The 115,343-nt window shown below is 60.8% G+C and carries 94 protein-coding genes, 7 tRNA genes and 2 riboswitches (2 of these 103 cut by a window edge); of the genes, 48 read left to right on the forward strand and 53 right to left on the reverse strand.

What is annotated here, in order from left to right; translation table 11 throughout:
* From lepB to pdxJ, 5 genes are all read left to right on the forward strand, one after another.
* Positions 1-235 carry the final stretch of a signal peptidase I gene (lepB, locus tag MRK42_RS04370; protein WP_338611807.1) on the forward strand. The gene continues 689 nt to the left of window position 1, outside the view, so only the last 235 of its 924 coding nucleotides appear in the window; the start codon falls outside the window, past its left edge; its stop codon occupies positions 233-235.
* On the forward strand, positions 236-907 hold the full coding sequence (gene rnc / locus MRK42_RS04375; RefSeq protein ID WP_026456172.1) for a ribonuclease III: 672 nt from the start codon (positions 236-238) through the stop codon (positions 905-907). It abuts the gene before it with no gap.
* Positions 904-1,803 (forward strand): GTPase Era, encoded by a 900-nt coding sequence (gene era / locus MRK42_RS04380; protein WP_026456171.1) that lies wholly within the window; start codon positions 904-906, stop codon positions 1,801-1,803. The genes rnc and era overlap by 4 nt, the downstream gene beginning before the upstream one ends.
* A complete protein-coding gene (recO, locus tag MRK42_RS04385; RefSeq protein WP_042028311.1) occupies positions 1,804-2,514 on the forward strand; it encodes a DNA repair protein RecO in 711 nt (236 codons plus the stop codon).
* Positions 2,515-2,586: 72 nt separating this feature from the next.
* Complete coding sequence (gene pdxJ / locus MRK42_RS04390; protein WP_010635030.1) at positions 2,587-3,324, forward strand: pyridoxine 5'-phosphate synthase; 738 nt, start codon at positions 2,587-2,589, stop codon at positions 3,322-3,324.
* A gap of 95 nt (positions 3,325-3,419) precedes the next feature.
* Here pdxJ and MRK42_RS04395 read toward each other — a convergent pair whose 3' ends face one another.
* A complete protein-coding gene (locus MRK42_RS04395; RefSeq protein WP_338611808.1) occupies positions 3,420-5,330 on the reverse strand; it encodes an enterotoxin in 1,911 nt (636 codons plus the stop codon).
* 371 nt (positions 5,331-5,701) lie between these two features.
* Here MRK42_RS04395 and MRK42_RS04400 point away from each other — a divergent pair, with 371 nt between their 5' ends.
* Together MRK42_RS04400 and cysQ are read left to right on the forward strand one after the other, a co-directional pair.
* Entirely contained in the window at positions 5,702-5,884 is a 183-nt protein-coding gene (locus MRK42_RS04400) for a hypothetical protein (protein ID WP_338611809.1), read from the forward strand.
* Between the two features lie 129 nt (positions 5,885-6,013).
* A complete protein-coding gene (cysQ, locus tag MRK42_RS04405; protein ID WP_061477147.1) occupies positions 6,014-6,784 on the forward strand; it encodes a 3'(2'),5'-bisphosphate nucleotidase CysQ in 771 nt (256 codons plus the stop codon).
* 85 nt (positions 6,785-6,869) lie between these two features.
* On the opposite strand, the gene MRK42_RS04410 is transcribed toward cysQ, so the two are convergent.
* From MRK42_RS04410 to MRK42_RS04420, 3 genes are all read right to left on the reverse strand, one after another.
* Entirely contained in the window at positions 6,870-7,166 is a 297-nt protein-coding gene (locus MRK42_RS04410; RefSeq protein WP_026456167.1) for a YciI family protein, read from the reverse strand.
* 24 nt (positions 7,167-7,190) lie between these two features.
* Entirely contained in the window at positions 7,191-7,742 is a 552-nt protein-coding gene (locus MRK42_RS04415) for a septation protein A (protein ID WP_026456166.1), read from the reverse strand.
* 72 nt (positions 7,743-7,814) lie between these two features.
* Positions 7,815-9,350 (reverse strand): pyridoxal-dependent decarboxylase, encoded by a 1,536-nt coding sequence (locus tag MRK42_RS04420; RefSeq protein ID WP_201942044.1) that lies wholly within the window; start codon positions 9,348-9,350, stop codon positions 7,815-7,817.
* A gap of 174 nt (positions 9,351-9,524) precedes the next feature.
* Here MRK42_RS04420 and MRK42_RS04425 point away from each other — a divergent pair, with 174 nt between their 5' ends.
* The 3 genes from MRK42_RS04425 to MRK42_RS04435 all read left to right on the forward strand — a co-directional run bounded on the left by MRK42_RS04425 (position 9,525) and on the right by MRK42_RS04435 (position 29,090).
* Positions 9,525-10,163, forward strand: coding sequence for a hemolysin III family protein (locus tag MRK42_RS04425; RefSeq protein ID WP_042028321.1), 639 nt, complete (start codon positions 9,525-9,527; stop codon positions 10,161-10,163).
* 115 nt (positions 10,164-10,278) lie between these two features.
* On the forward strand, positions 10,279-11,940 hold the full coding sequence (locus MRK42_RS04430; RefSeq protein ID WP_042028323.1) for a putative transporter: 1,662 nt from the start codon (positions 10,279-10,281) through the stop codon (positions 11,938-11,940).
* Positions 11,941-12,176: 236 nt separating this feature from the next.
* Positions 12,177-29,090 (forward strand): retention module-containing protein, encoded by a 16,914-nt coding sequence (locus tag MRK42_RS04435; protein WP_354688911.1) that lies wholly within the window; start codon positions 12,177-12,179, stop codon positions 29,088-29,090.
* Positions 29,091-29,158: 68 nt separating this feature from the next.
* Here MRK42_RS04435 and MRK42_RS04440 read toward each other — a convergent pair whose 3' ends face one another.
* Entirely contained in the window at positions 29,159-29,653 is a 495-nt protein-coding gene (locus tag MRK42_RS04440) for a hypothetical protein (RefSeq protein WP_042028326.1), read from the reverse strand.
* Positions 29,654-29,822: 169 nt separating this feature from the next.
* Here MRK42_RS04440 and MRK42_RS04445 point away from each other — a divergent pair, with 169 nt between their 5' ends.
* Entirely contained in the window at positions 29,823-31,787 is a 1,965-nt protein-coding gene (locus MRK42_RS04445; RefSeq protein ID WP_042072762.1) for an EAL domain-containing protein, read from the forward strand.
* Between the two features lie 54 nt (positions 31,788-31,841).
* On the opposite strand, the gene rraB is transcribed toward MRK42_RS04445, so the two are convergent.
* A complete protein-coding gene (rraB, locus tag MRK42_RS04450; RefSeq protein ID WP_042072770.1) occupies positions 31,842-32,177 on the reverse strand; it encodes a ribonuclease E inhibitor RraB in 336 nt (111 codons plus the stop codon).
* Between the two features lie 231 nt (positions 32,178-32,408).
* On the opposite strand from rraB, the gene MRK42_RS04455 reads away from it, so the two are divergent.
* From MRK42_RS04455 to MRK42_RS04465, 3 genes are all read left to right on the forward strand, one after another.
* Positions 32,409-32,484 (forward strand) — tRNA-Phe (locus tag MRK42_RS04455).
* 4 nt (positions 32,485-32,488) lie between these two features.
* Positions 32,489-32,564, forward strand: a tRNA-Asn gene (locus MRK42_RS04460).
* A 429-nt stretch (positions 32,565-32,993) separates the two neighbouring features.
* The gene (locus MRK42_RS04465; RefSeq protein WP_338611811.1) at positions 32,994-34,268 is read left to right on the forward strand and encodes an alpha/beta hydrolase; all 1,275 of its coding nucleotides are present in this window, start codon (positions 32,994-32,996) and stop codon (positions 34,266-34,268) included.
* Positions 34,269-34,325: 57 nt separating this feature from the next.
* On the opposite strand, the gene MRK42_RS04470 is transcribed toward MRK42_RS04465, so the two are convergent.
* Positions 34,326-35,303, reverse strand: coding sequence for a cytochrome-c peroxidase (locus tag MRK42_RS04470; RefSeq protein WP_042028331.1), 978 nt, complete (start codon positions 35,301-35,303; stop codon positions 34,326-34,328).
* Between the two features lie 449 nt (positions 35,304-35,752).
* Between MRK42_RS04470 and MRK42_RS04475 the strand changes: the two genes are divergently transcribed.
* The gene (locus tag MRK42_RS04475) at positions 35,753-36,478 is read left to right on the forward strand and encodes a carbonic anhydrase (protein ID WP_026458379.1); all 726 of its coding nucleotides are present in this window, start codon (positions 35,753-35,755) and stop codon (positions 36,476-36,478) included.
* A 59-nt stretch (positions 36,479-36,537) separates the two neighbouring features.
* On the opposite strand, the gene MRK42_RS04480 is transcribed toward MRK42_RS04475, so the two are convergent.
* Genes MRK42_RS04480 through MRK42_RS04560 form a run of 17 tightly spaced genes read right to left on the reverse strand, consistent with a single transcriptional unit; the run spans position 36,538 to position 51,501 of the window.
* Positions 36,538-37,782 (reverse strand): beta-ketoacyl-ACP synthase, encoded by a 1,245-nt coding sequence (locus MRK42_RS04480; RefSeq protein WP_338611812.1) that lies wholly within the window; start codon positions 37,780-37,782, stop codon positions 36,538-36,540.
* Positions 37,779-38,504: a 3-ketoacyl-ACP reductase FabG2 gene (locus MRK42_RS04485; RefSeq protein ID WP_042028334.1), complete on the reverse strand. Its 726-nt coding sequence runs from the start codon at positions 38,502-38,504 to the stop codon at positions 37,779-37,781. Before MRK42_RS04485 ends, MRK42_RS04480 begins: the two co-directional genes overlap by 4 nt.
* Complete coding sequence (locus tag MRK42_RS04490; protein ID WP_338611813.1) at positions 38,501-38,962, reverse strand: hotdog family protein; 462 nt, start codon at positions 38,960-38,962, stop codon at positions 38,501-38,503. The genes MRK42_RS04485 and MRK42_RS04490 overlap by 4 nt, the downstream gene beginning before the upstream one ends.
* Positions 38,959-40,125 carry a beta-ketoacyl-[acyl-carrier-protein] synthase family protein gene (locus MRK42_RS04495; RefSeq protein ID WP_338611814.1) on the reverse strand — a complete coding sequence of 389 codons (1,167 nt, stop codon included), beginning with the start codon at positions 40,123-40,125 and terminating at the stop codon, positions 38,959-38,961. The genes MRK42_RS04490 and MRK42_RS04495 overlap by 4 nt, the downstream gene beginning before the upstream one ends.
* Positions 40,122-40,664 carry a DUF3261 domain-containing protein gene (locus MRK42_RS04500; RefSeq protein ID WP_338611815.1) on the reverse strand — a complete coding sequence of 181 codons (543 nt, stop codon included), beginning with the start codon at positions 40,662-40,664 and terminating at the stop codon, positions 40,122-40,124. Before MRK42_RS04500 ends, MRK42_RS04495 begins: the two co-directional genes overlap by 4 nt.
* A gap of 14 nt (positions 40,665-40,678) precedes the next feature.
* Entirely contained in the window at positions 40,679-42,988 is a 2,310-nt protein-coding gene (locus tag MRK42_RS04505; protein WP_338611816.1) for an MMPL family transporter, read from the reverse strand.
* Positions 42,978-43,580, reverse strand: a complete 603-nt coding sequence (locus MRK42_RS04510) for an outer membrane lipoprotein carrier protein LolA (protein ID WP_042072750.1) — start codon at positions 43,578-43,580, stop codon at positions 42,978-42,980. Before MRK42_RS04510 ends, MRK42_RS04505 begins: the two co-directional genes overlap by 11 nt.
* Complete coding sequence (locus tag MRK42_RS04515) at positions 43,577-43,999, reverse strand: acyl-CoA thioesterase (RefSeq protein WP_268856463.1); 423 nt, start codon at positions 43,997-43,999, stop codon at positions 43,577-43,579. Before MRK42_RS04515 ends, MRK42_RS04510 begins: the two co-directional genes overlap by 4 nt.
* Positions 43,992-45,563 (reverse strand): aromatic amino acid ammonia-lyase, encoded by a 1,572-nt coding sequence (locus MRK42_RS04520; protein ID WP_338611817.1) that lies wholly within the window; start codon positions 45,561-45,563, stop codon positions 43,992-43,994. Before MRK42_RS04520 ends, MRK42_RS04515 begins: the two co-directional genes overlap by 8 nt.
* A complete protein-coding gene (locus MRK42_RS04525) occupies positions 45,550-47,226 on the reverse strand; it encodes a glycosyltransferase (RefSeq protein ID WP_338611818.1) in 1,677 nt (558 codons plus the stop codon). Before MRK42_RS04525 ends, MRK42_RS04520 begins: the two co-directional genes overlap by 14 nt.
* The gene (locus MRK42_RS04530) at positions 47,223-47,588 is read right to left on the reverse strand and encodes a hydroxymyristoyl-ACP dehydratase (RefSeq protein WP_338611820.1); all 366 of its coding nucleotides are present in this window, start codon (positions 47,586-47,588) and stop codon (positions 47,223-47,225) included. The genes MRK42_RS04525 and MRK42_RS04530 overlap by 4 nt, the downstream gene beginning before the upstream one ends.
* Positions 47,588-48,964 carry an AMP-binding protein gene (locus MRK42_RS04535; RefSeq protein WP_338611821.1) on the reverse strand — a complete coding sequence of 459 codons (1,377 nt, stop codon included), beginning with the start codon at positions 48,962-48,964 and terminating at the stop codon, positions 47,588-47,590. The genes MRK42_RS04530 and MRK42_RS04535 overlap by 1 nt, the downstream gene beginning before the upstream one ends.
* A complete protein-coding gene (locus MRK42_RS04540) occupies positions 48,961-49,527 on the reverse strand; it encodes a hypothetical protein (protein WP_042028350.1) in 567 nt (188 codons plus the stop codon). Before MRK42_RS04540 ends, MRK42_RS04535 begins: the two co-directional genes overlap by 4 nt.
* Positions 49,527-49,772 carry an acyl carrier protein gene (locus tag MRK42_RS04545; RefSeq protein WP_026457247.1) on the reverse strand — a complete coding sequence of 82 codons (246 nt, stop codon included), beginning with the start codon at positions 49,770-49,772 and terminating at the stop codon, positions 49,527-49,529. The genes MRK42_RS04540 and MRK42_RS04545 overlap by 1 nt, the downstream gene beginning before the upstream one ends.
* A gap of 4 nt (positions 49,773-49,776) precedes the next feature.
* Positions 49,777-50,037 carry a phosphopantetheine-binding protein gene (locus MRK42_RS04550; protein WP_338611822.1) on the reverse strand — a complete coding sequence of 87 codons (261 nt, stop codon included), beginning with the start codon at positions 50,035-50,037 and terminating at the stop codon, positions 49,777-49,779.
* A complete protein-coding gene (locus tag MRK42_RS04555; protein ID WP_042028352.1) occupies positions 50,018-50,812 on the reverse strand; it encodes a lysophospholipid acyltransferase family protein in 795 nt (264 codons plus the stop codon). Before MRK42_RS04555 ends, MRK42_RS04550 begins: the two co-directional genes overlap by 20 nt.
* Positions 50,797-51,501 carry a beta-ketoacyl synthase chain length factor gene (locus MRK42_RS04560; protein WP_338612428.1) on the reverse strand — a complete coding sequence of 235 codons (705 nt, stop codon included), beginning with the start codon at positions 51,499-51,501 and terminating at the stop codon, positions 50,797-50,799. Before MRK42_RS04560 ends, MRK42_RS04555 begins: the two co-directional genes overlap by 16 nt.
* Positions 51,502-51,775: 274 nt before the next feature.
* On the opposite strand from MRK42_RS04560, the gene MRK42_RS04565 reads away from it, so the two are divergent.
* The 3 genes from MRK42_RS04565 to MRK42_RS04575 are packed head-to-tail and all read left to right on the forward strand — an operon-like array spanning position 51,776 to position 53,485.
* Positions 51,776-52,171 carry a hypothetical protein gene (locus tag MRK42_RS04565; protein ID WP_026457251.1) on the forward strand — a complete coding sequence of 132 codons (396 nt, stop codon included), beginning with the start codon at positions 51,776-51,778 and terminating at the stop codon, positions 52,169-52,171.
* A 12-nt stretch (positions 52,172-52,183) separates the two neighbouring features.
* Positions 52,184-53,245 (forward strand): class I SAM-dependent methyltransferase, encoded by a 1,062-nt coding sequence (locus MRK42_RS04570; protein ID WP_201940546.1) that lies wholly within the window; start codon positions 52,184-52,186, stop codon positions 53,243-53,245.
* A 39-nt stretch (positions 53,246-53,284) separates the two neighbouring features.
* Positions 53,285-53,485, forward strand: coding sequence for a hypothetical protein (locus tag MRK42_RS04575; RefSeq protein ID WP_338611823.1), 201 nt, complete (start codon positions 53,285-53,287; stop codon positions 53,483-53,485).
* A gap of 44 nt (positions 53,486-53,529) precedes the next feature.
* Here MRK42_RS04575 and MRK42_RS04580 read toward each other — a convergent pair whose 3' ends face one another.
* Both MRK42_RS04580 and MRK42_RS04585 read right to left on the reverse strand, forming a co-directional pair.
* A complete protein-coding gene (locus MRK42_RS04580; RefSeq protein WP_338611824.1) occupies positions 53,530-54,438 on the reverse strand; it encodes a pseudouridine-5'-phosphate glycosidase in 909 nt (302 codons plus the stop codon).
* Positions 54,432-55,523: a PfkB family carbohydrate kinase gene (locus tag MRK42_RS04585; protein ID WP_338611825.1), complete on the reverse strand. Its 1,092-nt coding sequence runs from the start codon at positions 55,521-55,523 to the stop codon at positions 54,432-54,434. Before MRK42_RS04585 ends, MRK42_RS04580 begins: the two co-directional genes overlap by 7 nt.
* Positions 55,524-55,727: 204 nt before the next feature.
* Here MRK42_RS04585 and MRK42_RS04590 point away from each other — a divergent pair, with 204 nt between their 5' ends.
* Positions 55,728-56,180 carry an RNA methyltransferase gene (locus MRK42_RS04590; RefSeq protein WP_042072769.1) on the forward strand — a complete coding sequence of 151 codons (453 nt, stop codon included), beginning with the start codon at positions 55,728-55,730 and terminating at the stop codon, positions 56,178-56,180.
* Between the two features lie 25 nt (positions 56,181-56,205).
* Here the strand turns inward: MRK42_RS04590 and MRK42_RS04595 are convergent, their stop codons facing one another.
* Complete coding sequence (locus MRK42_RS04595; RefSeq protein WP_338611826.1) at positions 56,206-56,967, reverse strand: hypothetical protein; 762 nt, start codon at positions 56,965-56,967, stop codon at positions 56,206-56,208.
* A gap of 174 nt (positions 56,968-57,141) precedes the next feature.
* Here MRK42_RS04595 and MRK42_RS04600 point away from each other — a divergent pair, with 174 nt between their 5' ends.
* The gene (locus tag MRK42_RS04600) at positions 57,142-57,573 is read left to right on the forward strand and encodes a universal stress protein (RefSeq protein WP_026457772.1); all 432 of its coding nucleotides are present in this window, start codon (positions 57,142-57,144) and stop codon (positions 57,571-57,573) included.
* Positions 57,574-57,628: 55 nt separating this feature from the next.
* Here MRK42_RS04600 and MRK42_RS04605 read toward each other — a convergent pair whose 3' ends face one another.
* The 4 genes from MRK42_RS04605 to crp all read right to left on the reverse strand — a co-directional run bounded on the left by MRK42_RS04605 (position 57,629) and on the right by crp (position 61,473).
* Entirely contained in the window at positions 57,629-58,261 is a 633-nt protein-coding gene (locus tag MRK42_RS04605) for a murein L,D-transpeptidase catalytic domain family protein (RefSeq protein ID WP_338611827.1), read from the reverse strand.
* 177 nt (positions 58,262-58,438) lie between these two features.
* Positions 58,439-59,551: a porin gene (locus MRK42_RS04610; protein WP_042072732.1), complete on the reverse strand. Its 1,113-nt coding sequence runs from the start codon at positions 59,549-59,551 to the stop codon at positions 58,439-58,441.
* A gap of 367 nt (positions 59,552-59,918) precedes the next feature.
* Positions 59,919-60,719 (reverse strand): putative RNA methyltransferase, encoded by an 801-nt coding sequence (locus MRK42_RS04615; RefSeq protein WP_338611828.1) that lies wholly within the window; start codon positions 60,717-60,719, stop codon positions 59,919-59,921.
* A 115-nt stretch (positions 60,720-60,834) separates the two neighbouring features.
* Entirely contained in the window at positions 60,835-61,473 is a 639-nt protein-coding gene (crp, locus tag MRK42_RS04620; protein WP_005335304.1) for a cAMP-activated global transcriptional regulator CRP, read from the reverse strand.
* Between the two features lie 326 nt (positions 61,474-61,799).
* On the opposite strand from crp, the gene MRK42_RS04625 reads away from it, so the two are divergent.
* Together MRK42_RS04625 and MRK42_RS04630 are read left to right on the forward strand one after the other, a co-directional pair.
* Positions 61,800-62,204, forward strand: a complete 405-nt coding sequence (locus MRK42_RS04625) for an OsmC family protein (RefSeq protein ID WP_026456728.1) — start codon at positions 61,800-61,802, stop codon at positions 62,202-62,204.
* A 49-nt stretch (positions 62,205-62,253) separates the two neighbouring features.
* Entirely contained in the window at positions 62,254-62,550 is a 297-nt protein-coding gene (locus MRK42_RS04630; protein WP_026456727.1) for an MliC family protein, read from the forward strand.
* A gap of 116 nt (positions 62,551-62,666) precedes the next feature.
* On the opposite strand, the gene MRK42_RS04635 is transcribed toward MRK42_RS04630, so the two are convergent.
* From MRK42_RS04635 to MRK42_RS04660, 6 genes are all read right to left on the reverse strand, one after another.
* Complete coding sequence (locus MRK42_RS04635; RefSeq protein WP_042072727.1) at positions 62,667-63,200, reverse strand: DUF4136 domain-containing protein; 534 nt, start codon at positions 63,198-63,200, stop codon at positions 62,667-62,669.
* Between the two features lie 15 nt (positions 63,201-63,215).
* A complete protein-coding gene (locus MRK42_RS04640; RefSeq protein ID WP_026456725.1) occupies positions 63,216-64,085 on the reverse strand; it encodes a phosphoribulokinase in 870 nt (289 codons plus the stop codon).
* 52 nt (positions 64,086-64,137) lie between these two features.
* Positions 64,138-64,362, reverse strand: coding sequence for a YheU family protein (locus MRK42_RS04645; RefSeq protein ID WP_042072725.1), 225 nt, complete (start codon positions 64,360-64,362; stop codon positions 64,138-64,140).
* 155 nt (positions 64,363-64,517) lie between these two features.
* Positions 64,518-65,504, reverse strand: a complete 987-nt coding sequence (locus MRK42_RS04650) for a hydrolase (RefSeq protein WP_354688912.1) — start codon at positions 65,502-65,504, stop codon at positions 64,518-64,520.
* Positions 65,505-65,557: 53 nt separating this feature from the next.
* Positions 65,558-66,457 carry a chemotaxis protein gene (locus tag MRK42_RS04655; RefSeq protein WP_201940527.1) on the reverse strand — a complete coding sequence of 300 codons (900 nt, stop codon included), beginning with the start codon at positions 66,455-66,457 and terminating at the stop codon, positions 65,558-65,560.
* Between the two features lie 148 nt (positions 66,458-66,605).
* Positions 66,606-67,265 (reverse strand): hypothetical protein, encoded by a 660-nt coding sequence (locus MRK42_RS04660; protein ID WP_042072720.1) that lies wholly within the window; start codon positions 67,263-67,265, stop codon positions 66,606-66,608.
* Between the two features lie 39 nt (positions 67,266-67,304).
* Between MRK42_RS04660 and MRK42_RS04665 the strand changes: the two genes are divergently transcribed.
* Positions 67,305-67,508, forward strand: a complete 204-nt coding sequence (locus MRK42_RS04665) for a YheV family putative zinc ribbon protein (RefSeq protein WP_201983293.1) — start codon at positions 67,305-67,307, stop codon at positions 67,506-67,508.
* 141 nt (positions 67,509-67,649) lie between these two features.
* Positions 67,650-68,327, forward strand: a complete 678-nt coding sequence (gene slyD / locus MRK42_RS04670) for a peptidylprolyl isomerase (protein ID WP_061475664.1) — start codon at positions 67,650-67,652, stop codon at positions 68,325-68,327.
* A 76-nt stretch (positions 68,328-68,403) separates the two neighbouring features.
* On the opposite strand, the gene MRK42_RS04675 is transcribed toward slyD, so the two are convergent.
* Together MRK42_RS04675 and MRK42_RS04680 are read right to left on the reverse strand one after the other, a co-directional pair.
* A complete protein-coding gene (locus tag MRK42_RS04675) occupies positions 68,404-68,619 on the reverse strand; it encodes a SlyX family protein (protein ID WP_042027198.1) in 216 nt (71 codons plus the stop codon).
* A 14-nt stretch (positions 68,620-68,633) separates the two neighbouring features.
* Positions 68,634-69,602 (reverse strand): PQQ-binding-like beta-propeller repeat protein, encoded by a 969-nt coding sequence (locus MRK42_RS04680; RefSeq protein WP_042027196.1) that lies wholly within the window; start codon positions 69,600-69,602, stop codon positions 68,634-68,636.
* 118 nt (positions 69,603-69,720) lie between these two features.
* Between MRK42_RS04680 and fkpA the strand changes: the two genes are divergently transcribed.
* Positions 69,721-70,521 (forward strand): FKBP-type peptidyl-prolyl cis-trans isomerase, encoded by an 801-nt coding sequence (gene fkpA / locus MRK42_RS04685; RefSeq protein WP_338611829.1) that lies wholly within the window; start codon positions 69,721-69,723, stop codon positions 70,519-70,521.
* Positions 70,522-70,670: 149 nt separating this feature from the next.
* On the forward strand, positions 70,671-72,077 hold the full coding sequence (locus MRK42_RS04690) for a sigma-54 dependent transcriptional regulator (protein WP_201940524.1): 1,407 nt from the start codon (positions 70,671-70,673) through the stop codon (positions 72,075-72,077).
* A 32-nt stretch (positions 72,078-72,109) separates the two neighbouring features.
* Here the strand turns inward: MRK42_RS04690 and MRK42_RS04695 are convergent, their stop codons facing one another.
* The 3 genes from MRK42_RS04695 to MRK42_RS04705 form a co-directional block, all read right to left on the reverse strand.
* Positions 72,110-72,979 (reverse strand): tetratricopeptide repeat protein, encoded by an 870-nt coding sequence (locus MRK42_RS04695; protein WP_338611830.1) that lies wholly within the window; start codon positions 72,977-72,979, stop codon positions 72,110-72,112.
* Between the two features lie 109 nt (positions 72,980-73,088).
* Positions 73,089-73,424, reverse strand: a complete 336-nt coding sequence (locus MRK42_RS04700) for a hypothetical protein (RefSeq protein WP_042027187.1) — start codon at positions 73,422-73,424, stop codon at positions 73,089-73,091.
* 113 nt (positions 73,425-73,537) lie between these two features.
* Entirely contained in the window at positions 73,538-73,882 is a 345-nt protein-coding gene (locus MRK42_RS04705) for a DUF2956 domain-containing protein (RefSeq protein ID WP_026457697.1), read from the reverse strand.
* 267 nt (positions 73,883-74,149) lie between these two features.
* Here MRK42_RS04705 and ushA point away from each other — a divergent pair, with 267 nt between their 5' ends.
* Positions 74,150-75,874, forward strand: coding sequence for a bifunctional UDP-sugar hydrolase/5'-nucleotidase UshA (gene ushA, locus MRK42_RS04710; protein ID WP_338611831.1), 1,725 nt, complete (start codon positions 74,150-74,152; stop codon positions 75,872-75,874).
* Between the two features lie 182 nt (positions 75,875-76,056).
* Here ushA and MRK42_RS04715 read toward each other — a convergent pair whose 3' ends face one another.
* Positions 76,057-76,914 carry a Tim44-like domain-containing protein gene (locus tag MRK42_RS04715; protein WP_338611832.1) on the reverse strand — a complete coding sequence of 286 codons (858 nt, stop codon included), beginning with the start codon at positions 76,912-76,914 and terminating at the stop codon, positions 76,057-76,059.
* Positions 76,915-77,278: 364 nt separating this feature from the next.
* Here MRK42_RS04715 and dnaB point away from each other — a divergent pair, with 364 nt between their 5' ends.
* From dnaB to MRK42_RS04730, 3 genes are all read left to right on the forward strand, one after another.
* Positions 77,279-78,673: a replicative DNA helicase gene (dnaB, locus tag MRK42_RS04720; protein ID WP_041210543.1), complete on the forward strand. Its 1,395-nt coding sequence runs from the start codon at positions 77,279-77,281 to the stop codon at positions 78,671-78,673.
* Between the two features lie 210 nt (positions 78,674-78,883).
* A complete protein-coding gene (gene alr, locus MRK42_RS04725) occupies positions 78,884-79,957 on the forward strand; it encodes an alanine racemase (RefSeq protein WP_338611833.1) in 1,074 nt (357 codons plus the stop codon).
* On the forward strand, positions 79,957-80,376 hold the full coding sequence (locus MRK42_RS04730) for a secondary thiamine-phosphate synthase enzyme YjbQ (RefSeq protein ID WP_338611834.1): 420 nt from the start codon (positions 79,957-79,959) through the stop codon (positions 80,374-80,376). The genes alr and MRK42_RS04730 overlap by 1 nt, the downstream gene beginning before the upstream one ends.
* 87 nt (positions 80,377-80,463) lie before the next feature.
* On the opposite strand, the gene pepE is transcribed toward MRK42_RS04730, so the two are convergent.
* From pepE to MRK42_RS04755, 5 genes are all read right to left on the reverse strand, one after another.
* On the reverse strand, positions 80,464-81,189 hold the full coding sequence (pepE, locus tag MRK42_RS04735; RefSeq protein WP_216992941.1) for a dipeptidase PepE: 726 nt from the start codon (positions 81,187-81,189) through the stop codon (positions 80,464-80,466).
* Positions 81,190-81,357: 168 nt separating this feature from the next.
* On the reverse strand, positions 81,358-82,725 hold the full coding sequence (locus MRK42_RS04740) for an endonuclease/exonuclease/phosphatase family protein (protein ID WP_338611835.1): 1,368 nt from the start codon (positions 82,723-82,725) through the stop codon (positions 81,358-81,360).
* A 214-nt stretch (positions 82,726-82,939) separates the two neighbouring features.
* Positions 82,940-83,734, reverse strand: a complete 795-nt coding sequence (locus MRK42_RS04745; RefSeq protein WP_338611836.1) for a heme ABC transporter ATP-binding protein — start codon at positions 83,732-83,734, stop codon at positions 82,940-82,942.
* 11 nt (positions 83,735-83,745) lie between these two features.
* Positions 83,746-84,777 carry an iron ABC transporter permease gene (locus tag MRK42_RS04750; protein WP_061475649.1) on the reverse strand — a complete coding sequence of 344 codons (1,032 nt, stop codon included), beginning with the start codon at positions 84,775-84,777 and terminating at the stop codon, positions 83,746-83,748.
* A complete protein-coding gene (locus MRK42_RS04755) occupies positions 84,774-85,625 on the reverse strand; it encodes an ABC transporter substrate-binding protein (protein ID WP_338611837.1) in 852 nt (283 codons plus the stop codon). Before MRK42_RS04755 ends, MRK42_RS04750 begins: the two co-directional genes overlap by 4 nt.
* A 171-nt stretch (positions 85,626-85,796) precedes the next feature.
* Here MRK42_RS04755 and hutX point away from each other — a divergent pair, with 171 nt between their 5' ends.
* Entirely contained in the window at positions 85,797-86,309 is a 513-nt protein-coding gene (gene hutX / locus MRK42_RS04760; protein ID WP_354688913.1) for a heme utilization cystosolic carrier protein HutX, read from the forward strand.
* Positions 86,306-86,863 (forward strand): heme utilization protein HutZ, encoded by a 558-nt coding sequence (gene hutZ, locus MRK42_RS04765; RefSeq protein WP_042070236.1) that lies wholly within the window; start codon positions 86,306-86,308, stop codon positions 86,861-86,863. Before hutX ends, hutZ begins: the two co-directional genes overlap by 4 nt.
* A gap of 78 nt (positions 86,864-86,941) precedes the next feature.
* Here the strand turns inward: hutZ and MRK42_RS04770 are convergent, their stop codons facing one another.
* Genes MRK42_RS04770 through MRK42_RS04780 form a run of 3 tightly spaced genes read right to left on the reverse strand, consistent with a single transcriptional unit; the run spans position 86,942 to position 88,906 of the window.
* Positions 86,942-87,325: a hypothetical protein gene (locus tag MRK42_RS04770; protein WP_026457790.1), complete on the reverse strand. Its 384-nt coding sequence runs from the start codon at positions 87,323-87,325 to the stop codon at positions 86,942-86,944.
* A gap of 36 nt (positions 87,326-87,361) precedes the next feature.
* Positions 87,362-87,916: a cysteine hydrolase family protein gene (locus tag MRK42_RS04775; protein ID WP_026457791.1), complete on the reverse strand. Its 555-nt coding sequence runs from the start codon at positions 87,914-87,916 to the stop codon at positions 87,362-87,364.
* Positions 87,917-87,940: 24 nt separating this feature from the next.
* Positions 87,941-88,906, reverse strand: a complete 966-nt coding sequence (locus MRK42_RS04780; RefSeq protein WP_201940509.1) for a ChaN family lipoprotein — start codon at positions 88,904-88,906, stop codon at positions 87,941-87,943.
* Between the two features lie 189 nt (positions 88,907-89,095).
* Here MRK42_RS04780 and MRK42_RS04785 point away from each other — a divergent pair, with 189 nt between their 5' ends.
* From MRK42_RS04785 to MRK42_RS04845, 13 genes are all read left to right on the forward strand, one after another.
* Positions 89,096-91,201: a TonB-dependent hemoglobin/transferrin/lactoferrin family receptor gene (locus tag MRK42_RS04785; protein WP_354688914.1), complete on the forward strand. Its 2,106-nt coding sequence runs from the start codon at positions 89,096-89,098 to the stop codon at positions 91,199-91,201.
* Positions 91,202-91,628: 427 nt separating this feature from the next.
* A complete protein-coding gene (gene hcp1, locus MRK42_RS04790; RefSeq protein ID WP_201940504.1) occupies positions 91,629-92,147 on the forward strand; it encodes a type VI secretion system effector Hcp1 in 519 nt (172 codons plus the stop codon).
* Between the two features lie 346 nt (positions 92,148-92,493).
* Positions 92,494-94,554, forward strand: a complete 2,061-nt coding sequence (gene tssI / locus MRK42_RS04795; protein ID WP_042072379.1) for a type VI secretion system tip protein TssI/VgrG — start codon at positions 92,494-92,496, stop codon at positions 94,552-94,554.
* Between the two features lie 9 nt (positions 94,555-94,563).
* Positions 94,564-97,098 (forward strand): glucosaminidase domain-containing protein, encoded by a 2,535-nt coding sequence (locus tag MRK42_RS04800; protein ID WP_052445743.1) that lies wholly within the window; start codon positions 94,564-94,566, stop codon positions 97,096-97,098.
* A gap of 3 nt (positions 97,099-97,101) precedes the next feature.
* Complete coding sequence (locus MRK42_RS04805) at positions 97,102-97,899, forward strand: hypothetical protein (protein WP_156141125.1); 798 nt, start codon at positions 97,102-97,104, stop codon at positions 97,897-97,899.
* 437 nt (positions 97,900-98,336) lie between these two features.
* Positions 98,337-99,473, forward strand: coding sequence for a 3-phenylpropionate MFS transporter (locus tag MRK42_RS04810; protein ID WP_042072378.1), 1,137 nt, complete (start codon positions 98,337-98,339; stop codon positions 99,471-99,473).
* 117 nt (positions 99,474-99,590) lie between these two features.
* Positions 99,591-103,052: a PAS domain-containing hybrid sensor histidine kinase/response regulator gene (locus tag MRK42_RS04815; protein WP_042072377.1), complete on the forward strand. Its 3,462-nt coding sequence runs from the start codon at positions 99,591-99,593 to the stop codon at positions 103,050-103,052.
* Positions 103,053-103,252: 200 nt separating this feature from the next.
* Positions 103,253-103,340, forward strand: a riboswitch (cyclic di-GMP riboswitch).
* 102 nt (positions 103,341-103,442) lie between these two features.
* Entirely contained in the window at positions 103,443-106,037 is a 2,595-nt protein-coding gene (locus MRK42_RS04820) for a glycosyl hydrolase family 18 protein (RefSeq protein ID WP_042072375.1), read from the forward strand.
* Positions 106,038-106,988: 951 nt separating this feature from the next.
* Positions 106,989-107,064: transfer RNA gene (locus MRK42_RS04825), tRNA-Ala, on the forward strand.
* A gap of 28 nt (positions 107,065-107,092) precedes the next feature.
* Positions 107,093-107,168 (forward strand) — tRNA-Ala (locus tag MRK42_RS04830).
* Positions 107,169-107,232: 64 nt separating this feature from the next.
* Positions 107,233-107,308, forward strand: a tRNA-Ala gene (locus tag MRK42_RS04835).
* 62 nt (positions 107,309-107,370) lie between these two features.
* Positions 107,371-107,446 (forward strand) — tRNA-Ala (locus MRK42_RS04840).
* Between the two features lie 62 nt (positions 107,447-107,508).
* Positions 107,509-107,584, forward strand: a tRNA-Ala gene (locus MRK42_RS04845).
* A 172-nt stretch (positions 107,585-107,756) separates the two neighbouring features.
* On the opposite strand, the gene MRK42_RS04850 is transcribed toward MRK42_RS04845, so the two are convergent.
* On the reverse strand, positions 107,757-109,913 hold the full coding sequence (locus MRK42_RS04850; protein WP_338611838.1) for an ExeM/NucH family extracellular endonuclease: 2,157 nt from the start codon (positions 109,911-109,913) through the stop codon (positions 107,757-107,759).
* 295 nt (positions 109,914-110,208) lie between these two features.
* A riboswitch (cyclic di-GMP riboswitch) is annotated at positions 110,209-110,295 on the forward strand.
* 148 nt (positions 110,296-110,443) lie between these two features.
* On the opposite strand from MRK42_RS04850, the gene MRK42_RS04855 reads away from it, so the two are divergent.
* Positions 110,444-113,449, forward strand: coding sequence for a glycosyl hydrolase family 18 protein (locus tag MRK42_RS04855; RefSeq protein WP_338612429.1), 3,006 nt, complete (start codon positions 110,444-110,446; stop codon positions 113,447-113,449).
* A 139-nt stretch (positions 113,450-113,588) separates the two neighbouring features.
* A complete protein-coding gene (locus MRK42_RS04860; RefSeq protein WP_042025772.1) occupies positions 113,589-114,533 on the forward strand; it encodes a chemotaxis protein CheV in 945 nt (314 codons plus the stop codon).
* A gap of 89 nt (positions 114,534-114,622) precedes the next feature.
* Here the strand turns inward: MRK42_RS04860 and MRK42_RS04865 are convergent, their stop codons facing one another.
* Positions 114,623-115,222, reverse strand: coding sequence for an arylesterase (locus MRK42_RS04865; RefSeq protein ID WP_223380040.1), 600 nt, complete (start codon positions 115,220-115,222; stop codon positions 114,623-114,625).
* Between the two features lie 110 nt (positions 115,223-115,332).
* Here MRK42_RS04865 and MRK42_RS04870 point away from each other — a divergent pair, with 110 nt between their 5' ends.
* Positions 115,333-115,343, forward strand: partial view of an ABC transporter ATP-binding protein gene (locus MRK42_RS04870; protein WP_201976798.1) — the start only. It continues 685 nt past the right edge of the window; only the first 11 of its 696 coding nucleotides appear in the window; the start codon lies at positions 115,333-115,335; its stop codon lies off the right edge, out of view.

Raw genomic sequence — 115,343 nt, forward strand, 5'->3', positions numbered from 1 at the left:
GCCGGGCACATACCCGGATGAGTGGGTGGTGCCGGAGGGGCAATACTTCGTGATGGGCGACAACCGCGACAACAGCACCGACAGCCGTTTCTGGGGCTTCGTGCCCGAACAGAATCTGGTGGGCAAGGCGGTCGCTATCTGGATAAGTTTTGAATTTGAGCGCGAAGAAGGCTCCCTGCTGCCAAGCTGGGTACCGACAGGGGTGCGCTTCAACCGCATTGGCGGAATCAAGTAAATGAATATCAAGATGAACAGACTGCAGTCCCGTCTCGGGCATGTCTTTCAGGATCAAGAATTGCTGACCCGGGCGCTGACTCACCGCAGCGCCGGTTCCCGTCACAACGAGCGACTGGAATTTCTGGGCGACTCCATTTTGAGTCTGGTGATTGCCGATGATCTGTTCCACCGCTTCCCGCAAGCGGCGGAAGGGGATCTCAGCCGGATGCGTGCCACCCTGGTGCGCGAGAAGACCCTGGCCGAGCTGGGCCGGGAGTTCGACCTTGGGGATCACCTGATCCTGGGGCCGGGCGAGCTGAAAAGCGGCGGTTTTCGCCGTGAGTCCATCCTGGCCGACACGGTCGAGGCGGTGATTGGCGCCATCTATCTGGACTCCAATCTCGAGACGATCCGGACCCTGCTGCTGGGCTGGTATGCCAGCCGCCTGGAGGAGATCAAGCCGGGCATAGAGCAGAAGGATCCCAAGACCCGTCTGCAAGAAATTCTGCAGGGAAGCCGCAAATCCCTGCCGACCTATACAGTGACCAACGTCAAGGGCGAGGCCCACAACCAGGAGTTCACCGTGCAGTGCGAGGTGGAAGGTCTGGATGGTCCGCTGGTCGGGGTCGGTACCAGTCGCCGCAAGGCCGAACAGGCCGCAGCGCAGCAAGCATTGGAAAAACTGTCATGACAGATACTACCTACTGCGGCTTTGTCGCCATCGTGGGCCGCCCCAACGTGGGCAAGTCCACCCTGCTCAACAAGCTGCTTGGCCAGAAGGTCAGCATCACCTCGAAGAAGCCCCAGACCACCCGTCACCGGATCCTGGGGATCGACACCGAGGATAACTACCAGACCATCTATGTGGACACCCCGGGTCTGCACATCGAAGAGAAGCGGGCCATCAACCGCCTGATGAACCGCGCCGCCACCAGTTCGCTGGGGGACGTGGCCATGGTGGTGTTCGTGGTCGACGGTACCCACTGGACCAAGGATGACGAGATGGTGCTGGGCAAATTGCGCCACCTCAAGTGCCCTGTGGTGCTGGCGGTCAACAAGGTCGACAACGTCAAGGAGAAGGAAGAACTGCTCCCCCACCTCGAGTGGCTGGGTCAGCAGATGGCCTTCTCCCACATCCTGCCCATCAGCGCCCAGAAGGGCACCAACGTGGCCAAGATCCGCGAGTGGGCCAAGGATCTGCTACCGGAGAATGTGCACTTCTTCCCGGAAGATTACGTGACCGACCGTTCCTCCCGCTTCATGGCCTCCGAGATCATCCGTGAGAAGCTGATGCGTTTCACCGGCGAGGAGCTGCCCTACTCGGTGACGGTGGAGATCGAGCGCTTCAAGGTTGAAGAGAGCGGCATCTTCCACATCAACGCCCTGATCTTGGTGGAGCGCGATGGCCAGAAGAAGATGGTCATCGGCAACAAGGGTGAGAAGATCAAGACCATAGGTACAGAAGCGCGCCTCGACATGGAACGGCTGTTCCAGAACAAGGTGCACCTGGAGCTGTGGGTCAAGGTCAAGGCGGGCTGGGCCGATGACGAGCGCGCCCTGCGTAGTCTCGGGTATGGTGACGACTGATTGCTGACCCCGGCTTTCGTCATCCACAGCCGGCCCTATCGGGAGACCAGCCAGCTGGTCGAGGTATTCACCCAGGATAGTGGTCGCTTTACCCTGGTGGCTCGCGGTTCCCGCGGGCCACGCTCCCCTCTGAAGGGGCTGCTGCAGCCCTTTACCCTGCTCACCATCGCCTGGCGTGGCAAGGGGGATCTCAAGAACCTCACCCAGGTGGAGTGCCCGGATCACTCCCTGCGCTTAGGCGGCGATCGCCTCTTCTACGGCCTCTATCTCAACGAGCTGGTCTACTACCTGCTGGAAGCCCATACCCCCTTCCCCGAGGTGTTCGATGCCTATGCCCGTGCCATCATGGCGCTGGCGGATGGCGAGACCCCGGAGCTGCCCTTGCGACGCTTCGAATTTCTGCTGCTGCAGGCCCTCGGCTATGCGGTGGACTTCGAATATGCCGCCGACGACGATGCGCCGATCCAGCCCGAACTGCTCTACGGTTTCGAGCGTGAATTGGGCTTTGTCGCTTGCGAGCGGGCGCCGGATCCCCGTACCCTGTTCCTCGGTGCCCACCTGCTGGCCTTCGCCGAGGGACGTTTCGATACTCCCCCCCTGCTGCAGGCGGCCAAGCGTTTCAGCCGGCTGGCCTTGCAACCCTATCTCGGCAAACGCCAACTCAAGAGCCGGGAGCTGTTTTTGAAACGCAAAGCCAGCATGCAAGGCTGACATACGGATATCGGAGCTGGCGCCAAGGCGGCAGCCGCACAGTCAACAAATGAAGTGTTTCAAGGAGTCGTCATGAGTGAAATCTACCTGGGTGTGAACATCGACCATATCGCCACCCTGCGCAATGCCCGCGGCACCCAGTACCCGGATCCGGTACAGGCCGCCTTCGTGGCCGAGCAGGCTGGCGCCGATGGCATCACGGTGCACCTGCGGGAAGATCGCCGTCACATCACCGACCGGGACGTGGAGATCCTGCGCCAGACGATCCAGACCAGGATGAACCTGGAGATGGCGGTGACCGAAGAGATGATCGGCATCGCTTGCCGCATCAAGCCCCATTTCGTCTGCCTGGTGCCGGAGAAGCGCACCGAGGTGACTACCGAGGGTGGCCTGGACGTAGCCGGCCAGCTGGACAAGGTGACCGATGCGGTGACCCGTCTGGCCGCCGTCGGCGCCCAGGTGTCGCTGTTTATCGATGCCGACCCCATCCAGATCGATGCGGCCGCCGCGAGTGGTGCTCCCTTCATCGAGATCCATACCGGTCGCTACGCCGATGCCACCACGGATGCCGAGCGCAATGCCGAGTTCAAGCGCATCGCCGCCGGTGCCTCCTATGCCGCCGGCAAGGGCTTGAAGGTCAATGCCGGCCACGGCCTGCACTACCACAACGTCAAGGCCATCGCCGCCATTCCCGAGCTCTATGAACTCAACATTGGCCACGCCATTATCGGTCGTGCCGCCTTCGACGGCCTGGCCAAGGCGGTCAGCGATATGCGTGCACTGATGCAGGAAGCCCGTCAGGGGATCTGATCGGCCGAGACTGACAAGAGATAAAAAGGGACGCTGCGGCGTCCCTTTTTATCAGTGCAGCCCGGCATGCTGAATTGTGCCTGACCTGTGGTTTGCTAGCTGGCGGGGGTCAGCTCAATGGAGGGCGTCAGTTCAAGGGTAATGAGCTCCAGCGGTGCCAGCTTGATGACGGCGCCATTGCCAAGCGAAGAGGGGACGGTCGGGTTGTTGCCATAGCGTGACCGAACCTCGAAGTAGCTTGCCTCCCCCGACGGGATCTCAAGTTGACGCTGTGGTTCCAGCAGGAATTGTTGAGGCTGGCTCGACGGATTGCGCAAGGAGATAAATGCTCTGTCGGGGCTCCACGCGGCCCAGCCGTAGACTTCCAGCAGGGTGGGATCGCCGCCGATCCAGTGGCTGTCAAACAGAGCGTCCTGGTTCTGGCGTGACCAGAGCGCGGCCCTGGCCAGCAGATCCCAGTTCTCACCGGTCAGCAGCTCGGGAGTGAGGTAGAGCTCCTGCAGTTGGGTACCGGTGGCGAAGTAGCTCCAGGCCTGATCGGCAAAGTCCTGCGGTGACTGCTTGTCCAGATGTTTGGCCTGCTTGGCATAGACCAATCCGTGCAGCATCAGGGAGTTGAGCGGAAACAGGGGACCGTTTTTGACGATAGAACGATAGGTTTCGGCATCCCGATAGGTGATCCATTGCTGAACCTTGGAGCCCGGACCGTAGAAGTTGATGTCATCGCCGCCGCGCCAGATGGAGTCGGCGAAGAACAGCCAGGCGGGGGAGGCCGTAGTACCCGTGGTCAGGTTGATAAACACATCCTTGTTGGTGGCCCGCGCATCCGCGATGAGATTGATAGCGGCATCGAAGTCGCTGGTGAAGCGGCTCCCCTTGATCAGCTTGTCCGCATTGCCGGTACCGTCAAACTTGAAGTGAGTAACCCCCTGTTCCTTGATGAGCGACATCACCTTCTGGTGGAAGTTTTGATAGTAGATCGGGCCCGAGAGGGCGAACTTGCCATCGCTCAGCTCATACCCGAACTCGGCGGCATGGGAGATCCGCTCATCCCTTGGTTTGTTGTAGCCGCCCCAAGGGGAAAGCCAGATCCCGAGCTGGGCATGGTATTTTTCGGCAGCCTTTTTCAGTTTGCGAAAACCGTCGGGGAAGTCCTTGCTAAATGCCCAGTTGCCCTTGCGATTGTCCCAGCCATCATCAAACAGAAAGCCGTTTACGGGTACTCCACGCTGTTTGACCAACGCCTCGCCAATCTGGTTGATGCGCTTGAGGGCCTCGGCCTCCGTGTAGGGATTGAAGAAGCCTATGTCGAGCCAGGAGTTGTAGTGCAGATAGGGGGCGTAAGGTCTGTCGCGGGCGTCATTGATAAAGCGGTTGAAGTCGCGTCTGAGCTGGCCCTCACCGAAAGTGCCGATATAGGTGCGATAGCTGAGCGGTTTGTCCTGCGAGAGGGGGAGTTTGAGGGAGACAAGTTGGCTGACGCCCCCCTCGTAGGCACGGGTATTGACCAGTGGATTCTGCGGCGTGATGAAGAAGCTGTCGCTGATGATGGGGGAACTGTTGATGGCGCCATAGACGAACGGGGCCTGGGTGCGAAATGGCAGCATGGAAAAACCGTTGATCCGCTTGTCGTTTTGCAGAGTACCTAGTGAGAAGTCAATGCTGGCGTAGCGTTTGTTCGAGGGCAGCCGGATAGCGCTTTTGACCACGAAGTCGGCGTTTTTCAACTCTATGTTGATATGGTCCTGCGCCTTGGCAAACGCCGTGACTCTGAAGTCGGCCGATGAGGTCAGCCGATCATCCAGCCCTTTGATATCAAACAGGTTGTTCGAGCGGATGAGATCGCCATTGGCAGTGTTGGTGAAGGTGATCTCTCGGAACTGGTCGGCCGCTGTCTCGACGGTGATGCGGTACTGGTTTCCCTCCAGCGACATCACCTCGGCCCGGGCGAAGGTGGGTAGGGTCAGCATGACCAGCAGCGTCATGCTCGCGGTACGTGAGTGCATGGTTGTCTCCGTGCGGTTGTGGAAAGGTCAGAATGGTGTGCCGGCGGGTTGCCTCCTGTGGCTTGTGGATGGGGAGATTCGAACAAACCCAAGGTGGCGTATCGGAGAGTGGCAGTCAGCCACCAGTTGATACAGGTGGCTCTCCTGTTTATCTCGCAGGACAAGACCCTGCATCCCTTTCATTCCACCCTCCTTGCCCGTCTGGTCATCAGAAAAAGTTTCGATCTGTTTCAAAACCATATGCTTGTGGCCTGCACAACAAAACAGAGTGCAGCCTGCTCTATGAGTAAGATCACAAAAAGAAAGGTATCGAAGCTTTTTGAGATTGATGTGTAGCGAGTCACTATGTTCTCTTGTACAGGAGAAAGGCTTTGTTGCGGCTTTATCATCGAATCATGATGGATGGAAACGAAATGAAATCTTTGTTTCAACGCATCGCTTCGGCAGAAGAGTCTGTGCAAATAGCTGAAAAGCGTCGCTTCATTACTCTGGATACCTATGATGCCATCCCGGGAGAAGCGGCCCCGGGCGTGCGCCATGTAGGTGGTTCCTGACTCTTGATTGCACGCTGATGCATACCAGCTCAAGGTCGCAACCGAAGGACATAGCTCAGAGCAATAAGCTATAAGCGATTGATGTCAAAAGGGTTACACTGACTGGCCTGCACACTGGAAGAGCCCCTTATGTACCGACCCGAGATTGCCGAGATTGAACCCGTTGCCCGCGCCGCGGGGGAGGCCATCATGGCCATCTACAGCCAGCCCTTTGCGGTAGAGTACAAGAGTGACGAGAGCCCGCTCACTGCCGCCGACAAGGGGGCCCACGAGGTGATAGTACGAGCGCTTGCCAGGCTCACGCCGGATATCCCCGTGCTGTCGGAGGAGTCAGGCCCGCAAGTGATGGCCGAGCGGCTGGGGTGGCGGCGCTACTGGCTGGTGGATCCTTTGGATGGCACCAAGGAGTTTGTCTCCCGCAACGGCGAGTTCACCGTCAATATCGCGCTGATTGAAGAGGGGGTACCGTGCTGGGGGCTGGTTTACGCCCCCGTGCTGGACAAGCTCTGGTATGGCGGCAAGGGACTCGGTGCCTGGTGCATCGCCGATGGCAGGTGTGAGGCCATCCAGACACGCCCGCACCGGGAAGGAAGCCCCTGGCGGGTGGTGGGCAGCCGCAATCACCTCTCGCGGGAGACCCTCGATTATCTGGCACGCTTTGGTGATATGGAACGGGGCGAGATTGAGCTGGTCTCCATGGGCAGCTCCCTCAAGTTCTGCATCATCGCCGAGGGGGGCGCCGAGCTCTATCCCCGTCTTGCGCCTACCTGCGAGTGGGACACGGGGGCCGCCCAGGCGGTACTGGAGGGGGCCGGCGGCAGCGTGACCCGGCTCGATGGCGAGCCCCTTGCCTACAACAAGCCGGATATCCTCAATCCCTGGTTTGTCGCGAAGGCCTGATCGGGTGTTGCTGGCAGCCGGGGTAGAAAAAAGAGGCCGGACAGTGTCCGGCCTCTTTGCATCCATCGTTTGCGGCAGCGGTCTCTTAAAAGACCTTCTTGAACGGTTTGACCGTGACGCTGGCATAGATGCCGGCCGCCACATAGGGATCGGCATCGGCCCAGGCCCGGGCATCCGCCAGGCTGGCAAACTCGGCGATGACGGTACTGCCGGTGAAGCCGGCATCGGCCGGATCCTCGGCATCAATGGCCGGGTTGGGGCCAGCGGTCAGCAGACGACCCTCATCCTGCAGTGCCTGCAGACGGGCCAGGTGAGCGGGGCGAGCCTGTTTGCGCAGCGGCAGGCTGTTGGGAACATCTTCCGAATAGATGAGATACCACATGAGAGCGTCCTTTTCTTGATGCGATTATTTTTTCAGCTCGCCTTTCTGCTCGGCGGGCAGGTGGCGATAGAGGTAGGCACCGCTTAGCAGGGTAAAGACCAGGGTCATGCCGAGCAGGCCGAATACCTTGAAGTTGACCCAGATCTCCTGCGGCAGATTGAACGCCACATAGAGGTTGAGCAGGCCACAGACGGTGAAGAAGCCGACCCAGCCGAGGTTGACCTTGTCCCAGATAGCATCTGGGGCTTGCAGCTCCTTGGCCAGCATCTGCTTGATCAGGTTCTTGCCAAAACCGTAGCGGCTGATGAGCAGTCCCAGGGCAAACAGGGCGTTGACCACGGTCACCTTCCATTTGATGAAGGCGTCATCGTGGAAGAAGACGGTGAGACCGCCGAAGAAGCCGACCAGCAGGAAGGTGAACAGCTGCATCTTCTCGACCTTGCGATAGCGCACCCAGCCATAGATGAGCTGCAGGCCGGTCACCACCACCAGGGCGCCGGTGGCCATATAGATGTCGTAGAACTTGTATACGGCAAAAAATACAATAAGCGGAATAAATTCAATAAATTGCTTCATGTCTGGCCCATTGCCCTCAAAATTTGGTTCAGTTTACCTGCAAGGTGGATAACGGCAAATGAATAAGACCGCTCATTTTGCATCCGGTTCCCTGTCGCTACTCTGGTCGAAGATCTGGCCGGCAATCTCGCCGCCGAGGCGTTTCTGATCCGCCAGCAGCTCGCGAATATGGTGCTCTTCGATAAGCGGATTGAGCAGCACGGCCCGCAACAGGGTGAGGGGTTGGGCACCGTAGCGCACCACCGCCCGCTGGGTGCGTGAGACAAAGCTGTGCCCCTCGGCCCGCTGGGCCTTTTGCAGGGCGACATTGAAGGCGTTGATCTGCTCGTTGGCTGTCTCGTTCAAGGGCTTGCCCTGCAGATGGGGCGGAATGCAGCGATAGGAGAGCAGGTTCATCACGGGGGCCGACATCAGCTCGAAGGCGGGATCCGCATCGATGAGCGCCGCCATCAGGCGTGCCCGATCGTAGTTGGCCTCAATAAGGCTGGCGTAGCCCTGCTGGCCAAACAGCTGGAAGGCGGCGTCCAGATAGAGGGCGTTGGCGGGGCGGGTTCCTTCCAGGGTGAAGCGTCCCTGATCAAAGGAGCTGGCACGAATGGCGTAGGGGGCCTCGCGCTTCACCGTCATCATCAGATCCGGCTGGCGGCAGAGCAGCATGCCGGTACCGAGCGGCACCAGCAGTTGCTTGTGGCCATCCAGGGTGACGGTATCGGCCCGCTCGATCCCCTCCAGCAGCCCCTGATATCGGGGAGAGAACAGGGTCGGGCCGCCCCAGGCGGCATCCACATGAAAGTGGATCTGCTCGCGCTCGGCGATGGATGCCAGCTCCGGCAGGGGATCGATGGAGCCAAAGTCGGTACTGCCGGCGACGCCGACCAGTGCCAGCACCTTCAGCTTCTGTGCCTTGCACCGGGCAAGGGCCTGCTCCAGCGCCGCCAGGTCGAGCCGGTTGTGCTCGTCGGTGTCGAGGCGCCATACGCTTCTGGCCCCCAGCCCCAGCAGATCCATCCCCTTGTCGAAGGAGTAGTGCATCAGCCGCGAGCCCAGGATCACGGCGCCGCGATAACCCTGCTCATAGAGGGCGAACAGGTTGTCGCCACAGGCGCGGTTGCGCGCCAGCCAGAGGGCGGTGACGTTGGCGATGGTGCCGCCGCTGGTCATGACGCCAAGGGCGGCATCCTTGGCATGCATCTGTTCGCCATAGAAGTCGTCATCGGCGCGGTAGATGAGGCGGTGCAGCTTGGCCAGTACCTCCCGCTCCAGAAAGCTGAGCAGACGGGAGGACTCCATCTTCATCGGATTCTGGTTGAGCATCACCAGCAGGCGCGATAGCTCGGCGGTGAAGGTCGGTAATGGTGCCGTCATGTGCCCCATGTAGCGTGGCGAGGTGAGGTGGGAGGCGCCGGGCACCAGGATGGCCAGCCGGGCCAGATAGTCGTCGATGCTGATGCCCTGGGTCGGCATGCGGGACTGATCGAGCTGGTGGGTGAACTGCTTGCGCTGGTAGGGAGCCTGGCTGTCATCCGAGTGGTGAAAATGCTCCAGCAGGGCGGTCATCGCCTCGCCAAAGGCCGGGGTCGGTTGTGTAAACAGCTCAGTCAGCTTCATCAGGTTCTCCAGACCAGATCACCGGGGTCGGTGTGCATGTCCCTTGTCGCGGGCGTCGGCGGCAGAGCATACACCATAGGGGGGGAGGGTGACAGCCATCCCCTTTTTTAAGCTAACACTTGTACACTGAAAATGGGCTGGGTAGAGTGGAGCCAGTTATCGTGGAGTGCGTATATGAGTGGTGAGATGGATTACTCCCCCCGGGAGGAGCTGGCCAACCGGCTGAGTCATGGGGCTGGGCTGCTGCTGGGGATCGTCGGTCTGGTGCTGTTGCTCGTCAAGGGATGGGAACAGGGTACTCGGGCGCTGGTCAGCTATGGCCTCTACGGGGGCAGCCTGGTGCTGCTCTACCTCGCCTCGACCCTCTATCACAGCGTGGCGGAGGGAAAAGCCAGGCGCTGGTGCAAGGTCTTCGACCACTGCGCCATCTATCTGCTGATCGCGGGCACCTATACTCCCTTTCTGCTGGTGACTCTGGATACGCCGCTGGCGCGTGGCTTGATGGCGGTTATTTGGGGGCTGGCGCTGGCGGGAGTGGTGTTCAAGCTGGTCTTCATCAACCGATTCAAGCGGTTGTCGCTTTTTACCTACCTGATGCTGGGCTGGTTGTCGCTGCTGGTCATCTATCAGCTCTATATCCACCTGGCCGGTGCCGGCCTGCTGCTGCTCGCCCTGGGCGGACTGGTCTACAGCCTGGGGGTCATCTTCTATGTGGCCAAGCGCATTCCCTATAACCACGCCATCTGGCATCTGTTCGTGCTGGGGGGCAGCATTTGTCACTTTGCGGCCATCTATGGTTATGTCGCTGACTAGCCCTTAATTGGTATTTATCGCCGTTTTAAAGGATAAATTCGTGCGGTATCACACAGTTGGCCCCGGCTTTTACTGACAAGCTAGTCACAGTTTCAATTCGCAAAGGATGCACAAGATGAGTGATATCGCGCTTTCCATCAGCATATTGTCGCTGGTGGCGGTGCTGGGGCTGTGGCTGGGCAACTGGCGGGTCTATGGCGTTGGATTGGGAATAGGGGGGGTGCTATTCGGTGGCATCATAGTGGGCCACTTCGCAGGGGTCTCCGGCTTGGCGCTGGATTCGCAGACCCTTCATTTTATTCAGGAATTTGGCCTGATCCTGTTTGTCTATACCATCGGCATCCAGGTCGGTCCGGGCTTTTTCTCCTCCTTGCGCAGCTCCGGGCTCAAGCTTAACGGCTTTGCCGCCCTGTTGGTGCTGCTTGGCTGCGTGGTGGCGGTGGTTCTGCATCAGCTGTTTGATGTGCCGCTGCCGGTGATCCTCGGGGTTTTCTCTGGCGCAGTCACCAATACTCCGTCACTCGGTGCCGGTCAGCAGATCCTGGGCGAACTCGGCGCCGCGCCCGGTTCGACCGGCCTGATGGGGATGGGTTATGCGGTGGCCTATCCGTTCGGCATCTGCGGCATCCTGATCACCATGTGGCTGGTGAGAGTCTTCTTTCGCATCAAGATCGACGACGAAGCCGCCCTGTTCGAACAGCAGACCGGCAAGACCAAGGAGAGCCTGCAGACCATCAATATCGCGGTGCGCAACCCCAACATGCATGGTCTGATGCTAAGCGAGATCCCCAGCCTCGACGAGTCCGACGTCATCTGCTCCCGCCTCAAGCGCGGCGAGGAACTGATGGTGCCGAGGCCCGAGTCCCGAATCGAGCTTGGGGATCTGCTGCATCTGGTTGGCGAACGCCACGCCCTGCACAAGGTGCTGCTGGTGCTGGGAGAGGAGGTGGAGACCTCTCTCTCGACCCGTGGCACCGATCTGCGGGTGGAGCGGGTAGTGGTTACCAACGAGCAGGTGCTCGGCAAGAAGATCCGCGATCTCGACATCAAGCAGAAGTACGATGTGGTGATCTCCCGCCTCAACCGGGCTGGTATCGAACTGGTGCCGACCAGTCAGACCAGCCTGCAGTTCGGTGACATCCTCAACCTGGTGGGGCGGCTCGACGCCATCGAGGCGGTCACCAATGTGGTGGGCAACGTGCAACAAAAACTGCAGCAGGTGCAGATGCTGCCGGTGTTCATCGGTATTGGCCTCGGCGTGCTGCTGGGATCCATCCCCTTCTATCTGCCGGGATTCCCCGCTGCCCTCAAGCTGGGGCTGGCGGGCGGGCCGCTGGTGGTGGCGTTGATCCTGTCGCGGATCGGCAGCATCGGCAAGCTCTACTGGTTCATGCCCCCCAGCGCCAACCTGGCACTGCGAGAGATTGGTATAGTGCTGTTTCTGGCGGTGGTCGGCTTCAAATCGGGTGCTGGCTTTGTCGATACCCTGATCAATGGTGATGGCCCGGCCTGGATGCTCTATGGCGCCGCCATTACCCTGATCCCGCTGCTGGTGGTCGGCGTGCTTGCTCGCCTCTATGGCAAGATGAACTACCTCACCCTGTGCGGTTTGCTGGCGGGCTCCATGACGGATCCCCCCGCCCTGGCTTTTGCCAACGCCATGCATCCGACCAGCGGGGCCAGCGCCCTCTCCTATGCCACCGTTTACCCTCTGGTCATGTTCCTGCGGATCATCTCGCCGCAGCTGCTTGCCATCATCCTCTGGGCAGGTGCCTAGTATTCCGTCCGGGTGGGAGCCTGCCTGATCAGGCTCCTACCATCATCATTTGCAATCTATTGATAAAAAACACTTTTATTACCACACCTCCGCTTTGCAACACCCTTCTGTCTGGCTGAAAATTCGAGGTTTAAATCGGTCCATCTGTTCGAATTTTCGAACTGGTTATTTGCACCATCAAGGAGCAAAGTACGCTGTGGTTTTTTGTATGCCAAAAACAGGACTCAGGAGCGAAGATGATCACCAATAGCATTACCTTGGCACAGGGCGTAACCGTTACCCAGCTGAAAGGAGAGGTCTATCTGCTGGCCGCAGATGGCAGCCGCAAGCTGTTGGCTGAAGGTGATGTAGTGCCAAAAGGTGCTGTGATCATCTCTCCGGAGGGGGGGAGTTTTCTCGGGGGGGAGCAACAGTTCACCCTGAGCCCCGCAGAAGAACCCCGTGAACAAGCCCAAGAGGCAGAAACCCTGCTGGCGCAAAATGAAACAGCCGGTGCGCCGGATGATATCAATGCCCTGCAACAGGCGATCCTGGGGGGCGCCGACCCGACCCAGACCTTTGAAGCCTCGGCTGCCGGCGGGGCTCCTGCCGCCGGTGGTGGCGTGGGCGGAGTGGCCGGTGCCAGCGGCAACGGTGGCTTCGTCACTATCGACCGTACCGGTGATACCACCATCTCCCAGGCCGGTTTCGACACGACCTACAACACCAATGCTGAACCCCCGCGCGATGCGCTGGGAGGGGAAGATCAGACATTTATCTCCACCAACCTGACACTCTCCGCAGCCCCCCAAGTGAATGAAGGTGGCACTATCACTTTCACTGCGTCCGTGGATACACCGGTTTTTGGTACCGATCTGATAGTTACTCTCTCCAACGGTGCCGTTATCACTATCCCTGTCGGCCAGAGCTCGGGTTCAGTGACCGTTGCAGCCCCCAGCGATAGTCCTTATGTCGATCCGTCAACCATCACAGTCGCGATCACCGGCACCCAGGGTGGTGGCTTCAATCAGATCATTATCGGTTCTTCGACGACCACCGAGATTAACGACACCGTCGACACCACCACAGTGGCCTTGAGCGCTCCGGCGCAGGTCAATGAAGGGAGTCAGATCACCTACAGCGCCAGCGTCAACAACGCGCCGCAAGGCGATCTGGTGCTGAGCCTGTCGAACGGGGCGAGCATCACCATCAAGGCAGGCGAGCTGAGTGGCAGCGTGACGGTCGCCGCGCCTGGCGACGATGTCTACAAAGATGGCAGCAACCTGACGGTGAGCATCACTGGCAGCAGCGGCGGCAACTACGAAAAACTGGATACCAGCAGCACGGTGACCACCGAGGTGGCCGATACGGTGGACACCACCACAGTGACCCTGAGCTCGGCCACCGCCGGCCAGGAGGTGGTCGAGGGCGGCAGCATCGTCTACACCGCCAGCGTCAACAACCCGGTGACCGGCAGCCCGCTGACCGTGACCCTCTCCAACGGCGTGGTCATCACCATTCCGGTGGGAGCCAGCAGCGCCAGCAGCGATCCGGTGCCGGTACGTAGTGATGACATTTATCAGCAAGGTGAAGAGTCACTGAGCGTCACTATCGATAAGACCAGTGGCGGCAATTACGAGAATGTGGTTACTACTGGCACCATCACCAATACCGTGGTTGATGATCAGGATGCGCCGACCCTGACCCTGACCGGCGATGCCAATGTGGTCGAGGGGGGCAAGGCCAACTACACCCTGACCATCAGCGATGCGCCGAAAACCGATCTGACCGTCAAGGTGGTGGTGGGCCACATCACCACCGACGAGGGGGATGTGCAGGCGGTGACCCGCGACGTGGTCATCAAGGCGGGCGAGACCAGCGCCAAGTTTGATGTGGCGACCCTGGACGACGTCTATGCCGAGCCGGCCGAGCGCTTCCAGGTGAGCGTGAGCGAGACCAGCGGCGGTGGCTACGAGCAGGCCCCGGTGCTGCCGGGGGCGGTGACCACCACGGTGACCGACGAGCCGCAGGGCCAGGGCGACCAGGTATCGGTGACCATCGAGAGCAATGGCGATGTGAGCGAAGCCGACCAGCCGGTGTTTACCATCAAGGTGAGCCAGGCACTGGACAGTGACCTGACCGTCACCCTGAGCAACGGCGAGCAGGTGGTGATCAAGGCGGGCGAGAGCCAGACCACTTACAGCCCAGCGGCGCAGGGTGACGACGTATTCAAGGACGGCGAGACCCTGACCGTGGGCCTGAAAGAGGCGGTGGTTGACGGCAAGAGCTTTGAAAACCTGACGCTCGGTGGCGACGCCAGCGTCCAGATCAGCGACACCGAAAGCGAGGTGGTGGCGACCCTGACGGCGGACAAGACTACCGTGGCCGAAGGGGGGGCCGTGACCTACACCGTGACCCTGACCAGCAAAGACGGTTTGCCGGTGAATGGCCACAACGGTCTGAGCTTTACCCTGAGCAACGGCGAGAGCATCACCATTGCTGCCGGCCAGACCAGCGGCAGCGTGACAGTGACCGCCGGGGACGACGTCTACAGCGGTGGCCAGGCGGACCTGAGCGCCAAACTGACCGGCGTGAGTGGCGGTGACAACTTCGAGCAGCTGACCCTGGGCCAGGAGACGGTGACCACCACGGTGACCGACGAGCCGCAGGGCCAGGGCGACCAGGTATCGGTGACCATCGAGAGCAATGGCGATGTGAGCGAAGCCGACCAGCCGGTGTTTACCATCAAGGTGAGCCAGGCACTGGACAGTGACCTGACCGTCACCCTGAGCAACGGCGAGCAGGTGGTGATCAAGGCGGGCGAGAGCCAGACCACTTACAGCCCGGACGCGCAGGGTGACGACGTGTTCAAGGACGGCGAGACCCTGACCGTGGGCCTGAAAGAGGCGGTGGTTGACGGCAAGAGCTTTGAAAACCTGACGCTCGGTGGCGACGCCAGCGTCCGGATCAGCGACACCGAAAGCGAGGTGGTGGCGACCCTGACGGCGGACAAGACTACCGTGGCCGAAGGGGGTGAGGTGACCTACACCGTGACCCTGACCAGCAAAGACGGTTTGCCGGTGAGTGGCCACAACGGTCTGAGCTTTACCCTGAGCAACGGCGAGACCATCACCATTGATGCTGGCGAAACCAGCGGCAGCGTGACAGTGACCGCCGGGGACGACGTCTACAGCGGTGGCCAGGCGGACCTGAGCGCCAAACTGACCGGCGTGAGTGGCGCGGACAACTTCGAGCAGCTGACTCTGGGCCAGGAGACGGTGACCACCACGGTGACCGACGAGCCGCAGGGCCAGGGCGACCAGGTATCGGTGACCATCGAGAGCAATGGCGATGTGAGCGAAGCCGACCAGCCGGTGTTTACCATCAAGGTGAGCCAGGCACTGGACAGTGACCTGACCGTCACCCTGAGCAACGGCGAGCAGGTGGTGATCAAGGCGGGCGAGAGCCAGACCACTTACAGCCCGGACGCGCAGGGCGACGACGTGTTCAAGGACGGCGAGACCCTGACCGTGGGTATCGACAGTGCCAGCGTCGTTGGCAAGAGCTTTGAAAACCTGACGCTCGGTGGCGACGCCAGCGTCCGGATCAGCGACACCGAAAGCGAGGTGGTGGCGACCCTGACGGCGGACAAGACTACCGTGGCCGAAGGGGGTGAGGTGACCTACACCGTGACCCTGACCAGCAAAGACGGTTTGCCGGTGAGTGGCCACAACGGTCTGAGCTTTACCCTGAGCAACGGCGAGACCATCACCATTGATGCTGGCCAGACCAGCGGCAGCGTGAAAGTGACCGCCGGGGATGACGTCTACAGCGGTGGCCAGGCGGACCTGAGCGCCAAACTGACCGGCGTGAGTGGCGCGGACAACTTCGAGCAGCTGACCCTGGACCAGGAGACGGTGACCACCACGGTGACCGACGAGCCGCAGGGCCAGGGCGACCAGGTATCGGTGACCATCGAGAGCAATGGCGATGTGAGCGAAGCCGACCAGCCGGTGTTTACCATCAAGGTGAGCCAGGCACTGGACAGTGACCTGACCGTCACCCTGAGCAACGGCGAGCAGGTGGTGATCAAGGCGGGCGAGAGCCAGACCACTTACAGCCCAGCGGCGCAGGGTGACGACGTGTTCAAGGACGGCGAGACCCTGACCGTGGGCCTGAAAGAGGCGGTGGTTGACGGCAAGAGCTTTGAAAACCTGACGCTCGGTGGCGACGCCAGCGTCCGGATCAGCGACACCGAAAGCGAGGTGGTGGCGACCCTGACGGCGGACAAGACTACCGTGGCCGAAGGGGGTGAGGTGACCTACACCGTGACCCTGACCAGCAAAGACGGTTTGCCGGTGAGTGGCCACAACGGTCTGAGCTTCACCCTGAGCAACGGCGAGACCATCACCATTGCTGCGGGCGAAACCAGCGGCAGCGTGACAGTGACCGCCGGGGACGACGTCTACAGCGGTGGCCAGGCGGACCTGAGCGCCAAACTGACCGGCGTGAGTGGCGCGGACAACTTCGAGCAGCTGACCCTGGGCCAGGAGACGGTGACCACCACGGTGACCGACGAGCCGCAGGGCCAGGGCGACCAGGTATCGGTGACCATCGAGAGCAATGGCGATGTGAGCGAAGCCGACCAGCCGGTGTTTACCATCAAGGTGAGCCAGGCACTGGACAGTGACCTGACCGTCACCCTGAGCAACGGCGAGCAGGTGGTGATCAAGGCGGGCGAGAGCCAGACCACTTACAGCCCAGCGGCGCAGGGTGACGACGTATTCAAGGACGGCGAGACCCTGACCGTGGGCCTGAAAGAGGCGGTGGTTGACGGCAAGAGCTTTGAAAACCTGACGCTCGGTGGCGACGCCAGCGTCCGGATCAGCGACACCGAAAGCGAGGTGGTGGCGACCCTGACGGCGGACAAGACTACCGTGGCCGAAGGGGGTGAGGTGACCTACACCGTGACCCTGACCAGCAAAGACGGTTTGCCGGTGAGTGGCCACAACGGTCTGAGCTTCACCCTGAGCAACGGCGAGACCATCACCATTGCTGCGGGCGAAACCAGCGGCAGCGTGACAGTGACCGCCGGGGATGACGTCTACAGCGGTGGCCAGGCGGACCTGAGCGCCAAACTGACCGGCGTGAGTGGCGCGGACAACTTCGAGCAGCTGACCCTGGACCAGGAGACGGTGACCACCACGGTGACCGACGAGCCGCAGGGCCAGGGCGACCAGGTATCGGTGACCATCGAGAGCAATGGCGATGTGAGCGAAGCCGACCAGCCGGTGTTTACCATCAAGGTGAGCCAGGCACTGGACAGTGACCTGACCGTCACCCTGAGCAACGGCGAGCAGGTGGTGATCAAGGCGGGCGAGAGCCAGACCACTTACAGCCCAGCGGCGCAGGGTGACGACGTATTCAAGGACGGCGAGACCCTGACCGTGGGCCTGAAAGAGGCGGTGGTTGACGGCAAGAGCTTTGAAAACCTGACGCTCGGTGGCGACGCCAGCGTCCGGATCAGCGACACCGAAAGCGAGGTGGTGGCGACCCTGACGGCGGACAAGACTACCGTGGCCGAAGGGGGTGAGGTGACCTACACCGTGACCCTGACCAGCAAAGACGGTTTGCCGGTGAGTGGCCACAACGGTCTGAGCTTCACCCTGAGCAACGGCGAGACCATCACCATTGCTGCGGGCGAAACCAGCGGCAGCGTGACAGTGACCGCCGGGGACGACGTCTACAGCGGTGGCCAGGCGGACCTGAGCGCCAAACTGACCGGCGTGAGTGGCGCGGACAACTTCGAGCAGCTGACCCTGGGCCAGGAGACGGTGACCACCACGGTGACCGACGAGCCGCAGGGCCAGGGCGACCAGGTATCGGTGACCATCGAGAGCAATGGCGATGTGAGCGAAGCCGACCAGCCGGTGTTTACCATCAAGGTGAGCCAGGCACTGGACAGTGACCTGACCGTCACCCTGAGCAACGGCGAGCAGGTGGTGATCAAGGCGGGCGAGAGCCAGACCACTTACAGCCCAGCGGCGCAGGGTGACGACGTGTTCAAGGACGGCGAGACCCTGACCGTGGGCCTGAAAGAGGCGGTGGTTGACGGCAAGAGCTTTGAAAACCTGACGCTCGGTGGCGACGCCAGCGTCCGGATCAGCGACACCGAAAGCGAGGTGGTGGCGACCCTGACGGCGGACAAGACTACCGTGGCCGAAGGGGGTGAGGTGACCTACACCGTGACCCTGACCAGCAAAGACGGTTTGCCGGTGAGTGGCCACAACGGTCTGAGCTTTACCCTGAGCAACGGCGAGACCATCACCATTGCTGCGGGCGAAACCAGCGGCAGCGTGACAGTGACCGCCGGGGACGACGTCTACAGCGGTGGCCAGGCGGACCTGAGCGCCAAACTGACCGGCGTGAGTGGCGCGGACAACTTCGAGCAGCTGACTCTGGGCCAGGAGACGGTGACCACCACGGTGACCGACGAGCCGCAGGGCCAGGGCGACCAGGTATCGGTGACCATCGAGAGCAATGGCGATGTGAGCGAAGCCGACCAGCCGGTGTTTACCATCAAGGTGAGCCAGGCACTGGACAGTGACCTGACCGTCACCCTGAGCAACGGCGAGCAGGTGGTGATCAAGGCGGGCGAGAGCCAGACCACTTACAGCCCGGACGCGCAGGGCGACGACGTGTTCAAGGACGGCGAGACCCTGACCGTGGGTATCGACAGTGCCAGCGTCGTTGGCAAGAGCTTTGAAAACCTGACGCTCGGTGGCGACGCCAGCGTCCGGATCAGCGACACCGAAAGCGAGGTGGTGGCGACCCTGACGGCGGACAAGACTACCGTGGCCGAAGGGGGTGAGGTGACCTACACCGTGACCCTGACCAGCAAAGACGGTTTGCCGGTGAGTGGCCACAACGGTCTGAGCTTTACCCTGAGCAACGGCGAGACCATCACCATTGATGCTGGCCAGACCAGCGGCAGCGTGAAAGTGACCGCCGGGGATGACGTCTACAGCGGTGGCCAGGCGGACCTGAGCGCCAAACTGACCGGCGTGAGTGGCGCGGACAACTTCGAGCAGCTGACCCTGGACCAGGAGACGGTGACCACCACGGTGACCGACGAGCCGCAGGGCCAGGGCGACCAGGTATCGGTGACCATCGAGAGCAATGGCGATGTGAGCGAAGCCGACCAGCCGGTGTTTACCATCAAGGTGAGCCAGGCACTGGACAGTGACCTGACCGTCACCCTGAGCAACGGCGAGCAGGTGGTGATCAAGGCGGGCGAGAGCCAGACCACTTACAGCCCAGCGGCGCAGGGTGACGACGTGTTCAAGGACGGCGAGACCCTGACCGTGGGCCTGAAAGAGGCGGTGGTTGACGGCAAGAGCTTTGAAAACCTGACGCTCGGTGGCGACGCCAGCGTCCGGATCAGCGACACCGAAAGCGAGGTGGTGGCGACCCTGACGGCGGACAAGACTACCGTGGCCGAAGGGGGTGAGGTGACCTACACCGTGACCCTGACCAGCAAAGACGGTTTGCCGGTGAGTGGCCACAACGGTCTGAGCTTCACCCTGAGCAACGGCGAGACCATCACCATTGCTGCGGGCGAAACCAGCGGCAGCGTGACAGTGACCGCCGGGGACGACGTCTACAGCGGTGGCCAGGCGGACCTGAGCGCCAAACTGACCGGCGTGAGTGGCGCGGACAACTTCGAGCAGCTGACCCTGGGCCAGGAGACGGTGACCACCACGGTGACCGACGAGCCGCAGGGCCAGGGCGACCAGGTATCGGTGACCATCGAGAGCAATGGCGATGTGAGCGAAGCCGACCAGCCGGTGTTTACCATCAAGGTGAGCCAGGCACTGGACAGTGACCTGACCGTCACCCTGAGCAACGGCGAGCAGGTGGTGATCAAGGCGGGCGAGAGCCAGACCACTTACAGCCCAGCGGCGCAGGGTGACGACGTATTCAAGGACGGCGAGACCCTGACCGTGGGCCTGAAAGAGGCGGTGGTTGACGGCAAGAGCTTTGAAAACCTGACGCTCGGTGGCGACGCCAGCGTCCGGATCAGCGACACCGAAAGCGAGGTGGTGGCGACCCTGACGGCGGACAAGACTACCGTGGCCGAAGGGGGTGAGGTGACCTACACCGTGACCCTGACCAGCAAAGACGGTTTGCCGGTGAGTGGCCACAACGGTCTGAGCTTCACCCTGAGCAACGGCGAGACCATCACCATTGCTGCGGGCGAAACCAGCGGCAGCGTGACAGTGACCGCCGGGGATGACGTCTACAGCGGTGGCCAGGCGGACCTGAGCGCCAAACTGACCGGCGTGAGTGGCGCGGACAACTTCGAGCAGCTGACCCTGGACCAGGAGACGGTGACCACCACGGTGACCGACGAGCCGCAGGGCCAGGGCGACCAGGTATCGGTGACCATCGAGAGCAATGGCGATGTGAGCGAAGCCGACCAGCCGGTGTTTACCATCAAGGTGAGCCAGGCACTGGACAGTGACCTGACCGTCACCCTGAGCAACGGCGAGCAGGTGGTGATCAAGGCGGGCGAGAGCCAGACCACTTACAGCCCAGCGGCGCAGGGTGACGACGTATTCAAGGACGGCGAGACCCTGACCGTGGGCCTGAAAGAGGCGGTGGTTGACGGCAAGAGCTTTGAAAACCTGACGCTCGGTGGCGACGCCAGCGTCCGGATCAGCGACACCGAAAGCGAGGTGGTGGCGACCCTGACGGCGGACAAGACTACCGTGGCCGAAGGGGGTGAGGTGACCTACACCGTGACCCTGACCAGCAAAGACGGTTTGCCGGTGAGTGGCCACAACGGTCTGAGCTTCACCCTGAGCAACGGCGAGACCATCACCATTGCTGCGGGCGAAACCAGCGGCAGCGTGACAGTGACCGCCGGGGACGACGTCTACAGCGGTGGCCAGGCGGACCTGAGCGCCAAACTGACCGGCGTGAGTGGCGCGGACAACTTCGAGCAGCTGACCCTGGGCCAGGAGACGGTGACCACCACGGTGACCGACGAGCCGCAGGGCCAGGGCGACCAGGTATCGGTGACCATCGAGAGCAATGGCGATGTGAGCGAAGCCGACCAGCCGGTGTTTACCATCAAGGTGAGCCAGGCACTGGACAGTGACCTGACCGTCACCCTGAGCAACGGCGAGCAGGTGGTGATCAAGGCGGGCGAGAGCCAGACCACTTACAGCCCAGCGGCGCAGGGTGACGACGTGTTCAAGGACGGCGAGACCCTGACCGTGGGCCTGAAAGAGGCGGTGGTTGACGGCAAGAGCTTTGAAAACCTGACGCTCGGTGGCGACGCCAGCGTCCGGATCAGCGACACCGAAAGCGAGGTGGTGGCGACCCTGACGGCGGACAAGACTACCGTGGCCGAAGGGGGTGAGGTGACCTACACCGTGACCCTGACCAGCAAAGACGGTTTGCCGGTGAGTGGCCACAACGGTCTGAGCTTCACCCTGAGCAACGGCGAGACCATCACCATTGCTGCGGGCGAAACCAGCGGCAGCGTGACAGTGACCGCCGGGGACGACGTCTACAGCGGTGGCCAGGCGGACCTGAGCGCCAAACTGACCGGCGTGAGTGGCGGTGACAACTTCGAGCAGCTGACCCTGGGCCAGGAGACGGTGACCACCACGGTGACCGATGAGCCGCAGGGCCAGGGCGACCAGGTATCGGTGACCATCGAGAGCAATGGCGATGTGAGCGAAGCCGACCAGCCGGTGTTTACCATCAAGGTGAGCCAGGCACTGGACAGTGACCTGACCGTCACCCTGAGCAACGGCGAGCAGGTGGTGATCAAGGCGGGCGAGAGCCAGACCACTTACAGCCCAGCGGCGCAGGGTGACGACGTGTTCAAGGACGGCGAGACCCTGACCGTGGGCCTGAAAGAGGCGGTGGTTGACGGCAAGAGCTTTGAAAACCTGACGCTCGGTGGCGACGCCAGCGTCCGGATCAGCGACACCGAAAGCGAGGTGGTGGCGACCCTGACGGCGGACAAGACTACCGTGGCCGAAGGGGGTGAGGTGACCTACACCGTGACCCTGACCAGCAAAGACGGTTTGCCGGTGAGTGGCCACAACGGTCTGAGCTTCACCCTGAGCAACGGCGAGACCATCACCATTGCTGCGGGCGAAACCAGCGGCAGCGTGACAGTGACCGCCGGGGACGACGTCTACAGCGGTGGCCAGGCGGACCTGAGCGCCAAACTGACCGGCGTGAGTGGCGGTGACAACTTCGAGCAGCTGACCCTGGGCCAGGAGACGGTGACCACCACGGTGACCGATGAGCCGCAGGGCCAGGGCGACCAGGTATCGGTGACCATCGAGAGCAATGGCGATGTGAGCGAAGCCGACCAGCCGGTGTTTACCATCAAGGTGAGCCAGGCACTGGACAGTGACCTGACCGTCACCCTGAGCAACGGCGAGCAGGTGGTGATCAAGGCGGGCGAGAGCCAGACCACTTACAGCCCAGCGGCGCAGGGTGACGACGTGTTCAAGGACGGCGAGACCCTGACCGTGGGCCTGAAAGAGGCGGTGGTTGACGGCAAGAGCTTTGAAAACCTGACGCTCGGTGGCGACGCCAGCGTCCAGATCAGCGACACCGAAAGCGAGGTGGTGGCGACCCTGACGGCGGACAAGACTACCGTGGCCGAAGGGGGTGAGGTGACCTACACCGTGACCCTGACCAGCAAAGACGGTTTGCCGGTGAATGGCCACAACGGCCTGAGCTTCACTCTGAGCAACGGCGAGACCATCACCATTGCTGCCGGCCAGACCAGCGGCAGCGTGACAGTGACCGCCGGGGACGACGTCTACAGCGGTGGCCAGGCGGACCTGAGCGCCAAACTGACCGGCGTGAGTGGCGGTGACAACTTCGAGCAGCTGACCCTGGGCCAGGAGACGGTGACCACCACGGTGACCGACGAGCCGCAGGGCCAGGGCGACCAGGTATCGGTGACCATCGAGAGCAATGGCGATGTGAGCGAAGCCGACCAGCCGGTGTTTACCATCAAGGTGAGCCAGGCACTGGACAGTGACCTGACCGTCACCCTGAGCAACGGCGAGCAGGTGGTGATCAAGGCGGGCGAGAGCCAGACCACTTACAGCCCAGCGGCGCAGGGTGACGACGTATTCAAGGACGGCGAGACCCTGACCGTGGGCCTGAAAGAGGCGGTGGTTGACGGCAAGAGCTTTGAAAACCTGACGCTCGGTGGCGACGCCAGCGTCCAGATCAGCGACACCGAAAGCGAGGTGGTGGCGACCCTGACGGCGGACAAGACTACCGTGGCCGAAGGGGGTGCCGTGACCTACACCGTGACCCTGACCAGCAAAGACGGTTTGCCGGTGAATGGCCACAACGGCCTGAGCTTCACTCTGAGCAACGGCGAGAGCATCACCATTGCTGCCGGCCAGACCAGCGGCAGCGTGACAGTGACCGCCGGGGACGACGTCTACAGCGGTGGCCAGGCGGACCTGAGCGCCAAACTGACCGGCGTGAGTGGCGGTGACAACTTCGAGCAGCTGACCCTGGGCCAGGAGACGGTGACCACCACGGTGACCGACGAGCCGCAGGGCCAGGGCGACCAGGTATCGGTGACCATCGAGAGCAATGGCGATGTGAGCGAAGCCGACCAGCCGGTGTTTACCATCAAGGTGAGCCAGGCACTGGACAGTGACCTGACCGTCACCCTGAGCAACGGCGAGCAGGTGGTGATCAAGGCGGGCGAGAGCCAGACCACTTACAGCCCGGACGCGCAGGGTGACGACGTGTTCAAGGACGGCGAGACCCTGACCGTGGGCCTGAAAGAGGCGGTGGTTGACGGCAAGAGCTTTGAAAACCTGACGCTCGGTGGCGACGCCAGCGTCCGGATCAGCGACACCGAAAGCGAGGTGGTGGCGACCCTGACGGCGGACAAGACTACCGTGGCCGAAGGGGGTGAGGTGACCTACACCGTGACCCTGACCAGCAAAGACGGTTTGCCGGTGAGTGGCCACAACGGTCTGAGCTTTACCCTGAGCAACGGCGAGACCATCACCATTGCTGCGGGCGAAACCAGCGGCAGCGTGACAGTGACCGCCGGGGACGACGTCTACAGCGGTGGCCAGGCGGACCTGAGCGCCAAACTGACCGGCGTGAGTGGCGCGGACAACTTCGAGCAGCTGACTCTGGGCCAGGAGACGGTGACCACCACGGTGACCGACGAGCCGCAGGGCCAGGGCGACCAGGTATCGGTGACCATCGAGAGCAATGGCGATGTGAGCGAAGCCGACCAGCCGGTGTTTACCATCAAGGTGAGCCAGGCACTGGACAGTGACCTGACCGTCACCCTGAGCAACGGCGAGCAGGTGGTGATCAAGGCGGGCGAGAGCCAGACCACTTACAGCCCGGACGCGCAGGGCGACGACGTGTTCAAGGACGGCGAGACCCTGACCGTGGGTATCGACAGTGCCAGCGTCGTTGGCAAGAGCTTTGAAAACCTGACGCTCGGTGGCGACGCCAGCGTCCGGATCAGCGACACCGAAAGCGAGGTGGTGGCGACCCTGACGGCGGACAAGACTACCGTGGCCGAAGGGGGTGAGGTGACCTACACCGTGACCCTGACCAGCAAAGACGGTTTGCCGGTGAGTGGCCACAACGGTCTGAGCTTTACCCTGAGCAACGGCGAGACCATCACCATTGCTGCGGGCGAAACCAGCGGCAGCGTGACAGTGACCGCCGGGGACGACGTCTACAGCGGTGGCCAGGCGGACCTGAGCGCCAAACTGACCGGCGTGAGTGGCGCGGACAACTTCGAGCAGCTGACTCAGGGCCAGGAGACGGTGACCACCACGGTGACCGACGAGCCGCAGGGCCAGGGCGACCAGGTTTATGCCCAAATCAGCGTGGACCAGTCGAGCGTGGCCGAAGGTGGCCAGCTGATCTATACCGTTAGCCTTGTTGATGGCAAGGGTAATGCTGTCACCGTCCCTGCCGGTAAAGAAGTGGTCGTCAACCTTGCATGGGGCGGTCCTGCTGCTAATGACTCCGATACGACGGGGCGGTTGAACTCGGTGACCATCGGCTCTGATGGCAAGGCAACATTTACCGTAAACACGGTTAATGATGCGACTTATGAACCGTCAGAGGGGCTGGTCGCGACTATCAGTGGCATTGGTAGCAATACGGCATTCGAGGCCATTGTCGCTGATGCCGGCAAGGATCGCGTTACTTCTACCATCTTGGACAATGATGCGCCGCCGAGTGTCGTGGTGAATGGCAGTGTGACCGTATCGGAAGAGGGATTGGCCGGTGGCTTGTCAGATAATGGCGGTAACACGGATACGACCAACTCGGTGGTGGGTTCCGGTACGCTGGTCGTGAATGATGTCGATAGCAGCCGTGTGACGGTGACTCTGAGCGGGCCTTCCAATCTGACTTCGGGTGGTCAGGCCATTACCTGGATCATGGTTGGTCAGACACTGGTAGGCAGCGCTGCTGGCAAGGCAGTGATCGAGGTGGCTCTGACGGCTCCGAATGCGAGCGGCAAAGGGGAGTGGACCTATGTCGTGACCCTTAAAGGGCCAGTCGATCACCCTGTCGCAGGCCAAGAGGATACGCTTCGCTTCGACCTGGACGTAGCCGTGAGTGATGGACAGTCCAGTGTCATCAGCAAGCTGCCGATTATTATCGAAGATGATGCTCCAATAGCCGGTAACAGCGTGGCTGTCTCTGTCACCAGTACCCAGATCCCGGATGTTTTGACCGGTAAATTCAGCCTGACTGGATATTCCGGTGACAAGTCGATGATCGATGCCGGTCGTTTCACCATTACGGCCAAAGGGTTCGAATCTGCCACGTCCTCCAAGTTGATCGATGCCTCTGTCAATGGCTCGTCGGATGGCATCGGGGTCAAGAGCGTGGGGGCGCCTTATCACAACCTGTCGAATGAAGTGGATTTCCGCAAGTTTGCGGATGGCTCCAGTGCCTCCGAACAGCTGGTTTTCAAGCTGGATGCCGGTACGGTTGCTTACGGTGCCAAGCTCGAGTTCAGCAAGATCTATGGTGGTGAGCTGGAGAGCGGGGTGGTGGAGTTCTGGCGTGATGGCAAGCTGATTGCAACCCAGACGTTCAGTTCCAATACCAGTAGTGGTGATTATGCGGCCAACTTCCAGGTCCAGCTGGGAGGCTTTGACACCATGGTGATCAAGGCTACCGATAACGGTAACGCCTTCACCACCAAGGACAACAGTGACTTCACCATCAAATCTGTCGAGTTCTTGGGCTCCGATGCGCCTCAGGCTATCGCCTATGGTTCCGGGGCGGTCAATCCACAGTGGGGGGCGGACGGCAAGGGGGCGCTCGAGCTGGTTTCCGGCGAGAGCGGACTCAAGACCGCCGCTGGTTCTCTGATCAGCTTGGTAGCCGATGGGACGAACACCCTGCTGGGTAAGGATGAAAACGGTAACCTCATCTTCAAGCTGGAGTTCACGCCAGGTAACGGTCAATGGGAATTCTTCCAGTACAGGGAGATGCAGCGTCCCGTCGGTGATGGTGATATCGACTTCGTCTTCAGGGCCGTGGACAAGGATGGTGATGGGGCCTTGGGCAGCTTCGCAGTCAACCCGTTGAGCGCTCCTACCATTGCCACCGTATCTGATGCGTCGGCGACCGAGGGTGGTTCACTGGCTCACAACGTGACTTTGACGGCCGCGACCAATATTGCGACCGAGTACAGTCTCTCTATTCTGGGGACCGGCGCTTCACCGACATCGGCCGGTGATCTGGGAAGCCTGACTTTCAGCAATGGGGTGAGCTACAACAGCCAGACTGGCAAGATTGTCGTTCCTGCGGGGGTGAGCAGCTTCACCGTGTATGTACCTGCGGTCGATGATCGCCTCGTTGAGTCGGATGAGCGGTTCCAACTGACCATAGGTGGCGTGAGCGGAGCGGGTGTCATCCACGATAACGATGCGCGTCCGACACTGGCGATTTCCGGGCAGGTACAGCTCTCCGAAGAGGGGCTGGCAGGAGCATTGCCAGATAGTCAAGGCAGTGTGGATACTACCAACAACGTTGTGGCATCTGGCAAGCTGGTCGTGCAAGACGCCGATAGCAGTCAGGTGAGTGTCACCCTCAACGGCCCCACCGGGCTGACGTCAGGGGGGAGTGCCATCACCTGGAGTATGTCGGGGCAGACTCTGATAGGCAGTGCCAATGGCAAGCCGGTGCTCGAGGTCAAGCTCACACCGCCTGATGCCACGGGTAAGGGAGAGTGGAGCTATCAGGTGACCCTCAAGGGGCCTGTCGATCACCCTGTCGCGGGTCAGGAGGATACACTTCGCTTCGAGCTGGACGTGAATGTGTCTGACGGGCAGTCGGTAACCACCGGCAAGCTGCCAATCACCATTGAGGATGACAGCCCCATGGTGGTCACGCCTCAGGCAGGGCATATCGATGGCTCGGGGATCCAGACCAATCTGATGTTGATCGTCGATGTATCGGGTTCCATGGACTATGCCTCTGGCGTTCCAGGCAAGACGAGACTGGATATTGCCAAGGAGTCACTCATTTCCCTGCTCAATACCTATGACAGTCTGGGTTGCACCAAGGTGCGTATCGTGACGTTCAGCAGTGAGGCCGATGACATCGGTGAGCGCTGGATGACGGTGACCGAGGCCAAGACCTATGTTTGGTCCTTGCGAGCAGATGGGGGCACCAACTACAAGGATGCCATCAACGAGAGTATCGATGCGTTTGCCGACCCGGGTAAATTGACGGGACAAGGTGTGCAGAATGTCAGTTATTTCTTCTCCGACGGGGAACCATGGGCAAACTATGGGGTACCCGAGAACAAGTGGCTGAACTTCCTCAAGGCAAATGACATCAAGAGCTTCGCCTTGGGAATGGGTTCTCAAATCAATCAAGATGCACTCAATCTCGCTGCCTATGACGGGGTATCCGAGCAGAACACTGATGCCATTGTCGTGACCGATATGGGCAAGCTGGATCAAGCCATCAGCGGTACGGTTCAGCGAGAAGTGAGCGGTGATCTCTTTGGTCAGGCGGGAACCGGTGTCGGTGCTGATGGTGGCGCCATCAGCACAGTGCGCGTCGATGGTCACATCTATGCGATTGAGAATGGTCGTCTGGTGAGCGGCGCAGCTCAGGGGGGAAGCTATGATGCCCAGCATCAGCAACTGATGATTACCCTGGGTAATGGCGACAAACTGACCATTGGTTTGTTGACGGGGGAGTATCTTTACCAAACCAGTCAGCTTGGCGCTCAGAGCAAGATCATCGGTTTCGATCTGGTGGATGCGGATGGTGATAAAGCGACAGGATCGCTGGCTATCACCATCGAGCCGTCAGACAACGGACGAACCTTCGCAGGTAATGATGGCGATGATCACCTGACAGTGCTCAACGACAGCCAGGTGCATATCGCCTTGGGTGGTGTGCATGGCGGTGGTCCTCAGGTCATGATCGAAGAGAATATCGACACTCGTTCCGGTGTGACTCTCTATGGTGGCCAGGGGTATGACCATCTGACCGGGGGCCAGGGGGAGGATATTCTGATTGGAGGAACCAATGGACACGGCTCTTCCGGTCCGATCAGCGTGGGTGGCAAGCTCTACTATGGGGATGTACTGACAGGAGGGGATGGAGCCGATACCTTCCAGTGGCAACTGGCGGATGCCCTGGAGCAGGGCTCAAATAATGCAGCCATGACCCCTGATCACGCCATCGACTATATTACCGATTTCCATGTGGATCATCGCAATACCACAACAGGTTATGGTGATAGCTATGGATATTTTGGTTGGTATAAGCAAAATCAGTTCAAAGATGTCGATATTGCCAAATCCGACAAGATAGATCTGTCTGATTTGCTTGATCACGACGGAACCAAACAGGAAGCTGATTTAACCAAGCTGCTTTCTATCTTTGAGTCCGGAAATGATGTGCATATTCAGGTTCGAGCTTCTGAGGGAAGTTCAGTTGTGAGTCAGGAGATCGTACTTTTAAATGAGACGTTTGAAAGCATCACAGGCGATTCGAATCAAGTTTACGATTCTTCAACATCTAGTGCTTCAGAACAGGTAATCAACTATATGTTGCAAAACCACTTGCTCGATATCGACAAGTAATCCCGGTTCGGGGCAACAAAAAGCGGCAGAGAAATCTGCCGCTTTTTTATTGATCGAAGAGCGTGAAATCAGTTGCCGAGGGTGGCGAACAGACTCTGCTCCAGAGTGCCGCGAGAGACGCAGACCGGCTGGATGGAGGGGGCGGGCACGCGCTCGCCGGACGACTCGACGAAGAACAGCTCGGTGTTGCCCTTGACGTTGACGGTGGCCACGCTGTTGTTGCCGCTCTGGGTGATGATCAGGTTGATCTGCAGGTTGGGGTTGCCCAGTGCGACCTTGGCACCCATGGTGCCACAATCGAGCCACTCCAGCCCGTCGGCGGCCTGGCTCACGCTGGCGGTCATCAGACCGGAACCGCGCTGGCTGTTCTCGATGCTCAGACCATGATCAGCGAACCATTTTTCGGCGCGCGCCCATACCAGATCCACCGGGATCGCCATCTCCTGGGTGTTGTTGGTGGCCTTGGCAATCGGCGGATTGTAGCGATACGCCTCACCACCATTGTTGTCACCAGCACAACCAACCAGCAGCAGCGCCAGGGCGCCCCCCATTATTTTTTTCATTTTTCTCTCGTCCATAAACAGGCCATTGGCCAACCGGTGCCCATTATCGCCGGCGCGCCATTTTCTGTCAGCAGGCATCCTGCATCCAACGCCTCGTCAATTTGTCCGCCGCTTTACAAAATGAGTTGTCTATCATAGATTTGCTCGAAATTCCTCCATAAGCGCCTCCGTGAACAACATCCTCACTCCGGATCTGCTGCAACAGATCATCGACCACTTGCCCATGAGTATCTTTTGCCGGGATAAGCAGGGGCGTTATCTGTTCGTCAATCGCCGCTTTGCCAGCGAGGCACAGTACGCCTCACCGGCGGAGCTGGTTGGCAAGACGGATGCACAGATGCCCTGGGGGGATGTGTTTCGCAGTGAAGACGAGAAGCTGCTGGCAGAGGGGAGCCCCCTGCTTAACCAGCAGCTCTATTGCCAGAACGGGGAGCGGGGCAGCTGGTCGGAGACCCACAAGATCCCCCTTTACAACGAGGCGGGGGAGCCCTGCGCCGTGTTTGGCGTCGTCAACGAAATTGCCGAGCGCAAGTCACTCGAGGAGACATTCAGAAAGCAGCAGCTGTTGCAGCGCTTTCTGCTCGATGCGATCCCGGATCTGATCCGTTTCGATGACCACAACGGTGTCTTGCTGGAGTGCAATCAGGCGTTTCTCGACTTCGTTGGCCACAACGCCGAGGAGGTACTGGGTCAGCAGAGCCAACATATTCTGGCGGCACCCCAGGGTATGGGGCCCGGAGAGTGCTGCCTGCTGGATGCCCGTGGTCAGGGGCGACACATGGATATCACCCGGGTGGATGTGCCCGGGGGCGATGGCCACTCCCTGGGAACGCTGACCCTGGGGCGCGACATCACGGGCCTGCGCACCACCCAGGCCCAGTTGCAGCAGGAGCAGCATTACGACAGCCTGACCGGGTTGCTCAAACTTTCCCGTTTTTTGCAGACCAGCCGTCATCTCGGTACCCGCAACGCCACCCTGGTGCTGATCGACCTGCACCATTTTCGCGAGATCAACGATCGCTTCGGGATCCGGATCGCCGACCGCCTGCTAAGCCAGGTGGCCAAGCGTCTGCAGCAACTGGCGCCCCCCCGCACCCTGCTCTGCCGGGTGGCGGCTGATGACTTCTGTCTGCTGCTGCCCGAGCTCAGCGAACCGCTCTCGACATGGTGCCGCCATCTTCAGAAACAGCTGATGGAGCACTACCTGATTGAGGATCACCGCATCCAGATCCCGGTGTTTCTGGGGCTGGCCCAGGGGCGGGCGAGCGATGCCGAGCGTTTGCTGAGCCATGCCGAAGCCGCTCTGGCGCAGGGCAAGCAGTTGCAGCAGAACTACACCCTGTTCGATCCCGCACTTCATGCCAGGCTCAAGCGGCGTCAGCTGATCGCCTCCCAGTTACCGCTGGCCATCAAGGCCGCCCAGCTGGTTGCGGTCTACCAACCCATCATCTGCACCCGCAGCCATCGGCTGCATGGTACCGAGCTGCTCTGCCGCTGGCCCCATCCAGAGCTTGGGATGATCTCCCCCGAGGAGTTCATCCCGCTGGCGGAGGAGATGGGCCTCATCGGCCAGCTCGGTCAGCTGATGCTGGAGCAGGGCTGTGCCCAGTTGGCTCAGTGGCAAGCTGCGCTGCCGGACATGGTGCTCTCCATCAACCTGTCACCGCTGCAGTTTCGGGATCCGGGGCTGTGCGAGCTGGTGCAGGGCTGCATTGCCCGGCACGGGCTCAAGGCCAGTCAGCTGGAGCTTGAGATCACCGAAGGGGTCTTGATGGAAAATGCCGACGAGATAGAGACCAACCTCGACAATCTGCTGGCCGCCGGTTTTCAGCTGGCCATCGATGATTTCGGTACCGGCTACTGCTCGCTCGCCTATCTGCCCCGCCTCAAGGTGGCGACCCTCAAGCTGGATCGCAGCTTCACCCAGGGGCTGGAGAGCAACACGGCCACCGCGGCCATCATTCGCTCGGTGATTGGCCTGGGTCATGAGCTGGGGATAGGGATCACCGCCGAAGGGGTGGAAACCCCGGAGCAGCAGCAGTGGCTGATGGAGGCGGGGTGTGATCGGCTGCAGGGGTATCTCTTCAGCCGCCCCCTGCCGCCGGAGGAGTTCGCCACCACCTATCTGGCGTAACGCCCCAAACAACAAGGCCACCTGACGGTGGCCTTGTTGTTTGATGAGGGGACATTACTCCTGGAAGTAGGTACCCCAGCCATCGTAATCCACCCCGTATTTCTCGAGGATGGGCATCATCTTGGCGATATCGGCGACGATCGCCTCGACATTCAGCTTGCTCTCGCAGGTGGCATCGAAGCAGAAGATGGTGGCGCCGTCATCCAGCTCCATCTCCTCGGCATCGGTTACCTCGAAGCCGGCCTTGAACAGATCGACCGCGGCCTTCTCCAGACGGTCGAAGTCCTGGCAGGCGAAGTGGTGCTCAATGTCGTAATCCGCCTCGGGGTTGCTGCCGTCGGCCAGCAGTTCATTGACGATTTCGGTGGTCTCTTCACGCCACTCTTGCATATTCAGACTCATGTTGCCTCCAGGCGTTATCATTGCGGCAAAGCATACTCGCAGAGTGCATCCGGCTCAATGCGGCAGATCGGTGGTGGCAGGATAATGTTGCGGGCAGGTTCCCGTATCACCTTGAAATGGTGAATAACTGCCCATTGCGTTCAGTTGTTGAGCGAACGCGCTTTTTATCTTGCATGGCGATTGACACCCGACGCCGGAAAGGGTTTAATGCGCGCCGTTGCCCAGATAGCTCAGTCGGTAGAGCAGGGGATTGAAAATCCCCGTGTCGGCGGTTCGATTCCGTCTCTGGGCACCACAATTCCTCCTTAGTTCAGTCGGTAGAACGGCGGACTGTTAATCCGTATGTCACTGGTTCAAGTCCAGTAGGAGGAGCCAAATTCGAAAAGCCCGCTCAATCGAGCGGGCTTTTTTCGTTTGTCAGTTGCTGTTGCAGGCGGCCAGAAACAGGGTAGCCCCGCAGGTGGCACTGAACAGCAGCATGCCGGTTTGCAGTACGCCGCCATGGCTTGTCATCTTTTCCTTCTTTCTGACCCTGATCCACTTGGGTTTCATCACGCTCTTCTCCCTGTTCGCAGCGCCCATCGGCCTGCACTTTACGTGCCGGCGTACGTGCCGGCGAGCCATCTTGGTCGAAGGCAAAATGGACGTCAATCGTCCTTGGCGAAGATGTTTCCGGTCGCTGTGGCTTGCGCCATCCTGAGTGTTTAACTCATTGTTAATATTTTGAAAAACCGAAGTGACCCGGCATCTTTGCAACGTTATGATGAGGCCCATCATGTTCCCATCCTGACGGAGAGATCCCAGATGAACAGCCCCCTGCACTATGTCTTGGACGGCATCCATTGCGAGCCGCATTTTTATACCGTCCCGCTCGATCACGACGATCCGGATGGCGACAGCATCACCCTGTTTGCCCGCACCCTCTGTCGCAAGGACAAGCTGGATGACAAGTTGCCCTGGCTGCTCTATCTGCAAGGGGGGCCGGGCTTCGGGTCACCACGGCCGACCGCCAACAGCGGTTGGCTCAAGCGGGCGCTGCAGGAGTTTAGGGTGGTGTTGCTCGACCAGCGGGGAACCGGCATGTCGAGCCCGATCCATGGCCAGCTGCTGGCTGCCATGACGCCGGCGGAGCAGGCGGCGTACCTCAGCCATTTTCGTGCCGACAACATAGTGCGTGATGCCGAGTTCATCCGGCTGGAGATCTCGCCCTCCCATCGCTGGAGCCTGCTGGGGCAGAGCTTTGGCGGCTTCTGCTGCCTCACCTATCTCTCTTTGTTCCCGGACAGCCTGCGGGAGGTCTACATCACGGGGGGCGTCGCCCCGATCGGGCGCAGTGCCGACGAGGTGTATCGCGCCACTTATCAGCGGGTTGTCGACAAGAACCGTGCCTTCTTCGCCCGCTTCCCCTATGCCCAGGGCATTGCCAACCGGTTGGCCACCCACCTGCACCAGCACGATGTGCGCCTGCCCAACGGCCAGCGGCTGACGGTGGAGCAGTTCCAGCAACAGGGGTTGGATTTGGGGGCCAGCGGCGCCTTTGAAGAGCTCTACTACCTGCTGGAAGAGGCCTTTATCGGGGAACAGATCAACCCGGCCTTCCTCTATCAAGTGCAGGGGATGCAGCCGTTCAACACCAATCCGCTGTTTGCCGTGCTGCACGAGGCCATCTACGCCGAAGGGGAGGCGACCCGCTGGGCGGCCGAGCGGGTCCGAAGCGAATACCCTCTCTTCGACTGGGAGCCGGGCAAGGACTTCGCCTTCACCGGCGAGATGATCTTCCCCTGGATGTTCGATCAGTTCCGCGAGCTGGTGCCTCTAAAGGAGGCGGCCCATCTGCTGGCGCAGAAGCGTGACTGGGGCCGGCTCTATGATCCCGCCCGGCTGGCCCGCAACAAGGTGCCGGTGGCCTGCGCCGTCTATGCCGAGGACATGTATGTGGAGTTTGATTACAGCCGCGATACGCTGCGCACACTGGGCAACAGCCGAGCCTGGATCACCAACGAGTATGAGCACAACGGCCTGCGGGTCGATGGTGAACGGGTGCTCGATCGCCTCATCGCCCTGAACCGGGATCGCTGATCCGCCTTGGATTGTGTTGCATGAAAACAGGGGCCTGATGGCCCCTGTTTCTATTGCTCAGCTCTTGACCACCGGCTTCGGGGTGTCGGGCTGGGAGGGGGGCAAGATAGGCAACACTATTTGGGGTTGTTCACCGGTCAGGCTCTTGAGGTAGGCGGTCATGTCTTCGGCCTCCTGATCCGTCAACTGCTGGCCCAGCTGGATATCGGCCATGATCTGCACCGCCTCTTTCAGATCCCAGATCGAGCCGTCGTGGAAGTAGGGATAGGTCAGCTCGATATTGCGCAGGGTGGGCACCTTGAACCAGCCGATGAACTGCTTCTCACCGGTGACGGCTCCGCGCCCCTGGGCCGGGTTGTCGGTCTTGAACGGCTTGACCAGCCCCATCTTCTGATAGGAGTTGCCACCGATGGCAGCGCCGTTGTGGCAGGCGGTACACCCCTTGTCCTTGAACAGCTGATAGCCCTTGAGCTGCTGCGCCGTCAGCGCCTTGCTGTCACCCTTCAGCCAGCGATCGAACGGCGCATTGGGGGTGACCAGGGTCTCTTCGAAGGCGGCGATGGCATCGGTCACCTCCTTGATGTCGAACTCTGCCTTGCCGTAGACGGCGTTGAAGCGGGCGCGGTATTCGGGCAGGGTGCGCAGGGTCTCCACCGCCAGCTTGTGGCTGAAGGCCATCTCCAGCGGGTTTTCGATGGGGCCGGCCGCCTGGGCCTGCAGATCCTTGGCCCGGCCATCCCAGAACTGCACGAAGTTGAGGCTGGAGTTGAGCACGGTCGGCGAATTGATCGGCCCCTCCTTCCACTTGTGACCGAGGGAGCTGACCTGGTTGTCCACGCCCCCCGTGGCCAGGTTATGGCAGGAGTTGCAGGAGATGGCATTGGATTTGGAAAGTCGCGGCTCGAAAAACAGCATCTTGCCCAGTTCGACTTTTTCCGGTGCGCTCACCTTGGCTGCTTCTATGGGTTGAATGGGTTCGCTTGCCCAGCCCATCCCGGGCAGGGCCAACACCATTAACAGACAATATTTATTCATTCTTTTTCTCTCCCTTTTGGCTGTGCCTAACAGCAGCCCCAGCCTGACCGGGAAAGCCTGGTTGTTATTTGCTCAAGATCAATTGAGCACAACAAAAACCACATTAAAAACAATGAATTGGATAATTGCGGACGGACTGGTGGCGGGGTCTTGCGAGGAAAAAACGTGCGAATTTCTGACCAATAATTTATGGCCTAATTCATCGTTTCCCATAGCCAATTAATTAGATTGCTACCATTGAATAAAGCGATTATCCAATATGCAGAGACAGCGAGTTTATTAATTAGATCTATTTAAAATGCATTATTAAATGTCATCAATAACTCGACTGCTAATAATAAATATTCCGGTCTGAACCACTGCACCCTGCATTCCAGAAATGCCGCCCTCTTTACCTGCCTTGATGAGGAGAGGGGCGACCCGCTTTTCAATCAAGATAAGGATGCATGATGAAAACGTCTCTGCTGGCTTGCAGCCTGTTGCTCGCTCTTCCCGCGTTTGCTGCGGCCCCGCACTGGGAATACAGCGGGGCGGCTGGTCCCGACCACTGGGCCAAATTGACGCCGGAATTCAGCCCCTGTGCGGGCAGCAACCAATCTCCCGTGGATCTGACCGGTCTGGTCGAGGCCGATCTGCCCCCTCTGGTGTTTCACTACCGTGCCGGGGGCGAGTCCGCAAGCAACAACGGTCATACCGTGCAGATCGGTTATGCCCCTGGCAGCACGCTTGAGCTCGATGGCATGAGCTTCGAGCTCAAGCAGTTCCACTTCCACGCGCCGAGCGAGAACCATATCAAAGGGAAATCCTATCCGCTGGAGGGGCATCTGGTACACGCCAATGGCAAGGGGGAGCTTGCCGTGGTGGCGGTGATGTTCGAGGTGGGCAAGGCCAATCCTGTGTTGGCCGAGGCGTGGCGGCAGCTGCCAATCAAGGCGGGTGAGAGCCATGCCCTCAAGGCACCGGTTGCGGTCGAGCAACTGCTGCCCGCCAAGCGTGACTACTACCGCTTCAGCGGCTCCCTCACCACGCCCCCTTGCTCGGAAGGGGTGCGTTGGCTGGTGCTCAAACAACCGGTCGAGGCCAGCCAGGCCCAGATCGATGCCTTCAAGGAAGTGATGCACCACCCAAACAACCGGCCGGTGCAGCCCCTTAACGGCCGTGTCGTCCTGCAATAAGGAATGAAGAGGGGGAAATAGAAAGATGCCAGTCAGCGTTTGCCGACTGGCATCTTTGCTTATGGCTGCGAGTTGTCCCAGCGCCGGAAGATAAGGGAGGTGTTGATGCCGCCAAACGCGAAGTTGTTGGACATCAGGTATTCGATCTCCGGCAGCTCGCGGCCCGCCCCCGTGATGTGATCAAGAGGCGCACAGGCCGGATCCGGGTTGGCGAGGTTGAGGGTCGGGGCAAACCAGCCATCGTGCATCATCTCCAGCGACAGCCAGGCCTCGATGCCGCCGCAGGCCCCCAGGGTGTGGCCGAAGTAGCTCTTGAGGGACGAGATGGGGGTTTTGTCACCGAAGATGGCGGCGGTCGCCTGGCTCTCGGCGATGTCGCCGCGCTCGGTGGCGGTGCCGTGGGCACTGATGTAACCGATCTGCTCGGGGGTCAGCCCCGCCTGATCCAGCGCCATCTGCATGCACAGCTGCATGGTCTGGCTCTGGGGCTGGGTGACGTGGGCCGCGTCGCAGTTGGTGGCAAAGCCCACCAGCTCGGCGATGATGGGGGCGCCGCGCGAGAGGGCATGCTCCAGCTCTTCCAGCACCAGGGTGCCGGCACCCTCACCGATGACCAGGCCGTCGCGATCCCGGTCAAAGGGGCGCGGGGTAAGTTCGGGGGTGTCGTTGAGCTGACTGGTGGCGAACAGGGTGTCGAACACCACGGCTTCGGAGGGGCAGAGCTCCTCTGCGCCGCCCGCCACCATCACTGTCTGGTAGCTGTGACGGATCGCCTCATAGGCATACCCAATCCCCTGACTGCCGGAGGTGCAGGCGCTGGAGGTGGGGATGACCCGACCGCGCAGGCCGAAGAAGAGGCCGGTATTGACCGCCGCCGTATGGGGCATCATCTGCACATAGGTGGTGGCGGTGATGCTGGCGGTGGTCTTGTCGTTGAGCATGGCGCCAAAGGCGCTGATGGGGGCCGTACTGCCGGTGGAGGAGCCGTAGGCGATGCCGGTGCGGCCATCGGTCAGCACAGGATCACCCAGCAGCCTGGCCTGCTCCAGCGCCAGCTCGGTGGCGACGGTAGACATCTCGGAGACGCGGCCCATGGCGCGGGTCTTCTTGCGCGGATAGTGGGCCGGCAGGGAGAAATCGGTGATGGGGGCCGCCAGCCGGGTGTTCAGCCCGTCATAGACGGCCCACTCCGGCATGGTCACTACGGCACTGCGCCCTGCCTGCAGGCGTGCCTTCACACTGGCCCAGTCGTTGCCAAAGGCGGTCACACCGGCCATGCCGGTGACGACGACACGTCGGTTCATATCAGGCCTCCGTTGATGGAAATCACTTGCCGGGTCACGTAGCCGGCGATGTCGGACATCAGATAGGAGACCAGGCCCGCCACCTCGTCCGCCTGTCCCATCCGCTTGAGGGGGATCATCTTGAGCGCCTCGCTCTCTACCTCGGGGCTCACCATCCCGGTGTCGATAAGGCCGGGGGCCACGCAGTTGACCGTAATGCGCCGCTTGGCCAGCTCCAGTGCCAGCGCCTTGGTAGCACCGATGAGGCCCGCCTTGGAGGCGCTGTAGTTCACCTGGCCACGGTTGCCCATGATGCCGGAGACCGACGACAGGGTGACGATGCGCCCGCCGCGGCGCAGCCCGATCATCGGCATGATGCAGGGCTTGAGCAGGTTGTAGAAGCCGTCGAGGTTGGTGTGGATGACGTCGTCCCACTCCCCGTCCGTCAGGGCCGGGAAGGCGCCGTCGCGCACGATACCGGCGTTGCAGACCACGCCGTAGTAGGCGCCGTGCTGCTCGATATCGGCCTCAAGGCGCTCGCGGCACTGCTCCCGATCGCCGATATCGAACTGGATCAGGCGCCCGCTCCCGCCTTGGGCGACGATGTCGTTGAGGGTTGCCTGGGCGCCCTGCTGATCCCCGTGATAGTGGACCACCACGGCAAAGCCGTCGGCGGCCAGTTTCAGGGCGATGGCCCGGCCAATCCCCTTGCTGGCGCCGGTTACCAATACGGTCGAGTTCATTGTGATTGGGTCTCCAGTAAGTCTGACAGTTGGGCCGTCGTGGGCTGGTAGGTGCTCAGGCGCGCCTTGGCGCACAGGGTCTCACCTTGCAGGATGCGGCATTCGAAGCTGGCCATGCCGGCGTCCTGCAGCAGGCAATGCGCCTCGATGCGCAGCAGGCTGCCGGCGGCAAAGGTGGGCAGCTGGCTCTCGTATTTGCGGGTGCCGAGCAGCATGCCGATACGAACCGGCTCGCGGAGTTGATGCGCCTGCAAGCCGGCCCAGGCGGCGATAGCCTGGGCCATCAGCTCGATGCCGCACCAGCCGGGCAGATTGCCCTGTGCATCGAGCAGCAGGGCGTGCCGCTCGCCCACCCGGGTCTCGCAGCTGATGCTCTGCGCCGCAAACGCCGTGACGCGATCGAGCAGCAACATGGGCGCCTGGTGGGGCAGCAGTTGTTCTATGGGAGGAAAAGTCATGGCGCCTCTTTGCCAAAGATAAGGCTGACGTTGTTGCCACCGAAGGCAAACGAGTTGGACATGATGATGCGGGCCGCCCCGGCCTCCCTGACCAGCGTGAGCGGGGCCAGACTCGGGTCTTGATCTTCCCCTTGCGGGGGCAGCGGCAGGGCGCGCTCCAAGAGCAGGCAGCAAAGGGCCGCCTCGGTGGCCCCAGCTGCCCCAAGGGTGTGGCCGGTCAGCACCTTGGTGGAGCTCACCGCTACTCCGTGGGGGAAGAGACGCGACAGGGCCAGGCTCTCCATCTCGTCGTTGAGACGGGTGGCGGTACCGTGGGCGTTGACGTAGTCGATGCGCTCGGCCTCGAGACCGGCGCGCGCCAGCGCCATGCGCATGGCCCGCTCGGCCCCTTCTCCCTCCGGGTGCGGCGCCGAGATGTGCCAGGCATCCGACGACTCCCCATCCCCCAGCAGGGCCAGGGGGGCGGGATCGCGGCTCACCAGAAACAGGGCCGCCCCTTCACCGATGTTGATGCCGTCGCGCCCCGCCGCAAACGGACGGCAGCGCCGCTCGCTCAACGACTCCAGGCTGTCGAAACCGTTCAGGGTGAGGCCGCACAGGGAGTCGGCACCGCCGACCAGGGCCACATCGGCCTGGCCGCTCTCGAGCAGGCGGCGCGCCGTGATAAAGGCCCGCGCGCTCGACGAACAGGCGGTCGAGATGGTCATCGCCGGTCCCAGTATGCCCAGATGCTCGGCAAGAAAGGTCGACGGGGATCCCAGCTCCTGCTGGGCATAGTCGAAGCGGGGCGACATCGCGTCACCTCTTAGCTGCGCCGCCACGGCCACCTCGGCCTCGCCGATGCCGGAGGTGCTGGTGCCGAGCACCAGGGCTACCCGATCCGCGCCCACCCGGCTGATGGTCGCGCTCACCTTGGCCTCGATATCGGCCAGGGCGGCGAGCAGCAGCTGGTTGTTGCGCGAGTCGTGGCGGGGCTGCGCCACCTCGGGCAGCTGGCTCGTCACCCGCCCCACCGGCGAGGTGCGGCCATCGACCAGGGGCCAGCGCTCTTTATCAAGGGGGCTCTCGCCCCGGCTGTGCCACGCACTCAGGGCGTCGCACACCGCCGCCTTGCCGCGGCCGAGGGCATTGATAAGGCTGTAGGCGTGAACGTAGAGGGTCATGGGGTCAGGCTCTCCAGTGTCAGGGCATAGCCGAAGCGGTGCTGGGTCAGGCTGACCGGCTCGCGATGGCCCTGCCAGGTGTGGTAACGGATCTCGGTGACCAGCTCTCCGGCGGGATCGGTGAGGCGCCGGACATCTCCCTCGTCCTTGAGCTGCCAGCCGGCGGGCAGGCGGGGCAGCCAGTCGGCCACGGGCCAGTAGCAGAGCATGACGTCCGCCAGCACCTGGGCGGGGGGCGGCAGGGCACTGCCCGGCAGGGGGAGCAGGCGTTCGCTGTGGATGCCGCTTCGATCGTAACGCACCTTGAACAGGCGCGCCCCGGTGGGCATCAGGCCGACCAGGGTGATCCCTTGCGGGCCCGCCTCCAGGGCGGTGAGCAGCTGGTACTGCTTGCCCTGGGTGCTGGCCAGCAGCAGTTGCTGGCGGGTGAGAGGTTCGGCCAGGGTGGGTGCCGGCAGCGACAGGGGGACGTTCGGGGCGATAAAGGCCTCCACCCCCTGCCGGCTGCTGCAGCCGCCCAGCAGCAACAGCAAACACATCAGATATCTCATCATTACTCCGCAGCCGGCCGCGGGGCCAGCACCATGGGCGATAACAAAAACGCGGTAAAGATCCCGCCGCTCAGCACGATGCCAAAGCCAGCGATGGCCGGGGTGTGGCTAAGCGCCAGCAGGCCGAAGGCCAGCAGGGTGGTGAGGTGGGCGAGCAAAATAGCCAGCAGGGTCGACTGCTGGCGTCCCGGGTCCTCGCCGCAGTGGGCGAAGAAGAGGCCATAGTCGATGCCGATGCCGAAGATGAGGCTAAGCGCCAGCACCCCGAAAAGGGTCAGCGGCTGCTGGCTGAAACCGAGCAGGGCCAGCCCCATGGCGATGGCCAGGGCGTTGACCAGCAGGATGCGCGCCGCGACGCGCCAGCCGACGCGCCGCCAGAGCAGCCCGGTCACCAGCAATACCGCCACCAGCAGCAGCTCGGCCAGCTTGAGGCGGTAGTCGGCGAAGAGCTGGCTCCACTGGCTGCGCTGATCCTGCCACACCACGCCGTCACTCTCGTCGGCCAGCCGCGCCAGGGCTGCGGCATCGTGAATGCCGGCGAGTGGAACCCAGATGCCGACCCGGCCGTCAGGCAAAGAATGCCAGAGCAGCCGGCTCCCCTCGCTCACCGGGCTCGCCAGCCAGGTCTCTGGGGTAAGCGGCGAGAAGGGGCGTCCCTTGGTCTCCACCGGCAGGCCGGCCCCCTGGAGCGCCACGATGACGCTCGGTTGCAATTTCATGATGGCGTTATGGTCCCCCTGCTGGCGGGCCTGGGAGGGAAGCCATTGGCTGATGGCGACGAATTGCTCCAGCTGTCCGCGCTGGCGGGCCTGCTCGAGCCGGCCAGCCAGAGTTTCGAGCCGGGTGAGGGCCTGCTCGCCATCGCGTCCGACCACCAGATAGCCGGTCATGCCCCCCTGCTGGCCGGTCAGCTGCTGGATCTGGCGCTCCTGCGCCTGCAAGGCATGGGGCAAGGGTTGCAGCTTCTGGATGTCGTCATCCACCACCAGGCGACTCACGCCGATGGCGCTGATGACGAGAACCAGCAGCGGTAGCCAGCGGCGCAGGCCAGCGGGCTCGCGCCAGGCAGCAATCCAGCGCGCCTGCCAGCGGCGGATGGGGAGCGGCCCCTGTGACAATTCCCCGATCCAGGCCGGGAAGAGCAGCAACACGGTCAGGAAGGCGGCCAGCAGGCCGGCCAGGGCGCAGACCGCCAGCTGCTGCAGCCCGGGGAAGGGGGCGAGCCAGAGCAGGGCATAACCGATGAGGGTGGTGAGCAGGGCCAGGCTCAGGCCCGGCAGCAGGTGGGCGCGGGTCTGGGCCGGCGTCTCGTGGCCGTGCAGACGCCGCTCGCTTAGAAAGTGGAGCGCATAGTCGATGGAGATGCCGATGAGGCTGGTGCTGATCACCAGGGTGAAGACGTGGATCTCCCCGAACACCAGCAGCACGGCGCCGAGCCCCCACAGCATCCCCGTGGCCAGCGGCAACAGGGAGAGCAGCAGGGCCCGCGGCGAGCGAAACGCCAGCCAGATGAGCAGCACCACGCCAAAGAGCGACCCCAGGCCGATGGTGGAGATATCCTGCTCGGCCAGGGTGCTGGCGTGTTGGCTATAAAACAGGGTGCCGCGGCGCAGCAGCTCGGCCCCGGGGTAGTCCTGTTTCAGCTTATCTTCGGCGCGAGTCAGCTCGGCCAGCAGCTGCCGGTTGCGGGCCATGTCGAAGGCCGAGAGGTTGAGCTCGGCGCGCACCAGATACCAGCGCCGGCCATCGGGCCCCAGGGCACTCAACCAGCCCTGTTCGCCAAGCTGCATCGGGCTCTTCTGTTCGAGCACGGCGGCGCGGGTCAGCAGCATGGGGTCCGCTTGCCACTCGGCCCGGGAGACGCCGCCGAAGGGGGAGTAGATCTGCCCAAGCACCCACTGGCTCCAGACGCTGGCGCCCCCCTCCAGCCGCGCCCGGGCGGCCGGGGTGAGGTGCTGCCAGGCCATCTGCTGCAGATAGGCTTGCCAGGCGGGTGCAAGCTCGGGCTGAGCCCCCTTCACCTGCACCAGGGCGTCGATGGCTTGCAGCTGTCGGCTCCACCCGGTTGCGGCGGCCTCACCGTCCTTGCCAGAGGGCAGGCTCACCAGCCACACCAGCTGCCGGTCCAGGTTGGCGAGCAGCCCGGCGCGCAGCTCGGGGTGCCACTGCTGATGCTCCTCTTTGGGCAGCAGGTCCATCACGCTGGTATTGAAACGGGCGCGGGGCAGGGCCAGCGCCAGGGCGATGCAGACCACCACGCAGAGCAGCAGCCAGGCCCGCCCCAGCAGGCGCCAGTGTCGTTCAGTGAGCATCAAAGCGGGACTGCTCCTCGGCGCTCAATGGCAGGGGCTTGAGCTGCCAGTTGGAAAAGCGGATCAGGGTGACATCCCCCTGCTTGTCGTGGATGGCCAGCGACCTGAGCTCATCGCGCCCCTTGAGCACCAGAGTCGCGAAGATCTTGTCAAGGGGAGCGCGGATGGGCTCCAGGGTCAGGGTCCACTCCTCTCCCTCGCTGGTGAGGGTGTGGCGAAAATAGCTCGCCAGCGCCGCTTCGCTCGGGTCAAACAGGGCCAGCATCAGGTTGCTGAACTCCAGCAACTGGGGGTTGTCCAGGGTCTGGGTCGGCTGGCCCTGCAACTGCTGCACCATGCGGGTGGGGGTGAGCGTCAGGGTCAGGAGAAAGGGCTTTTGCTGCTGCCACCAGAGCCCCTGGCCCTTGACCAGCAGGATCTCGCCGCCGGATCGCAAGGGTTGGCTCAAGCCACTTATCTGGCGCTCCTGCTCGAAGCGGGCGCTGCGGGCATCGGCGGCGGTGAGCTGACGCTGCACCTCGGCCAGGGTGATCTGACCGGCCAGCAGGGGCCAGGGGAGCAGGGCCAGCAGCAGCCAGAGGCACTTTCTCACTCTTTCACCCCCAGCTTGTCGAGCAGCACCCGGGGCGAGGCGAGGCACATCTCGCCACTCTCCTTGCTGACCGCCACCTGCACCGTGTAGCCCTTGCTGGTGCGTTGATTGGTCGCGGGATCGTAGAGCAGGTAGTCAATCTTGAGGCGGTTCTGGTATTCCACCAGGGTGGCACGCACCCGCACCGTCTGGCCAAAACGCAGGGGCGCCACGTACTTCATCCGCACATCGATGACTGGCCAGAGGTAGCCGGAGGCCTCCATCTGCGGGTAGTTGTAGTCGATGCGATCGAGCAGGGCGCAGCGGGCCAGCTCGATGTAGCGCAGGTAGTGGCCGTGCCAGGCGACGGCCATCATGTCCACGTCGTGAAACGGGACTGTGACGTCGACTTCGGCGCTCAGTTGCCAGGGCTCAGCCATGGGGCACCTCGTCATAGAGCGGGTAGTGACGGGCCTGAAGGCGCCCCATCAGGGCGCGCAGCTCGGCCTCCAGCGGGCGATCTTCAGTCAGGAAGGGGTGATCCCGGCGCACCGCCTCCACCGTGTGGGCCAGCGCCGGGCTAAGGGCGTCGGGCCCCTTGCCCTGCAGAGCGAGGCGCAGTTCCACCCCTTGCACTGCAGCCAGCAGGCTGGCACTGGCCACCTGTTCGGTCAGAGTCAGCACCCGCAGGGCGTCGCGGGCCGCTATGGTGCCCATGCTCACCTTGTCCTGATTGTGGCACTCGGTGGAGCGGGAGAAGACGCTGGCGGGCATGGTGTGCTTGAGGGCCTCGGCGGTCCAGGCGGAGGCACCAATCTGCACCGCCTTGAAGCCGTGGTTGATGAAGCGCAGCGATTCGCAGGCGCCCGAGAGGTTGCTCGGCAGCCCCTGATTGAACTTGGTGTCCACCAGTTGCGCCAGCTGGCGGTCGAGCAGATCGGCCAGGTTGGCCACTGCCACCTTCATGCTGTCCATGGCCATGGCGATGTGGCCGCCGTAGAAGTGGCCGCCGTGCATCACATGCTCCCCGTCACCGTCGATAAGGGGGTTGTCGTTGGCGCTGTTGAGCTCGTTTTCGATGAGCTGGCGCCACCAGGGCAGGCTGTCGGCCACCACGCCGATGACGTGGGGGGCACAGCGCAGGGAGTATCTGTCCTGCAGCCGGTTGCTGTGGTGGGGCAGCTCGCCGCTTTGCAGATCCGCGCGCAGCCAGGCGGCGATCTGCTGCTGGCCCGGGTGGGGTTTGGCGGCAAACAGGCGCTCGTCGAAGTGGAAGGCGTTGCCCTCCATGGCCACGCTCACCAGCGCCGTGATGCGGGTACACAGACGCATCAGGTAGTCACAGCGGGCGAAGGCGAGGCAGGCGAGTGCCGTCATTACCGAGGTGCCGTTCATCAGCGCCAGCCCCTCTTTCGGGCGCAGCTTGAGCGGTGTCATGCCGAGCTCGCGGTAGAGATCCTCCGCCGCCATCAGCTGGCCGTCCCGATAGAGATCGCGCTCTCCCACCAAGGCTGCGGCCACATAGGAGAGGGGGGTCAGATCGCCGCTGGCACCGACCGAGCCTTCCTCGGGAATGCGCGGCAGCAGGTCTTGCTGCAGCAGCCAGGTGAGGCGCTCGAGCAGGGTGACGCTGACCCCGGAGACCCCCTGTGCCAGGGAGTTAAGGCGAGTGGCCAGCACGGCGCGGGTAGCGGCCGGGCTGAGATTCTCGCCCAGGCCACAGCCGTGGAAACGGGTCAGGTGCAGGGGCAGGGCATCGACCAGATCCAGGGGCACGGCGCGGGTGACCGAGTCACCGTAGCCTGTGGTGACGCCGTAGATGACCCCTTCGTCGGCCAGCAGCCGGTCCAGATAGTCGGCGCCGCGCTGGATGCGGTCACGGAAGGCGGGCTCGGGGTTGAGCGTCGGGGTGGCGCGGCGCTCGGCCAGGGCGACCACCTCTTCAATGGTGAGGGGACGGGCCCCGAATACGATCTCGTGCATACCTTGCTCAATCCTGCTCATCGGTCAGATGCCAAAAGTCAAAAAAGTTGAACCACTCCAGCGGGGCACGCAGGCAGTGGTATTCCAGCCGATCGGCGTAGTGTTGCACCCTGGCCTCGAGGCGCTGCTGGCGCTCGGCGCGGGGCAGGGGAGTGCCATCGGCAAAGGGCTCGAAATGGACCCGAAAACGCCCCTGTTCCCGCAGTCCGAACATCAGATAAGTGGGGCAGCCGAGCACCGCCGACAGGGCAAAGGGGCCCAGAGGGAAGGGGGCCTTCTCCCCGAGAAAATCGGCCCAGACCACCCTTTTTTCTTTGGTCACCGAGGTGCGATCCCCCACGATCACCACCCACTCCCCCGCCTCGATGCGGGACTTGAGCATGATGGCGGTATCGGGCCCGAGCTCTTGCACCTGTACCAGGTTGAGGCCCGAATCGGGGTTCACCTCTTGCATCAGGGCGTTGAAGCGGGCGGCGTGGCGGGTGAAGACCAGGGCCGTGATGCGCACTCCATGCTCCTGGCTGCCGAGGGCGCGACACAGCTCCAGGTTGCCCAGGTGTGAGCCGATGATGAGCGCCCCCTGGCCGCGGGCGGCCTCGTAGTGCTCACGGTTGACCAGCTCGATGTCGTCGAGGCGGATGTCGCCGCGCCAGGCGGCCAGCTTGTCGAGGGCCGCCTCGCCAAAGCGCAGGAAGTGGCGCAGGCTCCCCACCCGCTCTGGCAGGGGATGGCCAAGCTGCCCGGCGCGGGCGGTGAGGCGGGCCAGATAGTTGCGGGAGGCCTCGCGCTGGCGGCGACCGGTCAGCCAGAAGTAGGCGATAACCGGCAGCGATATCACTCTGAAACCGGGGCGCCCGAGCAGCCGGTAGCTCCACAGCAGAGTACGGATGCCGAGCAGGGTGCCACGCTCCGGAGTGCGAGACCAGTGCGCCTTCCCCTTGTTCAGCAGCCTCTTGGGCCAGCGCAGCAGGTGGGCGGCGCCATCGCGCAGCAAGGTCAATACCAGCCGGGTGTGCATCCAGGAGATGCGCAGGTTGTCGTGCAGCGGGTTGAAGTGGGAGAGGCCATCCTCGGGGTAGTGCACCTTCACCGGGATAAAGCGCACCGGTACCCCGCGCCAGTGCAGGCGCACCATCACCTCGATATCAAAATCCATCCGCTCCCCGAGGGCGCACTGCTCGAGCAGCTCGCAGCTTGCTGTCACCGGATAGACCCGCAGGCCGCACATGCTGTCTTTTATCTCGAACGAGAGGGTCTCTATCCAGACCCAGACATGGGTCAGGTAGCGGCCGTAGAGGCGCCCCTTGGGCACCGACTCATCGTACTGGGGGGCGCCGGAGATGAGAGCCTCGGGGTAACGCTGTGCCTCGGCCAGCAGATCCGGCAGGCGGGCGAGATCGTGCTGGCCATCCGCATCGATCTGCAGGGCGTGGCTAAAACCCAGGCCCCTCGCTGCCAGCAGCGCCGTTTTGACCGCTCCGCCCTTGCCCCGGTTGTGCTCATGGCGCAGCAGGGTGATCCAGGTGGCGTGCTCGGCTGCCAGCTGGTCCAGCCGAGCGGCGGCAACCGGTTCGCTGCCATCGTCCACCAGCAGGCAGGGCAGGCCGAGGGAGACGAGTTCATCGAGCACGCCGGCAAGGGGCGCGGCGTGGTTGTAGCAGGGGATAATCAGGCAGGGCGTCACGATACCTTGACCCTTCCGTTGCTCGCCAGGGGCAGCTCTGCCAGGGGCTCGGCGCAGCTGACCCGGTACTCGAAGCGCAGCTGGCCGTTGTCTTGTCTCTGTAGCATCAACCAGCACTGTTCATCCGGGCGCAGGGGGCGCTGGAACTTGAGCTGATCCATCCCCTGAAATTCACCATCAAGCAGCCCTTCCTCGCGGGCGAAGTGGATGGCCAGGTGCAGCTGGGCGACCCCGGGCAGCAGGGGGGCGCCGGGAAAGTGGCCACTAAACCAGGGCAGGTCGGCGTCAAGGCGCAGCAGCAGTTGCACGCCGTCGGAGGTGACCTGACGCGCCAACTGCGTGGGGAGCAGTGAAATATCCATCAGGGGTGTTCTCCGGGAATAGGGGCGGCCGGCTCGTCGAAGGCGCGGCGCAGCGCCACGCCGTCGCGCTTGCCGGCGCCGGTGAGGGGCAAAGCCTCAAAGAGTCTGAGACTGCGCGGCAGCGCCACCGGCTCGAGCCAGGGGCGAAGCCGTTGGCGCAGGGCCTGCAAGAAGGCGCCGTGACCGAGGCGGGCAAGGTTTGCCATCCCCTCCGGGGTCAGCACCAGGGCAACCCCCAGGATCTGGCGGCCAGCCTGCTCAAGGGGCAGGATGGCGGCATCGTGCACCTCATCGAGGGCCAGGAGGCGTTGCTCCACCTCGTCGAGAGAGATGCGTTTCTCCTCGAGCTTGATGATGCGATCCAGGCGGCCCAGCAGGCGAAACTGCCCCGGCTCGCCGCACAGGGCGATGCGATCACTCCCGCGCCAGGGGGCGAGCTCGTCCATAAAGGGAGATCTCAACAGCAGGGTCTGCTGCTCGTCACAGCCGACCTCGACCCCGGGGAAGGGGGTCCAGGGGCAATCCGGGGCGCTGCTCTGGCGCCAGCCTATGCCGCCGGTCTCGCTGCTGCCGTAGATCTCCACCGGCAAGGGACCGAGCAGGGCGGCGCACTGGCGCGCATCCTCATACGCGAGGGGGCCACCGGAGGAGACCACTAGTCGGCAGCCGGGGGCATTGAGATTGGCGCCGAGGCGCGAGAGAAACGCCGGCGAGCTGACCAGTGCCCAGTGCTGGCGCTGGCCGAGCAGCTGCTCCGGGTAGTCGGTCTGGCGGCGGGCAAACGGCACGCCGAGGGCCAGCGGTAGCAGGATGCGAAACAGCAGGCCGTAGATATGCTGGTGGCTGACGCTGGCAAAGAGCCGTGCGCCCGTGAGGGCGGGGCCCCAGAGGGTCGCCTGCACCCGCACCTCTGCCTCGATCAGTGACCAGGGCTTGGCGATGGCCTTGGGCTGGCCGCTGGAGCCCGAGGTGTAGAGGGTGAGGGTCGGCGCCAGGGAGGGGGCGTGGCTGATCATGGGCTGTGCGTCGTCGCCAGCAACGCAATCCACCCGCAGCACGGGGCAGGGAAGCGAGAACGCCTCGTCGCAGAGCATGCCGTCGAAGGCCTCTTGCTCGAACAATTCCTTTAGAGCGGCAAGCCGCTGGTGGCCGGGTAGCACTACATCGTGTCCGGCTATGGCGCAGGCCAGCAGGGCAACGGTGAAGTAGTAGCTGTCGTTCAGACAGAGCGCCCAGCGGGTCGCAGAGCCGCTCTTCAGCTGGTCGGCCAGCGTCATGGCCGTGCGGCGCAGGGTCTCCAGCGTGACCTCACCTTGGGCATCGAACGCGACGACGCGCTTGCCATCGGCCAGCAGCAGTTCATCCAGCAGGGTCATGGTGTACCCCGCTTCATCACTCGTTGCCTAATCAGCCACTCGCCGCCCATCAGGGCGCCCATCAGCAGATAGCTGATAAGGCCGTTGTAGAGGCTCCAGAGCGCCAAGTCCCCCTGCCAGATGGTCCAGCCGGAGAGGGCTCCGTTGGCGATGAAAAAGAGGCACCACACCTGCGTCACCTTGCGGGTGTAGCGAACCCCCTGCTCGGGCAAGTCCGGCGTGGTGAGGCGCGCCAGCCGCTCGACCATGGTCATGGGTTGGCGCAGGCTCGCGCCAAACAGGGCCAGCAGGGTGGCATTGACCGCCAGCGGGTAGTAGAGCAGCCAGTCGTGCTCGCGAAACAAGAGGTTCAGGAGCACCAGCAGCAGGCCGGTGGCCCCGAGCCAACGGGTCGCCCACTGCCACGCCACCGGCATCGCCGAGCCGGCGATGAGGCGAATGGCAAACAGTGGCAGCAGCAGGAGCGTCAGCAGCTGCCCCTCCCCGGATGACAGGCAAAAGTAGACCAGCAGGGGATAGAGCAGCAGCAGGGCGCCTGCCAGCAGGTTGAACCGCCGCACCATTACTCGGCGATCAGGCGTTCGACGGCGTCGACCACGTCGGCGACCGTGCGCACCGACTTGAACTCTTCCGGCTTGATCTTCTTGCCGGTCAGCTTCTGCAGATGCACCACCAGATCGATGGCGTCGATGCTGTCGAGCTCGAGTTGCTGATAGAGCTGGGCATCCAGGGTCACGGCCTCCGGATCGATCTCGAACAGCTCGACCAGGGCATTGCGGATCTCGTTGAAGATGTCGTCTCTGGTCATGGCCTTATCCTCGCTGTGCGGCGACGAGGGCCGCCAGGGCAGTGACACTGGCAAAGTGGCGACGGGTGTTCTCGTCATCGGCGGAGAGCACTATGCCGTAACGACCCTTGATCGCCAGGCCCAGTTCCAGGGCATCGATGGAGTCGAGCCCGAGGCCATCGTTGAAAAGCGGGGCATCGGCGTCGATGTCGTCCGGCGTCATGCCCTCCAGGTTGAGGCTGTCGATGATCAGTTGTTTGATTTCTTCAGTTAAGGTGTGTTGCATCTTGAGTCCATCGCGGTGCGGGTTGGGTCGGGCTCAATACCCGTTTGAAATAATGGGTCAGATGACGTGCCGCCAGTGAAGGGGTCTCTTCCTGTGGCAACATCTCCTGAACCTGGCATTGGGGCAGAAATTCTACCGTAAAGACCGGCTTGTGTGCGGGCACCCGAAACCAGGGATGTTGCTTGGTCAGAAAAGGGGCCGAGCAGTGAATGCGTACCGGTTGCAATCTGGCATTGCAGCGCACGGCGAGGTGGGCCGCCCCCCGCTGCAGTTGCAGCGGCTGACCCGGCGTGGTGCGGGTGCCTTCCGGAAATATCAGCAGCACGCCACCCCGTTGCAGGCGCTCACTGCACAGGGGCAACAATTTTTCGGCCGCCACGTTGGGAATATACCCGGCGGCGCGGACAATACCGGCGACAAAAGGATTATGCCAGAGCGCCTCTTTGACGATGCAGTCGCACTCCGGCATATGGGCCGCCAATAATACGTAATCGAGCAGGCTGGGGTGATTGGCCAACACCAGCACGCCGTTTAGTTGCTGCGGAATATGGTGGAAACGGTAATCCAGCACACCCAATAGTTTGAGAATATTGATAAACAGACGGAAGGTGACCCGGATGGTGGTCTGGGCAAGATGACGCTGCATGTCACCACGGACAAACAGCCATAGCAAAGGAAACCAGAACAGAGTCAGCAACAGGCAACCCAGGCCAAACAGGGTAAACCCCAGCATGGTGCCGAACAAGCGCCAGAGCTGATTCAATTTCGCTGCCATAGCCACTCCCGACGCCCGTCGAAAATAGAAAAACGCGACTCATCGGTCAGCAGCGCCCGCCAGCAGGCGAGGGCATCTCCTGTGCCGGTTGCGCCTGAGGGCGTTGTCATCACCTCTCCTTGCCACTGCGTTCCCCTGGCCAACACCAGGCCCACCGCGTGGGGTGGCGCTTCATCGGGCAGCCAGGGCTGACTGAAGGCGGGGATCGCGCCTTCGAAGCTGACCAGCAGCACCCGCTCCATGCCGTCGGCCAGCATCCCCATCGCCTCCTGCAGCGCGGCGGCAACACTGCCGGTGCCGGCAGCCAGGGAGCTCATGGGGATGGGCTGCTTGCCCTGAATGGAGGTCAATCCGGCGGCCGTGTTGTGCACCGATTGGGAGAAATCGGTGGGAGAGAGGCTGCGCTGCTCGGCCAGGGCGCCGAGCAAGCCCAGGGAGCGATCCAGCTCCCCGTGGCGACTGGCAAACACGGCGCCATCCACCGGATGGCGGGAAAGCAGCTCAAGCGCCACCTCGACCGCCAGGCGTCCACCCAGGCTCATGCGCCTGGCCACCATCATGGGGATATGGGGCGTCACAGCGGGTGCCGGAGGCAGCCAGAAGCCATCCTGAGCCCACGCCAGCCACTGCTCACGGGTCGACATGCCCGGAGCCAGGGCGTGGCTTGCAACGATGGAAAAAGTGGGCATTCTGTGCACGAAACGACCTTGATGCGCTAACGGCTGTGATACCAGAGGAGATGTGACCGGACCCACAGAAAGTCGGTTCAGCTCCGGTTAAGGATTCTGAAATAGGGCTGCATATTACCATTATTTTTCTTTATGACCAGAGGGAAAGTGTGAGCTCGCCAATAGGTGTGATGGAAAGTTAATTCACCTTCCTTTATTTATTGAAAGCTTGCAGTTTTTATTGTTTTATTGGGGCGGTTTTTGGCAGGTGTCACAATTTAAAAAGGTTAATAAAATGAAAATATTTAAACTTATTTTTGCAGCCCTCACATTAACGCTGGCCGCAGGCTGCTCCACGACCCAACCGGTCATGAATATGAGCAATAGCCCGGTACCGGCCAATCTCAGCGAACAGACAATTTCTCAAGCAATTATTAATGCGGGTGTCAGTAAAAAATGGGTAATGCGTGAAGAACGTCCCGGGTTAATTAGCGGCCATATTCAAGTTCGCTCACATCAGGCAAACATCAGTATTCCCTATAACACCCTCAATTATTCCATTAATTATGTGAGCAGCGTCAATTTAAGTGACAACGGTAGCGGAAAAATTCACCGTAATTATAACCGCTGGATCAACGGGCTGAATCAGGCCATTCAGATCGAACTGAATCGCGCCAGCAGCTACAAGTAAGGTCGGTGTCTCTTGAACCACTATCACTCCGATAGCCATAACGCACTGGATGCCATCAGCCAGGCCCAGCGGATTGCCTTCGCCCCCATGCTGTTCCAGGCCGCCTGGAGCCTGCGCGAGACCGGTATCCTCGCCACCCTGGCCGCCTCCCGGGAAGGGGCCACTGTAGCCACTCTCGCCCATGAGACCGGCCTGACCGAGTATGCGGTCGGCGTCTTGCTGGACATGGGACTGGGGGGCGGCATCTGCTACGTCCGCGAGGAGCGCTACCATCTGGGCAAGGTGGGGCAATACCTGTTGAGCGATCCCATGACCCGGGTCAACATGGATTTTGTCCAGCACGTTTGCTACAAGCCCCTCGCCCATCTGCAACAGGCCATCGAGAGTGGTACTCCGGCCGGCATCAAGGAGTTTGGCGACTGGCAGAGTCTCTATCCCCATCTTAAGGATCTGCCGGAGCCGGCGCGCGGCAGCTGGTTTCGCTTCGACCACTTCTATTCGGACTGGGCGTTCAAGCAGGTGCAGGATCTGGTCTTCGGTTACGAGCCTCGTCACCTCTACGATCTCGGCGGCAACACCGGCAAGTGGGCCCTCTCGTGCGCGCGGCGCAATCCCGAGCTGGAAGTGACCATCCTCGATCTGCCGGAGCAGATCGCCATGGCCGACGAGCAGATCCGCGAGGCCGGGCTGGCAGGTCAGGTCCGGGGTTATCCGGTCAACCTGCTTGAAGAGCGCCAGCTTCCCGGTGAAGCGGATATCTGGTGGATGAGCCAGTTTCTCGACTGCTTCGGCCACGACGAGATCGTCGCGCTGCTGCGGCGCATCCGTCGCAGCATGAAGCCGGGGGCGCGCCTGTGCATCCTGGAGCTGTTTTGGGATCGGCAACCGTTCGAGGCGGCGAGCTTCAGTCTCAATGCCACCTCCCTCTACTTCACCTGCCTGGCCAATGGCAACAGTCGCTTCTATCACTCGAAGGAGCTGTACCAGTGTCTGCGGGAGGCGGAGTTCCATGTGGAGGCCGATCACGACATATCGGGACCGGGCCATACGCTGCTGGTTGCGACGCCGCTGTGAAGCGGGTAAACAATAGAGCGTAACTGACTGCATGGAGCCATGATGAAATACCTGCTGCTGATTGCCGCCGTGTTGCTGGCGGGCTGCGCCGAGTTGAAGGGGGCGGGGCGTACAATAGGCCATACGACCCGTGATGTGACCCGCGAGATAGGCCATACCACGCGGGATGTGACCCGGGAGATAGGTCATGGCACGCGCGATGCGGTCAAAGGGATTGGCAACGAGATCCAGAACCAGTAAGACAAGAAGGGCCCGCGGGCCCTTCTGTCATTGGGGAGCCTGATTTACAGGGCGGCGGCGATGCGCGCCCCTAGGGCGGCATTGTTCAGCACCAGCTGGATGTTGGCCGAAAGCGAGTTACCGCCGGTCAGTTCGCAGACCCGGGCCAGCAGGAAGGGGGTCGAGGCCTTGCCCTTGATCCCCTGCTCCTCCGCCTCACTCAGAGCCTGAGCGATGGCGGCATCGATGTCGGCCCTGGGCATGGCATGCTCGGCCGGAATGGGGTTGGCCACCACGGCGCCGCCAGCCAGCCCCAGCTCCCATTTCAGACGCAGCGCCTCGGCAATGGCCGCCGGAGTATCGAGCCGGTAATCCACCTTGAAGCCGCTCTCGCGGGTGTAGAAGGCGGGCAGCTCCTCGCTCTGGTAGCCGATGACGGGCACCCCTTGCGTCTCCAGATACTCCAGGGTCAGGCCGATGTCGAGAATCGACTTGGCACCGGCGCAGACGACGGCGACGGGCGTTTGCGCCAGCTCCTGCAGATCTGCCGAGATGTCGAAGGTCTCGGGCGCGCCGCGATGCACCCCGCCGATGCCACCGGTGGCAAACACTCGGATCCCCGCCATGGCGGCGATGATCATGGTCGAGGCGACCGTGGTGGCCCCCATCCCCTTGCGTGCCAGCACGAAGGGAATATCGCGTCGGCTGCATTTGGTGACGGCGTGGCCGGCGCGGCCCAGCGCCTCCAGGGCGTCCCCATCCAGTCCCACCTTGAGGCGACCATCCATGATGGCGATGGTGGCCGGTACGGCGCCGTTGTCGCGTACCACCTGCTCGACCCGGCGGGCCGTCTCCACGTTCTGCGGATAGGGCATGCCGTGGGAGATGATGGTGGATTCGAGGGCCACCACAGGTTTGCCTGCGGCCAGAGCGGCGGCGATTTCCGGCTGGATATCAAGGTATGCGTTCAGCATGAGTACTCCTCCAGTATGCGGTCAACGGCGGTCTTGGAGAGACCGGAATAAACGGTATCGGAACAATTGACGGTGAGGGCGGCGCAGCCCAGGGCGAAGCGGGCCGTGCTGGCGATGTCGTGCCCCTGCAGCCAGGCGTGGGCCAGACCGGCCATGAAGGCATCTCCACCGCCGGTAACATTGAGCACCGGGCTGCCGAGTACCGGCAGATGGCCCTGCAGCTCGCCGTCGCTGTAGAAGATCCCCTGATCCCCCAGGCTCAGAAACAGCCGCTGCACCCCGGCACGGTGGAACCAGGCGGCGGCCATGGACCAGGTCTCGGGTCCGGCGATGGTCATGCCGCACAGCTTCTCCGCCTCGCTACGATTGGGTTTGAGGGTATGGATCCGGCCGAGCCAGGGGCGAATTTTTTCCACCTTGGCCACCGAGACGGTGTCGACGAAGATGGCGTGCTCCCCCTGGCGCTCGAACAGCCAGTCGAGGGTGTGGATGGCCAGGTTGGTATCCAGTACCCAGAGCCGGGCGCCGGCGAGAAATCCGGCCAGGGGGGTGAGCCTTGCGGGGGTGAGCTGATCGATGATCGCCATGTCATTGATGGCGCAGCTCATCTCGCCGCTGCCGTCGTGCAGGCTGAGATAGCAGGAGGTGGCATGGCCGTCCAATACCTGGGTCTGGCGCACATCGACCCCCGCCTTCTGGCTCACCTCGAGTAGGTGATGGCCATATTGATCGTTGCCCACCGCGGTCAGCAGCCGGGTATCGGTACCGAGCCTGGCCAGGTTTTCGGCGATGTTGCGCCCCACGCCGCCGGCGGAGGTACGCACCTTGCCTGGGTTGGAGTCGCCAATCAGCAGCTGGCCATGGCTGGTGCCGCAGATATCCATGTTGGCACCGCCGACCACCACCACGTAGGGGCCTTCCCGCAGCACATAGCCTCTACCCTGTACATATCCCTGGCGGATCAGGCTGGAGATATGGCTGGCCAGCGCCGAGCGGCTGATGCCGAGGCGATCAGCCAGCTCCTGCTGGGGGATCATGGGGTCCTGGCGCAGCAGGACGAGGATCTCTTGTTCACGCTCCGTCATAGACAAACATCCATTTACAAACGTTTGTCTATTATTTCCATTCGCTCTTTTCGCGCCATCGCAGCGTGTGGAAAGTGTCGGCGAGCGCACAAAAAATCGTCATTGGGTTAGCGGGCGTTGCCGACGCGGTCGGAAGGCGCACTTTTTACGGGTCGGGTGCGCCATTGCTGCTTATAATGCCGGCCGCAAAGAGGAGAAGAGATGATGGTGAAACGTTCGTTCTGCTGTGTGGGGCTGGTCAATCCCAAGTCACCGGAAAATGTGGGCTCGGTGATGCGGGCGGCGGGTTGCTACGGGGTGGATGAGGTCTATTACACCGGCCATCGCTTTGAGTTGGCGCGCCGGTTTGCCACCGATACCAAGCAAATGGTGGACAAGATCCCGTTACTGGGGGTCGATGATCTGCTGGCCTTTATCCCCGAGGACTGTGTGCCCGTGGTGGTGGATCTTATCGAAGGGGCCACACCGCTTCCGGAATACCAGCATCCCGAGCGGGCTTTCTACATCTTCGGACCCGAGGATGGCACCCTGGACCCCGCCCTCTATGGTGTGGTCAGGGATGTGGTGTATGTGCCGACCCGGGGCTGCATGAATCTGGCCGCATCGGTCAATGTGATCCTCTATGACCGCCTGGCCAAGCAGCACAGGGCTGACTAGGGGATAACCGTGTCTCGCCTTGATGTCATCGGGGAGCGGCCTGCTTTTCCAGCTCCTTGATGAATCCCTGATAGTAGTCATAGAGATGGTTGTGGCGATAGATATCGGCCAGCGTGCCCTGACGGATCAGGGAGGCCATGTCTTGATCCCAGATCCGCTGCAGCTTCGCCCCCTCTGCGGTATCGGAAAAAATGGGGTAGGTGGGGATCCAGCGCAGAAAGGTCCGGTACAGACCGGTGGGGAGTTCACCGTCGGGATAGAGCACTCCGGCCGTCAGGAAGTAGCGATAGCGCCCCTTGTTCAACAGCTGCAGGGCCACCTCGTCACTGTCTATCTCGTGCCACTTCATGGTGACCGGGATGTATTTGTCCAGCGCCCAGCCCCGTCGCCATAACACATGCTGCCCCAGCAGGCTGGATTCTCCCCGCCACTGGGGTTGCCACTGCTTGAGCATGATCACCGTCAGATCATCGGCAGAGGCGGGAAAATATGGCTGCCTCACTCCGCGCACTTCGTCAAGATAGACCCCCATCGCCATGTCCCCCCCTTTTTTGGCGATCAAGGCCAGGGAGCGCTTGTAGGGCACAATATGGTGGATCACCCGGTAACCATGGGGTTGGTAGATGGTGCGCACCAGCTCGAGATAGACCCCCTTGCCATCCGCTTGGCAGAAGCCGGGCCAGTCATCGCAATAGACATGAAGGGACGCTGCGCGGCCGCCAAAAGAGGCGCACAGGCAACAGAGCAACAGAAAACCGATACGCAGTAGAGTCAGAACAGGCTCCATGGTGACAAGCGAGTCATGCTGAGCCTTTACTTTATACCAAGGTATGGGTAGCGGCTATGCGCAGAAAAACTCGGATGCTCATTTTGCGACAGGGTCGAGGGTTCTTTTTCAAGTAGTTGTTATGATGGGGTTAAAGATTCAATAGTGACCCAACAACAGAAGAGGAGACTGCTTATGTCATCGATCAAGACGCTGCTCTGCCCCGTCGATTTTTCCCACATGTCTCAAGCGGTACTCGACTACGCCGTCTTCATGGCCCAGACCCATCAGGCCCAGCTCAAGCTGATCCACGTGGTCGATCAACTGCACGGCTTCGACAGTTACAAGATCCTGCACATGACGGCCATCGAGATTACCCATGAGATGGAGCGTCAGGCCAGAACCCAGCTCAAGGAACTGATAGCGACGCTGCCCATTCCCGCGACCTTCGATATCCGTTTTGGCCGGGCGGCAGACGAGATCGTCATCCAGGCAAAAGAGGATGAGGTGGACTTGATCGTCATGGGCAGCCATGGCCGCTCGGGGATCACCCATCTGCTGGTGGGCAGCGTGGCTGAATCCGTGGTGCGTCATGCCCCTTGCCCCGTGCTGGTGGTGCGCAAATAGGGCGTTGCGCTGATGGGATGATCAGGGCCGGCGTTTGCCGGCCCTTTTTGTTGCCTCAACCATGGGCGTAGATGACGCTGCCCCCCTTGATAGCGTCAATGATAGCCCTGGCCTGCTCCTTGGGCAGGGCGGGGCATCCCCAGCTGCGACCCAATTTGTTGTGCTTGCGCAGATGGGAAGGGCTGGCGTAGGCCGCGCCATGCACTACGATGGCCCGTTTGCGGGCATTGCCATTGAGGGCCGGGGTCAGGCCATCGAGGCGTAACGAGTAGCCATGCTTGCCCTGATAGGTTTCCGCGGTACGGTAGACCCCGAGGGAGCTCTTCAGGGAATTGGGCTGATTGGAGAATTGACGGGCGGCCAGCTCGCCGGAGTTGCGGCCATGGCTGACCCAGGTGTGATAGAGCAGCTTGTGCCGTTTCATGTCGATGACAAACAGGCGGCGCAAGGTAGAAGGTTGGCTGTAATCGATGATGGTAAGGATGGGTTTTTGCTTGTGGCGTACGCTCTGGTAACCGTAAAGCGCCTTGCGAAACGTCTCCCTGTCCAGCTTGCCTGCCAGTCCCAGCTGGCGGTAGAGCGTCTGATCCCAGCTTGCATGAGCCTGGTTGTCCAGGCTGATGGCGACCAGCAGCAGTGGCAACAGCAGCCACGCCAGCCAGTGTTTGTGTCGGGCGTATTCTCTCATCCGTGAATTACCTCGCTATTCCCGGCCGTCCAGGCTTTCGCAGATAGTCCGTTATCCGCTCGATAGTTATATGCAAGGTATTGAAAGGGCGCAATAAAAAAACCGGCCGCAGAGCGGCCGGAAAGAAATTCATACAATAGGCATTGCTTTCACAGGGGGTAACACACTTCCAATTGCTTAGAAGTTGTATTGCAGGGCAACAGCGACGATGTCGTCGGTGTTCTGGCCCAGCTTGCTGGTGCTGGAACCGTTTTCTTCGTCCAGCAGGTTCAGCTTGTAATCAACATAGGCGTTGAAGTTGTCGGTGAAGTAGTACCAGGCACCGATGGAAACGTACTCGGTGTAGGTGTCATCGATACCGCGTGCATCATCTTTCACGTCGGTGCGCAGGTAAGCCAGAGACGGCTTGAACTTGCCGATGGTGTACTGGGCAACGGCTTCGTAACCGTCATGCTTCTCGGCGTAGCCGTTGTAGCCATTGCCGATGAACATGTAGTCTTCACCGTGGGCATAGGTAGCAGCCAGGTAGAGGTCGCCAGTTGCGTACTTGACGCCGACACCCATCAACTTGGCATCGTCGTTGCCGCCGAAGGCTGCATAACGGGACTGCTCGTCAGTCTTGCCGGCCTGGTTGTAGGCAGCAGACAGACCCAGACCCATATCGAAATCGTAGGAGGCCGCTACGGCGAAGCCTTCAGCAGAACCTTTGGTGTTCCAGCTGTTGCCGGTGTAGGCGTTGCCGCTGTAGCTCTGCTCAATGGCGCTGCGACCGGAGTTCTGCGGATCATTGTTGCCGGTGAACTGGGCACCCAGGGTCAGACCATTGTAGGTGTACAGGTACTGGGCCAGACCGTTGGTACGACCGGTACCGAATACTTCGGTGCCTTTGCCTAGGCCGTCACCACCCCATTCGGGCAGTACGTCGGTGTAGTCGTTAACGATGCGGAACAGACCGTCCTGACGGCCGTAGCTGAAGGCACCGAAACGATCGTGCTTGATGCCGGCGTAGGCATAACGCAGTTCGTCGTTGTCAGAACCGGAGGTAGGCAGGTTGTACTCGACAAAACCGAAAGCCTTCATTTCCGGGGCAATCTTGGTTTCACCGCTCATGTTTACACGGAAGTAGCTGGCGTCGCCTTCGGAACTGTCGTCATCAGTGCCGTAGTACATGCCCTGAGCACGACCACCGATGTCCAGTTTGGTGTCGTTCTGGTTGTATACGGTTGCGGCATTGGCACCACCGGCCAGCAACAGGCTGGAGATGGCAAGAGTCAGTGCAGACTTTTTCATAATGCTTATTCCTCTGTAATAAGACTTCCGAACCTGTTTCTCGGTTCTATTGGATCGGAGGGGCTCCGATACCCACAAGGTAGGAGTCGAAACCTTGACTGGCGCTGAATGCATCAATGCTTAATTAACCTTGGGGCATCCGCTACGACAGTTAATTTCTTGCGATTAAAAAAGTAGCATAAAAAATTAACTTAATTTTATTCAATGGGTTAATTGGTGAGGATGAGTGCGCAGGGATGTGGATGTGAGCCAATAGTATCCCGTAAACCGGAAGTGGCAGGTTGTGAGGCCGATCACACAGGAGATCGCGGCAAAACAGGGAGGTGAGGGAAAAACAGAGGGGCGAATGGAGCGCCCCTCGGGAAGATCAGCAGGGTTTTTGCCACAGGGTGAGCAACAGATCCTGCTCCAGCAGATCCGGCCCCTGATGGGTGAAGGCGTGACGTTGTTCGCCATTGGCTCGCCAGCCGAGGCGACTGGTTTCCAGAATAAAGGTGCGCAGGGCCTGATCCATGGTCATGGCGAACTGGCAACGATCCTGCCCCACCAGATCGAGGCCGGTGAGAGATGGCCAGCTCAAGGGGTGTTCCATGCTCACCGGATTGAGACTGACTCTCAGCTGCCACTGGTGGCGAGGTCCGGGTTGCAGATAGAGCAGATAACCGCCCGGTGCCAGCCAGCTGACCAGTTGCTCTGTCTTGACCTTGAGATCGTTGACCAGCAATACCTGGGCAGTGCCGGGCTGCAGGGGCGCACGGACCGGATCGGCGATGACGAACTGGCCCTCCGGCTGGGCCTTGCTGGCGGCGAAGATGGTGTTCTTGGCGATATCGACGCCGCCAAATTGCCAGCCGGGCAGCCGCTCGGCCAGTGCGCGGCAGTAGTAGCCTTCGCCGCAGCCTAGGTGGATCAGCTCATGGACGCCGAGTGGGGCGAGCAAGGCGGCCATCGCCTCGATGAGTGGCAATTGGTGTCCCTGTTCCAGAAAATGGCGCTTGGCACGCATCAGGGCGCGGCTGTCGCTGTCCTTGGGATTCTTCTTGCCGGGGATGAGATCCAGATAGCCTTCCGGTGCAGGATCGAAGTGGTGCTTGTTGGCGCAGTAGACCCCACGAGAGACTTCGTGAAGATGCAGGGGGCTGCGGCAACGGGGACATTGAAGATGCATAAAAACTCTCCTGGCTGATGCCATGAAAGGGGAAGGGCGTTCGGGATTATAGGGGAGCGGATCGAAAAAGGCTGCCGTGGCAGCCTTTTTTATCCGGTAGCCGGTATCGGGTCGATCAGCGGGTGCCGAAGACCACGATAGTCTTGCCGTGGGCGGAGATGAGCTCCTGCTCTTCCAGCATCTTGAGGATGCGGCCGACGGTTTCGCGGGAGCAGCCGACGATCTGTCCGATCTCCTGACGGGTGATCTTGATCTGCATGCCATCCGGGTGGGTCATGGCATCCGGCTGTTTGGCCAGGTTGAGCAGGGTCTGGGCGATCCGGCCGGTCACATCCAGGAAGGCGAGGTTGCCGACTTTCTGGCTGGTATGTTGCAAACGCTTGGCCATCTGGCCGGAGAGGCGCATCAGGATATCCGGGTTGACCTGGATCAGCTGGCGGAACTTCTTGTAGGAGATCTCTGCGACTTCGCAGGAGCCCTTGGCACGAACCCAGGCGGAACGCTCAGGATTCTCGTTCTCCTCGAACATCCCCATCTCGCCCAGGAAGTCGCCCTGGTTCAGGTAGGAGAGGATCATCTCTTTGCCCTCATCGTCCTTGATCAAGACGGCCACAGTGCCCTTGACGATGTAGTAGAGGGTTTCCGCTTTTTCACCCGCGTGGATCAGGGTGCTCTTGGCGGGATACTTATGAATGTGGCAGTGCGACAAGAACCATTCCAGGGTGGGATCGCTTTGCGGTTTGCCAATAACCATGAGAATTCCTCTGTAGTGTCTTTTTATGGACTTGTGCGTCCGGGCAAGCTGCCAACCTTGCCATTCCTTGTAGTGGTCGCAGTAGGATAAGAGCCTTTGTCTGTGCTGACAAGGCTTTGCGGGCTTTTGAGGATCCCTTGGAGTCATGCCTGCTGCGCCGTTCGCGTCATTCTAGGGAAGATGAGTGGGGGATATGTTGATTTTGATCTATTTCCATTCCAACTCATCCGTTACGGCGTCGGTATGGGCACAAGGGTGCCGAACGGAGGGGGAGTGGGGTATGCTATGGACATCATGAGCATAATGACAATACGAGGATGCGTGAGATGAAAGCCAAGGTCAGCTGGGTAGAGGGCATGAAATTTACAGGGGAGAGCGAGTCCGGCCACAAGGTGGTGCTGGATGGTGCCAACCCTGGTGAAGGGGCAAGCCCGATGGAGATGATCCTGCTGGCGGTCGGTGGTTGCAGCTCCATCGACGTGGTCTCCATCCTGGAGAAGGCGCGTCAGTCTGTGACCGCCTGCCATGTGGAACTGGCCGGCGAGCGGGCAGATTCGGTGCCACGGGTTTTTGAAAAGATCCACCTGCACTTTGTCGTCACCGGCAAGGGGCTGGCCGAAAAACAGGTGGCCCGCGCGGTGGATCTGTCGATGGAAAAATACTGTTCCGTTTCCCTGATGTTGGAAAAAGCGGTACAAATTACTCACAGTTATCAAATTCTTGAAGCCTGATAACCCGAGCGTTGTTTCGTTGATAACGCCACGACATAAGGAAAGTGCAATGAAAAAAATGATCGTTCTGCTTCCTCTGTTGGGTCTGGCGGCGTGCAGCAGCCCGCAACCTACCCAGTACCAGTACAGCCAGTACCAGTGCGGGGAGGTGATGCTGGCCGTCACCTATGATCCCCAGGCTGACATGGTGCAATTCCCCTATGGTGGGCTCTATTACAAGCTGGATCGGGTGGAGTCACAATCAGGCGAGAAATACTCGGACAGTGTGACCACTTTCATGAAGCAGGACAAACAGGCCACGTTGGTACAGAAGAATGTCACCCAGCTGACCTGCACCCTGCAGTAAGCATAAGGTCTCGCTCCATGACCTGAGTCTGTTGCCGATGTCGTGGTGATATCGGGGTCAAAAAAGGGCGGCTTGCCAGAGACAAGCCGCCCTTTTGCATCTGTGCCGAACCCGGGTCAGTGGCCGGGCACCGAGGAGAGCAGTTCGGCGGCCAACTGCTGGCTCAGTTGCTGGCGCTGGCTATCGGCAATGGCGACATCGCTGGCCAGGGAGATGGCGCTGCTCCAGACCGCCTGCTGGGTGCGCCGATCGAGCAGTACGATGGCCAAGGTGCCTTTGCGCTCACCGGCCTTGGTCTGCAATCCCGGCGTCATGCCAAGGCGTGCGAAGATCTGGCCATCGCTGACATCTTTTTCACCCGCGACGCCGATGGCAACCCAGAGATCCGCCTCATCGAGGGGCACGCTCTGCCACCCTTTGCCATTGAGCTGCTGGCTGACCGCCTGCTGCAGGGGATCTAGCCACCCTTCGGCATGGGCCCCGGCAAACTGGAACTGTTCGGCCAGGGCGTAGCGCGGTGTCGCGCCGAATGACCAGTCACTGGCCGGCCGAACCACCATGGTGCCCGCCTCGACGGTCGGCGCAGCCGGACCCGTGCTGCAGCCACCCAGCAGGGCCGCCAATCCCACAGAGATAAACGCTAACCGCATCATAAACTCCTTGGCTCAGGTGATCTTGCCGGTTTCGATCAGTTGCTGGATGAGGGGACGCAGGATCAGCTCCATCGCAAAACCCATCTTGCCGCCCGGTACGACGATGGTATTCATGCGTGACATGAAAGAGCCATCGATCATCGACAGCAGGTAGGGGAAATCCACCTGCTTGATGCCGCGAAACCGTATCACCAGCATACTCTCGTCCAGACTCGGGATCACCTTGGCACTGAAGGGGTTGGAGGTGTCCACCGTCGGCACCCGCTGGAAGTTGATGTGGGTGCGTGAGAACTGGGGGGTGATGAAGTTGATGTAGTCATCCATGGAACGGACGATGGAGTCGGTCACCGCCTCGCGGGAGTGCCCGCGCTCCGAAGTGTCGCGGATGAGCTTCTGGATCCACTCCAGGTTGACGATGGGCACCACGCCGATGAGCAGGTCCACGTGGCGGGCCACGTTGTGCTCGTCGGTGACCACGCCGCCGTGCAACCCCTCATAAAACAACAGATCGGTCTCGCTCGGCAGATGCTGCCAGGGGGTGAAGGTACCCGGCATCTGGTTGAAGGGGACCGCCTCGTCGAAGCTGTGCAGATAACGACGATACTGGCCGCTGCCTTGCTGGCCGTACTCCTGGAAAAACGACTCCAGCAGGCCGAAGTCGTTGGCTTCCGGGCCGAAATAGCTGATATGGCGCCCCTGTTCGCGCGCCTTGCGGATCGCCACATCCATCTCCGGTCGGGTGTAGCGATGAAAACTGTCCCCCTCCACCACGGCCGCGTTGTAACCCAGTTGATGAAACATGGAACGAAAGGCGATGGTGGAGGTGGAGGTGCCGGCTCCGGACGAACCGGTAACCGCAATAATGGGATGCTTGGCCGACATAGAATGCTCTCTTCCTTGGGAGTTCCGTTATAAAGGCAGGCTTCGTGCCCGGTCAAGCCGACTCGATGAAGCGATCCTTGGGCACTATGTTGACCGACTCGTGCAACTCGCTGTAGACGATGACGGCGGAGCCTTGCTGCAACTGGGCTTTGACGGTCTCGACCTTGCGGGCGAGGGGCACATCCTGCTCGCCATATTCGGTGCCTTCCTGCAGTACGAAATGTTCGATGAGATTGGTCAGGGTTTCGCTATCCAGCTCTTGCCAGGGGATGATCATCGGTAAGTCTCACAACAAAAAAAGGGCTGTCGGGTCATTGTTATGCCCGCTTGCCCGAGTGCAACTTCTTTTTACGCCTTACGGGTACTCTAGCGGGTGCTAAAGCGTCACCTGGCGATGGCTCGGAATGTGCAACCGGGCAAATGCAAAAGGGGTCAGTTTGGTGTGGCCGCCTGGGCTTGCTCGGTTATCCAGCGGCTGATCCGCTCATCCAGCCAGAATCTGGGTCGCCAGGGCGTGCCGTGCAGGAATCCCACATGGCCGCCACGCTGGCTGAGCTCATAGCGCACCATGGGGTTGAGCTGTTCGGGGCGCGGGATCACCGCTTGCGACATGAAGGGATCGTCGGCGGCGTGGATGATCAGCGTCGGGATCGGGATCTGTCGCAGCAGGGGCAGACCGGAGCAGCTCTGGTAGTAGTGGCCGGCGTTGGTGAAACCATGGAGCGGGGCGGTGACCTGCTCGTCAAAGTCGCGCAGGGTGGCAATGCTTCGCACCTGCTGTGGTTGCCAGCGCTCGCCCGCTTTCTGTTGCTGGTGGATCTTGTTTAACAGGTTGCGGCGCATGGTGCGCAGCAGATAGTTCTGATAGACCTTGGAGAAACCCTGGTTGACCCGGTTGGCACAGCTTTCCAGCTGCAAGGGGGCCGAAATTACCACGGCCGCTGTCAGTGCCGCCGGACAGGCGCGAGCCAGCAGATTGACCAGCATGTTGCCACCCAGCGAAAAGCCGATGGCAATCAAGGGTTTGCCCGGAAAGCGTCGGCTCAGCTCGGCAATCACTTCCAGCGCATCGCCGATGGCCCCCGAGTGATAGGCCTGCAGGTGGCGATTGGGCTCGCCGCTGCAACCCCGAAAGTGCATCAGCACCGCCTCTCTCCCTTCCTGCTGCAGGTGGCCAAACAATCCCTTGGCGTAGTGGGAGTGAATGCTTCCCTCCAGGCCATGGAACACCACCACCAGCGGCTGGGCATCCTGGGCAATTTCCCCGTTCCATGCGAGGTCGACGAAATCCCCGTCCGTCAGTTCAAACCGCTCGGCCACGAAGCGGGCCGGGGTCCGGCGCAGCCACTTTGGCAATATGGTTTGCAGATGGGGGTTGCAGGCCCACCAGGGGGCCTGAAAGTAACTCTCGGTCAACATGGGTCTGCCGGTTCCGGTTGTAACGGCGGGAAGTGTCCTCCCCGCCTCTGGGGTCAGTGCTGCAGGCGGTCGTGGTGCTCGGCACCGCGCAGCATGGCCTGGATCAGCTCGTTGGCCTCGAACTTGGTCAGCGCTTCGTGAGCCCCCACCTGATGGGCTCGCTCCACACTGATCTCGCTGGAGAGGGAGGTGTGCAGGATGATGTAGGCGCCCGCCAGCTTGCTGTCGCTCTGCACCTCGAAGGCCAGCTCATAACCATCGAGCCCCGGCATCTCGATATCGCTTACCAGGATATCGATGGGGGTCTGCTGGCCAGCTCTCTCCTGCATCAGGGTCAGCGCATCCTTGCCGTTGGTGCAGACTTCGTAGGGGATATTGATGTAATCGAGTGCCGCCATCAGCTGGCGGCGGGCGACGGAGGAGTCATCCACCAGCAGGATCCGCATCGGCTTGATCCGCTCCCGCTGCACGTCGGTCAGCACCGGATAGAGGTGGCTGGGATCGTCAGGGTAGACCCGTGACAGGATCAGCTCCACGTCCAGCAGCTGGATCAGCTGGCCGTTGACCCGGGTTACCCCGGTCACGAAGACGTTGTGACCGAGGGCTGCAGGCGGCGGGGCGATATCGCGCCAGTTGCACTCGGTGATCTTGTCGATGCCGCGCACCAGAAAGCCCACCAGGGTGCGGCGACAGTCGGTGATGATGATGAAGCAGTGTTGCATCTCTTCGCGCTGGATGGGGCGATACCCCACCGCCATGGCCATGTCGATCACCGGAATGGTAGTGCCACGCATATTGGCTGCTCCCAGCACGGTCGGGTGGGACTGGGGCAGCGCGGTCAGCTGGGTATAAGGCACTATCTCCTTTACCTTGAGGGTGCCGATGGCGAAGGATTGGTTGGCTGAGAGATGAAACAGCAACATGCCCTGGGATTGATTGGCTTTGCTCGTCATGGCAGATGTCCTGTTGGTCGAAACGTTGGCCGTCACTTATGGTTCCAGCATAAAGGATAAGAGGGGAGATGGTCCTCTCTTGTTAACGACCGGCGGCTAAAAAACTGGACTCGCCTGGCCGTTTTTCTTCGCTGGTGGGGGAGGGCGCTTATTGCCCCTCGCCCGGTGTCACGCCCCAGCGCTGACAAGCCTGTTGCAGCGTCGCTTCATCGGGATAGCCCAGTTTTCCGGCAACCTGGGCTGCCTTGCTGCCCCCCTTGAGCAGTCTGAGGGCCTGCAGCAGTTGCCACTGCTGTTGCAGGGCATCGCCCGGGACTGGCGCATCGGCCCGCTCGGCCCACTTTTGCAGCGCATCGGGATGACCGCTGGCGATGGCCTGCCAGTCCGCTTGCAGGGTTTCATTCCCCTGCTGACTGATGGGGCACTGTTGCACCTCATCGAGAATGACCTGCAGCCGGTGGCCATAGGCCCCCTGCCAATCCTGTGGCCGCTGCCATTGAGCCAGCGAATCGAGCAGGGCATCGAGCAGCGGCGAGGCTTGCAGCCAGCCGGCCTGCCCGGGTTGCGGCGCTCGCAGGGAGACGCTCAGCAGGTCGTAATCGCAATCCGCCAGCGGGCTGAAGGCGGCCAGAGCATCGGCACAGAGCCAGAAACAGCGGCCGGCCGGGAGCAACAGCTCATGCTGACCGAGTCTTAGCAGCGCGGCTCCTCTGGTCACCCGCAACAGCTGCCCGACCGGGGTACGTTTGCGATGACCGGCTTGCAGGCCCTGGCTGGAAAAATGGTGGTACTCGATGGCGTGATGCATGTAAAAACCCTGATATGATGCTGCCCGGAGGTAACAAAAATGGAAACCAGACGTAAAAAGCGCTTCATTGCCGGTGCAGTCTGCCCAGCGTGCGGCAAGATGGACAACATGATGCTGTATCTGGAGCATGGAGTCGAGAAGGTGACCTGCGTCTCCTGCGGCGATACCCAGGTGCAGACGCCGGCCGAGGTCGATGAGATGACCCGGGAGGCCGAAGAGGTGATCGGGGTATTCCGCCCCTGACGGGGTAACGGGATTGGGTGAGGAGCGTCACTTCGATCCCGTTGTCGCTTTTTTCAACACCCGCTGGCAGGGTCCGCCATAGGCGTGGCCCGCTTTTTAGGGTATTCTGAGCCCGTTTTTTTCTATCCGCAGGATCCTGACATGAAAGTAGCTCCTCTGAGCGTGGTTACGCTGGAATACACAGTCACCGACGAGCACGGTGAAGTCATCGACAGCACTGTCGGCAAAGAGCCGCTGGTGTATCTGCACGGTACCCGCTATCTGGTTTCCGGCCTCGAAGCCGAGCTGGAAGGTCGCGCGGTAGGTGACGCCTTCGAAGTGACCCTGACCCCGAGCCAGGCCTACGGCGAATATGACGAGTCTCTGGTGCAGGAAGTGCCGGGCGAGCTGTTCGACGGTATGGAAGTCTCCGAAGGGGATACTTTTGTGGCCGAGACCGATGACGGCCACCGCCCGGTGACCGTGGTTGAAGTGTCCGAGTCCTTCGTCAAGGTGGATGGCAACCATCCCCTGGCTGGCGTGACTCTGGGCTTCAAGGTCGAGATCAAAGACGTGCGTGCCGCCACCGCCGAAGAGCTGGCTCACGGTCACGTTCACGGTGCTGGTGGTTGCGGCCACGATCATGGTCATGATCATGACCACGATCACGGTGGCTGCTGTGGTGGTGGCCATCACCATCATGAAGAAGAGCATGGCCATGGCGGTTGCTGCGGCGGTGCCGGCCACGGTCACGACCACGGCCATGATCACGGTGACGACCACGGTCACGGCGGCTGCTGCGGTGGCGGCGGTTGCGGTGGCAAGGGCCATCACCACTGATCCGGGCTCGACCCGAGATAAAAAAACCCGCGCCTGGCGCGGGTTTTTTTATGAACTGGTGGCTGGCGTCACCGGATCAGTAGTGAGGGGGAGGCGTCTCTTCGGACATGCTGGCAATCTGGCTCGGCTGCACGCTCTTGAGCTTGTCCACCAGCAGCTGGATCTGATGCTTGAGCCGATCCAGCTCGCGCCCCTGGGTGGTGACCTCGTCGTTGAGCAGCTCTATGGTGTATTCCGCATAGGCAAGACGGGTTTCCAGGGTTTCGATGCGATCGTTTACTTGCTGACTCATGGGCCTTCGGGTCCTTACTTGATTGTCCAGATTTCGGCCAGACCACTGGAGCTGGCGCTGACAAGGTGGCTATTGTCGCGCAAAGCCACGCCGTAGACCACAGCGCTGGGCGGTTTTGCCTTGGGGTAGGGGGCGACGCGCCAGCTCTGCAGCAAGGTACCATCGCTCACCCGCCACAGGGAGAGCTGACGGGACGGGGCTCCAGTGATGAGCCATTTGCCGTCGTTGGCGAAGCGAGCGCTGCTGTAAACCTCGAAGCGGTGATCAAACTGCAGCCGGCTCACCTCTTTACCTGTTTTCAGATCCCAGATGCTGGCCTGACGGCTGTCGGCGGTGAAGGCGTAGCGGCCGCTGGGCTCCAGTCTGGCCATCACCACCCGGCCGCCGTGGTTGAAACGCCACACTACCTGGCCACTCTGGGTATCCCACAGATAGGCGCTGTAGTCGTTGCCACCGGTCAGGGCATAGCGGCCATTGGCGGAGAGATCCACCGTATTGATCTGCTCGGTATGCCCCAGGAATTGCAGGCGGCGCCCGCTCTGGGTGTCGACCACCTCCGCCTTGCCATCTTCCCGACCGATCAGCACCTGACGGCCATCTGCCGACAGGGCGATGTCCCTCAGCCTGGATTCAGGAAGGGAGTAGTAGCCTTGCGAATGCCCATTCTGGAGCGCCCAGATGGCGAAGGTATTTGACGTTGCGGTGACGGCGTGGTTATTGCCTTCGGCAAAACGGGTGATGAACACCAGGTTGTCCGGTGCGTCTGATTGCGTCCAGCGCCAGCGTTGGCGGTTTTGCTCAAGGTCCCATACCACGATACCCTGACTCAAGCTGGAGACGATGGCTTGCTTGCCATCGCTGGAGAGATCGGCGGTCAGCAGGCCTGTGCTGGCGAGGGTAATTTGCTGGTCTGGCCGGGCGCTTTGCTCGCAGCCAGTCAGCATCAAGCAGAGGCTTACCAGATAAATAGCACTTTTTAACATTTTTGCGGTCTCACGCTGTTGTTACCTGCAATCACGGCGTTAGTATAAGGCGCTTGTCACGATAAACCTCTCATTTCACGATGGAACCGAGAGCGGTATTTGAAGTTTGGAGAAACTGATGAATAAATTTCTGAAGGTGTCCCTGTTGGCTGCGGCGGTTGCCGTGAGTCTGACTGCTTGCCAAGACGAGAAGCCGGCGGCCAATACCGCCGAGGTGAAGGCAGAGGCCAGCAAGCCTGCAGAGGCGACCAAGGCTGAAGCCAAGAGCTTTGAAGAGCAATCCGGTTATGCGATTGGCCTCTCCATGGGGCGTTACATCGCCAACACCCTGGAGCGTCAACAAGAGCTCGGCATCAAGCTGGACAACGCCGTGATCCTGAAAGGGGTGACTGACGGTCTGGGCAAAGACGCCAAGATGACTGATGAAGAGATCCAGAAGGTCCTGCAGCAGTACGACGCCAAGATCAACGAGCTGACCAAGGCCAAGACCGAGAAAGATGCCGTTGAGAACCTGAAGAAGGGCGAAGCCTTCCTGGCTGACAACGCCAAGAAAGAGGGTGTGAAGACCACCGAATCCGGCCTGCAGTATCAGGTCGAGAAGATGGGCACAGGCGCCAAGCCGAAGGCCACCGATATCGTCAAGGTGCACTACACCGGCACCCTGACCGATGGCACCAAGTTTGACAGCTCCGTCGATCGTGGCGAGCCGGCGACCTTCCCGCTGAACCAGGTGATCCCGGGCTGGACCGAAGGGGTACAACTGATGCCTGTTGGCTCCAAGTTCAAGTTCTTCCTGCCGTCCAAGCTGGCCTATGGCGAGCACGGTGCAGGCACCATCCCGGCCAATGCCGTGCTGGTGTTTGACGTTGAACTGCTGGATATCGAGAAGCCGGCAGCAGCTGACGACGCTAAAAAGTAAGTTCATCTTGTGCAAAAACGGCTCCTTAGGGAGCCGTTTTTTCTTGTGTCTCTTCGGGATCCGCGGGATAACTGGAGGGGTGTCACCTTGGGTTTGCCCGAGAAAGGTTGCAAAATAAAAGCGCACAATCAATGACAAGGATGAATCCTGTGGCTGAAAACAAACCGCGTGTGCTGTTGGTGGAAGATACCCGGAGTCTGGCGGTCGTCTATGAGCAGTACCTGCGTCAGGATGGTTATGAGGTACTGTTGGCCGATTGTGGCCAGCAGGCGCTGGACCAGCTGATGGCGAGCCCCCCGCCCGTGGTGCTGCTCGATCTGGAGCTGCCGGACATGTCCGGCATGGACATTCTGCAGCAGATCACCGAACAGCAGCTGCCCTGCGCCGTGGTGGTGATCACCGCCCACGGTTCGGTGGACGTGGCGGTAGAGGCGATGCGCCTCGGCGCCTTTGACTTCCTGACTAAACCTTTTGACAGCAAGCGGCTGTGCGCCACGGCGCGCAACGCCCTGAAACACCAGCAACTGAGCTCGCTGGTGGCCCAGTACCGGGAAAACTTCGAGCGTCACTCCTTCGCCGGCTTCATCGGTGCCTCCATGCCGATGCAGGCTGTCTATCGCATCATAGAGAGTGCGGCCCCGAGCAAGGCCACCGTGTTCATCACAGGAGAGAGCGGTACCGGCAAGGAGGTGTGTGCCGAGGCTATTCACCAGTGCAGCCCTCGCCGCGATCAGCCCTTCATTGCACTCAACTGTGCCGCTATCCCCCACGATCTGATGGAGAGCGAGATCTTCGGCCACGTGAAGGGCTCCTTCACCGGCGCCCAGGGAGATCGCAAGGGGGCGGCGAGTCTTGCGGACGGCGGCACCCTGTTTCTGGACGAGCTCTGCGAGATGGATCTTGACCTGCAGAGCAAGCTCTTGCGTTTCATCCAGACCGGCACCCTGCAGCGCGTCGGCAGCAGCAAGCTGGAGACGGTGGATGTGCGCTTCGTCTGCGCCACCAACCGGGATCCGCTGGTGGAGGTGAAGGCGGGGCGTTTTCGCGAGGATCTCTACTACCGGTTGCACGTCATCCCCCTCTACCTGCCACCGCTGCGCGAGCGGGGGGAGGATATCCTGCTGCTGGCTCGCAGCCTGCTGCAGAGCTACGCCAAGGAAGAGAACAAGCGCTTCAAGGATTTCGATGCCCAGGCGGCGCGGGTGCTGCTCGATTACCCCTGGCCCGGCAACGTGCGCGAGCTGCAGAACGTGGTGCGCAACATAGTGGTGCTGAACGACAAGGATCAGGTGAGCCAGGATATTTTGCCGCCCCCGCTCAATGGCGGACGTTCCCTTAATGGTGCGGCCCCTGTGGCCCAGCCTGCTGTGGCCAGCGCGCCGGAGCGACCTGCCCATGGGCCGATCCGCCCGCTCTGGCTGGTGGAAAAAGAGGTGATAGAACAGGCCATCGCCAGTTGTGACGGCAACATTCCCAAGGCCGCCGCCCTGCTCGAGATCAGCCCCTCGACCATCTATCGCAAGAAGCAGGGGTGGGAAGAGGCCAATCTCGCCTGACGCAGGGGCGGCGCCAGGCCGCCCCTGCGTTGTCAAAGCTTGGCGAGCCGCTTGAGACGGGCGAGCCGCTCCCCCTCCTGGCGCTTGAACCACTCATCGCGCGACAGTAAAAACCAGGCGCGGGCGAAATATTCGGCCGCCGCCGGGTCGTCCAGCGCCAGCGCATTCTCCCCCAGCTCTTCGAATACATAGCCATCCTCGGGGGCGCCAGTGGCAGCCATGTCGGCCTGCAACTGCGTGAGCTCGGCCTGCGCCTGCTCGTGCAGCCCCTGGGCCCGGCTCAGGCGGGCCAGGCTCCAGCGGGCGATAAAAGCCTTGGCCGGGTTGTTATGCTGCTCGTGCCAGGCCAGGCATTTTTGCTGACACTGGCGAGCCTCTTCCAGGCGGCCCAGTTCAAACAGGGTCCAGCCCTGATTGTTGTAGAGGGGGGCGAGCCAGCCGCGCACCCGCTCATCCTGGCTGCGCTCGGCAAGCTCCATCGCGAGCTGATGCCAGCGGCTCTGCTCCTCCAGCGGGGCGGCGATGGCCACCATGTGGGCCGCATCGATGGCCAGATAGAGCTCCTTGTGTTTCAGCCCCTGTTGCCAGGCCTGTTCAAACAGCGTCCTGGCACTGGCCTTGTCGCCGGCGGAGTTGAAGGTGCGGCCGCGCTCCAGCAGGACGCGAAGACGGGCGCGCGGGGTGGCATCGGTGAGGCGGGGTTCTATCTCGTCGAGCAGCTGGTGCGCCTCGGCAAACTGGCGTTGCAGCGAATGGGTGCGGGCTATCTGGGTGAGCAGCTCCAGCTCGTACTGCAGGTCGGCGGCGGCGCGCGCCTCGGGCAGCAGAGCATGAAAACGCAGGGCACTGGCGGCGGGATCCTGATAATCCCACAGCGCCATGAAATCGGGCGGATTGTCCATTCGGCCTCCTTGCTGGCGATCCTGTCACCAAGATGCCTGTCGGCCATTGTTTGTACAAGGGGCGCCCGTCACAGAGCGCCCCTCGGGTCATATCGCCACAGCCGGTCTGTCAGTAGACCATGGCCAGGCTCATCAACATCAGGCCCAGAGCGGCGAAGGCGCCTTCCTTGATGGCGAGCCGGGGCACCAGCGCCTTGGGCAGGGCCGGGAACAGGCTGAGCGCAAATCCCAAACCTGGCATCAACCAGTGGAAGGCTGGATTGCGCAGGGTCGGATCGGCCGCGCCATTGATCACGATGAGCAGGATGAACAGGGTGAAGGCGGGCAGAATAAACCAGCGCACATTGCCGCTGGCCACCGCCCGTAGTGGCGAGATGCGATAGAGCAGCATGGTGACGAGAAACAGCACGAAGGGGGCGAGCAGGTAGAGCGGAGCCGGGTTCATAGCAGATGTCCTGAAAACGAGTGGCGGGATTTAATCAGCCCGGGGCGGCGATGACCAGCCATATGGGCCAGGGCTGTGAAGAAGATCCCAGGCAAAGGTTTGCAGCGCCGGGGTCAGCGCAGCCAGAGCCAGGCCGCGGCGAAGCCCAGCCAGCTTAGTACCAGCAACGCCCAGGGCAGGGGATGCTGGCGAGTCACTTCCACCAGTTCAAGCGACTCGTCCTGTTCATCGAGCTGGTTTTCACTCTGCTGTTGTCTGGCTTTGGCCTGCTGCTTCTTCTGGCGATTGGCTTCGCGGGCTCGCGCCTTCATCTGCTTTTTGTATTCATCTATGCCCTTCTGGATCCCCTGGGCGATCAGCTGGGTCTGCTCCTTGGTCTGCCCCGGCTTCTGGTTGGCGCGGGCAATCTTCATCGCCTCCTGCTGGGTTTCTGGGGAAATCTTGTCGTATTTGGCCATCTACTCTCTCCTCGGGCTCCGATGGGGTGGGAGAGTATGCCACAAAGGTGTGGCAAGAAGCGGCTTGCCATCCCCCGGTGCCGAATTTTGCGCGACCACTCATAAAAAGAGACGAAAAAACGGTGGAAATCCGGATGTTGAGCCAAGGATCACAATTAACGCATTTTGTGAGTCATTGATGAAAAATCGTCATCTGTTGTTTGTTATATTGGCGCCCGACCCGCCGGATCGGGTCATAAATAACAACATAATCAAGGTGATATGGATATGAATAAGAACTTCATCAGGGGCACCGTGGCGCTGGCCGTGCTGGCTGCCCTGACTGGCTGTAATTCCTCTGGCAATGACACCGTTGCCCCCTGCACTGAAAATGTCTGCAAGCTGACTGTTTTGCACACCAACGACACCCATGGCCGTTTCTGGCACAACACCGAGAACGAATATGGCATGGCGGCCCAGAAGACCCTGGTCGAGCGGCTGCGCGCCGAAGCCAGGGCCGCCGGCAGCGAGGTGCTGGTGCTCTCCGGGGGTGACGTCAACACAGGGGTGCCCGAGTCGGATCTGCAGGATGCCGAGCCCGATTTCGTCGCGATGAACAGCATTCGCTACGACGCCATGGCGGTGGGCAACCACGAGTTCGACAACCCCCTCGATGTGCTGGAGAAGCAGCGTGAGTGGGCCCGGTTCCCCATGCTGTCGGCCAACATCTACGACAAGGCCAGCGGCAAGCACTACTTCGACCCCTACAAGGTATTCAGGCTGGATAACGGCCTCAAGGTCGCGGTGATCGGCCTGACCACGGAAGACACCGCCCAGCTGGTCGACCCCAACAACGTGAAGACCCTGGAGTTTCGCGATCCCACCACCGAAGCGGCCCAACTGGGCAAGCAGATCCGTGACAAAAATGAGGCCAACCTGGTCTTCGCCATCACCCACATGGGCCACTATGCCGATGGCCAGCATGGCAGCAATGCCCCGGGTGATGTGGAGATGGCCCGCGCCCTGCCGGCAGGCACCCTGGACGCCATCATCGGTGGCCACTCCCAGAACCCGGTCTGCATGGAGCCGGGGACGGCGAACAAGTATGTCGACTTCAAACCGGGTGATGACTGCCTGCCGGATCAGCAGAACGGTACCTGGATCATGCAGGCCCACGAGTGGGGCAAGTATGTGGGTCGTGCCCAGTTTGACTACCAGAATGGCAAGCTGACCCTCACCAGCTATGAGCTGATCCCGGTCAACCTCGTCAAGCGCAATGCCAAGGGTGATCCCATCGACGCGACCGGCGCCGCCACCAAGGATCCGGCCAAGATGCAGTTCGTTCAGGACGAGATCACCAAGGATCCTGAACTCTACAACACCCTGCTCGGCTATCAGGAGAAAGGTCAGCAGGAGCTGAGCGTGGTGATCGGCTCCAGCGATGGCCTGCTGGTCGGCGATCGCGCCAGCGTGCGCAACATGCAGACCAATCTGGGGCGCCTGATCACGACCGCCACCTCCGGCAAGCTGGCCACCGACTTCGGTATCGTCAACTCCGGCGGCGTTCGGGACAGCATCCCGGCCGGCGATATCACCTATCGCAGCGTGCTGCTGGTGCACCCGTTCGGCAACACGGTCAACAAGGCCGTCATGAATGGCAGTGAGCTGGCCAGCTACCTGGGACAGGTTGCCACCAAGACTCGCAATACCGGCGGTTATGCCCAGTTTGGCGGCATCAACATGGCGGTGGATTGCCAGGCCAAGAGCGTGAACATCACCAGCATTGGTGGCAAGGCGTTCGATCCGGCGGCGATTTACAGCTTCGCCATTCCGAGCTTCAGCGCCGCCGGTGGCGATGGCTATCCCAAGATCGACACCATCAATGCCGGGCTGGTGGATGCGGCCGTGCTGAAGGAGTATATCGAGATCAAGAAGACCATCAATGTGGCTGACTATCAGCCTGCCGGTGAGGTGAGCTACCTGAACTCCACCTCTACCGACGGTTGCAACTGATCGACGTCAATCCCGAGGCAGAGTCATCGCCGTTACGCACAAAGGGCAGCCAGTGGCTGCCCTTTGTTATGGTAGGGTCTGCGCCTTTCGTGTCAGGCCGCGTCCCGAGGGACAGAGAGCAATAAAAAAGGCGACCCCAGGGTCGCCTCTTGATGCCGGTTTGCGCTGAAGCCAATGACGGCTTACAGCTGCTCGATACCGACGATATGCCAGGGGGCATTGTTCTTGGCCAGATCGCGCTCCAGGTGCCACACCTCTTTGATGTCTTCCTCGACCTGCTCCTGGCGATCCATGTAGCGGCCGCTGAAGCGTACGCTCACCTGGGCCCAGTCGCTGCCGTAGTCGGCACGCACCAGCTGGGTATCCACATACATCACCTCGGTGTGCTGCTCACCGGTCAGCTCGGCACGCTCGGCCTTGAGCTGCTCGAACAGCTCCGGGCTCACGTACTCGCGGATCTTCTCCAGATCGTTCTTGTTCCAGGCCTCTTGCAGGGTGCGGTAGTGGTCGCGGGCACCGGCAAGGAAGCCGTTCATGTCAAAGCCGGGTGGCAGGCGGAATGGCACATCGCTGTCGGCAAAGCCGGTGGCTTGCGGCGCGCTGTGGCTCTGCTCGAACTGCTGCGGGGCCGCCTGCTGAGCCTGATATCCAGCGTAGGCCGCTTGTTGCTGCTGTGGCGCCGCCATCTTGCCTTTGCGCAGGGCGCGGATCAGGAAAACGGCCCCCAAGGCCAGCAGGGCAATCAGCAGGAAGTCCATGCCCTGCATGCCTTCAAAGGCACCGCTGCCCAGCAGGTAGGCAAACAGACCGCCGGCCAGCAGGCCACCCAGCAGACCCCCCATCATGCCGCTCTTCTTCGGTGGAGTCTGGGCGTTCAGTGTCGGATTCTTGTTGTCGACCGGTTTGGCCGCAGGCTGGGCCGGCGCAGTTTTGTAACTTTTACCAAAGGATTTGCTGCCGCCAAACTTCTTGGCCTCGGCATGAGGTGCCCCCAGGCCAATGGCCAGGATCACGGCAAACAGGGTCAGCATCTTTTTCATTTTGACTCTTTTCACTCTCGTCTGTGGGTGGGGCATGCTCCGCATTGGCTAGCTCAGCAAGACGCATGGCAGGCTGCCTGTCCCTAAATGTGTCGCAGCTTGGGCCGATATGTACCATGATTGGCATGAATTATTCATGAACGAGTTGCCTGGCATCGGGCGTCAAGAATGGGAGCATGCAGCATGAAAAGCAGACGATTGAGTCGCAAGGAACGCAAACAGCGAAGCAAAACCAGAAGCAGCAAGGGGGAGCAGACCCTGGTCTGGCCCTTCATGATGGTGTGAATTAGCCAGAATAGGGCTCGCCGTGCCTGGCTTTCTTTTGTAAAATTCCCGTCCCCTTCCCGCTGCGGTTTTTATGTGTATGGCAGAGCAAGTGACGGCGAAAAAAGACGCCAAGACACAACAGCTGAAAGTACCTCCCCACTCCTTTGAGGCCGAACAGTCCGTACTGGGCGGCCTGATGCTGGACAACGACGCCTGGGATCGGGTTGCCGAGCGGGTGATCGACAAGGATTTCTACAGCCGTCCGCACCGCCTGATTTTCCAGGCCATGACCCGCCTCTCCAATGCGGGCAATCCCATCGACCTCATCACCTTGCAGGAGGAGCTGGAACGCTCCGAACAGCTCGAAGAGGCCGGTGGCTTCGCCTATCTGGTGGAGATCGCCAAGAACACTCCGAGTGCCGCCAACATCAACGCCTACGCCGAAATCGTGCGTGAGCGCGCCGTGGTGCGGGAGATGATCTCGGTCGCCAACGAGATAGTCGAAGCGGGCTACGAGCCCCAGGGGCGCACCTCCAACGATCTGCTGGATCTGGCCGAGAGCAAGGTGTTCCAGATTGCCGAGCAGCGCACCAGCGCCAACGAAGGGCCCCAGCCCCTCAAGCTCATCCTGGAGCAGACCGTCGACAAGATTGAAGAGCTGTTCAAGACCCCGCACAACGGAGTGACCGGCGTATCCAGCGGCTACAACGATCTGGACAAGATGACCGCCGGCCTGCAGCGCTCGGATCTGGTCATCGTCGCGGCCCGTCCCTCCATGGGCAAGACCACCTTTGCCATGAACCTGTGCGAGCACGCGGCCCTCACCGCCGACAAGCCGGTACTGATCTTCTCCCTCGAGATGCCCTCCGAGCAGATCATCATGCGTATGCTCGCCTCGGTGGGGCGCATCGACCAGACCAAGGTGCGGACCGGTCAGCTCGACGACGAGGACTGGGCCCGTCTCTCCTCGACCATGGGGCTGCTGCTCGAGAAGGGCAAGATGTATATCGACGACTCCTCCGGCCTGACCCCGACCGAAGTGCGCTCCCGTGCCCGTCGGGTGGCGCGGGACAACGGCGGCATCAGCATGATCATGGTGGACTACCTGCAGCTGATGCGGGTGCCCAGCCTCTCCGACAACCGTACGTTGGAGATCGGTGAAATCTCCCGCTCTCTCAAGGCGTTGGCGAAAGAGCTGCAGTGCCCGGTAGTGGCGCTCTCCCAGCTCAACCGAAGCCTGGAACAGCGGGCCGACAAGCGCCCGGTCAACTCGGATCTTCGTGAATCGGGCTCCATCGAGCAGGATGCGGACTTGATCATGTTCATCTACCGCGACGAGGTCTATCACGACGACAGCCCCGACAAGGGGATCGCCGAGATCATCATCGGCAAGCAGCGTAACGGCCCGATAGGAAGAGTGCGGCTCACCTTCCAAGGCCAGTTCTCGCGGTTCGACAACTACGCGGGCCCGGCGTTTGATGATGACTACTGATGAACAATCCGCAGGGTGACGCCAACTCTGGAGTCACCATTGCGATCTTGACGGGGAAGGTGCTCGCAAGAAGGCCAACCCTGCCTCCAGAAACAGTTTTCCCGGTTCGACAATTCTGCCGGTCCGGCCTTAGACGATGACATTTGAGGGCTGACACCACCCGGTGCCTGACGCGTTGGCGCGTTATCATGCCCTCGTAAGGGAAAACAGATGAAAGCGGCAATTGCCCAAATCGATACAGCGGCCCTGCGCCACAACCTCGCCGTGGTCAAACGCCACGCCCCCGAATGCAAGATCATTGCGGTGGTCAAGGCCAACGCCTATGGCCACGGCCTGCTGCCGGTCGCCCGCACTCTGGTGGATGCGGATGCCTATGCGGTGGCCCGCATTGAAGAGGCCCTGATGCTGCGTTCCTGCGCCGTGGTCAAGCCCATCGTGCTGCTGGAGGGCTTCTTCAGCGCCGCCGATCTGCCGGTGCTGGCGGCCAACAACCTGCAGACCGCGGTGCACACCTGGGAACAGCTCGAGGCGCTGGAGCAAGCCGAGCTGCCCGCCCCCGTGGTAGCCTGGCTCAAGCTCGACACCGGCATGCACCGGCTCGGGGTACGGGCCGAGGAGATGCCCGCCTTTATCGAGCGCCTCGGCAAGTGCAAGAATGTGGTGCAACCGTTCAACATCATGACCCACTTCAGTCGCTCCGATGAGCTGGAACAACCCACCACCCGTGAGCAGATCGATCTGTTCAGCAAGCTGACCGCGCAGCTTTTGGGCGAGCGCGCCATGGCCAACTCGGCGGGCATCCTGGCCTGGCCTGACTCCCACTGCGACTGGGTGCGCCCTGGCGTCATCCTCTACGGCGTCTCGCCGTTCCCCGATACGGTGGCGGCGGATTACGACCTGAAACCCGTGATGACCCTGCGCACTCAACTCATCGCAGTGCGCGATCACAAGGCGGGTGAGCCGGTGGGTTATGGCGCCAATTGGGTGGCGGATCGCGATACCCGCCTCGGTGTCATTGCCATCGGCTACGGTGACGGTTATCCACGCATGGCCCCTAACGGCACGCCTGTGCTGGTCAATGGCCGCATCGTGCCGCTGGTGGGCCGGGTCTCCATGGACATGAGCACGGTGGATCTGGGCCCGGACGCCACCGACAAGGCGGGGGACGAGGCGGTGCTGTGGGGTGAGGGGCTGCCGGTGGAGCGGGTGGCCGAAGAGATCGGCACCATCCCTTACGAGCTCATCACCAAGCTCACCTCCCGCGTCTTTATGGAGTACGTCTGATGTGGCAGCAGCGCCTGCTGGCTCTGAAGCCCCGCTCCCGGGGTTTTCATCTGGTGACCGACGAGCTGGTGGCCAAACTGCCGGAGCTTGCCGATTACCGAGTTGGCATGGCGCACCTGCTGTTGCAGCACACCTCGGCGTCACTCACCCTCAACGAGAATTGCGATCCGAGCGTACGCGCCGACATGGAGGCGCACCTGCACCGGCTGGCGCCGGAAGATGCCCCCTACTATCGCCACACCTGTGAGGGACCGGACGACATGCCGGCCCACATCAAATCCTCCCTGCTTGGAGTGAGCCTGCTGCTGCCGGTGCGTGACGGCCGGCTGGCCCTCGGCACCTGGCAGGGGATCTGGCTCGGCGAGCATCGCGTTGACGGTGGCGCCCGCAAGATCCTGGTGACCCTGCAGGGGGAGTAGGCTGCTGTCGGTGGTGTTGGGCAGAATGAAAAAGAGGGATGGCCTTGGGCCATCCCTCTCTGTTTTTGTGACTGGCAGTGTGGGCTTCTAGCGCACCCTGAACGGGGTCAGCTCGGCCAGCGGGGTTGCATCCATAAAGGCTTGCGGTTCCTGACCGTGCTTGAAGATCTTGAAGTCCTGCTCGCGGGCACTCCAGTACTCCAGGGTGTCGCCGCTCACCTGTAGCAGGCTCGCTTCGCGCAGGGCCACCACGTATTCGCTCGGGTTGATGGCGCAGAACTCGGCGAGGCGTTCGTCGCGGGTCTCCCCCATGTGGCCGCTGATGCTGGCGTCCAGGTAGTGGGGGTTGATCTGTAGCGGAAACAGGCCGAGCGCGGGCAGCACGGCGGCGTTGCACACCGGCATGTCGTTGGTGGTGCGGATGCTCGGGGTGGCCACGTTGCAGCCGGCGCTCCAGCCCACATAGGGGACGCCACGCTCGCGCACGGCGCGCTGGATTGGCACGACCAGCCCCTGCTCGTGCAGTTGCTGGTTCAAACGCCAGGTGTTGCCACCGCTGATGAAGATGGCCTCGGCCTGGTTGATGGCGGCCACCGGATCGTCGAAGTGATGGATGCTGATGGCCTCGACTCCCAGGCTGTCACCGAGATCCCGGGCGCGTTCATCCCAGTCGCTGCGGATCACCGCATAGGGAATGAGCAGGATACGCTTGACCTGCTTGCGGGCGAGCAGGCTCTGCACCCGCTCGCGGGCCCAGCCGAGCAGGCCCGGAAATTCGTTGGCTTTACCGTTGCTAAGAAGAAGCAGTTCCATGAAACAAGTCCTCGATGAATGAAGGCACGGGAGGATCGCCCGCCACGGCAGGGGCAGGCGACAGGGGGGCCTATTCTAGCCCGATTGGTGGCGTGGTTTTGTGATCTTCCCGACTTTGGCCGGAGAAATGATGAGGGGGCCAAAGCCCCCTCGGTTGATGCGTCAGGATCAGTCGAGCTTGAGATCGACCCACACCAGGCGGTGATCCGAACTCACCCCTTTCGCAATGCCAAGCTTGGCGTCGTAAACCAGGTGGTAACCGGCCTCGAAGCTTGCCGGCCAGAACACACCGCTACTTGCGACCTCCAGGTTGGCGGAGGGGATGACGTGATCCAGCTGCAACCCGCTACTGCTGGTGATGCGCTCCGGCGAGGGGCGATTGTTGTTGCGCTTGCAGTCGGTGCCGCTGGCCAGGCACTCCGGGCCCCCTTCGCTGACCGGGATCAGCGAGCCATTGGTGACGGCCTGATTCATCCGCGCATTGTCCAGCAGCGCCTTGATGGCGCTCAGATCGCCGTCACCGGTGAGCGGATCGGCGTTGAGATCCCCGGCGATGACGAACTTGGCATCTTTGGCCAGCCCACCCTTGGTGCCCTTGTCATCCGTCATGTAGTCGAGGCCGTTGACGTAGTCATTCCAGAAGGCGATTTCGGCCCGGTTGTGCTTGACGTTGTGGCGCGCCGCATTGCCGAAAATAGGCGGTGTCGGGTGGGAGATGAGGAAGTGAACCACCTCTTCCCCCTGCGGCGTCTTGATCCGCACCGGCACATCGGCGTGGTTCTTGGACGAGAGCGGGAACTGCTGCCAGGCCGCGTCGTCATACCAGGCATCGCCACACTGGCGGCTGGCCGGGATCGGGGCCTTGGGGTTGCTGCAGTCATCGATAACGGGGTTGGTTTCACTGGGCATGTCCTTCCACTTGAAGGTCTGGAAGGTGCGGATCTGTTTGGTGTCGACCGGATATTTCGACATGACTGCGAAGGCGTACTGGCCGTGGTAGTTGCCAAAGCCCCAGGCATCGTCCGGCCCCGTGTTGACCTTGCCATCCTGATTGAGGTCAAAGCCGCTCATCAGGCCGGTATTGGTGGCAAAACTCTGGCGTACCGGATAGCTGATGGCGGTGACGTCGGAATGCTGGGCGTGAGCCAGGTAGTTGTCATTAAAGGCATTGAGGGCTGCCGTGCTCTCGCCCTTGCCGTCGTTGTCGAACTCGTTGAGCAGGAAGACGTCGGGGCGGGTGCGCTGGACTATCTCGGCGATATTGCGGATCTGCTGCACGTTCTTGGCGGTGGTCTTCTCCGCCTCGCTCAGGCTGGTGTCACCCTCCTGGTAGCGGGCCAGCAGTGCATCCTGGGCCGTGCGGGTCAGGGCCAGTTCGCCGGCCAGCATGCCGGGAGCTGTACGGTCGAACGAGAGATTGAAAGTGGCAAAACGGACCATGGGATCGGGGGCCTTGGAGTCGTTGTCGCTGTTGCAGCCGGCGAGCAGCCCGAGGGCGATAGCCGCGGCCAGCAGGGTTCTGTGTTTGTTCTTCATTATAATTGTTCCGTAGCATCAATGGGTTAAGCCTTTTCAAGGCCGCGCCGTTATAGTGCTCGCTTGAGAACTAAAACCCCTTGTCTGGCAAAAGTGTGAAAGCATTCACAGCGTTTGTTGAACCTTGATGGATATCTCGCTGCCGATGAGCACAGCGACGAATCCCGACGCAATCCGGGACCCAGTAGAGGGAAGCTGGCTTGGTGGCCAGCCTTCAAAGCACCATGGGCAGACCGCTGTCGGGGTGGTGGATCACCTGGGCCGGATAGTCGTAGAGGCGGGCAATCAGCGCCGGGGTCAGCACCTCGGCCGGTGTCCCGTCCGCCATCAATTTTCCTTGTTCCAGCATCACCAGCCGATCGGCGTAGCGGGCCGCCAGATTGAGATCGTGCAGCACCACCAGCACGGCGGTGTTGCGGCTCGCCAGGGCGCGGGCCATGGTCAGCAACTGGTGTTGGTATTTCAGATCGAGGGCCGAGGTAGGCTCATCCAGCAGCAACAGGCGCGGCTGCTGCACCTCGTCTGGGGCTTGCCAGATCTGGGCCAGCACCCGGGCAAACTGCACCCGCTGCCGCTCGCCGCCGGATAGGCCTGGATAGAGCCGTTTGGCCAGGTGTTCTACCCCGGCGTGGGTCATGGCGGCCAGCACTATCTCGTCGCGCCGTTTGGCCGGTTCGCTGTGGGGCAGTCGCCCCATGGCCACCACCTCTTCACACAGAAACGGAAAGTTGAGCGACGAGCTCTGCGGCAAGACGCCGACCCGGTGGGCCAGTTGGTTGCTGTCCCAAAGCCTGCGATCCTGGCCAAACAGAGTGATGCTGCCTTCGTGCTCCAGTTCACCGGTCAGGCACTTGAGCAGGGTGCTCTTGCCCGCCCCGTTGGGGCCGAGCAGGGCGGTCAGGGTACCGCTCTCGAGGGTCAGATCCAGCCTGTCGAGGATCCGGCGCTGGCCGCGGCGCAGGCCAAGCTGCTGACAGGTCAGGAGGGGGGAGGGGACAAGATGATCCATAGCAATCCGTCTTAGAGGGCGCGACGGCCCTTGATCAGCAACCAGATGAAGAAGGGGGCGCCCAGGAGGGCCGTGATGATGCCCACCGGCAATTCGGCCGGAGCCAGCAGGGTGCGGGCCAGCATGTCGGCGCCAAGCAGCAGGGCGGCCCCCAGCAGGGCCGAGAGTGGCAGAAGCCTGACGTGATTGGGCCCCGCCATCAACCGCACCAGATGGGGCACCACCAGACCGACGAAGCCGATCATGCCGGAGACAGCCACCGCCACGCCGACGCCGGCGGCAGTGAGCAGGATGAGGCGGCGCTTGAGCGCCTGCACGTCCACCCCCAGGTGGCGCGCTTCCCCTTCGCCAAGCAGCAGGGCGTTGAGCGGGTTGGCATCGCGCAGGAAGAGCCAGATCAGGGTCGCCAGGGTCAGCAGCGCCAGCGCCACATCCGCCGGTTTGCCCGCTGCCAAAGTGCCCATCTGCCACAGGCTCAAATCCCTCAGCATCTGGTCGTCGGCCAGATAGGTGAGCAGGCCGATCACGGCGCCGGAGAGCGCCGTGATGGCGACCCCGGCCAGCAGCATGACGGTGACCGAGGTGCCTCCCTCCCGGGTGCCGAGCAGATAGACCAGGGTTGTGGTCAGCGCCCCGCCGAGAAAGGCAAGCAGGGGCAGCAGGCCGATCCCCAGAGTGGCCTGCCACTGCTGGCTGAGGGGAGTCAGGAGCACGATGGCAAGCGCAGCCCCAAGCGCCGCACCGCCCGAGACCCCTATGATGCCGGGGTCGGCCAGCGGATTGCGAAACAGCCCTTGCATCACGGCGCCGCAGAGCCCGAGTATGCCTCCCACCGCGATGCAGAGCAGGGTACGGGGCAGACGGATCTCCTGCACAATCAGCAGCTTGTGCGCTGCAATCCCGCTCTCCTGACCGACAAACAGCGCCTTGATGCTCTCGCTCATGGTGAGGGCCATGGGGCCGGTTGCCAGAGAACCGAGCAGCAGCAGGGCCAGCAAGGCCGTAGTGATGGCCAGCAACCAGGGGAGGGGCAGGCGCATCATGATCCCTGCTTGATCCACTGGGCGATCTGGTTCGCCTGCTGCAGTGAGTTGAGGCTCAGCCCCCCTTGCAGGGCGTGACCGTCGATGGCGTGAATGGCCTTGCGTTTGCCAGCCGGAGTGGCCGCCAGGGCGGGCACCTCTGCCAGCACGCTGGCCGGATCGGCATACTGCTGCCAGTCGCGGCCGCTCACCAGCACCAGGTCGGGTTGCATTTCGATCAGGGATTCGGCAGAGACGGGCTTGTAGTTGCGCAGGCTGGCGACCGGGTTGATGCCGCCCGCCAGTTCGATGAGGGCGCTGGCGGTGGTATCTCCACCCGCAATGCTGGTGGGTTGTCCCTTGTGCAGCAGCAGGAAGGCGACCTTGAGCGGCTTGTTCTGTTTGGCCTGGGCCGCCAGCTTGTCGGTTTGGGTCCGGATCTCGGCCTTGAGTCTGGTGCCGGCCTGTTTATCCCCCAGCAGAGCGGCCAGGGTGTCGATGCGCTCGGTGAGGTTGGCCAGGGTGGGGGCCGTTTTCAACACGTCCACCTCGACACCGGCGCGGCGCAGTTGATCCAGCGTCGGGGCCGGGCCCATCTCGTCACTGCCGACCACCCGGGTCGGGGAGAGGCTCAGGATCCCTTCGGCGGCGAGGGCGCGGTGGTAGCCCACCCTTGGCAGTCCCTTGGGCAGCGGACTGCTGACATCGGTGGCGATCAGGCTGGGTTCACCGCCTAGCGCGAGGATGAGTTCCGTGGTGGCCGGACCTATGCTGACGATACGTTCTGTTGGAGTAGCCGATACCGCCAGAGGGGCAAGGAGGGCTGAGCAGCCCAACAGGGTGAGTGCGAGGGCAAGACGACGGCCCATGCTAACCTCCGAAAAGGATCAATGAAACGGGTGTGTCGCCGAGAATATCAAGGCCGCAATAAAATTGCACTGATAATGATAGCAATTATCAATTGCATTGGTTTTGGTGCTTTATTAGAGTAGCCGCCATGATGAATAGCGGGGCGAACGGGCCTCGCAGAGGGAGAGAACATGAGCATTGCACAACGCATTCATGCGCTGCTGGAACAGGATCCCGGCGCTCATCCGTCAACATTGGCGGCCCAGTTGGCCGTCAGCGAGTGGGAGGTGGTGCGCCATCTGCCAGCCGAGCTGGTGACCCTGTTGCCACCGGAGCGTGCCCAGGGGCTGCTGGAGGATCTGGCCGACTGGGGGCCGGTGACTACCATAGTCGAATCGGAAGGCTCCATCTTCGAGGTCAAGGCGCCTTTCCCGAAGGGCAAGGATGCGCGCGGCTATTACAACCTGATGGGGCGTGATGGCGAGCTGCACGGCCACCTCAAGCTCGACAGGGTGGTGGGGATTGCGCTGGTCAGCAAGCTGTTCATGGGCAAGGAGGGGCACTCGTTCCAGTTTTTCGCCGAGAGTGGCTGCTGCATCTTCAAGATCTACCTGGGTCGTGACGATAAACGCCAGCTGCTGGCGGATCAGGTGACCCGTTTCATGGCCCTGCGCCACCCGTCTCAAGAGGAAGTCAAAGCATGAGTGAGCGTCAGGAACGTCTGCAAAACCGCCTGCAACCGGAGATCCGCGAGTTTCGCGACCACTGCCGCACCCTGCAGCTGGCCACGGTCGACAGCGAAGGCAATCCCAATGCCAGCTATGCCCCCTTCGTGCTGCAGGAAGATGGTTACTATGTGCTGATCTCCGAGATCGCCCGTCACGCCCGCAACCTGCAGCAGGTGCCCAGGGTGTCGCTGATGCTGATCGAGGATGAAACCGGTGCTCGCGAGCTGTTTGCCCGCAAGCGCCTCACCTTCGATGCGGTGGCCGAAGTAGTGGCCCGCGACGATGTGCGCTGGGAGAAGGCAGTCGGCGCGCTGGAAGGGCGCTTTGGCGAGATTGTCCACGGTCTCTCCAATCTCAAGGATTTCGTGCTGTTTCGCCTCAAGCCCGAGCAGGGTCTGTTCGTCAAGGGCTTCGGTCAGGCGTTTCGCGTCTCCGGCGACGAGCTGGTGGATTTCGTCCATCTGGTGGAAGGGCACAAGCGCATCGACAATGGCGCCGAGCTGACCAGCCCGGCCGATGCACCTCTCTGAGTGCCAGCCATACCATGACAAAACGGGCAGCCAGTGGCTGCCCGTTTTCATTGATATCTTGCACCGGCGCGCAGCGCCTCAATCCTGCCAGGTGCCCCTGTTCGGGAAGGCGCCACGGTCGGCCTCGGTCGCTGTCTCGTTGCACTCCCCCCGCAGTCGCCAGGAGTTCTGGCTCAGCACTATGTAACCGTCGCGGCAATATTGCTTGCGGGCCAGGGTCTCGGTCAGCAGATCCTGTTGCAGCTCCTCCCGCTGCTCCAGCAGTCGCTGGTGCTGGGCGGCCGACAGCCCGCGCGGCAGGGTGTCGTTGGGCGCGGCTTCGAAGGTGAAGCGCTTGCTTCCCTCTTCGCTGATGTGGGTCAGGAACAGGGGCTCAGGCCCGTCATAACCCTGCCCGGGCAAGCCGGAGCAGGCACTGAGCAGGGGAAACAGCAGCAACAGGGTGACAGGCAACAGGCGCACGACAGACTCCGGTGAAAACTAAACGAGGCTCGCAGATTAACATGGCTGCACAGCGGGTGTTACTGCCAGCAGCTCATCCGTGCTGAGCAGGGTGACACCGCGCCCCTGCGGCAGGCTGAGGTGGCGCCACATCCAGTTGTGATGCTCGATGATCTGCGCCGCCCCCAGGTGGGGACGATCGGCCGTGGTATGGCCATCGCTCAGCACCAGCACCTCGAAGCCGTGGGAAGCCGCGCTGCGCACCGTGGTATCGACGCAAAAATCGGTGTTGCTGCCACAGAGGATGAGTCTGTCGACCGGTTGTTCGGCCAGCAGGAAGGCGAGCTCGGTATCGAGGAAGCTGTCACAGCCCTCCTTGCGTACCCGGCTGTCCCCCTTGGCCGGTTGCAGCGCCGGGTGCAGTTGCCACCCCGGCGTGCCCGGTACCAGCTCGCTACCGGGCGGGCCATCGTGCTGGACGTAGATGACCCGGCCATGTTGCTGCCTGATGTAAGCCGCAGCCCGGTTGATATTGGCCAATACCTGCTGCTGGTTGTAGTGGGTATCTTTCATTACCCCTTGCTGCACGTCGATGATCAGTAACACGTCCATATATGCTCGCCGTCTCCTTGATGATTAGGGTTGCAGCCACAGGCTGCAGTCACGGCTGCGGGATTGATGCAGCGCCCCCATATCTTGCTTCATCTCGGCACTGCTTTGCCAGCGTGCCGGCAGCGGCATGACGGTGACCGTCACATCGGCAGGGCGCCCGGCAGCGGGCGTGTCGCCGGTTTGCGGCACTATCAGGGCCACCTTGAGCGCCGGATTGCGGCTGGCGATGCGGCTGGCGAGCCCCAGGCCCCCCTCCACATGGAAGTTGCCGGCGATATGCATGATCTGGCGGCCCGGGTGGCTGGCGAGGTAATCCACCATGCTTTCTGCCATGGTGTCGTCCCAGCTGGTCTGGGCGGCGAAACGGCGGGCGTTGCTGTCGGCATCGCCGTGGTGCATGGAGGCCATAAACTTCTGGCGATAGGCATCACTCCCCAACGTCAGCTCGCGAGCCAGCTGGCTGCGCCGGTTGGCGGGAAGCTTGTCCAGCCACTCGGGCCCCTCCTGGCCGACACAGCTCACCAGAGGTTTGGGGGCATTGGCGGCGATCACTGGCAGCCGATGGGTTTTGGCAAATTCCACCAGGGGGCGGTAGTCGCTTTGGTAGTTGGGCCAGGCATGGCCTTCGCGGATCAACACCGCTTCGCCGATGCGCCCTGCCAGATAGGCATCCAGGGTAGCCTGATCGGCCCGGCTGAACTGCTCCATGGAGAGGGTCAGCTGCCGCCTTGTCTGTGCGGCGCTGTCATTCAATCCGGCCAGCAGGCGGGATTGCAGCAGATGGATGGCGGGGTGCGTGTGCAATTCGCCCACCAGTATGATGTCGGCATCGGCCACACGGGCGATGGCCTGCTCCAGGGTGAGGGGATCCTGCCGATCGCTGCTCAGTTGGTAGTCATAGAGGGTCTGCAACGATGCAGGTGGTACGGGTTGAGTGGCACAGGCTGCCAGCAACAGGGGCAGGGCGAGCAGAGGGAGTCGTTTCATCATGGATCTCACGGCAAATGGTTCGGGATGCGCAGGCATCGCGGATGAAAAACAGGATTAAAGGGTAACAGCCGCCGACAGTGTAAGAGCAAGAAGTTTGCTTTCAAATGATAATGATTCTTTTTATTGATCTTTGTTTGATGGTGAGTAATATGCGCATTGATTGATAACTATTCTCAACAAGGATTCGCTGTGACCCACCATAACTCACTCTCTCTGGTTGCCATGGCTGTGGCAGCAGGGCTTTCCACCCCACTCTTTGCCGCCAGCCACCAGGCGAATGAAGTCGTGGTCGTCAGCGGCTCACGGATGGAGCAAAAACTGGAAGATGTTTCCGGTCCTATCTCGGTGATCACCGCCAAGCAGATTGAAGAACAGGTAGTAACCGATGCCGCTGATCTGTTCCGCTACGAGCCGGGCGTGACCGTGCTGGGCGGTCAGGGGGATGCCCAGACCTTCATCATTCGTGGCATGGGGGAGAACCGGGTCAAGGTGGTGCGTGACGGCGTGCGCCTGAACGATGCCTACAGCAAGGGGGGCGTGGGTCAGAGCTATTTCGACACCGAGATGATCAAGCAGGTGGAAGTGGCCAAGGGGCCGGCTTCTGCGGCGTATGGATCAGATGCGCTGGGGGGCGTCATCGCCATCACCACCAAGGATGCCGGCGACTTCCTCAAGGGCAGGGACAGCTATCTGGACGTGACCAGCGGCTATGCCTCCGGCAGTCACCAGACGATGGCGGGCTTTACCGGCGCCCTGCGCACCGGCGAGGTGGAAAACCTGCTGCGCTACACCTGGCGAGATGGTGGCGTGACCCAGAATTATGACTCCAGCAAGAGCGATTTCGATATCGGTACCCACGCCCTGCTGCTCAAGAGCAAGTGGAACCTCTCCGATGAGCAGTTCCTCAAGCTGACCGTCGATTACCTGACCGATGGCGAGGAGCCGGATGCCATCAAACTCAACAAGGTGGGTACCGGCACTGCCCGCGTCTTCGAGCAGCCCATCACCGACAAGCAGACCGACAACCTCTCCCTAGTGCTGGATCACGGCATCGCGCTCAACCTTGGCTGGGCCGATCGGATGGACAGCAAGGTCTACTACTCCCGCACCAAGCAGACCCTGGATCAATACGCCTCTTCCAAGTACCCGGTCAGCCCGGGCAACCCCTATGTGACCAAGAACTCGCTGGACAACAACGAGTTTGAGCAAACTAGCGCAGGAGCCCAGCTGCAGTTCCACAAGGCGATTGGCAATCACCGCCTGGCCTGGGGGGCCGAGTACGAACACACGGACAACGAGCGATCCCGTTACAAGGGGCCCACCACCTCGGGGGATTTTGTCGGCTACAACGAGCTGAGTTTCCCCTCAACTACCAGCGAGCGTGGCTCACTGTGGGCTTTTGACGAGATCAAGTTTGGCGAGCGCTGGGTGCTGACGCCGGGGGCCCGCTACGACTACTACCGCATGACCCCGGACAATGACCCTGCGTACACCGGAGACAAGCTGCACAAGTTCTCCGAAGGGGAGCTGTCGCCCAAGCTGGGCCTGGTATTCAAGGCCCATGAGGCGGCCAACCTGTTCGCCCAGTACAGCCATGGTTTCAAGGCGCCCATGTATGACACCGCTTTCTCCACCCTCAATCACCAGGCCTACGGCTATCGCATCGAGCCGAATCCGAACCTCAATCCGGAGAGCAGCGACGGCATCGATCTCGGCGTGCGCGGCAGCAGCCACGGTCTGAGCTACGAAGTCTCCGGCTTCTACAACAAGTTCGATGATTTCATCGAGATGGTGCAGGTGGGCACGGAAGGCAGAACCTCCGTCTACCAGTATCAGAACCTGAGCAAGGCCACCACCAAGGGGGTCGAAGCCAAGGCGGATTACTGGCTGAACGACATCGTCAACGTCTGGGGCAACCTGGCCTATATCGAAGGCAAGGATGGGGATGGCAACTACATCAACAGCCTGAGCCCGCTCAATGGTAGCGTACGGGTGCGTCTCGAACAGGCTAAGTGGAACTTCAACACGGCGCTGCGTTTTGCCGACGACATGGACAAGGTTCGCAAGGACAGCAAGGGCAACGAATACGTCAAGAGCGCAGGCTGGGGCGTAGTGGACATGTATGCCCAGTTCAATCCGATGGCCGATCTGCAGCTCAACGTCGGTGTCTTCAACCTGTTTGACAAGGAGTACACCAGCTATGAACGCATCGCCGGCCGTGTCGAAGGGTCGGACAACAGCGCCATGACCGAGCCGGGCCGCAACCTGAGCGCACGGATCAAGTACGTCTTCTAAATAACAAGCAGCACACGCAGTCATGAGGGGAGCAGGGATCCCCGCACACATCCCCGCCCGAACAGGCGGGGATTTTTTTATCTCTGCTTCAGTGACAAGGATTGACGCGAGGTCACGGAAAAGTGGCTGGCACCTTGGTCGCACAGAGGGAATGTTGGTAATGGGGGGGGGGGGCGAGACCATCTTTGTAGTCATAAATGCTGATATGCGCAACATCTTGCTTTCATGATGACATTTATCACTGCCATTGCAGTATTTGGTAGTTCGGGGAGCAGGTTTGCGCGAAATCTTGCGTAAAAAGTGGTGATGGGGACGAGGGCTTGTTTTTATCTATATGATATTTATATGGTTTTTGGTTTGGCATGGACGCTGCTAATAGATTCGCTCGAGTGCTATCTCATTTCACTAATCTATCAGGAGCATATCCATGCCAACTCCATGTTATATCAGCATCGAAGGTAAAACCCAGGGCAACATCACCGCGGGTGCCTTCACCTCTGACTCCGTCGGCAACATCTTCGTGCAAGGCCACGAAGACGAGATGCTGGTACAAGAGTTCCAGCACGTCGTGACCGTACCGACCGACCCGCAATCCGGCCAGCCGGCTGGCCAGCGTGTCCACAAGCCGTTCAAGTTCACCGTGGCCCTGAACAAAGCGGTTCCGCTCATGTACAACGCCCTGGCGTCTGGCGAGATGCTGCCGAAAGTGACCCTGAAATGGTATCGCACCTCCGTCGAGGGCAAGCAGGAGCATTTCTTCAGCACAGTGCTGACCGATGCCACCATCGTGGATATCGACTGCCAGATGCCGCACTGCCAGGATCCGACGAAGTCTGACTTCACCCAGCTGATCCAGGTCTCCATGGCATACCGCAAGATTGACTGGGAACACACTGTGGCCGGTACCTCTGGTGCTGACGACTGGCGTGCTCCGATCGAGGCTTAATCCTCGATTTCTTACTTTGGTATTCCTTGTAAGTAGTTATGTGTATTTTGGTCGGTTGAGCAACCGGCTTCTTGTACTGTGCATTTTCTCCAGTCTGCCTGTGGGCAGGCTGGAGCTTTTCTGTTTTGCCATCCCTGATGCGATGACTGCGCAGGGATGGCAAAGCAATAAAAGTGTCCTGTGATGCAGACACAATCAGCACGTGATTCATTGCCTGCCTTATCTTTGGTTGCATTTTAGGAACCGGAGAGGGCGGGCGCGTGGTGTTTTGGAAGGGTCAGGCATATTCGGGTCAGACAGTGGCGAAGGCTTTGGCATTGCCGAGCCGTGACAATGGTGAGAGAGCATGGCTAATCAAACCGGATTGCAGTTTACCGTCAAGGTGGGGGCGCTGCCCGAGGGGACCTTCGTGGTGGCCGAGTTTGCCCTGGAAGAGGCGCTGAACGACCCGTTCCAGCTGCGCCTTGAGTTGGCAAGTCCCCAGCCGGACATCGACTTTGCCGCCGTGCTGGACCAGCCGTGCGAGCTCCTGGTGTGGTATAACGGCGAGCTGCAGCGCCGGGTATGCGGGGTGGTCAGTGACGTTGCCCAAGGGGACAGCGGTTTTCGCCGTACTCGCTACCAGCTGCTGGTGCAACCGGCCCTGTGGCGGCTGTCGCTGCGTCACAACTCGCGCATCTTCCAGGCGCAAAAGCCCGACGAAATCCTCAGCATCCTGTTGCAGGAACACGGCATTACCGACTATGCCTTTGCCCTCAAAAATGAACATGCCCAGCGCGAGTATTGTGTCCAGTATCGCGAGACCGACCTCGATTTCTTGAATCGCCTCGCCGCCGAAGAGGGGATGTTCTACTTCTTTGAGTTTGAGCAAGGCAAACACCGTCTCGTGTTTGCCGACGACGCGGCGGCCCTGACTGCCGGTCCCGAGCTCTTCTTCAACCTCGGCAACCGCTCGCTCGAGCAGGGCGCCTATGTGCGCCAGTTCCACTATCGCGAGGCGGTACGCACCTCGGATGTGGAGCTCAAAGACTACAGCTTCAAGACCCCGGCCTATGGGCTCTCCCACAAGAAGCTGGGGGCCGAACTCGAGCATCAGCGCCAGAGCTACCAGCACTTCGACTACCCGGGCCGCTACAAGCAGGACCCGAGCGGCAAGGCGTTTGCCCAGCATAGGCTGGATGGCCTGCGCAATGACGCCGTGACCGGTAGCGGCAAATCCAACAGCGCGGCCCTGCTGCCGGGGCAGTATTTCTCCCTGACCGAACACCCGAACGCCAACCTCAACAGCGATTGGCAAATCGTCCATATCCGTCATACCGGCCAACAGCCGCAGGCGCTGGAAGAGGAGGGGGGCAGCGGCCCGACCGTCTACCACAACGAATTTGGCGTGGTGAAGGCGAGCAGCACCTGGCGGGCCCGTATTGGCAGCCCGCAAGCGCCTCACAAACCCATGGTGGATGGCCCGCAGATTGCCATGGTGGTGGGCCCGGAGGGAGAGGAGATTTACTGCGACGAACACGGCCGGGTCAAGCTGCAATTCCCCTGGGACAGATATGGCAGTTCCAATGACCAGAGCTCCTGCTGGGTACGGGTGAGTCAGGGCTGGGCGGGCGGCCAGTACGGCATGATGGCCATTCCGCGTATCGGCCATGAGGTCATCGTTTCATTTCTGGAAGGAGACCCGGACCAGCCCATCGTCACCGGGCGCACCTACCACGCCACCAACCGGCCGCCTTATGAGTTGCCGGCCAACAAGACCCGCACCGTGCTGCGTACCGAGACCCACCAGGGTGAGGGCTTCAACGAGCTGCGTTTTGAAGACCAGGCGGGGCAGGAAGAGATTTACCTGCGCGGTCAGAAAGACCTGAACGTGCTGATTGAGAATGATGCGGCCTGGCATATCAAGCACGACGAGCATCGGGACGTCGATAACGAACGGGTGACGCGCATCAAGGCCAATGACCACCTGACGGTGGAAGGTGAGAAGCGGGATCATATCAAGGCAGACTATTCCCTCACGGTCGATGCCAGCCTGCACCAGAAGCTGGGGCAGTCGTTGCTGGTGGCTGCCGGACAAGAGGTTCATATCAAGGTCGGCGACAAACTGGTGCTGGAGGCGGGCTCCGAAATCACCCTCAAGGGGGGCGGCAGTTTCGTCAAGGTCGACCCCAGTGGCGTCAAGCTGGTCGGCCCCGGCATCAAGCTCAATGCAGGCGGCAGTCCGGGCTCAGGCTCCGGCTGGGCAGGTCAGGCTCCGGTAGCGCCCAAAGGGGTAGAAGTGGTCAAGGCTCCCGATGCGGTGGAGTTGGTCAAGGCCGTACCCACAGAAAAAGCGATGGAAGCACTGCTCAAGGAGCAGGAACCTGTAGAGAAGAAACCCAAGGCCTTCTACCTCTTTTCTGAATAAGGACGCAGCATGAAGTTTGCATTTCCCATCCTCACCGCAGCAGGGGAAGAGTTCAAAGACGTCAAGGCATTGACTGCGCTGATCAACGGTGAGAAGTCCGGTCACTATCTGCTCGGTAATCACAACAAGTGGCACGGTGGCATTCATATCAGCGACCAGAGTGCTCCCTGGTGCAAGGATAAGTATCCCGTCAGGGCGATTGCCGATGGCAAGGTAGTGGCATTCCGGATGATGAAGGATTACTTGACCTCTGAATTTCAGGGCGAATCCCTGCGCTATTCCAACTGCTTCTGCCTAGTGCAACATGAATATTGTGAAATCAATGCACAGACCAAGGCGAAAAATGAATTCACCTTCTATTCGCTCTATATGCATTTGCTGCCCTGGGATCAATATCAGACCGCCGAGAAGCTGGTGCTGAAAAAGGGATGGAATGCGCGCAATTCCGTTCCTGATGCCAATCAGCAGCGTGCCGATGCCGCCTTGCCCCGTTTCACGCTGCCCAAGGATACCGAATTGGAGATGGACAGCAGCACGCTATCCCAAAAGGGGTGTGTAGGGGGCAAGGAGTATGACTTCATCAGGGTGACCATCAAGAGCAAACTTTCCAATGCCCAGATGAAAGAGGCCGAGAAGGCGGGAGTATTGGTCAGTGAAGGGAGCTCAGTCTGGATCGCCAATAGTCCGGACGCGGTCGAGGCGATTAAACCCAATCTACCAAGCTGGCTAGATGACCAGATAGAGGCCGAATTACTGAAGAATATGGCCGGGCGTGCAGATCCCGTCCCGGATGACAAAAGCGGTCGTCTGATGGCAGGCAGTAGCAGCGTCTCACTGCCTGTGGGCACCAAAGTGCAGTATGATGCGCACCAACTCGAATTCCATTGGATGGGTGACAAGGCGCGCAAGATGGCCAGATGCAACTATGTGACGCCGAGTGTGGAGGGGGAGCCAGGTCGCTGTGGTGTGGCCTGGGTGTGCGTAGAGGATGAATTTATCAAGGTGAATGTACGCGTCCCCTCCCATCTTGGCGAGCTCTATGTGTTGCCTTCGCCAGTCGCTATCGCGGCGGGTGACACCATTGGTTACCTCGGCCTGGTGGAAACGCCGGGTTCCCTCATCGGAGGGAAACAAAGCAAGCATCAGGTCCATCTTGAGGTATTTACTCAGGACCCTCGTCTTGACGATGTGCTGGCCAACAAGGCCGGTACCAAGGGGGGCACTACCTATGCCAAGGTCCCGGCGGATCTGATCCTCCATGAGATGAAGAACAGGGTGTGGGTCGCCACCGATGGCAAGAGTCAGGAAGAATTGGTTGAATCCCCCAAGATAGAGAAAGATGCGGCAAAGCAGGAGTGGGTCTGCATCTCATCAGGGAAATATGTCAAGAAAGAGCAAGTCGAGCTGCTGAGTCAACATGACTGGTTGAAGATTGGTTTTAAAAAGGTCGATGGTTCAGGCTCCGACGGCTATCTGGATCCCGAGGCGCCACCGACTTTTTTCACCGACCTGGTCAACAGCTTCGATACCGACAAGAGTGGCGAGCTTAGTAGTGAAGAGATCAAGGCTGCCTTGCAAAATAGCGGCAATAGAGAACAGCTGAACAAGCTTATCGTCAAGCACCCTAGCGAGTGGTACGAAAAATCCTCGGCCAGTAGTTATCTATGGCTGGACAAGTTGATGGCCAAAATTGGCTTACCCGATTTTGACCAACTGGTGGATCACGAAAAGCAGCGTATCGATAAGCTGGAATGGATGCAGAGTGCAACAGGTCTTAACATCAGACCAGATATTTGGCATATATATCCTATAGCCATGTATGGAAAGAAAAAAAATAGGTTCGTAGTAAACTATACAAAATATAACTATGCATTAGAAAAAGCGTTAGAAAAACAAATGGCAATACCTTCTAAATACGCACCTAAAGTGGGTAATTATAAAATAGCAAGTCGAGATGAAGTGTTAGTCAATCTAACTCCAGACGATGATATTACTAAAGATTCTATTTATCAGTTTCTTGATCTTTCTAAGTGTTCAGAGATTTCAGATGATGAACTTAATAAGTTTTTATTAGGGCAGGGAGTTCTCGAAGGGAAAGGGGCTGTGTTTGTATCAGCAGCCAAGAAATATAATGTTAGTGAAGTGTATCTTGTTTCTCATGCATCACTAGAAACTGGGCGGGGTACATCAGGTTTTGCACGAGGAAAAGAATATAACGGGACTAAAGTCTATAATATGTATGGCATTAACGTTAGAGATGACAAACCGTCATTAGGAACAGAATATGCTTATAGCAAAGGATGGGATTCTATTGAAAAAGCAATAGATGGTGGTGCTAAGTGGATATCTGATAATTTTATTAATCATCCGAGATATAAACAAAATACTCTTTATAAAATGCGTTGGAATCCTGCATCACCTGGTGAGCACCAGTATGCTAGTGATGTTCTATGGGCTAAACATCAAATCCCTAACATGAAAAAACGATTTGATATTTTTCCTAATGCTATTCTACATATAGATATTCCAGTTTATGAGGAATAATTAATGAGAAGTATATTTAGTGTCATCTTTCTATTTTTTTCTTTTAGCGTGCAAGCAGCATGTGAAAAAGTCAGTTTTGATGAAATCAAGAAGAGTTATGATAATGTTTTTTACGATGTGTCAAATATTATCGTAACATCAAAAGGTAGAGTTTTTTTTCACGATTTCCCTATTGATAAATGTAAATCAAAAAAATTCATTATTAATGGTGATAAAGCTATATCATATGCTTCATATAATGGTTTTCAATATATTAATTATTTAGATAGAAATGGTGAGGTCCATACAGGATGGATTGAATCATCTCGCGTCAGTAAAAAAGAAACATCATCAGAATATTTAAATATTAAAAAAAATGATTTTTCTATACATTTCAATGGCCATGATATAAAAGTCGGTGCTAGTTATAGTGAGATTGTTGGGGTATTCGATGATTTTAGTGAAACAACAGATGATGGAAATGGATTTTTAGACGTATTTAAGACGATTAATGGGGTGGATTATAAATTCTATCCACATGATTTTGATTTCATATATATAGAGTCATCAAATCTTAATTATGAAAAATTAAAAAGAGATTTTGATGATTATAGAATAACTAAAATTATTCTCAAGAAAAGTATAGGGTTCAGTAGTAGAGGAATTTATGTTGGAAGTAAAATGCTTGACGTTGTAAAAGTGTATGGTGTTCCAGCATCTAAGAAAGATGGTGCTTTTATTTATGTGAGTGATAATTACACGATAAAATTTGTTGGTTCTGAAGTAGTTAATGAAATCGAAGTTTCTATCAATCCGATATGAACGTGTTGATTAGTGAACAGTTCTAGTTATAACCTGACATCGTCTTCAAACCGGTGTTGTATGGAGACCAGTTGGTGATGGGGTGAAGCGCCTTTCCCATGGAATGTTGACTTAAAGAGGATGGTGGCGATCAGATAACAATCTCTTCAGTTAGTTCCATTCAAGCAGTATCCAGTATCGACTTGAGAAACAACGCCGAAGATTGGCGATTGATGAGCTCTTTTTTTGGCGGCTGCAATTTACCAAAAAGAAACCCGCCGGTGGCGGGTGGAAGGATTGCAACACTAACCAGGAGGAGGTGTTATCCAGTAGACCCTACCCCTGCGTAATAGTTCAATTTTATTGAGTTTTTTCATTTTTGATGTCGGCTTTGCATCGGGATCTGGGGCGCCGGATCGGTTATCATTCCGGTCCCGTCATCCGGTTGTTGAGGACTTATGCCTGCATTCTCCTGGTTAGCGCTCTTCTTTGGCGCGTTTTACTTTGTCTACGGTGCCTATCTGCCGTTCTGGTCGCTCTGGCTGGAGGGGATAGGGGTGAGCGCCGAGATGATTGGTCTCTTGCTGGGGGCGGGGATGGCGATCCGCTTTGCCGGCAACCTGATGGTGATGGGGCAGATCAAGGGGGCGGGTCACCTGCTGCCAGTGACGCGGCTGCTCTCCCTGCTCAGTCTGCTGGCGTTTCTCGGGTTTTATCTCAGCCACAACCTCTGGTGGCTGGTGGCGCTGACCCTGGTGGCGAACTTTATCTACCCGACTCTGATGCCGGTGGGGGAGGCGCTGGCTACTCGCATGGTGGTGCAGGCCCATCTCGACTATGGCAAGGTGCGCCTGTGCGGCTCCTTCGCCTTTATTGTCGCCTCCACCCTGGTGGGGGCCCTGGTGGGCAATTTTGGCAGCGACTGGATCTTGCATACCATGGTGGCCGGCTTGTTGCTGATGCTGCTGCTGAGCTGGTTGCCGATCCATCCGGTGCCACAGGATATTCAGGGCGAGCGGGAGCGATCCTCCCTGCTGGATACCCTGAGATCTCCCCAGGTGCGACGTTTCTTGTTGATCACCGCCCTCCTGCAGGGCAGTCATGCCGCCTACTATGGCTTCAGCGCCATCTACTGGAAGGCGCAGGGCTACAGCGGTACCACCATAGGTTATCTGTGGGCGCTGGGGGTGGTTGCCGAGATCTGCATGTTCGCCGCCGACAAGCGCTTCCTGCAGCGCTACGGGGCCCAGATGTTGTTCACAATCGGTGCCATCGGATGTGTGGTGCGCTGGACCCTGCTGGGCGCCTCGACCGAGATCTGGGTGCTGGTGCTTGGGCAGTTGCTGCACTCGGTCACCTTCTGTGTCAGTCATCTGGGGGCGGTACGCTTCATGACGCGAATGTTGCCCGCCGAGCAGATGATCCCCACACAGTCTCTCTATGCCGCCATTGGTCTCGGCATGACGGTGGCCGCGTTGATGGCGCTGTGCGGCGTGTTGTTCGAGCCCCTCGGCGGCAGCATCTTCTTCCTGATGGTGCTGGTGGTGCTGCCAGTGTTCTTCTTGCGTCTCAGGCCACAAACGGTGGCTGCCTGATGGGGACGTACGGGGCAGGAGGGCCATGTGCTTATCCTGCCCCCATGACTTTTGACCGCCGTCTCTCTAGACTGGCGGTGGTTTGAACCAATTTCCAGGATGGACAAGGGGTTATAGATGCACCAGGGATGGCTGCTGATCGGATTGTCGCTCGCCTATCTCGGCTTGCTGTTTTTGATCGCCTTCGTGGCGGACAAGCACAAACGCCACCGGCTCAAGGGGCAACCCCTGCTCTACAGCTTGTCGCTGGCGGTCTATTGCACCTCCTGGACCTTCTTCGGGACGGTCGGACAGGCCAGCGAATCCCCCTGGTCGCCGGTGCCCATCTATCTTGGCCCCATGCTGGTGTTCCTGTTTGGCTGGCGCCTGCTGGCCCGCCTCATCCTGGTGGCCAAGCGCGAGCACATCACCTCCATCGCCGACTTTATCGCCGCCCGTTACGGCAAGTCCCAGCATCTGGCCATGGTGATCGCGCTGATCGCCATCATGGGCATACTCCCCTATCTGGTATTGCAGCTTAAAGCCATCGTCACCGGGCTGGATCTGCTGATGGTCAACTCGGTGCCTGCCGGCCCCGCTGGCAATACCGCCGAGCTGGCCCTGGGCGTCACCCTCTTATTGGCCCTGTTCAGCATACTGTTCGGCACCCGCCATCTGGATGCCACCGAGCATCACAGGGGCATGGTGGTGGCCATCGCCTTCGAATCCGTGGTGAAACTGCTGGCCTTTATCGCGGTGGGGGGCTTCGCCCTCTGGCTCATCCTGAGTCAGCCGAGCCCGGAGCACACCCGGGTTGCCAGCGATTTCCTGGATGCCGTGGTGTCCGTCTCGCCCGGCAATCTGCTGGAGCTGGCCATCTATACGGTGCTGGCCATGTGCGCCGTCATCTGCCTGCCGCGCCAGTTCCATGTGACCGTGGTGGAGAACAACCAGGGCCAGGATCTGCACTGGGCGCGCTGGATATTCCCCCTTTATCTATTTGCGATGGGGCTCTTCATCTGGCCGCTGGCGCTGGCAGGCAAGCAGTGGGTGGGGGCGGACATGGCCTCCGACACCTATGTGATCAGCCTGCCGATGGCCCTCGGCTTCGACGGCATGGCGATGCTGGCGTTTCTCGGCGGCACCTCTGCGGCGACCGGCATGGTGATCGTCTGCACCATCGCCCTGGCCATCATGGTGAGCAACGATCTGGTGCTGCCGGTGCTGTTGCGCCGCTTCTGGCAGCAGGGGCGGGACGAGCGGCTGGTGCGTCTGCTGCTGCGGGTGCGCAGGGGGGCCATTTTGCTGATCCTGCTGGCGGCCTGGGGGCTCTACCTCTGGCTTGGTGATCTTACCAGCCTGTCGCGCATCGGCTATCTGTCGTTTGGCGCCGTGGCCCAGTTTGCTCCCGCCCTGCTGCTCGGCCTCTACTGGCGACACGGCAATCGCAAGGGGGTCTATCTTGGCCTCGCCCTCGGGGTCAGCCTCTGGTTCATCACCCTGCTGGCGGAGAGCGGCCTGCTGGCCGGTTCGCCGCTGGAGGCCCTGCTGGCCCCTCCCGACTGGCCCGCGTTTCGCGATCTGAGCCTGGGGGCCTGGTGCATCTTCCTGAGCCTGCTGCTCAATGTCATCGGCTATGTGGCCGGCTCCCTGCTGTCGCGGGCGGCGGTGAGCGAGCGGTTGCAGGCGGCCAACTTCGTCGGCAATGCCAGCCGTGATACCACGGCCCTCTATCAGGCGCGGGTCTCGGTCAAGGAGCTGGAGATGCTGGCGGCTCGTTTCGTCGGCTCGAGCCGGGTCAAGCGCGCCTTTGGTCGCTTCGCCGGGGAGCATGGCGGCACCCTGGCGCCCCAGATGCAGGCCTCTGCCGAACTTATCGCCCACACCGAGCGGCTGCTGGCGGGGGTGTTTGGCACTTCGTCGGCCCGGCTGGTGCTTGCCTCGGCCCTGCAGGGGCGCAACATGCAGCTCGAGGAGATCGCCACCATAGTGGACGAGGCTTCCGATGTGTTTCGCTTCAACCGCGGCCTGTTGCAGGGGGCCATCGAACACATAGGGCAGGGGATCTCGGTGGTGGATCGGGAGCTCAAGCTGGTGGCCTGGAACCGGCGTTATATAGAGTTGTTCCGCTACCCCCCCGGGCTTATTCAGGCGGGGCGCCCCATCGAGGAAATCATTCGCTACAACGCCCAGCAGGGGCTGTGCGGCCTTGGTGACATCGAGGATCAGGTGGCCCGTCGGGTCGCCTTCATGAAGAAGGGGAGCGCCCACATCTCGGCCCGGGAGCGCCCCGACGGCCGGGTGATCGAGATGCAGGGCAACCCCATGCCGGCCGGCGGCTTCGTCATGACCTTTACCGACATCACCCCGTTTCGCGACGCCGAGCGGGTGCTGCGCGAAGCCAACGAGTTGCTGGAGGCGCGGGTGGCCGAGCGTACCCACGAGCTCTCCGAGCTCAACCGCCAGCTGCTGCTGGTGAACCAGCAGGTGGAGCGGGCCAACCACTCCAAGAGCCGTTTCCTCGCCGCGGTCAGCCACGATCTCACCCAGCCGCTGAATGCGGCCAAGCTGTTCACCTCCTCCCTGCTGGAGATGTTGCCCGGTGAAGGGGAGCCGGCCCGCATCGCCCGCCATATCGACGATGCCCTGGGGGCGACCGAGGATCTCATCAGCGATCTGCTCGACATCTCGCGCCTCGAGGCGGGCAAGTTCAAGGCCAGGAAGCTCGACTTTGCCCTGCGCGAGGTGTTCGACAACCTCAAGGCTGAGTTTGGCGTGTTGGCCCAGGCGGGGGAGATCCACTTCTCGGTGGTAGAGAGCAAGCTCGCCGTTTACAGCGACGTGCGTCTGCTGCGCCGGGTGCTGCAAAACTTCCTCACCAATGCGTTTCGCTACAATCCGGGCGGCCGGGTGCTGCTCGGTTGTCGCCGGGTGGGGGACAAGGTGCGCATCGAAGTGTGGGACAACGGTCCCGGCATTCCGCAGGACAAGCAGGAAGCGATCTTCGACGAGTTTTCCCGCCTCGATCACTCCCGCACCACCCGGGAGCAAGGGCTTGGATTGGGGCTAGCCATCGCCCGCGGCATCTCGCTGGTACTGGGTCATCAGCTCACATTGCGCAGCTGGCCGGGAGCTGGCTCGGTGTTTGCCATCACCCTCAATCAGGCGACCCGCCCGGTCACGCCCCAGTTGCCGGTGGCGCCCGTGGTGCGCGACAGCCAACTGGAGGGGGTGCGGGTCCTCTGCATCGACAACGAGCGGGATATTCTGGTGGCGATGGCCTCCCTGCTGGAACGCTGGGGCTGCGAGGTGCGTTGTGCTCTCAATCAGAGCGAGGCCGAGGGGATAGTGGCGGAGGGCTTCGTGCCGAGGCTGGTGCTCTCCGATTACCACCTGGATGACGACAAGACGGGATTGCAGGCACTGGATGGGCTGCAGCAGGCTCATGGGGACCATATCGGTGGCATCATCATCAGCGCCGATCGCAAGAGCGAATTGCAGGCGCAGATCCGCGAGCAGGGTTATGGCTACATCAGCAAGCCGGTCAAACCGCTCAAGTTGCGTGCCCTGATGAACAGCCTTTTATTGCCGCCGCAGTGAGCAGGCTCACAAAATTAATCAAATCATGAAACTGTTCGGTGCGATATGAAGGGGCGGGAATGGCGAGGATTGCCGCATCAATCCTCACCAAATCATGCTTTTTGCCAAACCTGAGTCCCATCTCCTGTCATTTCTGCTAGGTAGCGGTCCGGATTGCCCCCCTCTATAGTCGGGGGGCGATTTTTTATGTCGCGAATGAAGTGTGTTAAGGGCAAACCGATTGAAAAATCGGGACGCAAAGCTTCCGGTCTAAGGGTCAGCAGTACCTAAGATAGCGGGGCCACCACAGGTCGTTGTGCTCCTTTTGCCAAGGAGGAGCTGCTGTCTGCATTACCTGTCAGGGGCGTCGCCCTTTTCGTTGCAAACATAACGAGATAGGGAAATACAACAATGCCAAGTCCAAAACCAACCATGCTGGCTCTCGCGGTCGGTCTCTTCTGTGCATCTTCCGCCTACGCCGCGCCGCCCGGCAAAGCCACCATCGGCTGGGGTCCCACCAAGTTTTCCATCATCGAAGTGGATCAGGCCGCGACCTCCTACAACAACCTGGTCAAGGTGAAGGATGCCGCCGATGTCGAGGTGAACTGGAATCTCTGGAGCGGTGATCTGGGCCAGACCGCCAAGGTCCTGCTCGATGGCCAGGAGGTGTGGTCCGGCCCCTCCGCTGCGTCCGGCAGCGCCACCTTCAAGGTGAAAAAAGGGGGGCGTTACCAAATGCAGGTGGCTCTATGCAACGCCGATGGCTGTACCCTCTCCGACAAGAAGGAGATAGTGGTGGCCGATACCGACGGCAGCCACCTGGCCCCGCTCAAGACGTCACTGCAGGAGAACAACAAGCCTTACGCCAACAAGTCCGGCAAGGTGGTCGGTACCTACTATGTGGAGTGGGGCGTCTATGGCCGCAAGTTCACAGTGGACAAGATCCCGGCCCAGAACCTGACGCACATCCTCTACGGCTTTACCCCCATTTGCGGCGGGGATGGCCTCAACGACAGCCTCAAGGAGATCGAAGGAAGCTTCCAGGCGCTGCAACGGGCCTGTGCCGGCCGCGCTGACTTCAAGGTGGCGATCCACGATCCCTGGGCTGCCGTCCAGATGCCGCAAAGCGGCCTGACCGCCCACGATGAGCCCTACAAGGGCAACTTCGGTGCCCTGATGGCACTCAAGCAGGCCTACCCGGATCTGAAGATACTGCCGTCCGTGGGGGGCTGGACCCTCTCCGATCCCTTCTACTTCCTCGGTGACAAGACCAAGCGCGACACCTTCGTCGCCTCGGTGAAGGAGTTCCTGCAGACCTGGAAATTCTTCGACGGCGTGGATATCGACTGGGAGTATCCGGGTGGCCAGGGTGCCAACCCGAAACTCGGCAGCCCGACCGATGGTGCCACCTATGTGGCCCTGATGAAGGATCTGCGCGCCATGCTCGACGAGCTGGAAGCCCAGACGGGTCGCAAGTATGAGCTCACCTCCGCCATCGGTGCCGGTGGCGACAAGATTGAAGACGTGGATTACCGCGCGGCCCAGCAGTACATGGATCGCATCTTCCTGATGAGCTACGACTTCAACGGCGGCTGGAGCAATACCGAGCTCGGCCACCAGACCAACCTCTACCCGGCCAGCTGGGATCCCGATACCAAGTACACTACCGACAAGGCGGTCAAGGCGCTGTTGGGGCAAGGGGTCGAGCCCGGCAAGCTGGTGGTGGGCGCGGCCATGTATGGCCGTGGCTGGACCGGTGTGAGCGGCTATCAGGCCGGCAACCCCTTTACTGGTACCGCGACCGGCAAGGTGAAGGGGACCTGGGAAGATGGAGTGGTGGACTATCGCGACATCGTCAACAACCGCATGGGCAGCGAGTGGGAGAAAGGCTACGACGAGGTGGCCGAAGGGCCCTACGTGTTCAAGGCGTCGACCGGCGATCTCATCACCTATGACAACGACCGCTCGGTCAAGGCCAAGGGGCAATACGTGCTGGCCAACCAGCTCGGCGGCCTCTTCTCCTGGGAGATCGATGCCGACAACGGTGACATCCTCAACGCCATGCACGAGGGGCTGGGCCACGGCGAGGGCATCACGCCGCCGGCCAACAAGCCGCCGGTGGCCAATGCGGGCAGTGATCTCGGCGTCACCGGCCCGGCCGAGGTGACCCTCAATGGCGCTTCTTCCCATGATCCGGAAAGCGGTGCCCTCACCTACAGCTGGAAGCAGGTATCAGGCCCGCAGGCCACCCTGCTCGACGCCAGTCAGGCCAAGGCCCGGGTAGTGCTCGATGGCGTGACAGCCGACATCAATCTGGTGTTCGAGCTGACCGTCACCGACGATCAGGGACTCTCGGCCAGCGATCAGGTGGTAGTGACCAACAAGGCGCCCCAGCCCAACCTGCCACCCGTGGTAACGGTACCGGCCAGTGCGACCGTGGAGTCGGGCAAGCAGGTGACCATCAAGGCCAGCGTCTCCGATCCCAACGGCGATGCCCTGACGTATCAGTGGAGCGTACCGGCTGGCCTCAGTGTCGCCGGGCAGGATAGCCCCACTCTGGTGGTGACCGGTCCGAGCGTGACCAGTGACACGGCTTATGACCTGACTCTGACGGTATCCGATGGTGCCCTGGATGCCAGCGCCAGCAGCCGGCTCACCGTCAAGCCCGCCAGCACGGGTGGCGGTTGCGAGGTCAGCGATCCGGATGCGGCCAACTGGCCAGCCTGGCAGGCGAGCCAGACCTACAACAGCGGGGACAAGGTAAGCCACAACCAGCTGGTGTGGCAGGCCAAGTACTGGACTCAGGGCAATGAACCGAGCCGTACGAGCGACCAGTGGCTGCTGGTGAGCAAGGTTCAGCTGGGTTGGGATGCCAATGTTGCCTACAACGGTGGCGATCTGACCAGCCATAATGGCCGCCAGTGGAAAGCGCAATACTGGACCCGTGGCAACGAACCCGGCAAGCATGAAGTCTGGCTGGACGTTGGCGCCGCCAGTTGCAACTGATCCTGGCCCATGAAGGCAGGCTCTGCCGCAAGGGGTGGCAACCCGGTGCTATGGTGACCGACGGGGTATGTGAGTGACATTGCTGCTTACATCTTGTCCCACAGGGAGCGTCGGCCGCCAAGCCTGACCGGGGAGACTCGTCAGCTGTGAGGCCTTGCCTTGAGCCGAGCCAATCATGGTAGAACCGTAACACTATAAAAAGATGGGGCCTGTGGGCCCCATCTTCATTTGCTGGAGTTCAGGTTTGGCCGTAGAGAGGTTGGCCAGGACAGGACAGCACCCTGGTGGCGCTGCGAGGGGGTGTATTTATGTAATTTTACTACTAGGTGTGTGTAATGTTGTCAGCCGTTCACGCGCCATAACGGAAGTAGTACTGGCGGGTTGACGGGGCATACGCGTCTTTCTCGATGACGCCATTTTTGCGGGTCGCACCTTTAAGGTGGAACAGTACAGCCAGATTCTCAAACATGATTAACCTCATCGCTCTGTTATTTATGATTGCTTGTGTGACCTCGGTCACAGTTTGATCCTAGGAGTATCTGTGAGCTGAATCAACTTTTTGTGTTGTAAATTTACATAAATCATGGAAAGGGTTTTCAAATTCAAAAGCCCTTATGGAAAGGCTTTCATGTCGCCCGTTACAACGCCTGTTACAAGAGGGACCTGGTGTCCCGGATTGGGAAGCGGAGTCCTTCAGGCTAAGTCGGGAGAAACGGGATAAAGCAGCCAGGCATTATGAGGCACTGACCGGTAGGCATTTCATCCTGGCATTACGCCTGTTTTGTAACCAAAAACAGTGAGATAGCTGACCTCTTGCTGGTTAAATCGACGAACTGCTGTAATTTTGACTAAACGCGCTTGTGGGGATTATTTTAGGGTTGACAGCAAAGCGGGTGATGCCTATCATGCGCCTCCGTTGCCGGAGATAACTTCGGTGGCCCGAGGTGAGTTGGGGTTATAGCTCAGCTGGGAGAGCGCTTGCATGGCATGCAAGAGGTCCGCGGTTCGATCCCGCGTAGCTCCACCAAATTCTTCTCGGACAATCTGGAATCAAAGGGGTTATAGCTCAGCTGGGAGAGCGCTTGCATGGCATGCAAGAGGTCCGCGGTTCGATCCCGCGTAGCTCCACCAGATTCTCGATTGTAAATTTCAGTACCCAGGGCAGTGTGGTGTGTACACCCAAGCCGACCTTTGTGGGGTTATAGCTCAGCTGGGAGAGCGCTTGCATGGCATGCAAGAGGTCCGCGGTTCGATCCCGCGTAGCTCCACCATTATTGAAGCCGACAGGCTGACGACAAGCGGCATCCAGAACCGTTTGTCGGGTAGACAATTTGGGGTTATAGCTCAGCTGGGAGAGCGCTTGCATGGCATGCAAGAGGTCCGCGGTTCGATCCCGCGTAGCTCCACCATTATTGAAGCCGAGAGGCTGACGACAAGCGGCGTCCAGAACCGTTTTTCGGGTAGAAAATTTGGGGTTATAGCTCAGCTGGGAGAGCGCTTGCATGGCATGCAAGAGGTCCGCGGTTCGATCCCGCGTAGCTCCACCATCTTCTTATTGGAAGAACGCCAAAGGCCACCGCATTGCGGTGGCCTTTTTGTTTTTTCTTGCCCGTTATTTTCTCCCTTGCTTCCCATAGGTCGTGCCACTCACAGATCCCGGGGGCAAAAAAGCCCGCGGCAGGTGCGGGCTTTGGGGCATGAGGATAGGCGTCACCGTGTTTAGCGGCGGCGTCGCCAGGCCAGCGGCAACAGGGCCAGCAAGCCCAGGCCAAGGGCGCCGCCACCTGACGAGGAGCCTGGCTTGGCCGCATCGCTGCCCAGTTTGAGATCGACGATGACGGGATCATGGTCGGAGGCGCTGAACGGATTGTCGGATTTGATCATATCGCCGGTGAAGCTGCGACCATATTCGAACAAGTTGCTCTCGAACGAGTTGATATGCCAGTCGGCGACTCCGAGTACCTTGCCGGCCAGCGCCGGATTGGCGAGGGCGTAGTCCAGGGTGCCGAGCTCGGCCTCATAGCTGTAGGAGATGGCTTTCTCCTTGTTGAATTTTACGTTCAGATCGACCAGACCGTAGCTGCGAGTCACCTCCTGTCCCAGCTGCTCATAGGGCTGTTCGCCGAGATAGGTGTGGGAGGCCGAGACAATCTTGCGTTCGCTGGTGGCCGGGTTGTAGTCGGTCAGCACCCGGATTGGATCTTCCTTGGCGTAGGAGTTGAAGTCCCCCACCAGCAGCACCTGACCGGACAGCTTGTTGACGGCATCCCCCAACACCTTGGCGGCGGTAACCCGGAACTCGGTGCATTTGCCCTGCAGATCGGCGGGTTCGCTCTTGCCATCACCATTCTCGTAGCAGCCGGAGCCCTTGGATTTGAGGTGGTTGACCACCAGGGTCAGTGGCTCCTTGTTGCCCTCGACGGTGAAAGTCTGCACCAGAGAGTCACGCTGGGAGGCGCGCTTGGCGATGCCACCCACTGTGTAGCGCTGTTCCGGCATCTGGATGAAGCTGGCATCGCCGGCGGGAGTGAGCAGGGCGGGGCGGTAGATCATGGCAACCATGATGGCGTCACCGCCGAAGAACTTGCCCTCGGTGAGAGCCGTGGCTGGCAGGCGAACATAGGCATAGTGCTTGCTCGCGTCTTTTTGTGCCTGGTTGAGACGGGTGACCAGATCATGGAGGGCAGAGGTATCGTCGAAGCCGTTGTTCTCCATTTCCATCAGACCGAGCAGGTCGGCATCCATCTGGGTGATGGCGTTGACAATCTTGGTGCTCTGTTTCTGGAAATCCTCCAGACTCTTGGCGCCCCGGTTGCAGCCCTTGGCGCTGTCCGCATCAGCCTGATCCTGGCACAGTACGTTGAGGGCACCGCCCACGCTGGAGTGGCTGGTGAAGTAGTTGAGCACGTTGAAGCTGCCGATCCGCAGATCCGAGCCTGTAACGCGATCCGGTGCATTCTGGCGATCGTTGTCACTGGTGCGCAGCAGATCTCCTACGGTGATGGTCTGCTCCCGGGGGATGATGAGGCGATACTCGCCGAAGCTGTAGCCCACCATGGCCTCCAGATTGACCGGTGCATCGCCGATCCGCAGGTAACCCTGCTCCGGCTCCCAGGCGGGCAGCCAAGGCAGCGTGCCGTTGGCGGCCTTGAAGTCCGATTCGAGGAACACCCGGTTGCCGGCATTGGCGGAGGCCTGTGCCTTCGCCTCGCTGCTGCCAGCCACATGCTGCTGGGTTGGCTTCATCAGCGGTGCCTGATGGGCGAGCACCAGGTTGTTGCGTCTGGCGGCATAGTCATAGCTGAAGTTGCGGCTCACCTTGAGCAGGCTGTCGGCATCGAGGCGCACCCGCATCCCTTCGTGGCGCTCCAGGGACCGTGCGAGGTTTTCCCCTTCCAGTACCAGCAATGGCACGGCGGCCGGAGCTTGCGTCTGGGTCAGGACCTGCAGGCGCGGGGTTGTGCCGTCAAACACGGGCTTGAGCTGGGTGTGGCCAAAATACTCCTCGACCCTGGCCTCCAGGCAGACTTCGGCGCCCGGCTTGATGTCCGGGGACTTGCTGGCGAAGTTCTTGTCGTTCAGATAAACAAAGATGCCGTCCGACGTCTGGGGATTGCCATCGCCCTGCACATCCAGCAGGTAGAACCCCTTGTTGAGGCTCTCGCCAAGGGCGGAGACCACGGCCTTGACCGTGACGCTCTGGGGGCTCACGAAGCTGTCGTCGGGCACCAGGGGGCTCTTGTCGCCACTGCCCTGGATGGCGGGGACAGGAGTTAAGGACGCATCGGCCGGGCAGGTGAATCCAGCCGCGTAGAGAGACGGGGACGCAAGCGCCAGCCCCACGGCCAGCGATAGCAGGGTACGTGTACCTTTCATAGGTGTTCCTTTTTTATTTTTGCCAGTATTTCCATAGCCTTGGCTCCTTGACCAAGGGCGCGCATTGTCACATTTCCGGCATGTCATACCAGTGAGCCAACGCACATAACCGGGATGTCGGCGCCTGAGATATCCCTTTTTTTGACTTGGCTAACACACTGAAATAAATGATAAAAATGTTATCTGTGTGCGCGATTGGAGCCAGGTGACCGGCGTCGGTCACATAATTTTCTTTGAAAATGAAGATTGAGACTCTGGTGGTTAATTCCTATACTTGATCCGTTCCTAACGGAACCCAGGTAAAGGGCAAACCGGTAGCGATGCCGGGACGCAATGCCTCCGGTCTGTCTGGGTAGTCAAGACAGATAGCGGGGTTCCCCTGGGTGACAGTCGTGTCTGTGGCGCGTCCATCGCCAGTTGTCTGCACCTATCACGCAGGTTGCGATTGTTCTTTGTCCTGGTGACCCATGCCAAGACAAAACAAGGAAGATAACAATATGCAACAAACCCTAAGGCCCAGCCGGCTCGCCATGCTGGTGGCCCTTGCTGCCATGCCCGCCTGGGCGCTGGCGGCGTACCCTGCCTATCAGGCCGGCACGGCCTACAAGGCTGGCGATGTTGTCAGCAACGTCGGCAACCTCTACGAATGCAAGGAATTCCCCTACTCCGGCTGGTGCGGTGCGTCTCCCTATCACTACGAACCCGGCGTGGGTTCGGTCTGGGGTGATGCCTGGAAACTGTTCAGCGAGGGGGGCGGTAATCCGGATCTGGGGCTCGTCGTCAGCTCGCCCGCCGTTGGCAGTGCATTTGACGAAGGGGCAGAGGTTGCGCTGGAGGTGACCCTGAGTGGCAACAGCAGCGCGCTGGCGAAGGTCGAGTATCTGATCGATGGCCAGCCGGTGGCGCAAGTGAGCGCCTCTCCCTGGTCAGCCAGCTGGGTCGCCAGCGGAGTGGGGGCCCATCAGCTCAAATCCCGGGCGCTGGACAAGGACGGCAAGGTGCTGAGTGAGGCGGACGCCAGTTTCAGCATCAATGCCGTGGTGGCGCCCGAGGCACCCAGGGTGAGCATCGCGAGCCCCGCCGCCGGCGCCAGGGTGACCCTGGGCCGCGCCGCCACCGTGACCGGCAATGTCACCGATGCCAATGACGACGTCGCCAGGGTCGAGCTCTTCGTGAATGGCCAGAAGGTGGGCGAGGACACCAGCGCCCCCTGGCAGCTGAGCTGGACGCCACAGAACAAGGGGCTGGCCGGTCTCAAGCTGGTAGCGACCGACAAGACCAATCTCTCTGGCGAGTCGGCCCAGGTCGACGTACAGGTGGAAGAGGCGGCCCTGCCTCCCACCGGCGGCAACCTCTCCTGCGACGTGCGTCAGATCTACCGCGCCGACGGCAGCGAGTGCATGGGGGATGACCACGGCCGCCGCGTCATCGGCTACTTCACCTCCTGGCGCACCGGCAAGAACGGTCTGCCCGCCTACCTGGTGAACGACATTCCCTGGGACAAGATCACCCACATCAACTACGCCTTCGCGGCGGTGGACGAGCAGAGCCACGTCATCAAGGTGGACGACTCGGCCACCAAGATGACCTGGAGCGGGGTGCCGGGCGCCGAAATGGATCCCGAGTTCGCCTATCAGGGCCACTTCAACCTGCTGTCGAAGTACAAGAAGCAGTATCCGGACGTGAAGACCCTCATCTCCGTCGGGGGCTGGGCCGATACCCGCGGCTTCTACACCGCCACCACCAAGGGGGACTGCTCGGTCAACACCGCCGGCATCAACGCCTTCGCCGATTCGGCGGTGGGCTTCATCCGCCAGTACGGTTTCGATGGGGTGGATATCGACTACGAGTACCCCACCTCCATGAAGGATGCGGGCAACCCGAACGACTTCCCGCTCTCCAACCAGTGTCGCGGCAAGCTGTTTGCGAACTACGAAGTGCTGATGAAGACCCTGCGTGAGCGACTCGACAGCGCCGGGACCGAGGACGGTCGCAAGTACATGCTGACCATCGCCTCGCCGGCGTCGGCCTACCTGCTGCGCGGCATGGAGAACTTCCAGGTCACCCAGTACCTCGACTACGTCAACCTGATGACCTATGACTTCCACGGCGCCTGGAACCACTTCGTCGGCCACAACGCCGCCCTGTTCGACAACAAGGCGGATCCCGAGCTGGCCCAGTGGGGTGTCTACACCCAGGCCCAGTTTGGCGGCATCGGCTATCTGAACTCCGCCTGGGCGGCCCACTACTTCCGTGGTGCCCTGGCGGCGGGCAAGATCAACATAGGGGTGCCCTATTACACCCGTGGCTGGCAGGGGGTCACCGGTGGCACCCAGGGTCTGGGGGGCAAGGCGGCGCTGCCGAGCCAGAGCGATTGCCAGCCGGGTACCGGTGGCAGCACCATCCCCTGCGGCAACGGGGCGGTGGGCATCGACAACATCTGGCATGACCTCGACAAGAACGGCAACGAGATCGGCGGCGGCGCCGTGCCCATGTGGCACGCCAAGAACCTGGAACACGCGGCCAGCCTCGGCATCACCACCCTGCCGAGCTACGGCCAGGCCTGGGGTCTGGATCCCAACAACCCGGCAGACGTGATCCAAGGGCAGTATGTGCGTTATTACGACGACAAGGCCCATGCGCCCTGGCTCTGGAACGAGCAGAAGAAGGTGTTCCTCTCCACCGAAGATGAAGAGTCCATGGGTCACAAGCTCGACTACATCGTCAAGCGTGGCCTCGGGGGCGTCATGTTCTGGGAGATGGCGGGGGACTATGACTTCGACGCCGCGAAGAACGAGTACGTGATGGGCAGTACCCTCACCAGCCTCGCCTACGAGAAGTTCAGCAAGGCCGACAAGGCGGCCCTGAAGCAGAATGATCTGCCGGCTCCGGCCGCCCAGCTCGACATCGGCGTGAGCCTCTCCGGCTTCAAGGAAGGGGACTCCAACTACCCGATCAACCCGACCCTCAAGCTCACCAACAAATCGACCCAGACCATTCCGGGCGGGACCCGCATCGAGTTCCTGATGCCCACCTCCACCTCAGACACCATCACCGACCAGAGCGGTATGGGGCTCAAGGTGGTGGAGAGCGGCGGCAACCAGAACTCGGACGGCATCGCCAACGAGAAGGACTTCCACAAGGTGGCCCTGACGCTGCCGGCCTGGAAGGCCTGGGCGCCGGGCACCGACGTGGAAGTGGCCATGACCTACTATCTGCCAGCCGCCGGCGTACCGAGCGGGATGCGCATCATCAGCGGCAGCCAGACCATAGGTCTCAAGGCCGAGTTCCCGACCCTGCCCGAAGCGGTGCTGGGCACGGGTGGCACAGGTGGCGGTGGTTCCGATGGTTCTACCTGCAGCAGCCAGAACGTGGATCCGGCCTCCTACCCGGCCTACCCGAGCTGGCCGCGCGGCGATCACGCCAGCGGCGGCGATCGCATCACCCACAACAAAGCGGTGTGGCAGGCCAACTGGTGGACCAGCAGTGAACCCAAAGCCGGCGACGGCAGCTGGAAGTCAGTCTGTAGCTATTGATTTTAAAATCAATGTGATAAGTGAGGCTTCGGCCTCACTTTTTTTGTCTGATTGGTCGCTCTGCTGGAAAAAGCGTCTGCCTTTCCTGGCCGCTGCTCTCTATAATAGAGTCGATTAATAATCAGATGGATGTCAGCATATGGCGAGTATATTGGATTCAGTTGATCAACGAACCCAGCTGGTGGGCGAAAACCGCCTGGAGTTGTTGATGTTCCGCCTCGGCACCCGCCAGATGTTTGCGATCAACGTCTTCAAGGTGAGGGAGGTCGTCAAGCTGCCCCACCTCAACAAGATGCCGGGTTCCCACCACAACATCAGCGGCGTGGCCAATATCCGGGGTACCTCGATTCCGGTCATTAACCTGCGCAGCGCCATCGGCATGCGCCCCATGCCCATCGATAGCGAATCCAACCTCATCATCACCGAATACAACCGCACCATTCAGGGCTTTCTGGTGGGGCAGGTGGCCAATATCGTCAATATGACCTGGAAGGATATTCTGCCGCCGCCGCGTTCCGCCGGGCGGGCCAACTACCTGACCGCCATCACCCGGATCCCGGAGGATGGGGTCGATCAGATCGTCGAGATTATCGACGTGGAGAAGGTGCTGGCGGAGATCATCACCTATGACATCCGCATCTCGGAAGAGGTGCTGGATCGGGAGATCCTGCCCGAGATGCACGGTCGCAAGGTGCTCATCGTGGATGACTCCAGTACGGCCCGCAATCAGGTGCGTGAAACCCTGGGGCAGCTTGGCCTTGAGGTGATCGAGTGTCAGGATGGCTTGCAGGCCCTCACCCTGCTCAAGGGGTGGTGCGATGCGGGCAAGAAGGTGACCGACGAGATCCTGCTGATGATCACGGATGCGGAGATGCCGGAGATGGATGGCTATCGCCTGACCCACGAGGTGCGCAGCGATGCGCGCATGGCCGACCTCTTCATCACCCTCAACACCTCCCTGAGCGGCAACTTCAATGAAGCCATGGTCAAGAAGGTGGGGTGTGACCGCTTCATCTCCAAGTTTCAGCCCGACTTGCTGGTCGGAGTGGCGCAGGAGCGTCTGCGCCAGGTGCTGGAGCAGTAAATTTCGTGTGTCTTTGATAAAACAAACATCCCGCCCTGGCGGGATGTTTGTTTATGGGGAGGAGGTCGGTATGAAGGACGGGTTAGGCCTCAGCGCTCTAACAGAGGCTCGATGAAACGGGCCACCTTGTCGCGGATTTGCGGCTGGGCGGCTGGCGTCGGATGGATGCCATCGTTCATCATGAGTTCAGGGCGCAGCGCAATATCATCCATGAAGAAGGGGAGCAGCGGCAGTTTGTTGGCCTCGGCCAGTTCCGGGAAGATCTGCTCGAACTGGCGCAGATAGCGGGCACCATAGTTGCGCGGCAGCTGGATCTGGGTCAAGACCACGCGCGTCTGGTTGGCCTTGGCCAGGGCAATCATGTCGGCCAGGTTCTTGCGGGTGATGGCTGGCGCGAAGCCGCGCAGGCCGTCATTGCCCCCCAGCTCGATCAGCAGCCAGTCCGGCTGGTGTTCTTTCAGCAGGGCGGGCAGGCGGGCCAGTCCCCCCTGGGTCGTTTCGCCGCTGATGCTGGCGTTGATCAGGGAGTGCACAGCCCCTTCATTTTGCCACTTCTGGTTGAGCAGGGCAGGCCAGCTCTGCTGGGCCTGCATCTGATAACCGGCACTCAGGCTGTCCCCCAGCACCAGCAGGGTCTGGGCCTGAACGGATGAAATCAGGAAACAGAGGGCAAACAGAATACGCGCCATAACATCAACTCCCTTCAGTGATTGGCATTAAAAAAGGACAAGGGCCTGCACAGGGTGCCGACACCCTATGGTGGCGGTCACCAAGGCCCTGAATAAACAGGATACGCAGCATGAGTTCAAC

The organism is Aeromonas sp. 19NY04SH05-1 (genome assembly GCF_040581895.1).
Taxonomy (GTDB): domain Bacteria; phylum Pseudomonadota; class Gammaproteobacteria; order Enterobacterales; family Aeromonadaceae; genus Aeromonas; species Aeromonas enteropelogenes.

Coding starts and splice junctions, on each gene's coding strand:
- rnc (WP_026456172.1), top strand. CDS start 236: ATGAATATCAAGATGAACAGACTGCAGTCCCGTCTCGGGCATGTCTTT.
- era (WP_026456171.1), top strand. CDS start 904: ATGACAGATACTACCTACTGCGGCTTTGTCGCCATCGTGGGCCGCCCC.
- pdxJ (WP_010635030.1), top strand. CDS start 2,587: ATGAGTGAAATCTACCTGGGTGTGAACATCGACCATATCGCCACCCTG.
- MRK42_RS04395 (WP_338611808.1), bottom strand. CDS start 5,330: ATGCACTCACGTACCGCGAGCATGACGCTGCTGGTCATGCTGACCCTA.
- cysQ (WP_061477147.1), top strand. CDS start 6,014: ATGTACCGACCCGAGATTGCCGAGATTGAACCCGTTGCCCGCGCCGCG.
- MRK42_RS04410 (WP_026456167.1), bottom strand. CDS start 7,166: ATGTGGTATCTCATCTATTCGGAAGATGTTCCCAACAGCCTGCCGCTG.
- MRK42_RS04415 (WP_026456166.1), bottom strand. CDS start 7,742: ATGAAGCAATTTATTGAATTTATTCCGCTTATTGTATTTTTTGCCGTA.
- MRK42_RS04420 (WP_201942044.1), bottom strand. CDS start 9,350: ATGAAGCTGACTGAGCTGTTTACACAACCGACCCCGGCCTTTGGCGAG.
- MRK42_RS04425 (WP_042028321.1), top strand. CDS start 9,525: ATGAGTGGTGAGATGGATTACTCCCCCCGGGAGGAGCTGGCCAACCGG.
- MRK42_RS04430 (WP_042028323.1), top strand. CDS start 10,279: ATGAGTGATATCGCGCTTTCCATCAGCATATTGTCGCTGGTGGCGGTG.
- MRK42_RS04435 (WP_354688911.1), top strand. CDS start 12,177: ATGATCACCAATAGCATTACCTTGGCACAGGGCGTAACCGTTACCCAG.
- MRK42_RS04440 (WP_042028326.1), bottom strand. CDS start 29,653: ATGAAAAAAATAATGGGGGGCGCCCTGGCGCTGCTGCTGGTTGGTTGT.
- rraB (WP_042072770.1), bottom strand. CDS start 32,177: ATGCAAGAGTGGCGTGAAGAGACCACCGAAATCGTCAATGAACTGCTG.
- MRK42_RS04465 (WP_338611811.1), top strand. CDS start 32,994: ATGAACAGCCCCCTGCACTATGTCTTGGACGGCATCCATTGCGAGCCG.
- MRK42_RS04470 (WP_042028331.1), bottom strand. CDS start 35,303: ATGAATAAATATTGTCTGTTAATGGTGTTGGCCCTGCCCGGGATGGGC.
- MRK42_RS04475 (WP_026458379.1), top strand. CDS start 35,753: ATGAAAACGTCTCTGCTGGCTTGCAGCCTGTTGCTCGCTCTTCCCGCG.
- MRK42_RS04480 (WP_338611812.1), bottom strand. CDS start 37,782: ATGAACCGACGTGTCGTCGTCACCGGCATGGCCGGTGTGACCGCCTTT.
- MRK42_RS04485 (WP_042028334.1), bottom strand. CDS start 38,504: ATGAACTCGACCGTATTGGTAACCGGCGCCAGCAAGGGGATTGGCCGG.
- MRK42_RS04490 (WP_338611813.1), bottom strand. CDS start 38,962: ATGACTTTTCCTCCCATAGAACAACTGCTGCCCCACCAGGCGCCCATG.
- MRK42_RS04495 (WP_338611814.1), bottom strand. CDS start 40,125: ATGACCCTCTACGTTCACGCCTACAGCCTTATCAATGCCCTCGGCCGC.
- MRK42_RS04500 (WP_338611815.1), bottom strand. CDS start 40,664: ATGTGTTTGCTGTTGCTGCTGGGCGGCTGCAGCAGCCGGCAGGGGGTG.
- MRK42_RS04505 (WP_338611816.1), bottom strand. CDS start 42,988: ATGCTCACTGAACGACACTGGCGCCTGCTGGGGCGGGCCTGGCTGCTG.
- MRK42_RS04515 (WP_268856463.1), bottom strand. CDS start 43,999: ATGGCTGAGCCCTGGCAACTGAGCGCCGAAGTCGACGTCACAGTCCCG.
- MRK42_RS04520 (WP_338611817.1), bottom strand. CDS start 45,563: ATGAGCAGGATTGAGCAAGGTATGCACGAGATCGTATTCGGGGCCCGT.
- MRK42_RS04530 (WP_338611820.1), bottom strand. CDS start 47,588: ATGGATATTTCACTGCTCCCCACGCAGTTGGCGCGTCAGGTCACCTCC.
- MRK42_RS04535 (WP_338611821.1), bottom strand. CDS start 48,964: ATGACCCTGCTGGATGAACTGCTGCTGGCCGATGGCAAGCGCGTCGTC.
- MRK42_RS04540 (WP_042028350.1), bottom strand. CDS start 49,527: ATGGTGCGGCGGTTCAACCTGCTGGCAGGCGCCCTGCTGCTGCTCTAT.
- MRK42_RS04545 (WP_026457247.1), bottom strand. CDS start 49,772: ATGACCAGAGACGACATCTTCAACGAGATCCGCAATGCCCTGGTCGAG.
- MRK42_RS04550 (WP_338611822.1), bottom strand. CDS start 50,037: ATGCAACACACCTTAACTGAAGAAATCAAACAACTGATCATCGACAGC.
- MRK42_RS04555 (WP_042028352.1), bottom strand. CDS start 50,812: ATGGCAGCGAAATTGAATCAGCTCTGGCGCTTGTTCGGCACCATGCTG.
- MRK42_RS04560 (WP_338612428.1), bottom strand. CDS start 51,501: ATGCCCACTTTTTCCATCGTTGCAAGCCACGCCCTGGCTCCGGGCATG.
- MRK42_RS04565 (WP_026457251.1), top strand. CDS start 51,776: ATGAAAATATTTAAACTTATTTTTGCAGCCCTCACATTAACGCTGGCC.
- MRK42_RS04575 (WP_338611823.1), top strand. CDS start 53,285: ATGATGAAATACCTGCTGCTGATTGCCGCCGTGTTGCTGGCGGGCTGC.
- MRK42_RS04580 (WP_338611824.1), bottom strand. CDS start 54,438: ATGCTGAACGCATACCTTGATATCCAGCCGGAAATCGCCGCCGCTCTG.
- MRK42_RS04585 (WP_338611825.1), bottom strand. CDS start 55,523: ATGACGGAGCGTGAACAAGAGATCCTCGTCCTGCTGCGCCAGGACCCC.
- MRK42_RS04590 (WP_042072769.1), top strand. CDS start 55,728: ATGGTGAAACGTTCGTTCTGCTGTGTGGGGCTGGTCAATCCCAAGTCA.
- MRK42_RS04595 (WP_338611826.1), bottom strand. CDS start 56,967: ATGGAGCCTGTTCTGACTCTACTGCGTATCGGTTTTCTGTTGCTCTGT.
- MRK42_RS04600 (WP_026457772.1), top strand. CDS start 57,142: ATGTCATCGATCAAGACGCTGCTCTGCCCCGTCGATTTTTCCCACATG.
- MRK42_RS04605 (WP_338611827.1), bottom strand. CDS start 58,261: ATGAGAGAATACGCCCGACACAAACACTGGCTGGCGTGGCTGCTGTTG.
- MRK42_RS04610 (WP_042072732.1), bottom strand. CDS start 59,551: ATGAAAAAGTCTGCACTGACTCTTGCCATCTCCAGCCTGTTGCTGGCC.
- MRK42_RS04615 (WP_338611828.1), bottom strand. CDS start 60,719: ATGCATCTTCAATGTCCCCGTTGCCGCAGCCCCCTGCATCTTCACGAA.
- crp (WP_005335304.1), bottom strand. CDS start 61,473: ATGGTTATTGGCAAACCGCAAAGCGATCCCACCCTGGAATGGTTCTTG.
- MRK42_RS04625 (WP_026456728.1), top strand. CDS start 61,800: ATGAAAGCCAAGGTCAGCTGGGTAGAGGGCATGAAATTTACAGGGGAG.
- MRK42_RS04630 (WP_026456727.1), top strand. CDS start 62,254: ATGAAAAAAATGATCGTTCTGCTTCCTCTGTTGGGTCTGGCGGCGTGC.
- MRK42_RS04635 (WP_042072727.1), bottom strand. CDS start 63,200: ATGCGGTTAGCGTTTATCTCTGTGGGATTGGCGGCCCTGCTGGGTGGC.
- MRK42_RS04640 (WP_026456725.1), bottom strand. CDS start 64,085: ATGTCGGCCAAGCATCCCATTATTGCGGTTACCGGTTCGTCCGGAGCC.
- MRK42_RS04645 (WP_042072725.1), bottom strand. CDS start 64,362: ATGATCATCCCCTGGCAAGAGCTGGATAGCGAAACCCTGACCAATCTC.
- MRK42_RS04650 (WP_354688912.1), bottom strand. CDS start 65,504: ATGTTGACCGAGAGTTACTTTCAGGCCCCCTGGTGGGCCTGCAACCCC.
- MRK42_RS04655 (WP_201940527.1), bottom strand. CDS start 66,457: ATGACGAGCAAAGCCAATCAATCCCAGGGCATGTTGCTGTTTCATCTC.
- MRK42_RS04660 (WP_042072720.1), bottom strand. CDS start 67,265: ATGCATCACGCCATCGAGTACCACCATTTTTCCAGCCAGGGCCTGCAA.
- MRK42_RS04665 (WP_201983293.1), top strand. CDS start 67,305: ATGGAAACCAGACGTAAAAAGCGCTTCATTGCCGGTGCAGTCTGCCCA.
- slyD (WP_061475664.1), top strand. CDS start 67,650: ATGAAAGTAGCTCCTCTGAGCGTGGTTACGCTGGAATACACAGTCACC.
- MRK42_RS04675 (WP_042027198.1), bottom strand. CDS start 68,619: ATGAGTCAGCAAGTAAACGATCGCATCGAAACCCTGGAAACCCGTCTT.
- MRK42_RS04680 (WP_042027196.1), bottom strand. CDS start 69,602: ATGTTAAAAAGTGCTATTTATCTGGTAAGCCTCTGCTTGATGCTGACT.
- fkpA (WP_338611829.1), top strand. CDS start 69,721: ATGAATAAATTTCTGAAGGTGTCCCTGTTGGCTGCGGCGGTTGCCGTG.
- MRK42_RS04695 (WP_338611830.1), bottom strand. CDS start 72,979: ATGGACAATCCGCCCGATTTCATGGCGCTGTGGGATTATCAGGATCCC.
- MRK42_RS04700 (WP_042027187.1), bottom strand. CDS start 73,424: ATGAACCCGGCTCCGCTCTACCTGCTCGCCCCCTTCGTGCTGTTTCTC.
- MRK42_RS04705 (WP_026457697.1), bottom strand. CDS start 73,882: ATGGCCAAATACGACAAGATTTCCCCAGAAACCCAGCAGGAGGCGATG.
- ushA (WP_338611831.1), top strand. CDS start 74,150: ATGAATAAGAACTTCATCAGGGGCACCGTGGCGCTGGCCGTGCTGGCT.
- MRK42_RS04715 (WP_338611832.1), bottom strand. CDS start 76,914: ATGAAAAAGATGCTGACCCTGTTTGCCGTGATCCTGGCCATTGGCCTG.
- dnaB (WP_041210543.1), top strand. CDS start 77,279: ATGGCAGAGCAAGTGACGGCGAAAAAAGACGCCAAGACACAACAGCTG.
- alr (WP_338611833.1), top strand. CDS start 78,884: ATGAAAGCGGCAATTGCCCAAATCGATACAGCGGCCCTGCGCCACAAC.
- MRK42_RS04730 (WP_338611834.1), top strand. CDS start 79,957: ATGTGGCAGCAGCGCCTGCTGGCTCTGAAGCCCCGCTCCCGGGGTTTT.
- pepE (WP_216992941.1), bottom strand. CDS start 81,189: ATGGAACTGCTTCTTCTTAGCAACGGTAAAGCCAACGAATTTCCGGGC.
- MRK42_RS04740 (WP_338611835.1), bottom strand. CDS start 82,725: ATGAAGAACAAACACAGAACCCTGCTGGCCGCGGCTATCGCCCTCGGG.
- MRK42_RS04745 (WP_338611836.1), bottom strand. CDS start 83,734: ATGGATCATCTTGTCCCCTCCCCCCTCCTGACCTGTCAGCAGCTTGGC.
- MRK42_RS04750 (WP_061475649.1), bottom strand. CDS start 84,777: ATGATGCGCCTGCCCCTCCCCTGGTTGCTGGCCATCACTACGGCCTTG.
- MRK42_RS04755 (WP_338611837.1), bottom strand. CDS start 85,625: ATGGGCCGTCGTCTTGCCCTCGCACTCACCCTGTTGGGCTGCTCAGCC.
- hutX (WP_354688913.1), top strand. CDS start 85,797: ATGAGCATTGCACAACGCATTCATGCGCTGCTGGAACAGGATCCCGGC.
- hutZ (WP_042070236.1), top strand. CDS start 86,306: ATGAGTGAGCGTCAGGAACGTCTGCAAAACCGCCTGCAACCGGAGATC.
- MRK42_RS04775 (WP_026457791.1), bottom strand. CDS start 87,916: ATGGACGTGTTACTGATCATCGACGTGCAGCAAGGGGTAATGAAAGAT.
- MRK42_RS04780 (WP_201940509.1), bottom strand. CDS start 88,906: ATGATGAAACGACTCCCTCTGCTCGCCCTGCCCCTGTTGCTGGCAGCC.
- hcp1 (WP_201940504.1), top strand. CDS start 91,629: ATGCCAACTCCATGTTATATCAGCATCGAAGGTAAAACCCAGGGCAAC.
- tssI (WP_042072379.1), top strand. CDS start 92,494: ATGGCTAATCAAACCGGATTGCAGTTTACCGTCAAGGTGGGGGCGCTG.
- MRK42_RS04800 (WP_052445743.1), top strand. CDS start 94,564: ATGAAGTTTGCATTTCCCATCCTCACCGCAGCAGGGGAAGAGTTCAAA.
- MRK42_RS04805 (WP_156141125.1), top strand. CDS start 97,102: ATGAGAAGTATATTTAGTGTCATCTTTCTATTTTTTTCTTTTAGCGTG.
- MRK42_RS04810 (WP_042072378.1), top strand. CDS start 98,337: ATGCCTGCATTCTCCTGGTTAGCGCTCTTCTTTGGCGCGTTTTACTTT.
- MRK42_RS04815 (WP_042072377.1), top strand. CDS start 99,591: ATGCACCAGGGATGGCTGCTGATCGGATTGTCGCTCGCCTATCTCGGC.
- MRK42_RS04820 (WP_042072375.1), top strand. CDS start 103,443: ATGCCAAGTCCAAAACCAACCATGCTGGCTCTCGCGGTCGGTCTCTTC.
- MRK42_RS04850 (WP_338611838.1), bottom strand. CDS start 109,913: ATGAAAGGTACACGTACCCTGCTATCGCTGGCCGTGGGGCTGGCGCTT.
- MRK42_RS04855 (WP_338612429.1), top strand. CDS start 110,444: ATGCTGGTGGCCCTTGCTGCCATGCCCGCCTGGGCGCTGGCGGCGTAC.
- MRK42_RS04860 (WP_042025772.1), top strand. CDS start 113,589: ATGGCGAGTATATTGGATTCAGTTGATCAACGAACCCAGCTGGTGGGC.
- MRK42_RS04865 (WP_223380040.1), bottom strand. CDS start 115,222: ATGGCGCGTATTCTGTTTGCCCTCTGTTTCCTGATTTCATCCGTTCAG.